86 protein-coding genes, 1 tRNA gene and 3 pseudogenes (2 of these 90 cut by a window edge) are annotated in these 115,343 nt (G+C 69.8%); 40 read left to right on the top strand and 50 right to left on the bottom strand.

Features of this window, described 5'->3' with window-relative positions:
- The 7 genes and pseudogenes from AC1G9L_RS07080 to pilG all read right to left on the bottom strand — a co-directional run.
- A protein-coding gene (locus AC1G9L_RS07080) for a chemotaxis protein CheB (protein ID WP_481070569.1) crosses the window boundary here: on the bottom strand, positions 1-406 show its beginning. It extends 932 nt beyond the left edge of the window; only the first 406 of its 1,338 coding nucleotides appear in the window; its start codon is at positions 404-406; the stop codon falls past the left edge of the window.
- Positions 393-2,819 (bottom strand): annotated as a pseudogene (locus AC1G9L_RS07075) (response regulator); the annotation flags it as partial. The gene AC1G9L_RS07080 and the pseudogene AC1G9L_RS07075, both read right to left, overlap by 14 nt.
- 1,356 nt (positions 2,820-4,175) lie before the next feature.
- A pseudogene (locus AC1G9L_RS07070) lies at positions 4,176-7,622 on the bottom strand (Hpt domain-containing protein); the annotation flags it as partial.
- Between the two features lie 111 nt (positions 7,623-7,733).
- Positions 7,734-9,770, bottom strand: a complete 2,037-nt coding sequence (locus AC1G9L_RS07065) for a methyl-accepting chemotaxis protein (protein WP_481070568.1) — start codon at positions 9,768-9,770, stop codon at positions 7,734-7,736.
- 40 nt (positions 9,771-9,810) lie between these two features.
- Positions 9,811-10,341 (bottom strand): chemotaxis protein CheW, encoded by a 531-nt coding sequence (locus AC1G9L_RS07060; protein WP_017910264.1) that lies wholly within the window; start codon positions 10,339-10,341, stop codon positions 9,811-9,813.
- A gap of 1 nt (position 10,342) precedes the next feature.
- Positions 10,343-10,705, bottom strand: coding sequence for a response regulator (locus AC1G9L_RS07055; RefSeq protein ID WP_010343242.1), 363 nt, complete (start codon positions 10,703-10,705; stop codon positions 10,343-10,345).
- A 17-nt stretch (positions 10,706-10,722) separates the two neighbouring features.
- On the bottom strand, positions 10,723-11,124 hold the full coding sequence (pilG, locus tag AC1G9L_RS07050; RefSeq protein ID WP_481071045.1) for a twitching motility response regulator PilG: 402 nt from the start codon (positions 11,122-11,124) through the stop codon (positions 10,723-10,725).
- A 242-nt stretch (positions 11,125-11,366) separates the two neighbouring features.
- On the opposite strand from pilG, the gene gshB reads away from it, so the two are divergent.
- From gshB to AC1G9L_RS07035, 3 genes are all read left to right on the top strand, one after another.
- A complete protein-coding gene (gene gshB / locus AC1G9L_RS07045; protein WP_019801028.1) occupies positions 11,367-12,317 on the top strand; it encodes a glutathione synthase in 951 nt (316 codons plus the stop codon).
- Complete coding sequence (locus AC1G9L_RS07040) at positions 12,314-13,195, top strand: energy transducer TonB family protein (protein ID WP_017910261.1); 882 nt, start codon at positions 12,314-12,316, stop codon at positions 13,193-13,195. The genes gshB and AC1G9L_RS07040 overlap by 4 nt, the downstream gene beginning before the upstream one ends.
- A 533-nt stretch (positions 13,196-13,728) precedes the next feature.
- Positions 13,729-16,731 carry a TonB-dependent receptor gene (locus tag AC1G9L_RS07035; RefSeq protein WP_481070567.1) on the top strand — a complete coding sequence of 1,001 codons (3,003 nt, stop codon included), beginning with the start codon at positions 13,729-13,731 and terminating at the stop codon, positions 16,729-16,731.
- A gap of 56 nt (positions 16,732-16,787) precedes the next feature.
- Here the strand turns inward: AC1G9L_RS07035 and AC1G9L_RS07030 are convergent, their stop codons facing one another.
- From AC1G9L_RS07030 to mrcB, 5 genes are all read right to left on the bottom strand, one after another.
- A complete protein-coding gene (locus AC1G9L_RS07030; protein WP_019800231.1) occupies positions 16,788-17,708 on the bottom strand; it encodes an ADP-ribosylglycohydrolase family protein in 921 nt (306 codons plus the stop codon).
- Positions 17,705-18,409 carry a tRNA (adenosine(37)-N6)-threonylcarbamoyltransferase complex dimerization subunit type 1 TsaB gene (gene tsaB, locus AC1G9L_RS07025; RefSeq protein ID WP_481070566.1) on the bottom strand — a complete coding sequence of 235 codons (705 nt, stop codon included), beginning with the start codon at positions 18,407-18,409 and terminating at the stop codon, positions 17,705-17,707. The genes AC1G9L_RS07030 and tsaB overlap by 4 nt, the downstream gene beginning before the upstream one ends.
- Positions 18,410-18,470: 61 nt before the next feature.
- Complete coding sequence (yoaA, locus tag AC1G9L_RS07020; protein WP_481070565.1) at positions 18,471-20,474, bottom strand: DNA repair helicase YoaA; 2,004 nt, start codon at positions 20,472-20,474, stop codon at positions 18,471-18,473.
- Between the two features lie 163 nt (positions 20,475-20,637).
- The gene (locus AC1G9L_RS07015) at positions 20,638-21,159 is read right to left on the bottom strand and encodes a tetratricopeptide repeat protein (protein WP_481070564.1); all 522 of its coding nucleotides are present in this window, start codon (positions 21,157-21,159) and stop codon (positions 20,638-20,640) included.
- Between the two features lie 23 nt (positions 21,160-21,182).
- Entirely contained in the window at positions 21,183-23,615 is a 2,433-nt protein-coding gene (gene mrcB / locus AC1G9L_RS07010) for a penicillin-binding protein 1B (RefSeq protein WP_267114506.1), read from the bottom strand.
- A 93-nt stretch (positions 23,616-23,708) separates the two neighbouring features.
- Between mrcB and AC1G9L_RS07005 the strand changes: the two genes are divergently transcribed.
- The gene (locus AC1G9L_RS07005; RefSeq protein ID WP_019802212.1) at positions 23,709-25,805 is read left to right on the top strand and encodes a glycosyltransferase; all 2,097 of its coding nucleotides are present in this window, start codon (positions 23,709-23,711) and stop codon (positions 25,803-25,805) included.
- Between the two features lie 252 nt (positions 25,806-26,057).
- On the opposite strand, the gene AC1G9L_RS07000 is transcribed toward AC1G9L_RS07005, so the two are convergent.
- Both AC1G9L_RS07000 and AC1G9L_RS06995 read right to left on the bottom strand, forming a co-directional pair.
- Complete coding sequence (locus tag AC1G9L_RS07000) at positions 26,058-27,488, bottom strand: hypothetical protein (RefSeq protein WP_481071044.1); 1,431 nt, start codon at positions 27,486-27,488, stop codon at positions 26,058-26,060.
- Between the two features lie 184 nt (positions 27,489-27,672).
- Positions 27,673-29,829, bottom strand: a complete 2,157-nt coding sequence (locus tag AC1G9L_RS06995) for a RelA/SpoT family protein (protein ID WP_481070563.1) — start codon at positions 29,827-29,829, stop codon at positions 27,673-27,675.
- Between AC1G9L_RS06995 and pqqA the strand changes: the two genes are divergently transcribed.
- The 8 genes from pqqA (at position 29,819) to AC1G9L_RS06955 (ending at position 37,223) form a co-directional block, all read left to right on the top strand.
- Positions 29,819-30,169, top strand: a complete 351-nt coding sequence (gene pqqA / locus AC1G9L_RS06990) for a pyrroloquinoline quinone precursor peptide PqqA (RefSeq protein ID WP_481070562.1) — start codon at positions 29,819-29,821, stop codon at positions 30,167-30,169. The two genes, AC1G9L_RS06995 and pqqA, sit on opposite strands and share 11 nt — an antisense overlap.
- Before the next feature lie 64 nt (positions 30,170-30,233).
- Entirely contained in the window at positions 30,234-31,133 is a 900-nt protein-coding gene (gene pqqB, locus AC1G9L_RS06985; RefSeq protein ID WP_481070561.1) for a pyrroloquinoline quinone biosynthesis protein PqqB, read from the top strand.
- A 34-nt stretch (positions 31,134-31,167) separates the two neighbouring features.
- A complete protein-coding gene (pqqC, locus tag AC1G9L_RS06980; protein ID WP_019800047.1) occupies positions 31,168-31,914 on the top strand; it encodes a pyrroloquinoline-quinone synthase PqqC in 747 nt (248 codons plus the stop codon).
- A complete protein-coding gene (gene pqqD, locus AC1G9L_RS06975) occupies positions 31,911-32,189 on the top strand; it encodes a pyrroloquinoline quinone biosynthesis peptide chaperone PqqD (protein WP_481070560.1) in 279 nt (92 codons plus the stop codon). Before pqqC ends, pqqD begins: the two co-directional genes overlap by 4 nt.
- Positions 32,186-33,307, top strand: coding sequence for a pyrroloquinoline quinone biosynthesis protein PqqE (gene pqqE, locus AC1G9L_RS06970; RefSeq protein ID WP_481070559.1), 1,122 nt, complete (start codon positions 32,186-32,188; stop codon positions 33,305-33,307). Before pqqD ends, pqqE begins: the two co-directional genes overlap by 4 nt.
- Positions 33,308-33,404: 97 nt before the next feature.
- Complete coding sequence (locus tag AC1G9L_RS06965; protein WP_019801933.1) at positions 33,405-33,917, top strand: hypothetical protein; 513 nt, start codon at positions 33,405-33,407, stop codon at positions 33,915-33,917.
- Between the two features lie 17 nt (positions 33,918-33,934).
- Positions 33,935-35,704 (top strand): chloride channel protein, encoded by a 1,770-nt coding sequence (locus AC1G9L_RS06960; RefSeq protein ID WP_481071042.1) that lies wholly within the window; start codon positions 33,935-33,937, stop codon positions 35,702-35,704.
- 496 nt (positions 35,705-36,200) lie between these two features.
- Positions 36,201-37,223: an IS5 family transposase gene (locus tag AC1G9L_RS06955; RefSeq protein ID WP_019798968.1), complete on the top strand. Its 1,023-nt coding sequence runs from the start codon at positions 36,201-36,203 to the stop codon at positions 37,221-37,223.
- A 323-nt stretch (positions 37,224-37,546) separates the two neighbouring features.
- Here the strand turns inward: AC1G9L_RS06955 and hrpA are convergent, their stop codons facing one another.
- Positions 37,547-41,677, bottom strand: coding sequence for an ATP-dependent RNA helicase HrpA (gene hrpA / locus AC1G9L_RS06950; protein WP_481070558.1), 4,131 nt, complete (start codon positions 41,675-41,677; stop codon positions 37,547-37,549).
- Between the two features lie 93 nt (positions 41,678-41,770).
- On the opposite strand from hrpA, the gene AC1G9L_RS06945 reads away from it, so the two are divergent.
- The 3 genes from AC1G9L_RS06945 (at position 41,771) to AC1G9L_RS06935 (ending at position 45,063) form a co-directional block, all read left to right on the top strand.
- A complete protein-coding gene (locus AC1G9L_RS06945; protein WP_019799906.1) occupies positions 41,771-42,337 on the top strand; it encodes a Dps family protein in 567 nt (188 codons plus the stop codon).
- 250 nt (positions 42,338-42,587) lie between these two features.
- Positions 42,588-44,396, top strand: a complete 1,809-nt coding sequence (gene recQ / locus AC1G9L_RS06940; RefSeq protein ID WP_481070557.1) for a DNA helicase RecQ — start codon at positions 42,588-42,590, stop codon at positions 44,394-44,396.
- 172 nt (positions 44,397-44,568) lie between these two features.
- On the top strand, positions 44,569-45,063 hold the full coding sequence (locus AC1G9L_RS06935; RefSeq protein WP_019799904.1) for a hypothetical protein: 495 nt from the start codon (positions 44,569-44,571) through the stop codon (positions 45,061-45,063).
- 86 nt (positions 45,064-45,149) lie between these two features.
- Here AC1G9L_RS06935 and AC1G9L_RS06930 read toward each other — a convergent pair whose 3' ends face one another.
- A complete protein-coding gene (locus AC1G9L_RS06930; RefSeq protein WP_481069694.1) occupies positions 45,150-46,121 on the bottom strand; it encodes an IS110 family RNA-guided transposase in 972 nt (323 codons plus the stop codon).
- 729 nt (positions 46,122-46,850) lie between these two features.
- On the opposite strand from AC1G9L_RS06930, the gene AC1G9L_RS06925 reads away from it, so the two are divergent.
- Positions 46,851-47,477 (top strand): TetR family transcriptional regulator, encoded by a 627-nt coding sequence (locus AC1G9L_RS06925; RefSeq protein ID WP_019800529.1) that lies wholly within the window; start codon positions 46,851-46,853, stop codon positions 47,475-47,477.
- A gap of 264 nt (positions 47,478-47,741) precedes the next feature.
- Here the strand turns inward: AC1G9L_RS06925 and AC1G9L_RS06920 are convergent, their stop codons facing one another.
- Positions 47,742-48,650 (bottom strand): ArgP/LysG family DNA-binding transcriptional regulator, encoded by a 909-nt coding sequence (locus tag AC1G9L_RS06920; protein ID WP_019800528.1) that lies wholly within the window; start codon positions 48,648-48,650, stop codon positions 47,742-47,744.
- Positions 48,651-48,754: 104 nt separating this feature from the next.
- On the opposite strand from AC1G9L_RS06920, the gene AC1G9L_RS06915 reads away from it, so the two are divergent.
- Complete coding sequence (locus AC1G9L_RS06915) at positions 48,755-49,372, top strand: LysE family transporter (protein WP_019800527.1); 618 nt, start codon at positions 48,755-48,757, stop codon at positions 49,370-49,372.
- Between the two features lie 256 nt (positions 49,373-49,628).
- Here AC1G9L_RS06915 and AC1G9L_RS06910 read toward each other — a convergent pair whose 3' ends face one another.
- From AC1G9L_RS06910 to AC1G9L_RS06835, 16 genes are all read right to left on the bottom strand, one after another.
- Entirely contained in the window at positions 49,629-49,868 is a 240-nt protein-coding gene (locus tag AC1G9L_RS06910) for a hypothetical protein (RefSeq protein ID WP_019800526.1), read from the bottom strand.
- A 462-nt stretch (positions 49,869-50,330) separates the two neighbouring features.
- Positions 50,331-50,406 (bottom strand) — tRNA-Lys (locus AC1G9L_RS06905).
- Between the two features lie 64 nt (positions 50,407-50,470).
- Positions 50,471-51,136, bottom strand: a complete 666-nt coding sequence (gene queC / locus AC1G9L_RS06900) for a 7-cyano-7-deazaguanine synthase QueC (protein WP_026143259.1) — start codon at positions 51,134-51,136, stop codon at positions 50,471-50,473.
- A 183-nt stretch (positions 51,137-51,319) separates the two neighbouring features.
- Positions 51,320-51,997, bottom strand: coding sequence for a 7-carboxy-7-deazaguanine synthase QueE (queE, locus tag AC1G9L_RS06895; protein ID WP_019801898.1), 678 nt, complete (start codon positions 51,995-51,997; stop codon positions 51,320-51,322).
- A 46-nt stretch (positions 51,998-52,043) separates the two neighbouring features.
- Positions 52,044-52,871, bottom strand: a complete 828-nt coding sequence (gene ybgF / locus AC1G9L_RS06890; RefSeq protein ID WP_481070556.1) for a tol-pal system protein YbgF — start codon at positions 52,869-52,871, stop codon at positions 52,044-52,046.
- Between the two features lie 6 nt (positions 52,872-52,877).
- Complete coding sequence (gene pal / locus AC1G9L_RS06885) at positions 52,878-53,396, bottom strand: peptidoglycan-associated lipoprotein Pal (protein WP_010344309.1); 519 nt, start codon at positions 53,394-53,396, stop codon at positions 52,878-52,880.
- A gap of 68 nt (positions 53,397-53,464) precedes the next feature.
- The gene (tolB, locus tag AC1G9L_RS06880; RefSeq protein WP_010344310.1) at positions 53,465-54,784 is read right to left on the bottom strand and encodes a Tol-Pal system beta propeller repeat protein TolB; all 1,320 of its coding nucleotides are present in this window, start codon (positions 54,782-54,784) and stop codon (positions 53,465-53,467) included.
- A gap of 171 nt (positions 54,785-54,955) precedes the next feature.
- Positions 54,956-55,957 carry a cell envelope integrity protein TolA gene (gene tolA / locus AC1G9L_RS06875; RefSeq protein WP_019800775.1) on the bottom strand — a complete coding sequence of 334 codons (1,002 nt, stop codon included), beginning with the start codon at positions 55,955-55,957 and terminating at the stop codon, positions 54,956-54,958.
- A complete protein-coding gene (gene tolR, locus AC1G9L_RS06870) occupies positions 55,947-56,384 on the bottom strand; it encodes a protein TolR (RefSeq protein ID WP_010344312.1) in 438 nt (145 codons plus the stop codon). The genes tolA and tolR overlap by 11 nt, the downstream gene beginning before the upstream one ends.
- Before the next feature lie 37 nt (positions 56,385-56,421).
- Positions 56,422-57,198 carry a protein TolQ gene (gene tolQ / locus AC1G9L_RS06865; RefSeq protein ID WP_010344313.1) on the bottom strand — a complete coding sequence of 259 codons (777 nt, stop codon included), beginning with the start codon at positions 57,196-57,198 and terminating at the stop codon, positions 56,422-56,424.
- Positions 57,195-57,668 carry a tol-pal system-associated acyl-CoA thioesterase gene (gene ybgC, locus AC1G9L_RS06860; RefSeq protein WP_209029588.1) on the bottom strand — a complete coding sequence of 158 codons (474 nt, stop codon included), beginning with the start codon at positions 57,666-57,668 and terminating at the stop codon, positions 57,195-57,197. The genes tolQ and ybgC overlap by 4 nt, the downstream gene beginning before the upstream one ends.
- A 39-nt stretch (positions 57,669-57,707) precedes the next feature.
- Positions 57,708-58,745: a Holliday junction branch migration DNA helicase RuvB gene (gene ruvB, locus AC1G9L_RS06855; RefSeq protein ID WP_019800777.1), complete on the bottom strand. Its 1,038-nt coding sequence runs from the start codon at positions 58,743-58,745 to the stop codon at positions 57,708-57,710.
- Positions 58,746-58,876: 131 nt separating this feature from the next.
- Positions 58,877-60,790 carry a potassium transporter Kup gene (locus AC1G9L_RS06850; protein WP_010344316.1) on the bottom strand — a complete coding sequence of 638 codons (1,914 nt, stop codon included), beginning with the start codon at positions 60,788-60,790 and terminating at the stop codon, positions 58,877-58,879.
- A gap of 62 nt (positions 60,791-60,852) precedes the next feature.
- A complete protein-coding gene (gene ruvA, locus AC1G9L_RS06845) occupies positions 60,853-61,437 on the bottom strand; it encodes a Holliday junction branch migration protein RuvA (RefSeq protein WP_017907444.1) in 585 nt (194 codons plus the stop codon).
- A 124-nt stretch (positions 61,438-61,561) separates the two neighbouring features.
- Positions 61,562-62,158: a crossover junction endodeoxyribonuclease RuvC gene (ruvC, locus tag AC1G9L_RS06840; RefSeq protein ID WP_019800778.1), complete on the bottom strand. Its 597-nt coding sequence runs from the start codon at positions 62,156-62,158 to the stop codon at positions 61,562-61,564.
- 82 nt (positions 62,159-62,240) lie between these two features.
- Positions 62,241-62,975: a YebC/PmpR family DNA-binding transcriptional regulator gene (locus tag AC1G9L_RS06835; protein ID WP_010344319.1), complete on the bottom strand. Its 735-nt coding sequence runs from the start codon at positions 62,973-62,975 to the stop codon at positions 62,241-62,243.
- A gap of 282 nt (positions 62,976-63,257) precedes the next feature.
- On the opposite strand from AC1G9L_RS06835, the gene AC1G9L_RS06830 reads away from it, so the two are divergent.
- Entirely contained in the window at positions 63,258-64,160 is a 903-nt protein-coding gene (locus tag AC1G9L_RS06830) for a hypothetical protein (protein WP_019800779.1), read from the top strand.
- A 97-nt stretch (positions 64,161-64,257) separates the two neighbouring features.
- Here the strand turns inward: AC1G9L_RS06830 and AC1G9L_RS06825 are convergent, their stop codons facing one another.
- The 5 genes from AC1G9L_RS06825 to aspS all read right to left on the bottom strand — a co-directional run bounded on the left by AC1G9L_RS06825 (position 64,258) and on the right by aspS (position 67,911).
- Positions 64,258-64,884 (bottom strand): esterase/lipase family protein, encoded by a 627-nt coding sequence (locus AC1G9L_RS06825; protein ID WP_481070555.1) that lies wholly within the window; start codon positions 64,882-64,884, stop codon positions 64,258-64,260.
- Positions 64,885-64,891: 7 nt separating this feature from the next.
- Positions 64,892-65,203 carry an I78 family peptidase inhibitor gene (locus AC1G9L_RS06820; RefSeq protein WP_010344322.1) on the bottom strand — a complete coding sequence of 104 codons (312 nt, stop codon included), beginning with the start codon at positions 65,201-65,203 and terminating at the stop codon, positions 64,892-64,894.
- A 98-nt stretch (positions 65,204-65,301) separates the two neighbouring features.
- A complete protein-coding gene (locus AC1G9L_RS06815) occupies positions 65,302-65,820 on the bottom strand; it encodes an N-acetyltransferase family protein (RefSeq protein ID WP_481070554.1) in 519 nt (172 codons plus the stop codon).
- Positions 65,821-65,823: 3 nt separating this feature from the next.
- Positions 65,824-66,126: a hypothetical protein gene (locus AC1G9L_RS06810; protein ID WP_019800388.1), complete on the bottom strand. Its 303-nt coding sequence runs from the start codon at positions 66,124-66,126 to the stop codon at positions 65,824-65,826.
- A gap of 33 nt (positions 66,127-66,159) precedes the next feature.
- Positions 66,160-67,911, bottom strand: a complete 1,752-nt coding sequence (gene aspS, locus AC1G9L_RS06805; protein WP_019800387.1) for an aspartate--tRNA ligase — start codon at positions 67,909-67,911, stop codon at positions 66,160-66,162.
- Between the two features lie 158 nt (positions 67,912-68,069).
- Here aspS and AC1G9L_RS06800 point away from each other — a divergent pair, with 158 nt between their 5' ends.
- Positions 68,070-69,020 (top strand): DUF3011 domain-containing protein, encoded by a 951-nt coding sequence (locus AC1G9L_RS06800; RefSeq protein ID WP_010344326.1) that lies wholly within the window; start codon positions 68,070-68,072, stop codon positions 69,018-69,020.
- Between the two features lie 246 nt (positions 69,021-69,266).
- On the opposite strand, the gene AC1G9L_RS06795 is transcribed toward AC1G9L_RS06800, so the two are convergent.
- The 3 genes from AC1G9L_RS06795 to AC1G9L_RS06785 form a co-directional block, all read right to left on the bottom strand.
- Complete coding sequence (locus AC1G9L_RS06795; RefSeq protein WP_019798968.1) at positions 69,267-70,289, bottom strand: IS5 family transposase; 1,023 nt, start codon at positions 70,287-70,289, stop codon at positions 69,267-69,269.
- 111 nt (positions 70,290-70,400) lie between these two features.
- Positions 70,401-70,742 (bottom strand): FmdB family zinc ribbon protein, encoded by a 342-nt coding sequence (locus tag AC1G9L_RS06790; RefSeq protein ID WP_010344327.1) that lies wholly within the window; start codon positions 70,740-70,742, stop codon positions 70,401-70,403.
- A gap of 71 nt (positions 70,743-70,813) precedes the next feature.
- Positions 70,814-72,097: a cation:proton antiporter gene (locus AC1G9L_RS06785; RefSeq protein ID WP_010344328.1), complete on the bottom strand. Its 1,284-nt coding sequence runs from the start codon at positions 72,095-72,097 to the stop codon at positions 70,814-70,816.
- A gap of 435 nt (positions 72,098-72,532) precedes the next feature.
- On the opposite strand from AC1G9L_RS06785, the gene AC1G9L_RS06780 reads away from it, so the two are divergent.
- Positions 72,533-74,929: a TonB-dependent receptor domain-containing protein gene (locus AC1G9L_RS06780; protein WP_019800923.1), complete on the top strand. Its 2,397-nt coding sequence runs from the start codon at positions 72,533-72,535 to the stop codon at positions 74,927-74,929.
- A 70-nt stretch (positions 74,930-74,999) separates the two neighbouring features.
- On the top strand, positions 75,000-77,162 hold the full coding sequence (locus AC1G9L_RS06775) for a phosphocholine-specific phospholipase C (RefSeq protein WP_481070553.1): 2,163 nt from the start codon (positions 75,000-75,002) through the stop codon (positions 77,160-77,162).
- A 98-nt stretch (positions 77,163-77,260) separates the two neighbouring features.
- Here the strand turns inward: AC1G9L_RS06775 and AC1G9L_RS06770 are convergent.
- Both AC1G9L_RS06770 and bla read right to left on the bottom strand, forming a co-directional pair.
- A pseudogene (locus AC1G9L_RS06770) lies at positions 77,261-78,210 on the bottom strand (alpha/beta hydrolase).
- Positions 78,211-78,502: 292 nt separating this feature from the next.
- A complete protein-coding gene (gene bla, locus AC1G9L_RS06765) occupies positions 78,503-79,411 on the bottom strand; it encodes a class A beta-lactamase (RefSeq protein WP_481070551.1) in 909 nt (302 codons plus the stop codon).
- Positions 79,412-79,509: 98 nt separating this feature from the next.
- On the opposite strand from bla, the gene AC1G9L_RS06760 reads away from it, so the two are divergent.
- Positions 79,510-80,388 carry a LysR substrate-binding domain-containing protein gene (locus tag AC1G9L_RS06760; RefSeq protein WP_481070550.1) on the top strand — a complete coding sequence of 293 codons (879 nt, stop codon included), beginning with the start codon at positions 79,510-79,512 and terminating at the stop codon, positions 80,386-80,388.
- Between the two features lie 224 nt (positions 80,389-80,612).
- Positions 80,613-80,903: a hypothetical protein gene (locus AC1G9L_RS06755; protein ID WP_019799624.1), complete on the top strand. Its 291-nt coding sequence runs from the start codon at positions 80,613-80,615 to the stop codon at positions 80,901-80,903.
- A 277-nt stretch (positions 80,904-81,180) separates the two neighbouring features.
- Here the strand turns inward: AC1G9L_RS06755 and AC1G9L_RS06750 are convergent, their stop codons facing one another.
- Positions 81,181-81,702, bottom strand: coding sequence for a YcxB family protein (locus tag AC1G9L_RS06750; protein ID WP_481070549.1), 522 nt, complete (start codon positions 81,700-81,702; stop codon positions 81,181-81,183).
- Positions 81,703-81,846: 144 nt separating this feature from the next.
- Complete coding sequence (locus AC1G9L_RS06745; RefSeq protein ID WP_481070548.1) at positions 81,847-83,703, bottom strand: ABC-F family ATP-binding cassette domain-containing protein; 1,857 nt, start codon at positions 83,701-83,703, stop codon at positions 81,847-81,849.
- A 254-nt stretch (positions 83,704-83,957) separates the two neighbouring features.
- Between AC1G9L_RS06745 and AC1G9L_RS06740 the strand changes: the two genes are divergently transcribed.
- From AC1G9L_RS06740 to AC1G9L_RS06715, 6 genes are all read left to right on the top strand, one after another.
- A complete protein-coding gene (locus tag AC1G9L_RS06740; protein ID WP_019799627.1) occupies positions 83,958-86,348 on the top strand; it encodes a TonB-dependent receptor domain-containing protein in 2,391 nt (796 codons plus the stop codon).
- Positions 86,349-86,551: 203 nt separating this feature from the next.
- On the top strand, positions 86,552-88,945 hold the full coding sequence (locus AC1G9L_RS06735) for a TonB-dependent receptor domain-containing protein (protein ID WP_019799628.1): 2,394 nt from the start codon (positions 86,552-86,554) through the stop codon (positions 88,943-88,945).
- 414 nt (positions 88,946-89,359) lie between these two features.
- Entirely contained in the window at positions 89,360-89,698 is a 339-nt protein-coding gene (locus AC1G9L_RS06730) for a hypothetical protein (RefSeq protein ID WP_481070547.1), read from the top strand.
- Positions 89,699-90,301: 603 nt separating this feature from the next.
- Positions 90,302-92,686 carry a TonB-dependent receptor domain-containing protein gene (locus AC1G9L_RS06725; RefSeq protein WP_019799877.1) on the top strand — a complete coding sequence of 795 codons (2,385 nt, stop codon included), beginning with the start codon at positions 90,302-90,304 and terminating at the stop codon, positions 92,684-92,686.
- A gap of 475 nt (positions 92,687-93,161) precedes the next feature.
- Positions 93,162-93,401 (top strand): hypothetical protein, encoded by a 240-nt coding sequence (locus AC1G9L_RS06720; protein ID WP_481070546.1) that lies wholly within the window; start codon positions 93,162-93,164, stop codon positions 93,399-93,401.
- A gap of 2 nt (positions 93,402-93,403) precedes the next feature.
- Positions 93,404-93,835, top strand: a complete 432-nt coding sequence (locus AC1G9L_RS06715; protein ID WP_019799876.1) for a hypothetical protein — start codon at positions 93,404-93,406, stop codon at positions 93,833-93,835.
- On the opposite strand, the gene AC1G9L_RS06710 is transcribed toward AC1G9L_RS06715, so the two are convergent.
- Positions 93,825-95,333 (bottom strand): MASE1 domain-containing protein, encoded by a 1,509-nt coding sequence (locus AC1G9L_RS06710; RefSeq protein ID WP_481070545.1) that lies wholly within the window; start codon positions 95,331-95,333, stop codon positions 93,825-93,827. The genes AC1G9L_RS06715 and AC1G9L_RS06710 overlap by 11 nt on opposite strands.
- Positions 95,334-95,758: 425 nt before the next feature.
- Here AC1G9L_RS06710 and ybaL point away from each other — a divergent pair, with 425 nt between their 5' ends.
- From ybaL to AC1G9L_RS06665, 9 genes are all read left to right on the top strand, one after another.
- Positions 95,759-97,438, top strand: a complete 1,680-nt coding sequence (gene ybaL / locus AC1G9L_RS06705) for a YbaL family putative K(+) efflux transporter (protein WP_019799874.1) — start codon at positions 95,759-95,761, stop codon at positions 97,436-97,438.
- A 202-nt stretch (positions 97,439-97,640) separates the two neighbouring features.
- Positions 97,641-98,372 carry an HpcH/HpaI aldolase family protein gene (locus AC1G9L_RS06700; protein ID WP_481070544.1) on the top strand — a complete coding sequence of 244 codons (732 nt, stop codon included), beginning with the start codon at positions 97,641-97,643 and terminating at the stop codon, positions 98,370-98,372.
- A gap of 79 nt (positions 98,373-98,451) precedes the next feature.
- Complete coding sequence (locus AC1G9L_RS06695; RefSeq protein WP_481071040.1) at positions 98,452-100,530, top strand: TonB-dependent receptor family protein; 2,079 nt, start codon at positions 98,452-98,454, stop codon at positions 100,528-100,530.
- Positions 100,531-100,779: 249 nt separating this feature from the next.
- Positions 100,780-102,006, top strand: a complete 1,227-nt coding sequence (locus tag AC1G9L_RS06690) for an ATP-grasp domain-containing protein (RefSeq protein ID WP_481070543.1) — start codon at positions 100,780-100,782, stop codon at positions 102,004-102,006.
- Positions 102,003-103,799, top strand: coding sequence for an IucA/IucC family protein (locus AC1G9L_RS06685; RefSeq protein ID WP_481070542.1), 1,797 nt, complete (start codon positions 102,003-102,005; stop codon positions 103,797-103,799). Before AC1G9L_RS06690 ends, AC1G9L_RS06685 begins: the two co-directional genes overlap by 4 nt.
- Positions 103,796-104,968, top strand: a complete 1,173-nt coding sequence (locus tag AC1G9L_RS06680) for an MFS transporter (protein ID WP_481070541.1) — start codon at positions 103,796-103,798, stop codon at positions 104,966-104,968. Before AC1G9L_RS06685 ends, AC1G9L_RS06680 begins: the two co-directional genes overlap by 4 nt.
- Positions 104,946-106,703: an IucA/IucC family protein gene (locus tag AC1G9L_RS06675; RefSeq protein WP_481070540.1), complete on the top strand. Its 1,758-nt coding sequence runs from the start codon at positions 104,946-104,948 to the stop codon at positions 106,701-106,703. The genes AC1G9L_RS06680 and AC1G9L_RS06675 overlap by 23 nt, the downstream gene beginning before the upstream one ends.
- Positions 106,700-107,953 carry a type III PLP-dependent enzyme gene (locus AC1G9L_RS06670; protein ID WP_481070539.1) on the top strand — a complete coding sequence of 418 codons (1,254 nt, stop codon included), beginning with the start codon at positions 106,700-106,702 and terminating at the stop codon, positions 107,951-107,953. Before AC1G9L_RS06675 ends, AC1G9L_RS06670 begins: the two co-directional genes overlap by 4 nt.
- 53 nt (positions 107,954-108,006) lie before the next feature.
- Complete coding sequence (locus AC1G9L_RS06665; RefSeq protein WP_019801875.1) at positions 108,007-108,321, top strand: PsiF family protein; 315 nt, start codon at positions 108,007-108,009, stop codon at positions 108,319-108,321.
- A 516-nt stretch (positions 108,322-108,837) separates the two neighbouring features.
- Here AC1G9L_RS06665 and AC1G9L_RS06660 read toward each other — a convergent pair.
- Together AC1G9L_RS06660 and AC1G9L_RS06655 are read right to left on the bottom strand one after the other, a co-directional pair.
- On the bottom strand, positions 108,838-109,923 hold the full coding sequence (locus tag AC1G9L_RS06660; protein WP_481070538.1) for a sterol desaturase family protein: 1,086 nt from the start codon (positions 109,921-109,923) through the stop codon (positions 108,838-108,840).
- Positions 109,924-110,025: 102 nt separating this feature from the next.
- Positions 110,026-111,264 (bottom strand): MFS transporter, encoded by a 1,239-nt coding sequence (locus tag AC1G9L_RS06655; RefSeq protein ID WP_481070537.1) that lies wholly within the window; start codon positions 111,262-111,264, stop codon positions 110,026-110,028.
- 57 nt (positions 111,265-111,321) lie between these two features.
- Between AC1G9L_RS06655 and AC1G9L_RS06650 the strand changes: the two genes are divergently transcribed.
- Entirely contained in the window at positions 111,322-112,125 is an 804-nt protein-coding gene (locus tag AC1G9L_RS06650; RefSeq protein WP_481071038.1) for an AraC family transcriptional regulator, read from the top strand.
- Between the two features lie 129 nt (positions 112,126-112,254).
- Here the strand turns inward: AC1G9L_RS06650 and AC1G9L_RS06645 are convergent, their stop codons facing one another.
- On the bottom strand, positions 112,255-112,626 hold the full coding sequence (locus AC1G9L_RS06645) for a winged helix-turn-helix transcriptional regulator (protein WP_019801441.1): 372 nt from the start codon (positions 112,624-112,626) through the stop codon (positions 112,255-112,257).
- A gap of 97 nt (positions 112,627-112,723) precedes the next feature.
- Here AC1G9L_RS06645 and AC1G9L_RS06640 point away from each other — a divergent pair, with 97 nt between their 5' ends.
- Entirely contained in the window at positions 112,724-113,473 is a 750-nt protein-coding gene (locus AC1G9L_RS06640) for a glucose 1-dehydrogenase (RefSeq protein ID WP_019801440.1), read from the top strand.
- 63 nt (positions 113,474-113,536) lie between these two features.
- Here AC1G9L_RS06640 and AC1G9L_RS06635 read toward each other — a convergent pair whose 3' ends face one another.
- On the bottom strand, positions 113,537-115,343 hold the 3' portion of the coding sequence (locus AC1G9L_RS06635; RefSeq protein ID WP_481070536.1) for an FUSC family protein. 230 nt of this gene lie beyond the right edge of the window; the window shows 1,807 of its 2,037 coding nt (coding positions 231-2,037); the start codon falls outside the window, past its right edge — the gene reads right to left on this strand; the stop codon is at positions 113,537-113,539.

The following is a 115,343-nucleotide window of genomic DNA, read 5'->3' as shown; positions in this document are numbered from 1 at the left end:
GCAGACCCGGCTCCGGCTGCAGACCGGTTTCGGTTTCGCGACCGGGCGGCAGCACGTCCTGGTGGCCTTGCAGCTTGGCCGCCAAGTGCCGCGCCCAGCGCTGCGCTTCCCAGCCTTCGCGGCGCGCGGCCAGCTCGGCCTCGTCGAAGATCACGGTGAGGCCGGGCAGGTCCAGCGCCGCGTCGAGCCGCTCCAGCGCATCCTCGATCGCCGGCTCCAGCGCGATCAGCACCGCCGCGGGCGCAGCGTCGGACAGGGTCTGCGCGTCGATCGCACCGGGGTCGTCCTCCAGCACGATCGCCGCGCCGACCAGGTGCAGCGCTTCGCGCAGGCGCTCGCGCGCCTTGCCGGGACGGGCCAGCAACGCGACCGGCGTGGCGGTGGCGTCGCCGTCATTCGCGAACACGGGCGATCCCCAGCAGGTCGTAGACGTTGCGCATCAGATCCAACTCTTGGTAAGGCTTGCCGAGGTAGCGCTGCACGCCCAGTTCGAAGGCACGCTGGCGATGCTTTTCGCCGCTGCGCGAGGTGATCATCACGATCGGCACCGCGGCGTAGCGCGGGTCGGCGCGCATGGCGGTCGCCAGTTCGTAGCCGTCCATGCGCGGCATCTCGATGTCCAGCAGCATCAGATCGGGCACACGCTCTTCCAGGCGCTCCAGCGCCTCGACGCCGTCGCGCGCGGACACCACGTCGAAGTTGTGCCGTTCCAGCACGCGGCCGGTGACCTTGCGCATGGTCAGCGAGTCGTCGACCACCATCACCAGCGGCACGCGCCGCTGTTCGGTCGGCACCGCCTCCACCACCGGCCGTTGCGGCTGCGCCAGGAAGCGACGCACCAGCGGGGCGATATCGAGGATCACCACCACGCGGCCGTCGCCGGTGATGGTGGCGCCGTAGATGCCGGGCACCGAGGCGATCTGCAGGCCGACCGGCTTGACCACGATTTCGCGGTTGCCGAGCACCTGGTCGATCGCCACTGCCGCGCGCAGATCGCCCGCGCGCACCAGCAGCAACGGCACCTGCGCCTGGCCTTCGGCGCGCGCCGGCGCCTGCCCGACCAGCGAGCCGAGGTCGTGCAGCGCGTATTCCTCGCCGCTGTAGCGGTAGCCGCCGGTACCGGCCTCGAAACGCTCGCGGCCGATGCGGCCGATGCCGCTGACCGAGGCCACCGGCACCGCGAAGGTGGTGTCGCCGATCTGCACGAACACCGCCTGGGTCACCGCCAGGGTCTGCGGCAGGCGCAGGGTGAAGGTGACGCCCTGGCCGCGCACCGAGTGGATGTCCACCGAGCCGCCGAGCTGGCGCACTTCGTTGCGCACCACGTCCATGCCGACGCCGCGACCGGCCAGCTGGCTGACCTGGTCGTAGGTGCTGAACCCGGGCGCGAAGATCAGCGCATCCAGTTCGTCGTCGGACAGCACCGCGTCGGCGGCGACCAGCCCGCGCTGCTCGGCGCGGCGGCGGATCGCCTCGCGGTCGAGTCCGGCGCCGTCGTCGGCCACTTCCAGCACGATTTCCGAGCCTTCGCGGCGCAGGCGGATGGCGATGTTGCCCTCCTCCGCCTTGCCTGCGGCGCGGCGCTGTTCGGGCGTTTCCAGGCCGTGCGCGACCGAGTTGCGCAGCATGTGCTCCAGCGGCGCGACCATGCGGTCGAGCACGTTGCGGTCGAGTTCGCCGTGGGTGCCTTCCAGGCTCAGGTGCACCTGCTTGCCGGTCTCGCTGGCGGCCTGGCGCACCACGCGCCGCAGCCGCGGCACCAGGCCGTCGAACGGCACCATGCGCGCGCGCATCAGCCCGTCCTGCAACTCGGAACTGACGCGCGACTGCTGCTGCAGCAGGCCGTCGTACTGCCGCGCCAGGTCGTCGAGCACGCCCTGCAGGCCGCCGAGGTCGGCCGCGGACTCGTTGAGCGCGCGGCTGAGCTGCTGCAGCGTGGAGAAGCGGTCCAGTTCCAGCGGGTCGAAGCTCTGCTCGGCCTGATCCTGTTCGCGCTGGTAGCGGGCGACGATCTGCGCCTCGGTTTCCAGGTCCAGGCGCCGCAACTGGTCGCGCAGACGCGCATTGGTGCGGTCCAGTTCGGACATCGCGCCGCGGAACGCGCCCAGCTGCTGCTCCAGCCGCGAGCGGTAGATCGCCACTTCGCCGGCGTGGTTGACCAGGCGGTCGAGCAGGTCGGCGCGCACGCGCACCTGTTCCTGCATCGGCCGGGCGATCGTCGACTCTTCGTCGAGCGTGCCCTCCACCGGCAGCGGTGCCGACAGCGGCGCCGCCACGGCGGCCAGGGCGGCGGCAGCCTGCGCGTCCTCGGTCGCCGCGACCGGCGCCGCAGCGGCGGTGTCGACATCGCCGATGGCGGCAGGCGCCTGCCCATGCGCGCGCGCGTCGAACGCGCCGATCAGGTCCTGCGGCATCGCCACCGCGCGGTGGTTGCCGGTCAGGGTCAACAACTGGTGCAGGCGATCGAAGCCGCGCTCCAGCAACTGCACGTCCTGGCGGTCGAGTTCGGTGCGATGCGCGGCCACCACCTCCAGCAAGGACTCGATGCCATGGCCGAGATCGCCGATGGCATTGATGCCGGCCATGCGCGCGCCGCCCTTGAGCGTGTGCAGATCGCGCTGCAGGCCGCCGAGCACCTCGCGGTCCTGCGGCGCGGCGCGCAACTCGGCGATCAGGCGATCGCAATGGTCGAGCAGGTCCTTGCCTTCGTCGACGAAGATATCGACCAGTTCGCGATCGAGGTCGGCGAAGTCCAGCGGGCCGAGATCGACGGCCGACAGATCGGTCCGCGCGGGATCGGCCGCGGCCTGCGCTGCGTCGGTGTCGGACGGCGCGGGTGCGGTGGCCTCCGGCGCGTGCTGGTGGTGTTCTTCGTGGAGATCGCCGGCGGACGCCGTGTCGGCATCGGCCGCCGTGGTCGCGTCGCCCTGACCGACGGCGTCCTCGGGCGCGTGGTGCGCTTCGTCGGATGCCACGGGATGCGCGTCCGACGCCGCTTCGCCGTCGGAAGGCGTCTCGTGCGCGGCATGCTCCGCTTCGGCGGCGCCGTCGTGCGGCGCGCCATCACCCGCATCACCGGTCGGCGCGACGTGTTCCGCATCCGCTTCGGCGTCGGTGTGTTCGCCCACCGCGTCGGTGGCGACAGACGCCGCATCGCCCTCGTGCGTTGCGTCCTCCGGATGCGCTGCGGCATCCGGTATCGCGTCGCCGTGCTCGGCGGCGGACTCGGTATCGTCGTTGGCCGAGGCCACGCCATCGTGGCGCCAGCCGCTCGACGGTGCCAACGGCTGCCGGTGCAAGCCGATCGCAGGGGCGTCCTCGTTGAGCTGTTGCTCGTGCGCTTCAGCGGTGTCGTCCGCGGGCGCGTCTGCGGCGCCATGCGCGGCCGCGTCATCCGCTGCCTGCGGTTCCTGCGCTTGTGCATCGCGGATGTCGTCGGCCGGCGTTTCGGTCGCCTGGTCCGCGGCAGCGCCGTCGACTGCCATGTGATCTGGCGCCTGCGCATCGTGCGCGTGCTCGGCGTCATCCTGGGTGTCGTCCATGTGCGCATCGGCCGCGTGGCCTTCGGCAGCGCCGTCGACCGCCGGGTGATCGGATGCCTGCGCATCGTGCGCGTGCACGGTCGCGTCCTGCGTCGCATCGGCCCGTTCCTCGGCCTGGCGATCCTCGGAATCGTGCGCTTCGCCTTCGTGCGACGGTGCCTGTGGTTCCTGCACGTTCGTCGGCGTGTCGATCGGGGCATCGACGTCGGCCGCATCGGCCGTCGCGGCCGGCGCCGCAGCCAACGCGTCCGGCGCGGGATCGTCCGACACCTGCTCGGCGCTCAGCGGCGCCTCGACCGTCAACGCGTCGAGCTGGCCGTCCTGCGCCAAGGCCGCCTGTTCCTCGGCATGGACTGCATCCTGCGATGCCGCCGGTTCTTCGACCGGGGGCGCGTCCTGAGCCGAAGCCTGATCCTGCGCGGAGGCCGGTGCCTCTTCCGAAGACGGTGCGACTGCCGTGTCCGCATGGACATCGGCGGCATGCCGATCGACGTCGCCCTCGCCTGCCTGGCCGGCCGCCTCGTCCGCTGGCAGCGTCTCGTGCAGATGCGCGGCATCGCCGAGGAACGCCGACAGATCGTCGGCCGCGGTGAGCTCCACCGACTGCACGGCTTGCTCGTCCAGGCCAGCCTCGGCCGGTGCCGACGCGGACAGGTCGTCGTCGTCCTCGTCGTGCGCGATCGGCGGCCACTGCACTTCCGGCAAGGTCTCCACCAGTGCGCGCAGGCGCTGCGACAGCTCGGTGAACGGCGGGATCACCGGCGACGACGCCTGCAGTTCCGCGATGGTGTCGGCAACGGCACGCGCCGACTCCTCGAGCGCGCGCACGCCTTCGGCGCTCGGAACGCTGCCGGACGCCAAGGCGCGCTTGACGTAGCTCTCGGCCGGGCCAGTGACCGCGGTGATCTCCGGCACGTCGGTCATCGCGAACGCGCCGCTCATGGTGTGCACCGCGCGCAGCAGCGCTTCGGTCGCCGGCTGCGGTGCGTCCTGCAGCCAGGCGTGCACGGTCTCCAGATGGGTGGCGACCTCGGCTTCGAGGATCTCGCGCAGCACGCTGTCCACCGACGCCGGCGTGCCCGCGCGCGGAGTGGCGCTCGCCTGCGGCGTGGCGAAATAGAACGCGTCCTCGCCAGAGGCGATGCGCTCGGCCACGGCCTGGATCGCGTCCAGGTCGGCCTGCACCGTGCCGTTGCCGCGCAGCGCGGCATTGAGCTGCGGCAGCACTGCGTAAGCCTGCTCGACCATGGCCACCACCGCCGGACTGGCCGGGCGCGAGCCGTCGAGCACGCGATTGAGCATGCTCTCGATCTTCCAGCTGAACTCGCCGAGCACGCGCGCGCCGACCAGGCGGCCGCTGCCCTTCAAGGTGTGGAACACGCGGCGGATCGGCCGCAGGCTTTCGGTATGGGCAGGCGCGGCGCGCCAGGCCGGCAGCAGCGTGCCGAGATTGACCAGTTCCTCGTCGAATTCCTCGAGGAACACGGCGCGGATCTCGTCGTCGATCTCGCCATCGCCGTCGATGAAGCCAGTCTCGAGGGCAGGCGTTGCGGTAGCGGGCGCGGCACTCGCCTCCGCGCTGGCGGGCGTTGCGGCCGCGGACTCGCCGCTGCTCGCGGCAGAAGTCACATCGAACTGCGCGGCGGCAGCCTCCAGGTCGGCGAGGAACGCGGCTTCCGCGTCCGACACCGGCGCAGCGGTGGCCGCGTGTTCCGGCGCCGGTTCGGGCGCCGCAGGTTCCTCGAACCCCAGCGCGGCATGCTCCGGCGCCGATGGCGCATGGGCCACAACATCGATGTGCGCTTCCTCGCCGATGGCGGCAAGGTCGGCATCGACATGCGCCTGGTCATCGAGGGAAGCGTGAGGAGCGGCCTCGTGTGCGGCGTCGCTGGCGGCAACCTCCGCGGTCTCGGCCGGGCTCGCGTGCGCGGCGTCTTCGGCGTCGGCATCGGCGTCCTCGAAAGGCTCAGCCACTCCTGCCGCGTCGAGGCGCTCGCCGTGCGCAATGTGCGCGCCCGCGTCGGCCAGCGCATCCGCATCCGACGGCAGCGCGGACGCGGCTTCCTCGTCCTGCGACGCCGGGGTGGCATGCCAGTCGAGCACCTGCGCCTCGTCGGCAGCCAGGTTCGGCGCGTCGGCGAAAGCAGGCGCGTCTTCCAGTTCGATGACCAGCGGCGGCGTGGCGGCGTCGATGTGTTCTGCCGCGGCGGGCGTGTCGACGATGATCAGGTTGGGATCTTCGTGTTCGCCAAGCTCGGCGAATGCAGCCGGCCCATCGGCCTGCGCCTCGTCGTGGTACTCGGCGGCCACCGGATCGAAGCCGGTGACCTCGGAGGCGGACGCCGCGGAAGCGGCTACCGCATCGTCTTCCCGCGCGAACGCCGGAGGCGTCTCCGGCCGCAACGCGTCCTGTTCCAGCACCAGGGAATCGAGACTGATGTGCAGCGGCTCGACGGTGCCGGTCCAGCTGTCCTGTTCGGCCGCGACCGGATCGAAGCTGAGCGCCTGCGATGGCGCGACAGGTTCCTGCCCGTGCACGTCGCCCGCGGCGCCAGCGTCGGCGGGCGCGGAGGCATGTTCGGCGGCGGTGTCGGGCTCGTCCGTCGCCAGGCTCCACTGCGGTGCCTGCGGTGCGGACGGCGTGTCCTGCGTGCGCGACGTCGTCTCCGGCGCGGCCTCGGCCGGCGCCAGATCCCAGGCCGGCACGGCCGGTGCGGCGATGGACGGTGGCGACGCAGGTTCGGCCATGCGATCGGCAACCACCGGCGGCGCGGCCTCGGCCGACTCAGCAGAGTCGCTTGCGCTCGGCAACACGCCGGGCGCCGCCGGCGCGGTGTCGGGCAGCGGCCAGTAACGCAGCGCTTCCAGGCTGCTGCGGGTGATGTCGAGGATCTCCTCGCGCCCGGGGCGGCGCTCGCGCAGCGCTTCCAGGTAGTACTCGAGGCTGGCCATCGCGTCGGCCAGGGTGTCGAGCTGGCGGCCGCTGGGCACGCGGCGCTTGCCGATCAGTTCGGTGGCGACGTAGCGGCGCACGCCTTCCAGATAGTCGGCCGGCTGCGGCAGTTCCAGCATGCGCAACGCCCCGGCGACTTCGCCGAGCAGGCGCGGCACCTCGTCCAGGCGCGCATGGTCCCAGTTGGTCTCGATGAAGGCGACGAAGTGCTCGCGGGCGCTGCCGAAGTTGGCAATGGCTTCGTGCGCCAGCACTTCCACCGTGCGCCGCGCCTCGGCGGCGCTGGCGTCGTCGTGCACGTCGCCGCCAGCGCCCAGGTAGGCGACCTGGTCGTCGAGCGAGGCGTCCACGTACAGCAGCGCACCGGCGATATCCAGCAGCAGGCCTTCGTCGGCCGCGCGCGCACCGTCGACGATGCTGCGCAGCGCATCGCGCTGCTGCACCACCACGCTGCGCGCCACGCCCAGGCCCATCACGCCCAGGGTATCGGCGACGCTGCCCAGTTCGTCGACCTGGGTCTGCAGCGCGGCGACATCGCCGCCGGTGCGCAGGTGCAGGTCCAGCGCGTCCTTGACCCGCAGCAGTTCTTCCTTGATCGCGGTGCCGACGGTGTCGAGCAGTTCGCGGTTGCGGCCGGCGAGGCTGCCGCGCGCATGGTCCAGTTCGGCCTCGGTGGCGGCGGCGGCGTCAGGGGCCAGCGCGAACAGCGCGCCCTCGCTGAGGCCGGCTTCGCCGCGCGCGGCGCGGATCTCGTTGAGCAAGGGCAGCAGCACGATCGGAATGTCGCGATGGCCGTCCTGCAGGCGCTCCAGGTAGTCGGGCAACAGCACGGTACCGCGCATCAGCGTGGCGCAGGCCTCGTCGCGGTCGGCCGCCTGGCCGTTCTGCACCGCCGTGGCCAGCAGTTCCAGCTCCTCGGCCACCATCGCCGGCGCGTACAGCTCGACCATGCGCAAGGTGCCCTGCACCTGGTGCAGGTAGCCGGCGCAGAAGCGCATGCGGCCGGTGTCGGCCGGTTCCTCGACGAAGGCTTCGATCTCGCCGCGGACCTGGCGCAGGGTCTCGTCCAGTTCCGGCTTGACCCAGCCCAGCGCGGCGTGGCTCATCGCATCGCGCAGCGCGCTCATCGCCGCGTCCCCGCGGCCGGGCACGCGCCGTGCCGCGCGAGCGCGGCGACGGAGTGCGGGAGTTGTTCACGGTACGTCATGCGCGCTTCCTTCCACCCGGTTCCGGCCCGCTTACGCCGGCAGCTTGAAGTCGGCGACCGAGCGCCGCAGGTCCGCCGCCAGTTGCGCCAGGCGGCCGATCGATTCGGCGGTCTGTCCCGCGCCTTGCGAGGTCTGTCCGGTGATCTGCCGGATCACGTCCATCGTCTGGGTGATGTCGATCGCCGCCGCCGACTGCTGGTGCGCGGCGATGGAGATGTTCTTGATGAGGGTGTTGAGCGCGTTGGACACGCGCTCGATCTCGGTCAGCGCGGTGCCGGCGTCCTCGGCCAGGCGCGCGCCGGACACCACTTCGGAGGTGGTCTGCTCCATCGAGCTGACCGCTTCGTTGGTGTCGGCCTGAATGGTCTGCACCAGGCCTTCGATGCGGCGGGTGGCGCCGGAGGTGCGTTCGGCCAGGCGCTGCACTTCGTCGGCGACCAGGGCGAAACCGCGGCCGGCCTCGCCGGCCGAGGCGGCCTGCACCGCGGCGTTGAGCGCCAGGATGTTGGTCTGCTCGGAAATGTCGTTGATCAGTTCCACGATCGAGCCGATCTCCTGGGTCGATTCGCCCAGGCGCTTGATGCGCTTGGAGGTCTCCTGGATCTGGTCGCGGATCTGGTCCATGCCCTGGATGGTCTCGCGGACCACGCCGGCGCCCTCGGCGGCGATCACCACCGAGCGCTGCGCCACTTCCGCCGATTCGGTGGAGTTGCGCGAGACCTGCTCGATGCTGGAGGCGATTTCGTTGATGCGCACCGAGGCCGAACCGATCTGCTCGGCCTGGTGCCCCGCCGCCTCGGCCAGTTGCCGCGCGGTGGCCTGGGTTTCCTCGGTGGACACGGCGACCTTGGCGGAGGTGTCGTTGATGGTGGTCACCAGGTGGCGCAGCTCGTCGACGGCGTAGTTGATCGCGTCGGCGATGGCGCCGGTCATGTCCTCGGTGACCGAGGCCTTGACCGTCAGGTCGCCTTCGCCGAGCGAGCTGATTTCGTCGAGCAGGCGCATGATCGCCTGCTGGTTGCGGCTGTTGTATTCCACCTGGGTCTGCAGGCGGATTTCCTGCTCGCGGCTGCGGCTGCGCACCGTGGTCCATACGAAGCCGATGATCGACAGCAGCGCCAGCAGGCCGGACACCACGCCCAACCAGAAGTTCGGGAACAGGCGGGTGTCGCGGGCGGAGCCGAACGCGGAGAACGCATCGAACAGCTTCTTGCTGTCCTCCAGCATCTTGCCCGAGCCGGCGGTCAGCGCCGCGGCGGCGGATTGGGCGGCGAACAGGCTGCGCGAGCTGGCCTGCAGCGCGTCCAGGTCCTTCTTCATCTCCGCCCACTGCGCCTGCGACTGCTCCAGCGCGGCCAGGGCGGCAGCGTTGCGCACCGGGGCGATGCCCAGTTCCTCGTTGCCGTTGCGCAGGCCCTCGAGCATCTGCCCGAACACCACCGCGTCGCGTGCCAGCGCGTCGCCGGCGCTGGCCGCGCCGCGGCCGCCGGCGCGCATTTCGGTGACGCGGCGGGCCATGGTGCCGGCCACCACCACCTGCTGCAGGGTGTTGTAGATCTGCGCGGCGGGGGCGCCGCCGACGGTCATCGCGCGCACCACCTCGTTCAACTGCGCCTGCAGTTGCGGCACGCCGCCGACGAAGCGGTCGGCGTTGCCGGCCAGCGTCAGCACCGCCGGTTCGCTGTCCACCACCTGCTGCGCGTTCTTGGCCAGCGGCGCCCAGGTGGCGTCGAGGGCCTGCAGCGGCCCGGACACGCCAGTCTCGTTGGCATAGCGTGCGTTGAGCTCGGCGACGGTGCTCTCCACCTTCGCCTTGGTCTGCTTGAACTGCTTGTAGGTCTCGGCGTTGCCGGACACCGCGTCGCGGGCCTGGTTGGCCAACTGTTGCGACAGCACCTGCAGGTCGGCCGCGCCGGTGCTGGCGCCGGCCAGGCGGTTGCCCTGCCAGGTGGCCACGCCGGTATTGGCGCCGAACACGACCAGCGACAACGCCAGCAGGCCCAGCCAGAAACTCGTGCCCACGCTGCCGAGCTTGCTGGCCTTGCGGGCGTCCGGAGCAGTACTCATGATGCGACCTCGGTCTTCGATGCGGAGGCAGCGCGCGCGCTCAGGCGGCGGCTTGCCGGAATTCGGGAGTGCGCGACAGCAGCGACAGCGAGAACACGCCCCAGTCCTGGGCGTCGCCGCGGAAGGCGCGGTCGATGAAGTGCGCGTAGCGGCCCTGGGCCAGATCGCCCGGCTCCACCGCCTGCGCCTCGGTGAAGCTGCGCTGGCCGAACAGTTCGTCGATGGTCAGGGCCACGTCGCCACCGCTCTGGCGCATGATCAGCACGCGCTGGCCTTCCTGCAGTGCGGTGCGCTCGCCTTCCAGGAACTGCTTCAGGTCGACCACCGGGAACAGGTTGCCGCGCAGGTTGCCCACGCCCAGCAGCCACGGCTGCGCGCCCGGCACCGGCGTGACCGGCGGCATGCGCACGATCTCCACCACTTCGCGGAAGTCCGAGACCAGGTGGCGCTTGCCGACGCGGTAGCCGACCCCGCGCCAGACGTCGTCGTCGAAGGCGCGTTCGGGCATCTGCACGGCGTGCGCCAGGCTGCGCCGCTCGTAGGCCTCGAGGATGTCGAAGGGCGAGCGCACGTCAGCCCACCAGCTGGTTGATGCGGGCGATCAGTTCGTCTTCCCGCGGCGGCTTGACGATGTAGTCGGTGGCGCCCTGGCGCATGCCCCAGACCTTGTCGGTCTCCATGCTCTTGGTGCTGATGATCAGCACCGGGATGTGCCGGGTGGCCTCGTCGCGCGACAGCGCGCGGGTGGCCTGGAAGCCGCTCATGCCCGGCAGCACCACGTCCATCAGCACCAGGCTCGGCGCCTGCTCGCGCACCAGCTTGATCCCGTCCTCCGCATTGTCGGTGGACAGGACCTGGTGCCCGGCTTTTTCCAGCCACTGCGTGAACACCGCCCGGTCGGTCGGTGAGTCCTCGATCAACAAGATACGGGCCATGCTGCCTTTCCCCCTGGTCAGGCGTTGACGTATGTACGGATCGCGCCCAGCAGCTCTTCGCGTGTAAAGGGTTTGGTGAGGTACTGCTCGGACCCGACGATGCGCCCGCGCGCCTTGTCGAACAGGCCGTCCTTGGAGGACAGCATGATCACCGGCGTGGACTTGAACAGCTGGTTGCCCTTGATCAGCGCGCAGGTCTGATAGCCGTCCAGCCGCGGCATCATGATGTCCACGAAGATGATCTGCGGCTGCTGGTCGGCGATCTTGGCCAGTGCCTCGAAGCCGTCGGTCGCCGTCACCACTTCGCACCCTTCGCGCTTCAGCAACGTTTCGGCGGTACGACGGATTGTTTTCGAATCGTCGATCACCATGACCCGCAAGCCTGCGAGTTCCCCACCCGCAGTCGTGTTTTCACTCATCACTTGCCCCCAAGCGCGCGACGCTTCATCGGATCCGGCTTCGCTGCGAAACGCCATGTATCCCAAGACCCGCTGCGACTGTCAAGGCCGCCGCTGCCGGTCTGCGTTGAACCACGTAACAGCACAAACTATGTCACAGTTTGGCGGATCACGTGCGACACCGTGCGGCCGCGCCCGACACCCGGTGCGCGGCGCCCCCGCCGACCCGCTACCATCTTCCGCTCAGTCTCTCAGGTGCCCCCATGCCGTTCGATGTCATCGTGGTGATGGATCCCATCGCCAGCATCAAGATCGCCAAAGACACGACCTTCGCGATGCTGCTGGAAGCGCAGCGCCGCGGGCATCGGCTGCACTACGTGCGCCCCGGCGGGTTGACCCTGCGCGACGGCCGCGCGCTGGCCCAGGCCGCGCCGCTGCGGGTGCGCGACGACAAGGCCGGCTGGTTCGAGCTGGACGCCTTCGCCGAGCTGACCTTCGGCCCCGGCCAGGTCGCGCTGATGCGCAAGGACCCGCCGTTCGATGCGGAGTTCCTGTACGACACCCACGTGCTGAGCGTGGCCCAGCGCGCCGGCGCGCAGGTGGTCAACGACCCGCAGGGCCTGCGCGACTTCAACGAGAAGCTGGCCGCCCTGCTGTTCCCGCAGTGCTGCCCGCCGACACTGGTCAGCCGCGACGCCGCCACGCTGAAGGCCTTCGTGCTCGAGCACGGCCAGGCGGTGCTGAAGCCGCTGGACGGCATGGGCGGGCGCTCGATCTTCCGCAGCGGCACGGGCGACCCCAATCTCAACGTGATCCTGGAGACGCTGACCGACGGTGGCCGCAAGCTGGCCCTGGCGCAGCGCTTCATCCCGGACATCAGCGCCGGCGACAAGCGCATCCTGCTGGTCGACGGCGTGGCGGTGGACTACTGCCTGGCGCGGATTCCGCAGGGCGACGAGTTCCGCGGCAACCTGGCCGCCGGCGGCCGCGGCGAAGGCCGCCCGCTGAGCGAGCGCGACCGCTGGATCGCTTCCCAAGTCGGCCCCGAGATGAAGCGGCGCGGCATGCGCTTCGTCGGCCTGGACGTGATCGGCGACTACCTCACCGAGGTCAACGTCACCAGCCCCACCTGCGTGCGCGAACTGGACGCGCAGTTCGGGCTCAACATCGCCGGGCTACTGTTCGACGCCATCGAGGCCTACCCGGCGCGATGAGCGCGGCCGCCGCGACGCCCGCGCCGCGTATCGGCGAGCGCGAACGGCTCAGCGCCACCCTGGTGCTGTCGCTGATCGTGCACGGGCTGCTGATCCTCGGCGTGGGCTTTGCGATCGACGACGACGCACCGCTGGTGCCGACCCTGGACGTGATCTTCAGCCAGACCAGCACGCCGCTGACGCCGAAGCAGGCCGACTTCCTGGCCCAGGCCAACCAGCAGGGCGGCGGCGACCACGACACGCCGCAGCGCCCGCGCGACAGCCAGCCGGGCGTAGTACCGCAGCGCCAGGACGGCCTGGCCCCGCAGGCGCTGCGCGCGCAGACCGCGGCCGCCGCGCCGGAACCGACCCCGCGCGTGGTCAGCAGCGCGCGCGGCGAGCAACCGCTACCGGTGGCGCAGACCCAGCCGCGCACCGACGATCCGCAGCGGCCGGTGGACGCGCAGCGCGAACAGCGCGATGCCGAGATGGCGCGGCTGGCCGCCGAGGTGCACCTGCGCTCGGAGCAGTACGCCAAGCGCCCCAACCGCAAGTTCGTCTCCGCCAGCACCCGCGAATACGCCTACGCCAACTACCTGCGCGCCTGGGTCGACCGCGCCGAGCGCGTCGGCAACCTCAACTATCCCGACGAAGCACGGCGGCGCCGGCTCGGCGGCCAGGTGGTGATCAGCGTCGGCGTGCGCCGCGACGGCAGCCTGGAAAGCAGCCGCATCCTGCGCTCCAGCGGCGTGCCGATGCTCGACGCCGCCGCGCTGCGGATCGTGCAACTGGCGCAGCCGTTCCCGCCGCTGCCGCGCACCGACGACAACGTCGACATCCTGCAGGTGACCCGCACCTGGGTGTTCCTGCCTGGCGGTAGCTTGGTCGACGACCGCTGAGCGGCATGCAGATTGCCCCTCTCCCCCCGGGAGAGGGGTTGGGGTGAGGGTACGGCGCGCAGCGTCTCGCGAAGTTCAGGCGCACGAGGCTCCGCCCGTACCCTCATCCGCCCCTGCGGGGCACCTTCTCCCGGTGGGAGAAGGGAGAAGCGCTGCCCCTCTCCCACCGGGAGAGGGGTTGGGGTGAGGGTACGGCGCGCAGCGAGTCGCGAAGTTCGGGTGCACGAGGCTTCGCCCGTACCCTCATCCGCCCCTTCGGGGCACCTTCTCCCGATGGGAGAAGGGAGAAGCGCTGCCCCTCACCCCTCACCCCTCGGGAGAGGGGTTGGGGTGAGGGTAAAGCCACAAGCAGCCCGGCGAAGAAGGACATAACCATTGGTGCCGCCGACATAACGACGCGGCATTTCTGTGATGGCGTCCTATTAAGGTTAATGGAGCGGGGGAACGTTACCGCGCACACCGCATCATCCAGGACGGGCGGATTCGAGTCGGCGCGGCGGGCCCCCGCCCCCACCACCCGAGTCGCCTTCCGCATGCACAATCATCGCTCCCTCCGCAGGCCCGCCCTGCTCGCCCTGGCACTGAGTGCCGCCCTCGCCCTGCCGCCGGCCCAGGCCCAGTCCACCACCGGCGCCGTCGCCGGCCAGGCGCCCGCCGACACCCAACGCATCCTGGTGCGCAGCGACAGCGGCCTCAGCCGCGAGGTCGCCGTGGACGCGCGCGGCCGCTACAGCGTCGGCCAGTTGCCGCTGGGCACCTACACCATCATCGCCAAGGGCGCCGACGGCAGCGTGCTGGGCAGCCGCGACGGCGTCGGCCTCACCGTCGGCGGCGTCACCGAGGTCTCCTTCGCCCCAGCCACCACCAGCCTGGCGGGCGTCCAGGTCAGTGCCGATCGCGCCGCCGCCGCGATCGACGTGAGCAGCGTGGACTCGCGCACGGTGATCAATGCCGAACAGCTGCAGCGCCTGCCGCTGGGCCGCTCGGCCGAGGCGATCGCGCAGCTGGCGCCCGGCGTGGCCGGCAACAGCGGCAGCGGTACCTACATCGGCCCGACCGGCGCGCAGCTGCTCAGCTTCGGCGGCTCTTCGGCCGCGGAAAACGCCTATTACATCAATGGCTTCAATACCACCGACCCGCTGCGCGGCCTGGGCGGGCTGACCCTGCCCTACGGCAGCATCGACCAGTTAGAGGTCTACACCGGCGGCTACAGCGCCAAGTACGGCCGTTCCGACGGCGGTGTGATCAACGCCGTCGGCAAGCGCGGCACCAACGAATGGCATTTCGGTGGCCAGGCGACCTGGGAACCGGATGGCCTGCGCTCCGCAAAGAAGGACGTGTACGCGCCCGGCAACGGCGCGCTGTACCGCCCGGACAGCAAGAGCGGCTACACCCTCAGCACCCAGAGCGTCTACGCGGGCGGCCCGCTGATCCAGGACAAGCTGTTCTTCTTCGGCGCCTACGAATTGCAGCGCCAGGACGGCGACAGGTTCTACGGCACCCGCGAAACCACCCCTGGCAACTACTATTACGACTACCAGTACCGCCGGCCGAGCTGGTACGCCAAGCTCGACTGGAACATCAGCGACAGCCAGTTGCTGGAAATCACCGGCGCCTCCAGCCGCTACATCACTCGCGGTAAGTACTATCTTTACAGCGGGCGCGAGATCGGCATCCTGCGCGGCGATGCCGACACCACCAAGACCGGTGGCGACCTGTGGAGCGCCAAGTACACCGGCTACCTCACCGACCGCCTGACCTTCAGCGCGCTGTACGGCCAGCAACGCACCGACGACTACAGCCGCAATCCCAGCTACAACGGCGCGCTGACCTATCTTTCCAGCACCAACTTCCAGAATCCGGCCTACACCGGCGGCACCCCGATCACCAACGCGCAGACTACCTCGCTGCTGGTCGATCCCGCGCGCGGCAACCGCACCGACAACCTGCGCCTGGATCTCAACTACGCCATCGGCGCGCACAGCATCACCATCGGCATCGACAACCAGAACGCGCGCGCGCTCAACCGCGGTTCGGTGGCCTCGGGCGACGGCTACTACTGGATCTACGGCCAGGCCAAGCCCAACGTACCGATCAATGCCGACCTCGTACCGGCCACCGGCAACTACCCCAACGGCCAGGACGGCTACTACGTGCGCAAGTACATCTACAGCGCGCTGGCCTCGGTGCGCTCGGCGCAGCGTGCGCAGTACGTGGAGGACAACTGGCAGGTCACCGACCGGTTGCTGCTCAACCTCGGCCTGCGCCTGGACCAGTTCACCAACTACAACCGCGACGGCGCGCCGTACATCAAGCAGACCAGCGGGCAGTGGGCGCCGCGGCTGGGCTTCAGCTGGGACGTCGACGGCGATGCGCGCTTCAAGGTGTACGGCAACGCCGGCCGCTACTACCTGGCGCTGCCGCTGAACCCGGCGTTCAACGCCGCCGGCGCCACCCTGGCCACTTCGACCTATTACACCTACGGCGGCATCGACGCCAACGGCTACCCCACCGGACTGACCCAGATCTCCGGCGCGGTTTCGGCCAACAACAACTACGGCATCCTGCCCGATCCCAAGACCGTCGCCACGCAGGGCATCAAGCCCTCGTTCCAGGACGAGTTCATCCTCGGCTTCACCAAGGCCTGGGGCGACAGCTGGGTCTATGGCGCAAAGGGCACCTATCGCCTGCTGCGCAGCGGCGTGGACGACTACTGCGACAGCGATACCGTGTTCGCCGCCGCCGCGGCGCAGGGGCACACGGTGACCCTGGCCAGCAATCCGGTCAGTTGCTGGCTGATCAACCCGGGCCGGGCCAACACCTTCACTCTGGTCGACACCTCGGGCAACTACGTCAAGGTGCCGCTGAGCAACGCGCAGTTCGGCTTCCCCGCGTTCAAGCGCAACTACTACGCGCTCAACCTGTCGCTGGAGCATCCGTTCGACCAGCGCTGGTACGGCCGCCTCGACTACACCTGGTCGCGCAGCTACGGCACCACCGAGGGCCAGTTGCTGTCGGGCATCGGCCAGACCGCGGTGTCCACCACCCAGGCCTGGGACTTCGCGCAGCTGATGGAGCACACCAACGGCCCGCAGAGCAACGACCACACCCATCAGTTCAAGTTCTACGGCTACTACCAGATCACCCCCGCGTGGCTGGTGTCGGCGAACTTCAAGCTGATCTCCGGGTCTCCGTTCAGTGCGCTGGGTTCCTACGGGCCAGACCACAGCGACCCTACCTTGTACGGCATCGCCTACCACTACTACCAGGGCCAGCCGGCGCCTCCCGGCAGCCAGGGGCGCCTGCCGTGGCTGCAGCAGCTCGATCTCGGGGTCACGTGGCGCCCGTCCTATGCAGACCGTAAACTAGCTTTCAGCCTGGACGTGTTCAACGTCTTCAACGGCCAAGCCACGCTATGGAAGTATCCGTATTCAGAGATAGGCCCGGGTAACTCGAACCTGGACCCGGTGTACGGCGCGGCACTCTTGCGCCAGGCGCCGCGCTCGCTGCGGTTGAGCGTTAGCTACGACTACTGAGAGGTACTGCGGTGCGCGCGGGTGCTGGCCGCTGGCGGTCGGCACCCAGCCTGACGTCACTGCGTCAGGCTGGCTGAATATAGGCGATCGGCTAATGCCACGATCTCCGCGGCATCCTGCACCCGCGCGCGCCATGCCGCGGGGATGCCATGCAAGCTGTAGAACGCGCCAGCCAACTGCCCGCAGATCGCGGCCGTGGTGTCGGCGTCGTCGCCGAGATTGGCCGCACGCAGCACCGCATCGGCGAAATTGTCGGTGGTCGCGAAGCACCACAGCGCCGCCGACAGCGCATCGACCACGTAGCCGGTGCCGCGGATCTGCGCCGCCGGCACCGCCGCATGGTCGCGGTCGACCAGCCCACGCAGGGCCGGGGTCTGCATCGGCGGCGCACCGGTTGGCTGCAGCACCTGCGCATGGTCCTCGCCCAGCAAGGCGGCACGCAGTTGGAACGCGAACAGCCGGCTGGCGTCCAGCACCTCGCCCGCGGCATGGGTGGTGCGCGAACTGTCGGCGGCACGCGCGGCCAGTTCGTCGGGGCGCTGCGCGTAGAACATCGCCACCGGCGCCAGTCGCATCAGCGCGCCGTTGCCGGCCGCGCGCGGATCGTCGCTGCCACTGAACGCCGGCCCGCCCTGCAGATACCGCTCCAGCGCGGCGCGCACGGTGTTGCCGATGTCGAAGCACGTGCCGGTGCTGCTCAGATAGCCGTGCCGGTACCAGTTGCAGTAGCGGTTCATCTGGTCGGCGGCGTCGAAGCCCTGCCGGTACAGCAGGCTGTGCGCCAGGCACAGCGCCATCGAGGTGTCGTCGGTCCACTGCCCCGGCTGCAGCTCGAACGGGCCGCCGCCGACCATGTCGTCGATCGGCGCAAAACTACCGGGCGCCTTGAATTCCAGCGTCGTCCCAATCGCATCGCCCACCGCCAGACCCAGCAGGCAACCGCGGAAGCGGTCGCCGGGCGTCACCGCGGCGCTCATCGTGCGGCCCGCTGCGCCTGTTGCTCGGCCAGGGTCAGGGCAACGTTGTCGCGCAGGTAGGCCGGCTCGGCGCGCTCCGGCGCGATGCCTTCGCCGCGCGCGTACGCGGCCGCGGCCAGGGTCAGCACGTCGGCGGCATGCGGCAGCGCCTGCGCGTCGGCGCTGCGCCAGTGCGCGCCGAAACGGCGCTGCATGGTGCCATCGACCGCGGCCAGACCGGTGCCGACCGCGGTCCAGGCCGCTTCCGGCTCGGGCAGCACGAAGGCCTCCGGATTCATCACCTGCTCCGCGGTCAGCGCCTGCAGGCCGCCATCGGCCTGGCGCGCGTAGGCCGCGGTGTAGACCTCGCCCATGCGCGCGTCGATCGCCGCCAGCACCCGCGGCGCATCAGCCGGCGCGCGCAGCGCCAGCACCTGCAGCGTGGACACCGGCAGCACCGGCAGGTCTAGGGCCAGGGCGATGCCCTGTGCCACGGCGATCGCCAGGCGCACGCCGGTGAACGCGCCGGGGCCACGGCCGAAGGCCACCGCATCGAGCTGGCGGCGGCCGATGCCGGCCTCGGCGAGCAATTGCTCGGCCCACGGCAGCGCCAGTTCGGCATGCCGCCGCGGCGCCAGGTCGAAGCGCTCCAGCACGCGGTCGCCGACCATGACGGCGACGGAGCAGGCTTCGGTGGAGGTTTCGAAGGCGAGCAGATTCATTCGGGAGCCGGGATTGGGGATGCGGGATTGGGGATTCGCAAAAGCAGGAGCGGCGCGGCGGCTAGTCGGATGGCGACATGCCGGCCTCGGGATTATCGCCCGGCGGCGGGGCTTCGGCGGCGAAGAACTGGCGGACGTCCTCCACGTCGCGGGTGCGGGCAAACGGCGGCAGCGACTCCAGGAAGGTGCGGCCGTAGGACTTGGACAGCAGGCGCGGGTCGCACAGCACCAGCACGCCGCGGTCGCGCTCGCTGCGGATCAGGCGGCCCACGCCCTGCTTGAGCGCGATCACCGCCTGCGGCAACTGCTCCTCGCGGAACGGATTGCCGCCGTCGCGGCGGATCGCCTCCAGGCGCGCCTCGAACACCGGATCGTCGGGCGCGGCGAACGGCAGCTTGTCGATCACCACCACGCTCAGCGCATCGCCGACCACGTCCACGCCCTCGCGAAAGCTGGCCGAGCCGAGCAGCACGCCGTTGCCGGAGGCGCGGAAGCGATCGAGCAAGGTCGCGCGCGGTGCCTCGCCCTGCACGAACAGCGGCCAGGGCCCGTCGCGCAGCGCCTCGGCCGCCTCGCGCAGCGCGCGGTGCGAGGCGAACAGCAGGAAGGCGCGGCCCTGCGAGGCCTCCAGCACCGGCTGCAACGCGGCGATCAGCGCCGTGCCGAAGCCGCGAGCGGCGGGGTCGGGCAACGCCGGCAGGTAGCACAGCGCCTGCCGCGCCCAGTCGAACGGGCTGGGCTGCAGCAGGGTCATCGGATCGCGCAGGCCCAGGCGGGTGGCGATGTGCTCGAACTCGCCCTTCACCGCCAGCGTCGCCGAGGTGAACACCCAGGCCGCGTGCGAGGCCTCGCGGTGCGCGCGCAGCGGCCCGGACACGTCCAGCGGCGTGCGCTGGCAGCGGAAGCCGCGCGGGGTCAGCTCGTACCACAGCACATCGTTCGACGGCGCGTCCGCTTCCGGTTCGGCCTCGAAGTCCGGGATCGGCGCATCCTCGCCGAGCCAGCGGCCCAGCCGCGTGCACAGTTCGCGCGCGCGCGCCGCGCAGGCGTCGAAGCCGGGCGAGGCCTCGCGCAGCACCGCCAGCGGTTCCTGCAGCCGCGCCAGATCGGCCAGCAGCGCATCGAAACCGTCGCGCACCTGCGGCTTGGCCAGCAGCCGCCACTGCGTGCCGCGCGCCGGCAGCCCTTCCATCGCCGCGCGCAGTTCGCGCAGGGTCTGTTCCAGCGCCTGCGCCGGCGCCTGCAGGCTGGCCAGCGCGCCGGCGACATTGCGGCTCTCGGCCAGGCAGTCGCGCGCCAGTTCCTGCAGCGGGCGCATGCCGAAACCTTCGCCGAAGAAGTTCGCCGCCAGCTCCGGCAATTGGTGCGCCTCGTCGATCACGAAGGCCTGTGCGCCGGGCAGGATCTCGCCGAAGCCTTCCTGTTTCAGCGCCAGGTCGGCCAGCAGCAGGTGGTGGTTGACCACCACCAGGTCGGCCGCCTGCGCGCGCTGCCGCGCCTGCACCACGAAACACTCGCCCCAGAACGGGCATTCGGTGCCCAGGCAGTTGTCCACGGTGGAGGTGACCAGCGGCAGCAGCGGCGAGTCGTCGGCCAGCGCATCCAGTTCGGCGATGTCGCCGAAGCGGGTGCGCCCGCTCCAGGCGACGATGCGCTGGAACTGCGCCACCTGCTCGCGCGCGGTGAACCGCGGCTCGCCGCGGGCCTGCTGCAGGCGGTACTTGCACAGATAGTTGGCGCGTCCCTTCAGCAGCGCACTGCTCAGGCCCACGCCCAGCGCCGCCCGCACCCGCGGCAGATCGCGGTGGTAGAGCTGGTCCTGCAGCGCGCGGGTGCCGGTGGAGACGATGGTTTTCAGCCCCGACAACAGCGCCGGCACCAGGTACGCATAGGTCTTGCCGGTGCCGGTGCCGGCCTCGGCCAGCAGCACGTCGCGCTGCTCGAACGCCTCGGCGATCGCCGCGGTCAACCGCAACTGCGCCGGCCGCGGCACGAACGCATCGAGCTGACGCGCAAGCGCCCCGCCTTCACTGAGGGCTTCGGTGCTTGCGTGAGCTAACGACATGGGAATGGGGAGTCGGAAATAGGGAATGGTTAGAGCAGCAGCGCTACCCGCTCACTGTCACGGCCGCCGGCAGAGCGGGAAGATCGAACGCCGCCAGGGTGACGAGCCGCCAGAAACGCAGCTTTTACCCATTCCCCATTCCCGACTCCCCATTCCCGGCCCTTTAGTACCTCTTGATCCCCGGCACCGTGCACCCGGCGATCTGCGCGTGCGCCGAGGCGGCGTTTTCCTTCTGCCCGCGTGCCAGGCGTGCCTGTTCGATGGTCGCCCAGTGGCGGCGGCACAGCGGGCCGGTCTGCGAGCCGAGGTCGATGGCGCGCTTGGCGAAGGCTTCGGCCTGGGCGTCGTCCTTCTGCAGCAGCGCCACTTCGGCGCGGTCCTGCAGCAGCGCCGGGTCGTCCGGCACCAGCTTCAGCGCCTGGTCCAGCGCCGCGGCGGCGCCGGCCAGGTCGCCGGCGCTGCGCTTGCGCTTGGCGCTCTCGCGCAGGTCCTCCACTTCCGGATCGCGCAGCGGCTGTACGCTCAGTTCGGTGTCGTCGGCACCGCCGCTGGCGTCGATCGCGGCGATGCGCTGCGCCGGCGTGGTGGTGTCCACCGGCGCAGCCGGGGGCGGCGGCGGCGGGGCGCTGACGCAGGAGGCGAGCAGCAGGCTGAGGGCGGCGATGGCGGGAAGACGTGGGGGCATGAGCGGTATCCGGGATCCGGGAATCAATGCGCCGGCGGCGGCGCGGCCGCGTCGGCAGGCGGGTCTTTCTTCTTGTCCAGGCCGAACCAGCTGCGCCAGCCGCCGCCCTGGTGCTCGCCCTCGGCGGGGGCGGCTTCTTCCGGCAGCGCCTGCGGCGGCGTGCACGCGGCATACGCCGGCACGAAGCCGACCACGAACGGGAACTGGCGCGCGCCGGGGCAGCTCGGGTCGGTGCTGTTGTACCCCACCGGGTCCATCCACTGCCAGTCGATGCCCTTGCCCTGCACCTGCAGCGGCGCGCTCGGCAGGCGCGAGAAGATGCCCGACCACACCCGCATCGCGCCGGTGGCGCCGTACAGGCCGGTCTGCTTGTTCTGGTCGTTGCCGATCCAGATCACCGCCAGGTGATCGCCGGTGTAGCCGGCATACCAGCTGTCCACGCCGTCGTTGCTGGTGCCGGTCTTGCCGGCCGGCGACAGCTTGCCCAGGCCATCGCTGAGCAACTGCCGCGCGGTGCCGTTGCTGACCACCTGCTGCAGCGCCATGCCGACCAGGTTGGCGGCGATGGAATCGCCCTCCTGCGCCGGCGCCGGGGTCTTGTCGTAGCGCTTCAGAAGCTTGCCCTGCGGATCGAGCACGCCGCGCACCGCATGCAGTGGCTGGATCTCGCCACCGGAGGCCAGGAACTGGTACAGCTGCGCCATCGCGTACGGGCTCTGGTCGGTGGCGCCGAGGATCAGCGAGGGATTGACCTCTGCCTCGATGCCGGCCAGCACCTTCACCAGTTGCGCCACGCGCTCCGGCCCGACCTGCATGCCGACGCGCACCGTGGCCTGGTTGTAGGAATGCGCCAGCGCATCGACCACCCGCACCGTGCCATGGCTGCGACCATCGGAATTGCCCGGGCTCCAGGTGCGGCCGCGGCCCAGTTGCACGGTGACCGGCGTGTCGTCGACCCAGCTGGCCAGCGAAAAACGGTCCGGCTGCGCCAGCGCCAGCAGGTACACGAACGGCTTGAGCAGCGAACCGACCTGGCGCTGCGCCTCGATCGCGCGATTGAAGCCGGGCTGGGCCACGTCGCGGCTGCCGACCACCGCCAGCACCTCACCGTTGTGGGTGTCGGTGAGCACCAGCCCGGCCTGCAGCGGCGGGCGCTTCTTGTTGGTCTCCAGCGCGGTAATGGTGCGGGTCACCGCGCCCTCGGCGTACGCCTGCGCCGACGGCGACATGCCGGTGAGCACGCTCAGGCCGGCGCCCTGCAGCGCGCTTTCGGGGTAATCGCGCGCCAGCTGGCGCCGCACCAGGTCAACATAGGCGGGGAAGCGGTTGGCCGCGACCAGGCCGGGTTCGGCCGGCACGCCCAGCGGCGCGGCCAGCGCCTTGCGGTAGGTGGGTTCGTCGATCAGCTCGCTCTCGCGCAGCTTGCCCAGCACGAAGTTGCGCCGGTCCAGCGCGCGCTCGGGGTAGCGCCGCGGGTCGTAGTAGGACGGCCCCTTGACCAGGCCGATCAGCAGCGCCACCTGCTCCGGCGCCAGCGCGTCGAGTTCGCGGCCGAACCAGAACTCCGCACCCGAGGCCACGCCATGCACCGCCTGGCTGCCGCGCTGGCCCAGGTACACCTGGTTCAGATACGCCTCGAGGATGGTGCGCTTGTCGTAGCGCGCCTCCATGATCAGCGCGTACAGGATCTCGTTGAACTTGCGGGTGACGGTCTGTTCCTTGCCGATGCCGAGCAGGCCGCTGCGCGCCAGCTGCTGGGTCAGGGTGCTGGCGCCCTGCCGGCTCTTGCCGCCGGAGCGCACCATCACCCAGGCCGCACGGACCATGCCGCTGAGGTCGATGCCGTGGTGCGAATTGAAGTCGCGGTCCTCGACCGCCTGCAAGCCGGTGACCAGCAGTTCCGGCACCTCGTCCACGCGCACCAGGCGCCGCTCTTCCTGCTTCTGCCCGTACAGCGTGGCGATGCGCGCCGGATCCAGCCGCGCGGCCTTGAGCGCCTTGCGCGTCTGCGCATCGCGCAGCGCCACCACGCGCCCGCCGGCCAGGCCCACCTCGATGCGCCGCGGCGCAACCCGCCCGTCGACGTCGACGTAGCCGCGGCTGGCGATGGTGAAGCGGCTGCCGTCCTGCTGGTAGCTGCCGGGGCGCTCGGCACCGGCGTCGGCGCGATAGCTGGCGGCATCGAGTTCGGTCTTCAGCGTCTGCGGGTCCATCGCCGTGTCCGGCGCCAGCACCAGCGGCCGCGCGTACACGCGGGTGGGAATCTGCCAGCGCAGTTCGCCGAAACGCTGGGTGACCTGTTTGTTCAGATAGACCGTGTACGGAATCAGGAAGCCCAGGCCGAGTGCGGCGGCGGCCAGGCCCCAGGTAAGCAGGCGCCTGCGCCATACGGCGGCGGGGCTGTCCAGGGCGTCGTCCTGATCGTCGGTGTCGTGATCGTCGTAGCGTCGGGGCACGGGAATGCGAGAATGTAAATTCCGCCGAGTCTAGCGCAGCCCAGCGGGCAGCGCGGCGCGACGGCCTCTTCGTTTAAGTTGGAGTGGTACCGGATGTCGATGTCGTGGGCGAATGCGCGCTACGCCCTGAACCGCCTGGCCGGCCTGGTCCGGCGCGGCCTGACCAGCCTGCGCACGCGCGGCTGGCGCAGCACCTGGGAGCGGTTGCGCGTGCATGCGCAACCGCTGCCGCCGCCGCAGCGCGCGCTGTTCGCGGTGCAAGCGGCGCCGTTCGCGCCGTTCGCCGTACCGAACAGTCCCGCGCCGCTGGTCAGCATCGTGATCCCGGTCTACAACCACGTCGCGCATACCCTCGCCTGCCTGCGTGCGCTGGCCGCGCATCCACCGGCCGCGCCCTGCGAGATCCTGGTGATCGACGACGGCAGCAGCGACGACACGCCACAGTGGCTGCCGCAGGTGGTCGGCCTGCACTACCACGTACGCGAGCGCAACGGCGGCTTCATCGCCACCTGCAACGACGGCGCTGCGCGCGCGCAGGGCCGCTACCTGGTGTTCCTCAACAACGACACGGTGCCGCAGCCGGGCTGGCTGGACGCGTTGCTGGACACGTTCGCGCAGCTGCCGCAGGCCGGCCTGGTCAGCGCGCAACTGCTGTATCCCGACGGCCGCCTGCAGGATGCCGGCGGGGTGGTCTTCGCCGACGGCAGTGCCTGGAGCTACGGCCGCTTCGAATCGCCCGACGATCCGCGCTATGCCTACCTGCGCGACGTCGACTACGGCAGCGGCGCGGCGCTGGCGATCGAGCGCGCGCGCTTCCTGGCGCTGGGCGGTTTCGACACGCGCTACATGCCGGCGTACTACGAGGACACCGACCTGGCTTTCGCGGTACGCGCCGCCGGCTTGCGCACGCTGGTGCAGCCGGCCAGCCGCGTGGTGCACGACGAGGGCACCAGCAACGGCACCGACACCGGCAGCGGGATCAAGGCCTACCAGGTGCGCAATCGTGCGGTCTTCGCCGCCAAGTGGGCCGAGGTATTGCCGCAACACCTGCAACCCGGCGAGGTACCGACGCCAACGCTGCTGCATCGCCGGCAGCGCCAGGTACTGATCCTGGACGAAGCGCTGCCGCAGCCGGACCGCGATTCCGCCTCGCTGCGCCAGCTCAACCTGATCCGCCTGCTGCTCGAGGAAGGCGCGCACGTGGTGTTCGTGCCCAGCGAGCGCAGCTATGCCAGCCGCCATAGCGAGACCCTGCAACGGCTCGGCGTGGAGGTGTGGTACGCGCCGTACCTGAAGAACCTGACCTGGTTCCTGCAGCAGCACGGCGCACGCTTCCACAGCGTGCTGCTGGTGCGCCACCACGTCGCCCATGCCTGCCTGCCGCTGCTGCGCCGGTTCGCGCCGCAGGCACGGCGCCTGTTCGACACCGTGGACCTGCACTACTTGCGCGAACGCCGTGGTGCCGAACTCGCCGGCGACGCGCGCCTGCTGCGCGAGGCCGAGCGCACCCGCGCGCGCGAACTGGAGGTGATGGCACAGGTCGACGTGACCGTGCTGGTCAGCGCGGTCGAACGCGAACAGTTGCAGCGCGAGGCGCCGCAGGTGCGCACGGCGCTGATCTCGAACCTGCACGAGGTCGCCGGCCCCGGCCTGCCGTGGGCGCAGCGCCGCGACCTGGTGTTCGTCGGCGGCTTCCGCCATGCGCCCAACGTGGACGCGGTGCGCTGGTTCCTGCAGGAGGTGTTTCCGGCGGTGCGCCTGCGCCTGCCGGAGGTGCGCTTCCACTGCATCGGCGCGGACATGCCGGAGGACATCCGCCGCCTCGGCGAGGCCACCGCCGGCGTCGAGCTGCTCGGCCACGTCCCCGAGATCGCCGCCTACATGGACGGCATGCGCATCGCCGTGGCGCCGCTGCGCTTCGGCGCGGGGGTCAAGGGCAAGGTCAACCTCAGCATGGCCCATGGCCAACCGGTGGTGGCCACCGCCTGCGCGGTGGAAGGCATGCACCTGCGCGATGGCGAGGACGTGCTGATCGCCGACGACCCCGCCGCGTTCGCCGACGCCATCGCGCAGCTGTACGCCGATCCGGCGCTGTGGCAACGGCTGTCCGACAACGGCCTGCGCAACATCGAAACCCACTTCTCGCTGGATGCCGCCCGCGCCACGGTGCGCGAGGCGTTCCTGGCCTGAGCGGCGGTGGCACGCCGTGGCCGATCGCGTCGGGACTGAAGTCCCTCCCACAACGGTGCTGCAGGCATTGCCGCCATGGCAGGCACCCGGCAGGCGCTGTCGCACCCCCACGCGGGCACGGCAAACCAGGACGCACGCAGCCGCGGAGATACAACTGATCGCCGGAATCGCTCAGCGCCCCCCTGTGGGAGGGACTTCAGTCCCGACGCGCCGCACCATCAGCCTGGGGAAGCACCCACTTCACTGCGCCCACTAACGCCCCGGACTGAGGCTGCGCAAACGCCGCTCGAAGGCGGCCAGTTCCGGGGTGGCCGGATCGATCGCGCGGGCACGCTGCAACGCCTGCCGCGCGAACGCGGCATCGCCGCCGCTCAGGCGCTCGTCGCCGACCGCCAGCCAGCGCTGCGCTAGGCGCCGGCGCGCGGTGACCAGGCCATTGCCGCCCGGCGCCAGTGCGCGCCAGGCGTCGTAGCAGGCGCTCGCCGCCAGCACCCGGTTGCCGCGCATGGCATCGTCGAAACAGCGCCGCAGCGCCGCCAGCACGCGCTGCTCGGCCGCGCGCACCCGCGCATCGCGCGGCGCCAGGGTCTGCGCCGCCAGCAAGGTGTCGTAGGCGCTGGCGCCGGGCGGTGTGAGCCAGTCGCCGCGCGCCTCGGCGGCCTGCAGCTCGGCCAGCAGACGCTGCAGGCGCCGCTCGCGCTCGGCCGGCGACACCCGCGAAGGCGGCGTGGCCTGGCTTTGCCGGGCGCGCTGCAACGCCTGCTTCGCATCGGCCAGCGCGCGGCTGTCCGGCGCCAGGGCCTGGCCCTTGCGCAAGGCGCGCTCGGCCTCGCCGAAACGGAAATCGGCGGCGGCACGGCTCGCCTGCAGCGCATAGGCCGCCGCCACCCGCTCCAGGCCGTCGCTGGCGCCGGGGGCATCCGGCACCGCCGCGTGCCACTGCGCAAACGCGTGTGCCGCCGCGTCCAGGCGCTGCCGGCGCAGGGCCTGCTCGGCCTCGCGCTGCAGGCGCTCCAGCGCCCGGTTCAGTTCCGCCTGGGTCTCGGGCAGGTCGACATGCCCGGGGTCATAGCCACGCGCGCGCTCCACCAGCGCCGCGGCGGCAACCAGGTCGCCGCGCGCCAGCGCACTGCGCGCGTGCTGCAGCAGTTCCGACAGCGCATCCTCGCGACCTTCCAGCGCCGCGGTGCGTTCCGGCGCGTACTCCAGCACCCGCTGGTACAGCGGCAGGGCCGCGTCCGGGCCATCGTCCAGATGCCCGTCGCGGCGCGCCTGCGCCGCCCGCTGCAGCAATTGATCGATGCCGGCGTGCGCGGCCTCGCGCGCGCGCAGTGCCGCCTCGATGCGGTCAGCATCGGCGCGCGGCACCTGCAGCGCGCGCGCCAGCGCCAGCGCCTCGCGCGCCTGCGGATAGCGCCCGGCGGCCAGCGCCGCACGCGCCTGCCCCAGTGCCGCACGCCCGGTCGCGGCCAAGCCGATGCGCGCCTGCATGCGGTCGCTGTCCAGCGCCAGCGCGGCTTCGAAGCGCTCGCGCGCGCCGCTGCCGTCGGCGGCGCTGAGCCGGCCCGCGCGCAGTGCCGCGTGGCCCTGATCGAGCAATTGCTGGATACGCGTCTCCGGCCAGATCAGGTCGGCCAGCGGGCGGCGGAACACCACCACGGCCATCCCCAGCACCAGCAGCATCGCCAGCGCCCAGCGCCAGACACGCCGATCGCGCCACAGCGGCACCGGCCGCTGCCTGCGCGTGGGTTCGTCCCTGACGTGATCCGGCGGCATGCTCACCGCGCAAGCTTAGCGTCGGCCCGATGACGAACAGCTGTGCATGGCAACGGCCATCGCCACGGCGGGCGCCCCCGCGGCGCTGCCCTTAGCCCAGCCGCCGCGCCTCGTGCACGCCCGGTAGCGCGTCGAGCTTGCCGAGCAAGGTGGACAGTTGCCCGTAATCGCCGACCTTCAGCCGCAGCCGCAGTTGCGCCAGGCCGCTGTCGCGCACGTTGTCGCTGTTGATCTCCAGCACGTGCGCCTCTTCCTGGGCGATCAGGTTGGTGATGTCCTTGAGCAGCCAGCGCCGGTCCACCGCGCGCACCAGCACGTCGACCTCGTAGCCGCCGCCGGCCTGGCCCCACTCCACCGGCAGCACCCGCTGCGGATGGCTGGCGGCCAGCCGCGCGAACGCCGCGCAGTCGCTGCGGTGCACGGTGACGCCGCGGGTACGGGTGAGATACCCGGCGATCGGCTCGCCGGCCACCGGCTGGCAGCAACGCGCCAGTTGCACCAGCAGATTGCCCACGCCCTGCACGGTGAACTTGGATTTGCCCAGGCCGGTGCGCCGTGCGGTCGGCCGCGGCATGGCCGGCGCCGCCGGCTGCGCCGCGGCACGCTCGGCCTCGTGCAGGGCGCGCCCGACCTGGCTGGGGCCGACATCGCCCAGCGCCACCTGGATGTACAACTCTTCCACGCCATCGGCATGAAACTTCTTCGCCGCCGGCAGCAGGTCGGCCTGCTGCAGTCCCAGGCGCTTGAGCTCGCGCTCCAGCAGTTCCTTGCCGGCCTGCACGTTGCGCGCGCGGTCCAGCTTGTGGAACCAGGCGCGCACCTTGTCGCGCGAGCGTCCGCTGGCCAGGTAACCGTTGGCCGGCAGCAGCCAGTCGCGGCGCGGCTCGGCCTCCTTGCCGGTGAGGATCTCCACGCGGTCGCCGCTGCGCAGCTTGTGGGTCAGCGGCACGATGCGGTTGTTGACCTTGGCGCCGCGGCAGCGGTGCCCGACCATGGTGTGCACGTGGTAGGCGAAATCCAGCGGCGTGGCGCCCTGCGGCAGGTCGATCACCTCGCCCATCGGGGTCAGCGCATAGACCCGGTCCTCGACCAGTTCGGCGTCCAGCGCCCCGGCCAGCCCGCCCTGCTCACCGTCCTGCGACTGTTCCAGCAGCTGCCGCATCCAGGTGATCTTGCGGTCGAAGGCCTTCTCCGCGCCCTTGCCGCCTTCCTTGTACTTCCAGTGCGCGGCCACGCCCAGCTCGGCCTGCGCATGCATGTCGTGGGTGCGGATCTGCACCTCGATCGTGCGCCCTTCCGGCCCGACCACCGCGGTGTGCAGTGAGCGGTAGTCGTTGGCCTTGGGCCGGGCGATGTAGTCGTCGAACTCGCTGGGCACCGGCGCCCACAGCGCATGCACCACGCCCAGCGCGGCGTAGCAGGCGGCGACGTCGTCGACCATCACCCGCACCGCGCGCAGGTCGTACAGCTGGTCGAAGGCCAGGCGCTTCTTCTGCATCTTCCGCCAGATGCTGTAGATGTGCTTGGGCCGCCCGCTGATCTCCGCGCGCAGGCCCTGCTCGGCCAGCGCCGTGGACAGGATCTTCTTGACCGCATCGATGTAGCGCTCGCGCGCCACCCGGCTCTCGTCGACCTCGCGGGCGATGCGCCGGTAGGTGTCCGGCTCTAGGTGCCGGAACGCCAGATCCTCCAGCTCCCATTTCAGCTGCCAGATGCCCAGGCGGTTGGCCAGCGGCGCGTGGATGTCGCGGGTCAGCTGCGCCAGCGCGCGGCGCTGCGCCTCCGGCGCCTTGTCGGCCACGCGCATCTGCGCCAGTTGCCGCGCCAGCAGGATCGGCACCACCCGCAGGTCCTGCACGATCGACAGCAGCAGCCGGCGCAGGCCTTCGCTGTTGCGCCCGGCCTCGCGCCCGGCATGCAGCGCCCACACCGGGTCGGCGGCGTCCTGCGCCTCCAGCAGACCGGCCACCGCCTGCGCCCGCGCCGGTGGCGCCACCGGCAACTGCGGCAACTGTGCGCGCAAGGCCGGTAGGTCGAACAGCAACGCCGCCAGCAGCGACGCCTCGTCGGCCGACAGCAGCGCCAGCGCGTCCAGGGTGTCGGCCAGCACCGGCCACGGCAGCCGCGGCAGCGGCTCGGCCTGTGCCTGCCAGGCCTGCAGCAGCGCCGCGCGCAGGGCGGGCGCCAGGGTCGCGGCCGACGGGCGCTGCAGCAACGCCTCCAGGCCGGAGTGGACGGTGTGGTTCAAGGACGGACGCAGTCGACAAAACGGTGCCGCCTACACTAACGCGCTTGTGCGCGTTCTCACAATTGCGCCGGCCGCGCGCGCGGGGCGTCCGGCGGATACGCACCGCCGCGTCACTGTGATCCGGTTGCGACTTGCGGCGGTTTTACCGGAATTTCACAACCGCCCAAATCCCCGCGCCTATGCTCGACGCGACGGCGACCCGCTGCTGTCTGCATGCGCCGCTGCCGTCGTCCCTGGACCGACTCGAAGAGGAACGCACATGAAGAAGTGGAACAAGCCTGTGATCCGCGAGATCTGCGTCGGCGCGGAAATCAACTGCTACGCCTCCGGCGAGCTCTGACCCGCGCACTCCTCCCTTCCCGCGACCGAAGCGCGACCGGCCAGGCGCCATCAACGGAGACCGGATGCACCTCATCGTTTTGGGATCGGCGGCAGGCGGAGGGCATCCGCAGTGGAACTGCCACACGCCCGCGAGCCAACGCGCGTGGCAGCAACACCCGGGTGCCCAACGCCGTACCCAGGCCAGCATCGCGGTCAGCGTCGACCGCCAGCGCTGGCTGCTGATCAACGCCTCACCCGATTTTCGCCAGCAAGTGCTGGCCACCCCCGCACTATGGCCACAGCGCGACCAGCGCCATTCGCCGATCGAGGCGGTGTTGCTGACCAGCGGCGAGATCGACCATATCGCCGGCCTGCTGTCGATGCGCGAAAGCCAGCGCTTCGACCTGTACGCGAGCAGCCGCGTGCTCGACCTGCTGGCGCAGAACCCGGTGTTCGACGCGCTGCACCCGGCCTACGTGCACCGCCATCCGTTCGCCCTCGACACACCGCTGTCGCTGCTCGGCCTGCAGGTCACGCCGTTCGCGGTGCCGGGCAAGGTGCCGCTGTTCATGGAATCCCGCCACAGCGGCGACCTGGCCGGCTCGGCCGAGGAGACGCTGGGCCTGACCATCGACGACGGCACGCACCGCCTGCACTACATCCCCGGCTGCGCGGCGCTGACCGACGCATTGCGCGAGCGCCTGCGCGGCGCCGAACTGGTGTTCTTCGACGGCACCCTGTGGCGCGACGACGAGCTGGTGCAACTGGGCATCAGCGCCAAGACCGGCCAGCGCATGGGCCACATGAGCATCGACGGCGAGGCCGGCACCCTGCGTGCCTTCGCCGACCTGAGCGTGGCACGCAAGGTCTTCATCCACATCAACACCACCAACCCCATCCTCGACGCCAACTCCGCCGAGCGCGCAACGGTCGCCGCGCACGGTTGGGACGTGGCCCACGACGGCATGGAGATCGCGCTGTGACCCCTGCCGCCCCATCGCCTGCGAGACCGACCCCGTGAGCGCACTGCTGAGCCCGGAACAACTGGAAACCGCGCTGCGCGGGATCGGGGCGCGGCTGTACCACGACCAGCACCCCTTCCACGCCCTGCTGCACAGCGGCCGCCTGAACCGCGGCCAGGTCCAGGCCTGGGCGCTGAACCGCTACGAGTACCAACGCTGCATCCCGCTCAAGGACGCGGCGATCCTGGCGCGGATGGACGACCCGGCGCTGCGCCGGATCTGGCGCCAGCGCATCGTCGACCACGACGGCAGCACCGAGGGCGAAGGCGGCATCGCCCGCTGGCTGCACCTGACCGACGCGCTGGGACTGGACCGCGACCTGGTGCAGTCCGGGCGCGGCCTGCTGCCCGGCACCCGCTTCGCGGTGCAGGCCTACCTGCACTTCGTGCGCGAGAAGAGCCTGCTGGAGGCCATCGCCTCGTCGCTGACCGAGTTGTTCGCGCCCGGCATCATCGGCCACCGCGTCGCCGGCATGCTGCAGCATTACGACTTCGTCTCGCGCGAGGCGCTGGCGTATTTCGAGCATCGCCTGCACGAGGCGCCGCGCGATTCGGACTTCGCCCTGGACTACGTCAAGCGCCACGCCGACACCGTGGAGAAGCAGCAACTGGTGCAGGACGCGCTGCGCTTCAAGTGCGGCGTGCTGTGGTCGCAACTGGATGCGCTGCACTTCGCCTACGTGCAACCGGGCGTGGCCTGGCCGGACGCGTTCGTCCCGGACGCGGCGCAGGCCGCGGCATGAGCGCACTGGACGCCAGCAGCCAACCGCGGCTCGCCGCCGGCGTGCGCCTGCAGCACGACCGCGCGCGCGACCAATGGGTGCTGCTGGCGCCGGAGCGGGTGATCGAACTGGACGCCATCGCCCACGCCATCGTCTCGCGCTGCGACGGCGCGCGCAGCCTGGCGGCGATCGCGGCGGAACTGGCGACCGAATTCGAGGCCGACCCGGCCGAGGTCGAACACGACGTGCGCGAACTGGCGCAGCAGTTGCACGCCAAACGGCTGCTGCGCGCGTGAACGCCTCGGTGCCGCCGCCGCTGTCGATCCTGCTGGAGCTGACCCATCGCTGCCCGCTGGCCTGCCCGTATTGCTCCAACCCGATCGCACTGGCCGGCCTGCGCGAGGAACTGGATACGGCCGGCTGGCGCTCGGCGCTGGACCAGGCCGCGGCGATGGGCGTGCTGCAGGCGCATTTCTCCGGCGGCGAACCGATGCTGCGCAAGGACCTGCCCGCGCTGGTCGCGCATGCACGCGCGCTGGGCCTGTACAGCAACCTGATCACCTCCGGCGTGGCCGGTGGCGCGCCGATGCTGGCGGATCTGGCCGCGGCCGGGCTGGAACACGTGCAACTGAGCGTCCAGGATGCCGACGCCGCCGGCGCCGACCGCATCGCCGGCTACCGCGACAGCCTGGCCAAGAAGCGCGCGTTCACCGCGGCGGTGCGCGCGCTCGACCTGCCGCTGACGATCAATGCGGTGATCCATCGCCACAACGCCGAACGTGTCCCGGCGATGATCGAGCTGGCGCTGGAGCTCGGCGCCGAACGCCTGGAAGTGGCGCACACCCAATACTACGGCTGGGGCCTGCGCAATCGCGCCGCGCTGATGCCGAGCCGCGCGCAGATCGACGCGACCGTGGCCGCGGTGGACGCCGCCCGGCTGCGCCTGCAGGACCGCCTGCACATCGACTTCGTCACCCCCGACTACTACGCGCACCGGCCCAAGGCCTGCATGGGCGGCTGGGGCCAGCGCTTCGTCAACATCTCCCCGCGCGGCGACGTGCTGCCCTGCCATGCCGCCGAGACCCTGCCGGACATGCGCTTCGAGAACCTGCGCACGCGCCCGCTGGCGGCGATCTGGGAAGACGGCGAGGCCTTCGTGCGCTTCCGCGGCAGCGCCTGGATGCCCGAGGTGTGCCAGGGCTGCCCGAAACGCGAGGTCGACTGGGGCGGCTGCCGCTGCCAGGCGCTGGCGCTGAGCGGCGATGCCGCGACCCTGGACCCGGTGTGCGAACGCGCCCCGGCGCACGCGGCGCTGCAGGCGCTGGCACAGCGCGAAGCCGCCGCGCCGGCCCCGGACTTCGTGTACCGGCGGCCGCCACGCGCCACCGCCGTGCCCGCCTCCGCCGACGACTGAATCGGACGCCGACGCGGTCTCGGGCGCGCCCGGCGTCCCGTGCGCGGTCACCGCTTGCGACTACACTACGGCGCATCCCACTGCCCGGATCCCCGCCATGTCCCTCGCGCGTCTCGCTCCCCTGGTCCTGTGCGCGGCGCTCGCCGTGTCCGCCGCCCCCGCGCTCGCCCAGCGCACCGTCTCCGGCGATCTGCAGACGCAGATGTCGCCGCAGGAGTTCAAGGCGGCCGGGTTGGACAAGCTCTCGCCACAGGAGCTGGCCGTGCTGAACGACTGGCTGCAGGGCAAGGTCGCCAAAGAAACCGCGGTGGCGCTGGAAAAGGCCAAGGAAGAGGGCCGCCGCGAGGTGATCACCAAGAACCGCGGCTTCTTCGACTTCGGCAGCGCCGAGCCGATCGAGAGCACCCTGATCGGCGAGTTCTCCGGCTTCGCCAAGGGACGCCACTACGTGCTGGCCAACGGCCAGGAGTGGGAACAGACCGAAGCGGCGAGCCTGCCCGGCGTGCACCTCGCCGCACCCAAGGTGAAGATCACCCCCGGCATCATGGGCGTCTGGTACATGCAGGTCGGCACCTACAACACCCGCGCCAAGGTCCGCCGCGTCAAATAGGGTCGCGCGCCGTGAACATGCGCCCGCGGCCGGGACTGGCCGACGCCTCGCACAGCCTCGCCGACGCGCTGCGCCGGCGCCTGCGCGCCAGCGATGTCTGGTTCATCGCCCTGGCCCTGCTGGTCGGCGTGATCGCCGGCCTGCTGACCCTGTTGCAGAGCAGCCTGGCGCACGGCGCGCAGGCCCTGCTGTACGGCCTGGAGGCCGACGAGCGGCTCAGCGCCATGTCCGAACTGAGCGTGCACCAGTTGCTGGTGCTGCCGCTGGGCGGGCTGCTGGTCGGCCTGCTGGGCATGGCCGCACGCGCGCGCAAGCGGCAACTGGTCGACGCCGTCGAAGCCAACGCGCTGTACGGCGGCCGCATGTCGATGCGCGACAACCTGATCGTCTCCGTGCAGACCCTGTTCTCCAACGGCGTCGGCGCCTCGGTCGGCCTGGAGGCGGCGTACACGCAGATGGGCGCCGGCAGCGGCTCGCACCTGGGCCGGGTGCTGCGACTGCGCCGCGCCGACATCCGCACCCTGGTCGGCGCCGGCGCCGGCGCGGCCATCGCCGCCGCGTTCGGCGCGCCGCTGGCCGGGGCGTTCTACGCCTTCGAGATCGTGATCGGCGCCTACTCGCCGTCGGCGCTGGCACCGGTGGCGGTGGCCTCGCTGGGCGCGGTGTTCGTGTCGCAGTTGGCCGGGGTGCAGCCGTACCTGCTGCCGGCCTCGGCGGCCTCGGCGCTGGAGGCGCGCGACTACGTGCTGTACGCGCTGCTGGGCGTGCTCTGCGCCCTGCTGGCGGTGGCGGTGATGCGCCTGATCGGCGCGATCGAACAGGCGATCAACCGCAGCCCGCTGCCGCGCTGGGCACGCCCGGTGGCCGGCGGCCTGCTGCTGATCCCGTTGGCGCTGATCACCCCGCAGGTGCTGTCCTCCGGACACGGCGCGCTGCACCTGGACCTGACCAGCCCGACCTCGCTGCGCTGGCTGGGCATCCTGTTGCTGCTCAAGTGCCTGGGCTCGGCCATCTCGCTGGGCTTCGGCTTCCGCGGCGGCCTGTTCTTCGCCTCGCTGTTCATGGGCTCGCTGGTCGGCGGGCTGTTCGCCGGCGTGCTGAATCTCGGCAGCGGCATGGCCCTGGTCGACGGCACCGCCGCGTCGCTGGCCGGCATGGCGGCGATGGCCGCCGCGGTGATCGGCGCGCCGATGACCATGGCGATGCTGGTGCTCGAGGGCACCCACGACTTCGTGCTGGCCAGCGCGGTGATGGTGGCGGTGCTGGTGGCCAACACCATCGTCCGGCAGATCTTCGGCTACTCGTTCTCGACCTGGCGCCTGCACCTGCGCGGGGAGACCATCAAGAGCGCGCGCGACGTCGGCTGGGTCAAGCACCTCAGCGCCGGGCGGATGATGCAGAAGGACGTGCATCCGCTGGCCGCCACCACCAGCGTGGCCGAATTCCGCCGCCGCTTCCCGCTCGGCTCGGGCACTCGCGTGGTGCTGGAGGACGAGAGCGGCCATTACGCCGGCCTGGTCACCCTGGCCGCCGCCTACGCCGACGGCGTCAACGCCGACGCGGCCATCGTCGACTACGCCGGCAACCGCGACGTGGCCCTGCCCGCCGACACCGACGTGGTCACCGCCATGCGTCAGTTCGACCTGACCCAGAGCGACGAACTGGCGGTGGTCGACGAGCACGGCAAGGTACTGGGCGTGCTGAGCGAAAGCTTCGTGCGCAAGCGCTATGCCGAGGAACTGGACAAGCGCCAGCGCGAGCTGATGGGCGAGCGGGTGGATGATTGAGGGGCGGGGATTGGAGATTCGCAGGGTTGCTGTCGGCTGAGACATCGAGTGGCGTGATCGCACATCGCTTGTCGTAGGAGCGGCTTCAGCCGCGACGCATGGCGCCACGACGGTCGCGGCTGAAGCCGCTCCTACCCCCGCATCAGCGAGATGCTGCCGAGCAGGCGCTTGGCAATCCAAAAGACGTGCCATTACCGCGCAATTCGCTTGCCCTCCACACGGCGCAACTCTCTTGTGCAAGGGCTTCAGTCCCGACGCTTTTGGCGGCAATGCGTCGTGACTAAAGTCCCTCCCACAACGGTCGCCGTGACCACTCCACGCGCGGCATCTCCCTTTGTGGGAGGGGCTTCAGCCCCGACGCATTACCGCCAGAGCGTCGGTAATACAGCGCACCTTCAACCATCCTGGGGGCATACGCGTAGGAGCGGCTTTAGGGCACCTCTAAAAACCCCACCTTTGGCATCATTGGTCTGGAGAACACGCCGAGGACGCCACGATGATCAGCCTGTTTGCCGGCCACGAACGCGAAGCCAAGCGGCAGCAGATCGGCGATCCTCTGGCTCTGCTGTCACGGCATATCGACTTTGCCGGGATTGCTCACGCCGTAGACGCGAAGCTGTCCTTGGGTACCGGCAAGCGCGGCGGCCGTCCGGCTTGGCCGACGCAGATGATGATCAAGCTGCTGCTGTTGCAGCAGTTGTACAACCTCTCCGACGATGCGCTGGAGTATCAGGTGCTGGATCGGCGCAGCTTCCAGCAATTCCTTGGACTGGAACACAGCGGCAAGGTGCCCGACGCCAAGACGATCTGGGTGTGGCGCGAACGGCTCAAGACCAAGGATCTGATGGGCGACATCAGCACGGCGATCGGTGAGCAATTGCAACGTGCTGGGTTCATTGCCCGCGGCGGTCAGATCATCGACGCCAGCATCGTCAGCGCTCCGATCCAGCGCAACACGCGCGAGGAGAACGCGCAGATCAAGCAGGGCGATGACGTCGGCCAGGACTGGAGTGATGCCAAGCGTGCGCAGAAAGACGTGCAGGCACGCTGGACCAGGAAGCATGGGGTGACGTTCTACGGCTACAAGCTGCACGCCAGCACGGACCGCCGCTGGGGTTTCATCCGCCGCTACGACGTGAGCGCGGCCAACGTGCACGACAGCCGCCACTTCGAGCAGGTGCTGGACCCGGACAACACCGGCCGCACGGTATGGGCCGATAGCGGGTATGCCGATGCAGCGCGAGAAGCAGACCTGAAAAAGCGTGGTTACCGCCCCGCGATCCAACATCAAGGGCAGGCACGCAAGCCCTTGAGCGAGGCAGCAAAGCGCCGGAACCGTCGCATTGCCAAGGATCGGGTGTTCGGCGAGCACCCGTTTGCGCGCTTGGCCCAACAAGGCGGCAAGTTCGTACGCTGCATCGGCTTGGCGCGGGCAAAGGTGGTGATCGGGCTGAAGGTCGCCAGCCATAACGTGATGCGGCTGGCACGGCTACAGGAGCGGGCCATGGTGCCGGCGTGATCGGCTGAGGTGGCCGAGCGGCCACCTCAGCCTCCCAACCACCACGATCAGGCGCCGCTCTGGTGCCGTTGCGACAGATGCTGCCCCTGGCTCCAGGTCGTGGCAGGTTGTTCGAGGTGCCCTTTAGCCGCGACGAGGCCTTGCCGGGAACGCCGTCGCGGCTGAAGCCGCTCCTACAGATGCAATGACGCTTATGACGAACCCGGGTGATGTGACCTCCCTGAAATCCCTTCCACAGAACGCCGCAAACGCGAACACCTCGGCCACGGGCAGCAGGAAACGCACGGGAATCCCGCCACCAATCCCCAATCCCCAATCCCCAATCACCGCAGCAAAGCCACCCGCTGCGCCAGCTTCTTGGCCGAAATGCCGGCACGGGCACCCAATTCCTGAGCAAACAGCGACACGCGCAGTTCTTCCAGATCCCAGCGAAGCGCCTGCCATTCCGGCGTGTCGCCGCGTCCGGCCGCGGCCGCGTCGGCCAGTGCGTCGACGAACGGCTTCAGCTCCAGCATCCGCGCCTGGTCGCGGGCCGGATCGCGCTTGGCGCGCTCGGCGCGCAGGATCATCGCGCGCAGATAGCGCGGGAACTGCGCCAGGGCCGTGGCCGGGGTTTCGCGCAGGAAGCCCGGATGCAGCAAGGCCGCCAGTTGCGCGCGCAGGTCGTCGAGGTTGCCGCTGGCCCAACCCATCAGCGGCGATTCCAGTTGCGGCTTCAGCTCCGCCGCCGCACCCATGATCGCCTCGGCCAGCTTCAGCCGCTCCATGGCCTCGCCGAACAGCTGCTTGGCGGCGGCATCGCGACGCTGGGCGAAACTGTCCGCATCGCGGATCGCCTCCAGCCCCTGCTCCAGCAGCACGTTCAACGCCGTTTCCACCAGGTCGCCGCGCAGGCGTTCCTGCGATTCGATCGCCGCGTACAGCAGGCCGGTCTTGGGCGACACCGGCAACTGCTTGCGTGCCTGCTTGACCTTGTCGGCCAGGGCGATCTCCAGCAACCGGCGCACGCCACGCGGATGCGCGGCCTCGGCCTGCGCGCGGTCGGCGAAGATGCGCAGCGCGGCGCTGTCGCCCTCGTCCACCAGCGCCGGATACGCCGGCACGCCGGCTTCGCCCGGCACCTGCAGCGGAATCGGCGTGGCCGGGAACTCGCGCAGCCCGGTCGCGGCCATGGCGCGGCCAGCGCGCGCGGCGAAGGCCTGCCCGGCCCGCTCGCCGAAGCGCGCGCGCAGCGCGTCCAGGTCGCGCGACTCGGCCAGCACCTTACCGGCCTCGTCGCGCAGGCGCAGGTTCATGCGCAGATGCGGCTCCAGCGTGCCCTCGTCGAACTCCAGGGCACTCAGCGGCGCACCGGTGGCGCGCTGCAGGAAGCGCGCCAGCTCGCCGCGCAGGTCGTCGGCGCTGGGCTGCGGGAACGCCTCGTAGAACGCGCGGGCGAAGTCCGGCGCCGGCACGTAGTTGCGGCGCAGCGCCTTGGGCAGGCTGCGGATCAGCGCCGCCGCCTTGTCGGCGACGAAGCCCGGCGCCAGCCACGACAGCCGCGCCGGATCCAGCGCGTTGAGCAGGTGCACCGGCACTTCCAGGGTCACGCCGTCGTCGGCCGCGCCCGGTTCGAAACGGTAATACAGCGGCAGCCGCGCATCGCCCAGCGGGAAGTACGTGGGATAGCGTTCGGCCGCGCTGCCCTCGCCCGGCAGCAGATCGGCCAGCGACCAGTGCAGCGCGCGCCGCTGCTCCGGCGCCAGCGCCTTCCACCAAGCGTCCAGACCGGAGGCGGAATGGATCTCGCCGGGAATCCGGTCCAGATACCAGCGCGCCTGCCAGTCCTCGTCGGCGACGATGCCGGCGCGGCGCAGCTTGGCCTCTTCCTCGTGCGCCTGCGCCAGCACCTTCTGGTTGTCGGCCACGAAGCTGGCGCGGGTGTTGATCTCGCCCGGCACCAGGCCCTGGCGCACGAACAACTCGTGCGCACCGGGCGGATCGATGCGGCCGTAGTGCACCGGCTTCTTCGGCGCCAGCACCAGCCCGAACAGGCTGATCTGCTCGGAGGCCAGCACCTGCCCCTGCGCGCGCGACCAGTGCGGATCGAAATGCTTGCGCGCCAGCAGGTGCGGCAGCTCGGCGATCACCCAATCCGGTTCGATCGCGGCGTTGGTCAGGCCCCACACCTTCTGCGTGTCCAGCAGCGTCGCCGGCAGCACCCACGGCGGCGGCTTGCGGGCAAGCGCCGAACCGGGGAACAGCAGGAAGCGACGCTGCCGCGGCGCCAGGAAATCGCCCTTCTCGGTGCGGTGGCCGACCTGGGTCGGCAGCCCGGCCAGCAAGGCGCGGTGCAGCGCCTGGTAGGCGGCGGCACGCTCGCGTTCGCTGGCGCGCGGCGCCTCGCCTGCATCGGGTTGCGCCGGCGGCGGGGTCGGCGCCGCCGGTGCGGGCGCGGCCGGCGTGCCGCGACCTTCGCGAGCCAGGCGCGCGGCGCGGTGCAATTGTCCACGGGTCGCACGCGCCGCGGTCTCGGCATCGCGCGCCGGCGCGGGCGCGGAAGCGCCGGCCAGCAGGGGCCGCAGGGAGGCTTCCGCCGGCTCCTCGATCCAGCCCAGCTCCGCGCACAGCAGATGCAGTTGGCGGTGCAGTTCGCGCCACTCACGCATGCGCAGGAAGCCGAGGAAATGCCGTCCGCACCAGTCGCGCAGCTTGGACTGGGTCAGGTCCTCGTGCGCCTGACGGTAACCGTCCCACAGGCGCAGGATGCCGACGAATTCCGAGCGCGTATCGGCGAACTTGGCATGCGCGTTGTCGGCGGCTTCGCGCGCCTCCGGCGGGCGCTCGCGCGGGTCCTGGATGCCCAGGAACGCGGCGATCACCAGCATCGGCCGCAGGCAGCCGTGCTGCTGCGCCGCCACCAGCATGCGCGCCAGCTTCACGTCCACCGGCAGCCGCGCCATCTTGCGGCCGATCTCGGTGAGCTTGCGCAGGCCATGGCGGTCCGGCTCGCCGACCGCGCCCAGCTCCACCAGTTGCTGCCAGCCGTCGGCCACCGCACGCTCGTCCGGCGGCTCCAGGAACGGGAAATCCTCGATCCTTCCCAGCCCCAGCTGCAGCATGCGCAGGATCACCCCGGCCAGGCTGGAGCGGCGGATCTCCGGGTCGGTGAACTCCGGCCGCGCCTGGAAATCGGCCTCGGCGTACAGCCGGTAGCAGATGCCCTCAGCGATGCGGCCGCAGCGACCCTTGCGCTGGTTGGCGCTGGCCTGCGAGATCGGCTCGATGTGCAGGCGGTCGAGCTTCTGCCGCGGGCTGTAGCGCTTGACCCGCGCATAGCCGGGATCGACCACGTAGCGGATCCGCGGCACCGTCAGCGAGGTTTCGGCGACGTTGGTGGCCAGCACCAGCCGCCGCCGTGGGCCCGGATTGAACACCCGGTCCTGATCGGCGTTGGAGAGCCGCGCGTACAGCGGCAGCACCTCGGTCTCGCGGTACTTGCGCCGTTCCAGCGCATGGTGCGCATCGCGGATCTCGCGTTCGCCGGGCAGGAACACCAGCACGTCGCCGCGCGGATCCAGCCGGGTGATTTCGTCGATCGCCGCCACGATCGCCTGGTTGACCGTGCGGTCGCCGGCGTTGTCGCCACTGTCGGCGTCGGCCTCCTCGCCGCCCGCCTCCTCCAGCGGCCTGTAGCGCACCTCCACCGGATAGGTGCGGCCTTCCACGCTGATCACCGGCGCATCGTCGAAATGCGCGGCGAAGCGCGCGGTGTCGATCGTTGCCGAGGTCACGATGACCTTCAGGTCCGGGCGCTTGCGCAGCAGTTGCTTCAGGTAGCCGAGCAGGAAATCGATGTTGAGGCTGCGCTCGTGCGCCTCGTCGACGATGATCGTGTCGTAACTGGACAGCCAGCGGTCGCTGGCGATCTCGGCCAGCAGGATGCCGTCGGTCATGAACTTGATGCGGGTCTGCTCGCCGACGCGGTCGTTGAAGCGCACCTGGAAGCCCACGGTCTCGCCCACCGGCGTGCGCAGCTCCTCGGCCACGCGGCTGGCCACCGCGCGCGCGGCGATGCGCCGCGGCTGGGTGCAGCCGATCATGCCGGCGGCGCCGCGTCCGGCGGCCAGGCACAGCTTGGGCAACTGCGTGGTCTTGCCCGAGCCGGTCTCGCCGGCGATCACCACCACCTGGTGCTCGCGGATCAGCGCGACGATGCGCTCGGCCTCGCGCGCGATCGGCAGTTGCGGATCCAACGTGATCGCCGGCTGCTGCGCCGCGCGCGCGGCGCAACGCGCCTGCGACGCCTGCAGCGCGTGCTCGAACGCCGTCTCCAGCGCGGCATTGCCGGGCGCGGCCTGCCAGCGCGACCATAGGCCCAGCAGGCGGCCACGGTCGCGGGTCAGCGCGCCGTCGATCGCGGCGCGGCGTTCGCGCAGGCGTGCCGGCACGGTAGGTTTTTCGATAGCGTTCATCAATCGGATGCCATTGAACGTTGAATCACAGCACATGCTTTAGTCTGTCTATTGTGACGCCATCTCGTCTGTAACCCCCAAAGAGGAATTCCCATGGCCAAGAACAAGACCCCAGGCAAGACCAAGAACGCCGCCAGCAAGGCCGTCGCCGGCCAGCCGCTGGCCGGCCTGGCGCCGTCCGCGCCCAACATCGATATCGGGATCGGTGGCGGCGATCGCAAGAAGATCGCCGACGGCCTGTCGCACTACATGGCCGACGCCTTCACCCTGTACCTGAAGACCCACAACTTCCACTGGAACGTGACCGGGTCGATGTTCAACTCGCTGCACCTGATGTTCGAGACCCAGTACACCGAGCAGTGGGCGGCGCTGGACGACGTCGCCGAGCGCATCCGCGCCCTGGGCTTCAACGCCCCCGGTTCGTACAAGGAATACGCCGCGCTGACCTCGATCCCGGAAGAGGAAGGCCTCGGCGACAGCGCCGACTGGCGCGAGATGGTGCGCCAGCTGGTGGTCGGCAACGAAGCGGTGTGCCGCACCGCGCGCAAGGTGCTCAAGACCGCCGACGACGCCGGCGACGACCCGTCGGTGGACCTGCTGACCCAGCGCCTGCAGACCCACGAGAAATACGCCTGGATGCTGCGCTCGCTGCTGCAGTAAGCGCTGCCGCCCTGCCTGCCCGGCAGGCAGGGCCAGCCGCCCGCGCGCCCCGCCGCGCGGAGCGAGACGTTGGCTGGGTGCACTGTGGGAGGGACTTCGGTCCCGACGCCTTTCGATCTCGGCCCCGGCAGGCTTCGTCTGCCGCGACCGCAAGGCAGTCGCCACCTACAGACCAGCGCGCGTTCGCCTGACACGCGCTTGCGCAGACCAGGAAGGCAACCGCCCTTGCGCGGCGCGGTATCCTACACAGATGTCTTCCCCCGCCCACGCCTTGCTCAGCCGCGTCTTCGGCTACGACCAGTTCCGCGGTCTGCAGCAGGACATCGTCGAACACGTCGCCGCCGGCCACGACGCGCTGGTGCTGATGCCCACCGGCGGCGGCAAGTCGCTGTGCTACCAGATCCCCTCGCTGCTGCGCGACGGCACCGGCATCGTCATCTCGCCGCTGATCGCGCTGATGCAGGACCAGGTCGAGGCGCTGCGCCAGCTCGGCGTGCGCGCCGAATACCTCAACTCCACTCTGGACGGCGAGACCGCGCAGCGGGTCGAGCGCGCTCTGCTGGCCGGCGAACTGGATCTGCTGTACGTCGCTCCCGAACGGCTGCTGACCCCGCGCTTCCTGTCGCTGATCGAGCGCAGCCGCATCGCCCTGTTCGCCATCGACGAGGCGCACTGCGTGTCGCAGTGGGGCCACGACTTCCGCCCCGAATACCGCCAGCTCACCGTGCTGCACGAGCGCTGGCCGCAGACGCCGCGCATCGCCCTCACCGCCACCGCCGACCCGCCGACCCAGCGCGAGATCGCCGAGCGCCTGGACCTGGCGCAGGCCCGCCATTTCGTCAGTTCCTTCGACCGCCCCAACATCCGCTACACCGTGGTGCAGAAGGACAATGCGCGGCGCCAGCTGCTGGACTTCCTGCGCGCGCACCGCGGCAGCGCCGGCATCGTCTACTGCATGTCGCGGCGCAAGGTCGAGGAAACCGCCGACTTCCTGGTCCGCGAGGGTCTTAACGCCCTGCCCTACCACGCCGGCCTGCCGGCCGAGGTGCGCGCCGACAACCAGCGCCGCTTCCTGCGCGAGGACGGCATCGTGATGTGCGCCACTATCGCCTTCGGCATGGGCATCGACAAGCCCGACGTGCGCTTCGTCGCCCACACCGACCTGCCCAAGTCGCTGGAGGGCTACTACCAGGAGACCGGCCGCGCCGGCCGCGACGGCGAGGCCGCCGAGGCCTGGCTGTGCTACGGCCTGGGCGACGTGGTGCTGCTCAAGCAGATGATCGAACAGGGCGAGGCCGGCGAAGAACGCAAGCGCGTGGAACGGCGCAAGCTCGACCAGTTGCTGGGCTACTGCGAATCGATGCAGTGCCGGCGCCAGGTGCTGCTGGCCGGCTTCGGCGAGACCTACCCGCAGCCCTGCGGCAACTGCGACAACTGCCTGCAGCCGGCCGACGCCTGGGACGCCACGGTGGCGGTGCAGAAAGCGCTGAGCTGCGTGTACCGCAGCGGCCAGCGCTTCGGCGTCGGCCACCTGATCGACATCCTGCGCGGCAACGAGGGCGAAAAGATCAAGCAGTTCGGCCACGACCAGCTCAGCACCTACGGCATCGGCAAGGACCTGGACGCGCGCGCCTGGCGCGGCGTGTTCCGGCAACTGGTCGCCACCGGCCTGCTGGAAGTGGACAGCGACGCCTACGGCGGCCTGCGCCTCACCGACGCCAGCCGCCAGGTGCTCAAGGGCGAACGCAAGATCATGATGCGCCGCGAACTGCCCAGCCGCGGCCGCGAACGCGGCGACCGCAGCGGCAGCCCGCGCACCGGCGTGCCGGTGCAGGCGCAGGACCTGCCGCTGTTCAATGCGCTGCGCGACCTGCGCGCCGGCCTGGCCAAGGAACAGAACGTGCCGGCCTTCGTGATCTTCCACGACAGCACCTTGCGCAACATCGCCGAGCAGCGCCCGACCAGTCTGGACGAACTGGCGCGGGTCGGCGGGATCGGCGGCAGCAAGCTGGCCCGCTACGGCCAGCAACTGATCGATATCGTCCTGCAGCAAGGCTAGCGGCGCCAGGTGCGAGGCGCCGCTTGCCGGCGCATCGCGAAAGATGGCCGGCGCCGGCAAGAAAATTTCCCGGTGCCGACAGGCCGGGTTCAACGTGGTATTGATAGCGTCAGCGTCATGGCGGGGAGTTTCACCGACCCCGCCCGGCCCTCTCTCTCCTGGCGGATGCCCGATGAACCGCAGCCTCCTTTTTCTCGTCTGCACCCTGCTCGCCGGCCCCGCCCTGGCCCAGACTGCCGATGCCACCAGCGACAGCGAGGCCGCCAAGCGCAAGCTCGACCTGAGTGTGCCCCAGCAGCCGATCACCTATGCCGATCCCGGCACCAAGGCCGATCCGCCGGGCACCTACTACGGCGACACCAGCGGCACCTCCGCCTCGGCGCAAAAGGCCGCCGCCGCTCAGGCGCGCGCCGAGGCCCTGCAGGCACAGGCCGACCGCTGCAACGGCGACGTGCACGGCAGCGTCGCCACCGGCATCGGCTATTCCACGCATGGCGGCAACAGCAACTACCAGGCCGCCAATCTGAACATGTGCAAGACCTCCTACACCGACGACGGCAAGCCGCGGCAGATGGGCATCAGCATCAGCGTCGGCCGCGGCGATGGCCCGGCATTCGGTCGCGGCTACTATCCTGGCGCGTACGGCCCGCCGCCGTTCGGCTGGTAAGCGCGGCGACGCGAGGGCAGCGCCAACAAGCCACGCCCGCCACGGTCGAACCGATGCACGTAACCTCGTAGATACCGTCTTACCCCCTAGCAGGCAAGGCCCCTTTTCGGATCGAACGCCGTGCCCGATTTGAGAACCCCGTAGGCCAGGTGCAGCAGCTTGCGCATGGCAGCGCACACGATCTGCTTGCCGGCTTTGCCGCGTTCGCTCAGCCGCTGTTTCAGCGTCCGGATGATCGGGTTGTGGGTCATGGCCACCAGGGCCGGCATGAACAGGCCCGCGCGCAGGCGGGGCGAGCCGGTGCGCGAGATGCAGACGTGGCCTTTGCGCTCGCCTGACTCCTGTAGGCACGGATTCAGGCCCGCGAAGGCGGTCACCGCCGAGGCATTGGCGAAGCGCCTCACATCGCCAAGCTCGGCCAGCATCAAGGCCGCGCTGGTGTCGGCAATGCCCTGGATGCTCACCAGCAGCTCGCGCTGCCCACGCAAGGTCGGATCCTGGTCGATATGGTCATCGATGGCCTGCTCGATCTGGGCGATGTGGTGTTGCAGATCGGCCAGATGGACCTGGATCGAGTCCTTCACCTGGGCCGGAGCGACCTCCAGCCGGTTGCGCTCCATCTGCAGCATCTGTTGCAGGTCCTGGCGCCGGCGCACCAGCGCTTTGAGTTGCTTGAGCGCCGGCGGATCAGGGGACCAACGGCGCAACTGCTCGCGATGACGCAGGGCATAACTGGCGATCAGCTTGGCATCGCTGCGATCGGTCTTGACCCGGCTGAGTTGGCTGCGTGCGTACGCGGCCGTCTGCGCCGGATTGAGCACGCACACCCGATAGCCTTGTGCGTGGAGGAACTCGGCCAGCGCCTGGTGGTAGGTGCCGGTGGCCTCCATGGCGATCCAGCTATCGGGCTGCGCATGCGTCTGCAGCCATGCCTGCAGGGCCTGGAAGCCCTTGGCATCGTTGGACAACTTGGCCTTGGTACGGTGCTTGCCATTGGTCAGATCGATGGCCACATCGAAACTGCGTTTGGCGACGTCGATGCCGATGACGGGAGACATACGCGATTCCTCCATCGTGTCAGGGTCATGATCGGCGCTGGGCCCGGTCCTGCCTTGTCGATGCGAGTTCACGCCCGGGGGCGGACTCTGGATACCGTTCGGACACACAAGGGCCAGCATGTGGAGGGCGGAGCCGATCTACGATGCAAGCTCGAAGCTTTAGGAGCGACTGGACCTCCCACACCTCCTCCGATGATCAGTCGGAAGACATGACGCCTGTTTAGGGGCGATATGTCCAGATACAAGGAGCGGCTTCAGCCGCGACAGGCTTTCCCGGTAACGCCTCATCGCGGCTGAAGCCGCTCCTACCGCGCACTTCCCGACGTGATTGCCAGCGCCCGCGGCTCTCCCGGCCGGGTACGCACGCGGCCTGGAACTCCCGGCAGCACGTCCCGAGTCGCGTCGCCCCGCGGTGCTTCATGTCGAGTCAGCACCCCTGAAACCGCCAGGGCCAGCTCGCGCTCCTCTACACGTCCCCAATCATGCAGTGCGCATTGCGAGCACGAAGCGTGCACCAATGCCCCCATCCAAGAGTGGCGGCCGTCACGCGCGTGGCGACGGGATCGACCAACGTGCCGCCGCACGCGCCGCAGCAACGCATCGCGTCTACAATCGCGCTGCACCGGCATCTGCACATGCGGCGGCGGCACGCACTAAAGCGTGCGCGCCGCGGACAGGCGCCAGGCGATATTCCCTCCATGTGGCACCGCTTCCCCCCGAGCCCACGCCATGTCCAACGTAGTCCGGCTGCACAGCGCCCGCGAACGCGAGCAGCGCCTGCACGATGACGTCCTCGATGCGGCCGAGCGCTGCATCGTCGAAAACGGCCTCGGCGCCACCACCTTCGAACTGATCGCCGGGACCGCCGACGTCTCCTGCAGCGCGGTGCGCCGGCAGTTCGACGATAAGCGCGGCCTGGTCCAGGCACTGATGGAACGCGACTACGAGCGCGCGATCCGCACGATGTGGCTGCTGCAACCGCCACCGCACCAGGACGCCACCGCCTTCATCGCCGGTGCGCTAGAAGAATGGCTGGTGGCCGATGCCAACCAGCGCCGGCGACGCCTGGACCTGGAGATGGATCTGGCCGCCGCGCGCGATCCGGAACTGGCGCAGTACGCGCGCCGGCTCAACGTCTCCCTGGTGCAGAACCTGGGCGACCTGCTGCGACGCATGCTGCGCGACCACGGCTGGAGCGGCGGCGAGGCGGAGTTCCAGGCCCGCGTCTATGCGGTCGCCGCGATGTGCGGCGGCCTGCACATGATGATGACCACGGGCGTAGAGCTCAACCGCATGCACCTGCAGTTGATCCTCAGCGAAAGTCTGGCCCGGATCTTCAGTACGGCACGCACCTGACGCTGTCCTGCGCCACTCCCTGCGTCCCGCCGATCGTCCATCTGCATCTCCAAAGCACCGACGCGGCGCCTGGTGCGGCCTGCCGACGCCGTCCTTGGTCACCGCAGGCACCACGCCTTTGCACGGAACTGCATGCGAGCGGCGCCATCCCCGGCATGGCCCGTCGGATCCAGCGCAACGCGCGATATCGATGCTTGAGGCCACCGCAAGCAACGCTGTCTGGGCGATGTTCGACGCCGGAGCAGGCGACCACCGCGAGGCCACTCAGGCAGGCGCTGATGGCGCATGCATCTGCCCCGCCGCGTTACGCAACGCCCGACCGATGTGCTGCAGGGTGCTGGAACGCACCGCCACGTGCTGCCAGTACAACGGCACGTCGAGCCAGCGCTGCGGATCGACGACGACGATCTGTCGCTGCCGCAGCGCGGCCACCAGCATCTGCTCCGGCGCCAGACACCAGCCCAGGCCGCGCGCGGCGGCCTCGACGAAGCCGATGGAGGTCGGCAGGTAGTGGATCGGCGGGTGCAACCGCGCACGGGTGATGCGACGCACGAAGCGTGCCTGCAGCGCGTCCTTGCGGTTGTAGACGATCATCGGGGCGCGGGCCAGCGCTGCCGCATCCAGGCCATCGGCGAAGTAGCGGTCGAAAAAGACCGGCGAGGCGATCGCGCGGTAGCGCATCGCCCCCAGCGCCAGCACATTGCAGCCCTGCAAGGCCTTGCCGACGGAAGTGACGGCGCCGAGCACCGCGCCACTGCGCAGCAGCTCCAGCGTGTGGTCCTGGTCGTCCACGTGGATGTCGAACAGGAACCCGTGCGCATCGTGCAGGGCCGCCAGCGCGTCCAGGAACCAGGTCTGCAGCGAATCGTCGTTGACGGCGATGGCGATGCTGCGGGCCGCTGCGCTGCTGGCAGGCGCCGGCAGCAGATCGGCCACCGCCTCAGCCTCCAGCACCTGCATCGGCCGCACACTGCGCAGCAGGCGCTCGCCGGCAGGCGTCGGCCGGCAGGGAGCCTGGCGCACGATCAGCACCTGGCCGAGCCGGTCTTCCAACGCCTTGATCCGCTGCGAGACCGCCGACGGCGTCAACGCCAGGCGGCGCGCGGCGGCCTCGAAGCTGCCTTCTTCCAGCACGGCGGCGAAGGCGGACAGTTGGGGATGAAGCAGATCCATGGCAGCAAGGCAGATTAGGAACGCTTCACAGCCTACAGAAAAATGAGTTTGGCTAATCCTGCTGGCACATGCAGCATGCTTGCCCACGCCACCGGGCACTCCCCATGTTGCTGCACGCACTGTTGGCCGGCCTCGCCGCCGGCGCCAGCCTGGTCGTCGCCATCGGCGCACAGAACGCCTTCGTACTGCGCCAGGGACTGCAGCGTCGGCATGTCGGCCTAGTCGTGGCCGTGTGCGCCGCCAGCGATATCGCGCTGATCGTCCTCGGCGTCTCCGGCATCGGTGCCGTCGTGGACGCATGGCCCGGCGTGCTGCAGGCATTGCGTTTCGGCGGCGCGGCCTTCCTTGGCGCTTACGCCCTGCTGGCGGCACGACGCGCCTGGCGCGGCACTGGCGGCCTGCAGGCGCAGGGCAGCGATTCGCAACGCTGGCAGCGCGTCCTGCTGACCTGCCTGGCCTTCACCTTCCTCAATCCGCATGTCTACCTGGACACCATGGTGCTGCTGGGCAGCCTCTCCACGCGCTACCCGGGACAGCTGCGCTGGGCGTTCGCACTCGGCGCCTGCCTGGCCAGCGCGACCTGGTTCAGCAGCCTGGGCTACGGCGCGCGGTTGCTGCAGCCGGTGTTCCGCAAGCCCGCCGCGTGGCGGCTGCTGGATGCGGCGGTCGCACTGTTCATGCTGGGCTTGTGCCTCGCGTTGCTCCTGCAGCCCCTTGGATGAACGCTCGGAAGCGTTGAACACCGACACAGTACGACTGCGCCAATGCAGCGACGCCGACATCCGAGACGCCAAGCACGTGCCAGCACCGTCCACTCTGATCACCCCTCAGCGGGCGCAGACTTTCAACACGGCAGAGATGGCGCGGGTGTGTGCGCTTTAGCTGTCCCCCGCGACACGAATGAAGCGAGCAACAAAAACCCCGGCGCGTGGCCGGGGCTCGGAAGGTGCTGATGTTGGCGCGCGCCGCGGCGTCGGATCAGTCCCAGAAGTTGTTGTAGTCGCGCGCCTTCTTGTCTGGTGCCTGGGAGCTGACCAGTTCGCAGTCGCTGGAGACCGGCGGGTTGCCCGAGTCGATCGACGCACAGACGAAGCGCGCCAGGTCGCCGACCTTGGCACCGGTCGCTGGGACATGAGCGCCACCTCTCAGGGTGGTGCTTCCGGCGCTGACGTCCACGACGGTCCCGACGATCTCTGGGCGCATGTCGTCGTCCGGCATGCTGGCAATCGTGAGTGGTTTGCGCTAGACCATATAGCGGCCAGATTGGGCGGCGTGTACGGACACGGAAAAAAGCGCCAGGACGGCGGTGAAAACAAAAGCCTTCGATCGCATAGCAAGTCCCCTGTAGACAAAATTCATGATAGCAGCTTGAACTGAGTGTTCAGATGCAGGGAAGGGACATGCGTGCCGCTTCGGCAGCCTCTGAGAGCGTTCACCATGCGCCGCCAAGAAAGGCGTCATCGCCGCCGGTCATCGCGTTGCGTCGCACGGCCACGACGCATCGAGGCCACCGTGGATTCGGATGACGAGGGCACAGGCGGCTGCAAAACGAAGTCAATGCGGCAATGCTGCGAACACGCACTGCCGAGCATGGATGCAGCAACTACCGTCGTTTTCAGGAGAGCTTTCAGGAGCCGGCGAAAAAACCAGCAAAGGCGACGCCTAACTCTTTGAGACTCGTGGTGGGCCGTGATGGATTCGAACCATCGACCAAAAGATTAAAAGTCTTCTGCTCTACCGACTGAGCTAACGGCCCAAAACAAGACCCCGGCGTTGCACCGGGGCGCGTAGTCTACCCCAGCACGGGGCGTTTCGCGAAATCAGGCGTAGCGGGTCGGGTCGGCGACGCCCGCGTCGGCGAAGCCGGCAGCGCGCAGGCGGCAGGCGTCGCAGTGGCCGCAGGCGCGGCCGGCGTCGTCGGCGCGGTAGCAAGACACGGTCAGGCCGAAGTCCACGCCCAGGCGCACGCCCTCGCGCACGATGTCGGCCTTGCTCATGTGCTGCAGCGGCGCGTGCACGCGCAGCCCGGCGCCCTCCACCCCGGCCTTGGTCGCCAGGTTGGCCAGGGTCTGGAACGCGTCGATGAACTCGGGGCGGCAATCGGGATAGCCGGAATAGTCCACGGCGTTGACCCCGCAGAAGATGTCGGCCGCGCCCAGCACCTCGGCCCAGCCCAGCGCCACCGACAGCATGATGGTGTTGCGCGCCGGCACGTAGGTGACCGGAATGCCGTCGCCGCCGGCATCCGGCACCTCGATGTCGTCGGTCAGCGCGGAGCCGCCGATGCTGCGCAGATCGACGTTGACGGTCTTGTGCGCCACCGCGCCGAGCGCACTGGCGACGCGCGCGGCCGCGTCCAGTTCGGAGGTGTGGCGCTGGCCGTAGCGGACGCTCAGGGCATGCACGGCGAAACCCTGCGCACGGGCAATGGCGACGACGACGGCGGAGTCCATGCCACCGGAGAGAAGGACGACGGCGTTTTTCATCTGGATGCCGGGAGTGGGGAATGGGGAAACGGGAATGGGAAGAGCGTAGCAGTCAGGCTGAACCGGGAAGATCGAAGATCTTCGAGAAGCGAAAGCGGATCAGGTAGAGCCACGCCTACCGTGCGGCGCTTTTCCGATTCCCGCTTCCCCATTCCCGATTCCCGGCTGCGCGCCAGCGCGCAGCTATCGGCCAGGCTCGTCGTTCCACAACAGCTTGTGCAACTGCATCTGGAACCGCACCGGCAGGCGGTCGGCGACGATCCAGTCGGCCAGGTCGCGCGCGGTCAGTTCGCTCTTGCTCGGCGAGAACCAGACCGTGCAGCGGGTCTCCAGCCGGTGTTCGGCGACCACGCTGCGCGCCCACTCGTAGTCGGCGCGGCCGCACAGGACGAACTTGATCTGGTCGCGCGCGGTCAGCAGCGGCAGGTTCCCCCAGCGGTTGCGGTGCGCCTCCTGCGACGCCGGGGTCTTGATGTCGAGCACCCGCGACACGCGCGGGTCGACTTCGGCGATGTCCAGCGCCCCGGAGGTCTCCAGCGACACGTCGTAGCCGGCGTCGCACAGGCGCTGCAGCAGCTGCAGGCAGCGTTTCTGCGCCAGCGGTTCGCCACCGGTGACGCAGACATGGCGCACGCCGTGGCGCGCCACCTCGTCGAGGATCGCGTCGATGTCCCACCATTGCCCGCCGTGGAAGGCGTAGGCGGTGTCGCAGTAGCTACAGCGCAGCGGGCAGCCGGTGAGACGTACGAACACGGTCGGCCAGCCGGCGCTCTCGGCCTCGCCCTGCAGCGACAGGAAGATCTCCGTCAGCTTCAGGCGGGGCAGCGGGCTTTGGACGATATCGCTGGGAACGGCGGCCATGGCGGGAGAAGAGTGCTCCCGCGACGGCGGCGGCAGCGTTAGGGGCTCAGCGCAGCTGCTGGCCGAGACGGATCGACTGCAGGCGGTCCTGCGCGGTCCGCGCGGCATCGGACCCAGGATACTTCGCGCCGACCTGTTGCAGGGTCTGCTCGGCGTCCTGGACGCGGCCTTCGCCGTACTGGGACAGGCCGAGCTTGAGCAGCGCACCGGGCGCCTTGTCATGGGTCGGGTAGCGGCCGATCAGGTCCTGGAACTGGGCCTCGGCCAACTGGAAGTTCTTGGTGGCGTAGTAGCTTTCGCCGAGCCAGTACAGCGCGTTCGGCGCATACACGCCGTTCGGGTAGGCCTGCAGGAAGTTCTGGAACAGGTTCGCCGAGTCGGCGTACTTGCCCGCCTTGAGGGCGTCGAAGGCGACGTTGTAGGCGGCACGCTCGTCGCCGGCGGCCGCCAGGGTGCCGGCGTCGCCGTGCACCGACGGCGGCGGCTCGGCGACGGCGGACGGCTTGCCTGCGGGCGCGGCCGGCGGGACAGCCGGTGCGGCGCCATTGGCCGGCGGCAACGGCGGCGTCGCCCCTGCCCCTGCACCATTCTCGAGCCGGCCCACGCGGCCATCCAGGTCCAGGTACTGGTCCTTGATCTGCTGCTTGAGCTGGTCGTTGCTGTGCTGCAGTTGTTCGATCGTGGCCTCCATCGACTGCATCTGCGTCCGCAGCTGGTTGAGCTGGTTCAGCATGTCGGTGTTGGCTTGGGTATTCATGGCCTGCTGCTCGAGCGCGGAAACGCGGTCGGCCAGGCTTGCGCGCTGCGCATGAGCCGGCGCGGCGGCCACGAGGGCCGCCGCGACGATCATCGATGTAAGGACACCGATACGCATCTTTTCTTACTGCGCCGTGTAGACGATCTCGACGCGACGGTTCTGCGACCAGCAGGACTCGTTCGACTCGGTGCAAACCGGACGCTCTTCGCCGTAGCTGACCACGGTCAGCTGCGCAGCCGAGCCACCGTTGGCCTGCAGCGCCGAGGACACGGCGTTGGCACGACGCTCGCCCAGGCCCATGTTGTACTCGCGCGAACCGCGCTCGTCGGTGTTGCCCTGCAGGGTGATGCGCGAGGACGGACGGTCACGCAGGTACTTGGCGTGGCAGGCCATGATCGCCTGGAACTCCGGCTTCACGGTGTCCTTGTCCAGGTCGAAGTAGACCACGCGCTGACGCAGGCAGGAATCGGTGTCCAGGTCGCCCGGGCCATACAGACCGGAGGTCGACGGGCCGGTCGGGGCGGTGGTACCGGTGGTGCCGGTGGTGTCGGTCTGGGGCTGTTCCTTGACCTTCTTGGCGCAGCCGGCCAGAGCTGCAACGGACAACAGCGAAACAAGCAGAACGCGGGTGGTCTTGTTCATGGGGATACCTTGTGGCTCCTGGGCCGATGAGGGGTTCAACAGCGAAATATTAACACCAAACTTACATGTCAACGTGCGGTGCGATACGGCGACCAGGACGGCTCGCGCACGTCGCCATCGGCGAGCACCAGGCGCTGCCGCACGCGGGCATCGGCCGAGACCGCGTACAGCACGCCACGGCCGCCTTCACGCGCGGCATACAGCACCATGCTGGCGTTGGGGGCAAAGCTCGGCGACTCGTCCAGCGAGCCGGTCGACAGCGTGCTCCAGCGCGGCGAACCCAGGCTGCGGTCCATCATCGCGATCTTGTAGGTGTTGCCGCTGCCCTGCGCCACGACCAGCTTGTTGCCGTCGAAGGACACGCTCGGGGTCGCGTTGTAGTTGCCCTGGAAGGTGATGCGGGTGGCGCTGCCGCCGGTGGCCGGCACCTGATAGATCTGCGGGCGGCCGCTGCGGTCAGAGGTGAAGTAGATGCTGTTGCCGTCCGGCGCCCAGGTCGGCTCGGTGTCGATGCCGAAGTGGTTGGTTAGCTGGGTCAGCTGCTTGCTGCCCAGGTCCATCACGTAGATCTCCGGGTTGCCGCTGCGCGACAGCGCCAGTGCCAGCTTCTTGCCGTCCGGCGAGAACGACGGGGCGCCGTTGATGCCGCGGAAGCTGGAGACCAGCTGGCGCGCGCCGGTGGCGATGTCCTGGATGTAGATCGACGAGTTGCCGCGCTCGAAGCTCACGTAGGCCAGCTTCTTGCCGTCCGGGCTCCAGTTCGGCGACAGCAGCGGCTCGGCCGAGCGGACGATGGTCTGCGGGTTGTAGCCGTCGGAGTCGGCCACCATCAGCGCATAGCGCATCGCCCCGCCCTTGCCGCTGGCGGTGACGTAGGCGATGCGGGTCCAGAACGCGCCGCGCACGCCGGTGATCTTCTCGTAGATGGCATCGGCCATCTGGTGGGCGACATCGCGCATGGCGTTGGCGCGGGCGGTCATGGCCAGACCGAGCATGCGCTCGCCCTTGCCCACGTCGAACAGTTCGTACTCGACGCGGTAGGCGCCCTCGCCGGCGTCCATCACCCGACCGACGACCAGGTAGCTCTGCTTCAGCGCGCGCCAGGTGGCGAACTGCACCTCGCTGCCGCGGGTCGGCCGCTCGACGATCTGCGACTCGGGCAGGTTGCGGAACTGGCCGGAGCGATCCAGGTCGGCGCGGACCACGGCGGCGACATCGGTGCTCGGCGGGGTCGCCGAGCCCTGGTACGGCATCGGCACGACGGTGATCGGGGTCGCCGAGGCATTGCCGCCGACGATGTCGATTTCCAGGCCCTTGTCCTGCGCGGACGCGGCGAGAGGCAGCAACAGGGCAGTGAGAACGGCAAGCCAGCGCGGCAGTTTCTTCATGGGTCGCTCAGCAGGATCGGAAAGGCGCAAGAGATAGCAATGCGCGGGTGAACGTATTCGCAATCATGAACCATCGCCATGTGAAGCCGATGGCAGGACGCTCTCCATTATCGCCCATCGCCTGTCCGATGGATGGCCGACGCCGCGCGAACGCGGCGGTGGCCGTCGGGCTCATTGGTCCTGGGCAGTGAAGTTGAAGGTCAGATTGCGCGCGAACACGGTCTCGAAGCCGCGGTAGGGCAACGGCTGGGCGCGCAGCACCGCGGCCTCGATCGAGCGGCGACCAGCCTCGTCGTAGGGGCAGTCGGGGCTGACCTTGGCCTGCATGACCTGACCACCGGGAATCTGCGTGATCGAGATCTTGCACTTCTGCCCCAGCGGCACCGAGTCCGGGCGCACCCACTGGCTCAGCACGGCCTGCTGGATCGCCGCGGCGTACTTGGCCTGCAGGTCGGTATTGGTGCCGTTCTGGCCCGGCGCCTGCTGCGGCGTGGTGGCCGCGGCCGCCGATGCCTTCTTCGCGTTCAAGTCGGCGATCTGCTGCAGCTTCTGCTGGGCCAGTTGCGCCTCGCGCTCGAGCTTCTCGCGCTGCTTGCGGATGTCGGCGATCTTTTTCTGCCGCTCCTCTTCCTGCTGCGCGGCCAGGCGTTGCTTCTGCTCGGCCTCCTGCTGGCGCTTCTGCTCGGTCAGGTCGATCTGTTCCTGGCGGCGCTTGGCCTCCTGCTCCTGCTTCTCCTTTTCCTGGGAGATCGCGGTGCGGGTGGCGCGGTCCTGGTCGACCTTGTCGGGCACCGGGACGAAGTCCTGCGCCTTCTGCTGCTGCGGGGTCGGCGCCTGCTGCGGCTTGGGCGTGGGCAGCGGCTGCGGCGGCGGCACCGTGTCTTCCTCGGCGACGTCCTTGACCGGTTCGGGCAGCGGCTCGGGCAAGGGCTTGGGCGCGTCCTTCACCGCCTTCTGCGCCGAGCGCACGTCGGCGGCCGAGACCACCAGCGAGGCCTCGACCATCGGCGAACCGGCGGCCGGTTCGACCTGGCGTACCGGCGACCACCACCAGGCCAGGAAGAACAGCAGCGCGATCAGCACATGCACCAGCAACGCCAGGGCAACCCCGAGGATCAGGCCCTTGTCGTCGCCGCGCGGCTGCGGCGGGCGGAAATCGGCTTCAGCGTGCATTGTTTCCGGGCTGACTCATCAGGCCGACCTTGGGCACGCCGGCCTGCTGCAGCATGACCATGGTGTCCATGACCAGTTGATAGTTGGAGCTGCCGGGCGCGGCGACGAACACCGGCACGTCCTTGTTCTGGCCGACGAAGGCCTGGATCTTGGCCTTCAGTTCCGGCGCGGCGATCTTCTCCGGCTTACCGTCCTGCAGGGTCAGGGTGTAGCGGCCTTCGGCATCGACGGTGACGATCACCGGGTCCTTCTTGCTCTCCACCGAGCGCGCGGTGGAATCGGGCAGGTCCACGTCCACGCTCAGGCTGAGCAAGGGCGCGGTGACCATGAAGATGATCAGCAGCACCAGCATCACGTCGATGTACGGCACGACGTTGATCTCGGACTTGAGCTTGCGGCGCTTGCGACGGGAAATGGCGGCAGTCATGCGGGAATCCTGGGAGTCGTGGGCAGGCGGGCGACGCTCAGTCGCCGCTGGCCTGGCGCTGCAGGATGGAGCTGAACTCTTCGGAGAAGGTCTCGAAGCGCACGGCCAGGCGCTCGACCCGGGTGGTGAAGCGGTTGTAGGCCCACACCGCCGGGATCGCCACGAACAGGCCGATGGCGGTGGCGAACAGCGCCTCGGAGATGCCCGGCGCGACCGCGGCGATGCCCGCCTGCTGCCCGCTGTTGATCATGTCGTGCATGGTCACCATGATGCCGAACACGGTGCCGACCAGGCCCACGTAGGGCGCGGTGGAGCCGATGTTGGCGAGCAGTTCCAGGTTACGCTCCAGGCGGTCGACCTCGCGCGCGTAGGTGGCGCGCATCGCCCGCTGCGCGCCTTCCAGCTGGATGCGTGCGTCGAGCCGGCGCTTGTCGCGCAGGCGGGTGAATTCGCGGAACCCGGCCTCGAAGATCGCCTCCAGCCCGCCGACCACGCGATTGCGGTCGGTGGCGCCGGCGTAGAGCTTGCTCAGGTCGGTGCCGGACCAGAAGCGGTTCTCGAAGTCGTCGGCCTCGCGGTTGGCGTTCTTGAACACCTTGCCCTTGCGGAAGATGATGACCCAGCTGATCAGCGAGCCGAGCAGCAGCAGCAGCACGATCACCTTGACCGGCAGGCTGGCCTTGACCATCAGGTCCAGGTAGTTGATGCCGCCGTGGGCGGCGGTGCTGGCGACGGCCTGGGTGGCGGTCTGGGTCACGTCCTGCGGCAGCGCCTCCACCACCGTGTCCTGCAGGGCCAGGAGCAATGCGATCATCCGTCGTTCCTCAGTAATTCGGCTTCAGTGATTTCAAGAACTTTCAATGCATCGTGCAGCGCGTCGTCCATGCCGCGCGGGCGGAAGCTGCCGGCGCTGAGCGCCGCCACCCGCACCTGCGCGCGCAACAGCAGCTCCCCGTCGTCGCGGCGGATCGACTGCGCGAACACCAGGCTGGCGCGCTTGCAGTGCGACAGCGCGACGCCGACCTGCAGGGAATCGTCCAGGCGTGCCGGGCGCAGGAAGTCGAGCTGCATCGCGCGCACCGCGAACACCAGATCGTGTTGCAGGCGCAGACGCTCCTGACCATACCCCAGTGCCCGCAACCACTCCGTGCGCGCCCGCTCCAGGAAGGCCACGTAGCGCGCGTGGTAGACCACGCCACCGGCGTCGGTATCTTCCCAGTAGACGCGTGTCGGCCAACTGAATAGACGGGAATCGGGAACAGGGAATGGGGAATCGGCAGTCAAGAGCGGCGCTCCTGTCGGTAGCTGGATAACCAGAACATCCTAGAACAGCGCCCCCGATTCCCCATTCCCGATTCCCGATTCCCTGTTCTTGGGCTGCAAGCCCAAGTGCAGATAGGCCTTGTTGGTGGCCATGCGGCCGCGGGCGGTGCGGATCAGGTAGCCCTGCTGGATCAGGTAGGGCTCGATCACGTCCTCCAGGGTGCCGCGTTCCTCCGACAGCGAGGCGGCCAGCGACTCGACGCCGACCGGGCCGCCGTCGAAGTAGTCGATGATGGTGCGCAGCATGCGCCGGTCGAGTTCGTCGAAGCCCTCGGCGTCGACCTTGAGCATCTGCGTGGCGGCCTGCGCCACCGCCAGGTCGATCTGCCCGCCGGCGCGGACCTGGGCGAAGTCGCGGACCCGCCGCAGCAGGCGGTTGGCGATGCGCGGGGTGCCGCGCGCGCGGCGTGCGATCTCGGCGCAGCCGTCGGCGTTGCAGGCGATGCCGAGGATGCTGGCGGAGCGGCGCACGATCTGCGCCAGCTCGTTCGGGGTGTAGAAGGCCAGGCGCTGGACGATGCCGAAGCGGTCGCGCAAGGGCGCGGTCAGCAGGCCGGCGCGGGTGGTGGCGCCGATCAGGGTGAACGGCGGCAGGTCGATCTTGATCGAGCGCGCGGCCGGGCCCTCGCCGATCATGATGTCGATCTGGAAGTCTTCCATCGCCGGATACAGCACTTCCTCCACCACCGGCGACAGGCGGTGGATCTCGTCGATGAACAGCACGTCGTGCGGCTGCAGGTTGGTCAGCAGCGCGGCCAGGTCGCCGGCCTTCTCGATCACCGGGCCGGAGGTGACCCGCAGGTTGACCCCCAACTCGTTGGCGATGACGTGGCTCAGCGTGGTCTTGCCCAGGCCCGGCGGCCCGAAGATCAGCACATGGTCCATCGCCTCCCCGCGCGCCTTGGCCGCCTCGATGTAGATCGACAGCTGCTCGCGCACCGGCTGCTGGCCGAGGTAGTCGTCCAGCCGCTTGGGGCGGATGCTGGCCTCGGCCGCCTCATCCTCGCGGGTGGCGCTGCTGGCGATGATGCGGTCCATTTAGAGCCGGGATTGGGGAGTGGGGATTCGGGATTGGTAGCGCAATAGTATCGGCTGCGGGACGGTCTCAGCGCCATGGCCTTGACCAATCCCGAATCCCGACTCCCCAATCCCGGCCGCCGCAGGCGGCCTCAGATCTCCACCTGCGCGCCCAGTTCCACCAGGCGGTTGCCGGGGATGCGGAAGAAGCCGGTGGCGGGGGCGGCGTTGCGGTGCATGACCGCGAACAGCTTGTCGCGCCAGATCGGCATGCCGCGGTTGGCGCTGGCCACGATGGTCTCGCGGCTGGCGAAATAGGTGGTGTCCATCGGGTCGAAGTAGATCCCGCCCTGGTCGCAGGAGCGCATCAGCGCCAGCGGCACGTCCGGGGTCTCCATGAAGCCGAAGCGCACGTAGACGCGGTAGAACTCGTCGCCAATCGCGTCGATCTTCAGCCGCTGCCCGGCCGCCGCATACGGCACCTGCAGGGTCTCCACGGTCAGGAACACGTTGCGCTCGTGCAGCACCTTGTTGTGCTTGAGGTTGTGCATCAGCGCGTGCGGCACGACCATCGGGTCGGCGGTCAGGAACACCGCGGTGCCGGGCACGCGCACCGGCGGCGCCAGCATCAGCCCGGGCAGGAAGGTGTCGAGCTTGATGCCGTCCTTGCGGATCTCGTCGTGCAGCAGCTTGCGGCCGCGGCGCCAGGTGCGCATCAGGGTGAACAGGATCAGGCCCAGCAGCAGCGGGAACCAGGCGCCGTCCAGGAACTTGATGATGTTGGCGTAGAAGAACGCGCAGTCCACCGCCAGGAACACCAGCGCGAACAGCCACAGCAGCGGCGCCGGCACGCGCGGGTTGGCGCGCGCGTAGATGACCATCAGCACGGTGGTGATCAGCATGGTGCCGGTGACCGAGACGCCGTAGGCTGTGGCCAGCGAGGTCGAGTCGCCAAACCCGATCACCGCCACCACCACCAGCGCCAGCAGGCACCAGTTCACCGCCGGCACATAGATCTGGCCAATCGTGGAGTGCGAGGTGTGGCGGATGTGCATGCGCGGGATGTAGCCCAGCTGCATGGCCTGGCTGGCCACCGAGTAGGCGCCGGTGATCAGCGCCTGCGAGGCGATCACCGTGGCCGCGGTGGCCAGCACGATCATCGGGTACAGCGCCCACTCCGGCACCGCCTCGTAGAACGGATTGCTGACCGCAGCCGGGTCGCGCAGCACCAGCGCGCCCTGCCCCAGGTAGGTCAGGGTCAGCATCGGCAACACCACGCACTGCCAGGAGCGGCGGATCGCCTTGGCGCCGAAATGGCCCATGTCCGCGTAAAGCGCCTCGCCACCGGTCACCGCCAGCACCACCGCGCCGAGCACGAACACCGCGTGCCAGTTGTGTTCGGCGAAGAAGCGCACGCCCCACCAGGGGTTGAGCGCGTGCAGCACTTCCGGCGCCCGCGCCATGTTGTAGACGCCGATCGCGCCCAGCGCCACGAACCAGACCAGGGTGATCGGCCCGAACGCCTTGCCCACCCGCTCGGTGCCGTAGCGCTGGGCCATGAACAGCATCCCCAGCACCACCAGGGTGATCGGCACCACGAACGGTTCCAGCTTGGGCGCGGCCACCTCCAGGCCCTCCACCGCCGACAGCACCGAGATGGCCGGGGTGATCACGCCGTCGCCGAAGAACAGCGAGGCGCCGAAGATGCCGAGGATGCCGACCACGTACATCGAGCGCGAGCCGCCCGGCAGGGTCCGCTGCGCCAGCGCGGTCAGCGCCATGATGCCGCCCTCGCCGTCGTTGTCGGCGCGCATGATCACGGTGACGTACTTGACCGTGACCACCAGCATCAGCGCCCAGAACACCAGCGACAAGATGCCCAGCACGGTGTCGTGGTCCGGGGTCAGCCCGTAGTGCGGCGAGAACGCCTCCTTGAGCGTGTACAGCGGACTGGTGCCGATGTCGCCGAAGACCACGCCGATGGCGGTCAGCATCACCCCCAGGCCCGTTTTGGCATGCGGATCGTGGCTGCCCGGGCGGGCGGCGGAACTGGAGGAGCTGGACATGGTGGGAAGAGTAGCGCCAGAACGTGAAGAAAGAGCGGGGAGAAGCCGGGCCGACCGGGCGGTCAGCGCAGCGCCGCCTGCAGGGCCTTGCGGATCACCGTGGCGACCTCGTCGCCGTCGGCGGCGGCGTCGCGCGCCATCTTCGCCGCCTCGGCCGGCTTGTAGCCGAGCTGCTGCAGCGCCACCGTGGCCTCGGACACCGCGTCGGTGCCCAGTTGCCCGGTGATCGGCGCGCCGCCGCTGAAGTCTGCCGCGCGGTCGCGCAGCTCCACCACCATGCGCTCGGCGGTCTTCTTGCCGATGCCGGGGATGCGGGTCAGCGCGGTGACGTCGGCGGCGGTGATCAGCCGCGCGAACTCGTCCACGCTGACCCCGGACAGCACCGCCAGCGCGATCTTCGCGCCGATGCCGCTGACCCGCTGCACGTCGCGGAACAGGCGCCGCTCGCCCTCGCGCAGGAAGCCGTACAGCGACACGCTGTCCTCCTTCTGCGCATAGTGGGTGAACAGGATGACGTCGCGGCCGACGTCGGGCAGGTCGTAGAAGGTGCTCATCGGCGCCTCCAGCTCATACCCCACCCCACCCACGTCGATCACCAGCCACGGCGGCTGCTTGTAGGCCAGGATTCCGCGCAGACGGCCGATCATTGGGCGCCTCGTGCGAGGTGCCGGGATTGGGGATTGGGGATTGGGGATTCGCCAAAGCGGGGCCGGCGCACATGCGCGCGGCTGTTGCCAATCCCGAATCCCGAATCCCGAATCCCAGCTCCACTCATTTTCTACTCCACGCCTGCTGCGTGCTGACGCCCAGGCGCTGCGCGGTGGCGCGCACGTGGGCATGGGTGATGGCGACGGCCAGCGCGTCGGCGGCGTCGGCCTGAAGTTTGCCGGTCAGGCTCAGCATGAGACCGACCATGTGTTGCACCTGTTGTTTCTCCGCCGCGCCCTTGCCGACCACGGCGAGCTTGATCTCTTTTGCCGCGTACTCGTGCACCGGCAGTTCGCGCAGCACCGCCGCGCAGATCGCCGCGCCGCGGGCATGGCCGAGCTTCAGCGCCGCGTCGGCGCTCTTGCCCATGAACACGCGCTCGATCGCCACTTCCTGCGGCCGGTACTCCTCGATCAGCGCGTCCAGTCCGTGCAGCAGGCGCTTGAGCCGCAGGGCGAAGTCGCCCTCGCCCAGCAACACCAGCGGCGCGTGGTGCACATGCCGGGTACGGCCGGCCGCGTCCACGTCGATGATGCCCACGCCGGTGCGCTGCGAGCCGGGGTCGATGCCGAGGATGCGGGTGGAGCCGGGATTGGGGATTCGGGAATCGGGAATCGGGAAAGCAGCGCCCGTGCGGGCAGAGATGCCCGTGGCAGCCATCGATGCCTGCGATGCCTCCGGTGCCGGCACGGCGTTCTTCCGGGTTCCGGGTGTTGGGCCCCGGGCCCCGGCGGTCATGGTCTCAGCCCCCGTCACTCAGCGCGGCCTGGTCCACGTTGGAATAGACGTTCTGCACGTCGTCCAGGTCTTCCAGCATGTCCAGCAGCTTGCGCACCTGCACCGCGGTGTCGCCGTCCACGGCGATGTCGTTGTCGGCACGGAAGGTGATTTCGGCGTGGTCGGCAGCCAGGCCGGCCGCGTCCATGGCGTCCTTGACCGCCTGGAACGCCTCCGGTGCGGTCAGCACGTCGATCGCGCCGTCCTCGGGGTAGACCACGATGTCGTCGGCGCCGGCCTCGATCGCCGCCTCGGTGATCTTCTCCTCGTCGGCGCCGGCGGCGAAGCTGAGCACGCCCAGGCGCTTGAACATGAAGGCCACCGAGCCGTCGGTGCCCATGTTGCCGCCGCACTTGCTGAAGGCGTGGCGCACATCGGCCACGGTGCGCACGCGGTTGTCGGTCAGGCAGTCGACTATCACCGCCACCCCGCCCGGGGCGTAGCCCTCGTAGCGCACTTCCTCGTACTCCACGCCCTCCAGTTCGCCGGTGGCCTTCTTGATCGCGCGCTCGATCACGTCCTTGGACATGTTGGAGGCCAGCCCCTTGTCCATCGCCACGCGCAGCCGCGGGTTGTTGGACGGATCGCCGCCGCCGGCGCGCGCGGCGACGCCGATCTCGCGGATGATCTTGGTGAAAATCTTGCCGCGCTTCGCATCGGATGCGTTCTTGCGGGCTTCGATCGAGGGGCCTCTACCCATGGGGCGTTCCGGACAGTTGTAAGGACAAGGCGCGGATTTTACCTGATGCAGCGCACATCCCGCGGCCCAGGCGGGCCGACGACGACCGGGGCACGTGTCCGCGCGTGCGTCCCGCTCCCCGACGGTGCCTCCCGCTCGGGTGCGCGCCGGCCCGTGGTGGCCGTCAAGTCTTGGCGGGCTGTCTACCCCGGCGCGCGGACTGCCGCCAAGACTGTAGCGCCCCACTGGGAGGCTGAACGCGCCGGTCGCGCCAGCGTTCCATCGCATCGAAGGAGATCCCCCATGTCCTGCAGCACGTCCCTCGCCCACCCGTTCCTGTCGCTGGCCCTGCGCTGCCTGGCCCTGGCCGCCCTCGCCGCCCCGGGCCTTGCCAGCGCCCAGACCGATGCCTTCCGGGGGCGCTACAGCGCCGGCGTCACCACCTATGCGATCAGCGGCCAGGAACCCCGCGCGGCCGGCAAGTACCCGGTGTACGTGCATATCGGCGGCACCGGCGAGAACTACCAGAGCAATTGGGCGATGGCCGCGGTGAACGCCGCCGCGGCCAAGGGCTTCGTGGCGGCCTCGGTGGAGTACGACAACGCCAGCTTCGGCAGCTGCGGCGTCATCGGCAATCGCGCCAAGGCCATCTTCGATGCGCAGAATCTCAACAGCGCCATCGCCCAGCTCTGCGCCCGCGACAAGGCCGACTGCTCCAAGGGCGTGGTGACCGGCGGCCTCAGCCAGGGCTCGATCATCTCGGTGCTCGCGCACGACTACGATCCCCGGGTCGCCGCCTCGTTCGGCCAGGGCACAGGCGCGACCTACACCGCCTACTACAACCTGGCGTCGTGCATCGCCGACGGCAACCACTCGCTGCCGTCCGATCGCCTGCGCATCATCAACGGCGAACGCGACATGTTCGTCGGCGGCACCGAGAACATCGCCCGCACGCAGGCGCAACTGGTCACCGGCCTGCGCTGCGACGGGCAGCAGTCGTGCTTCCGCAGCAACGGCAGCGGCTGGTACGTCGTCAAGGACCGCGAGGTGCAGGACCTCTACGCCGACCACTGCTTCATGGGCTTCGGCGGCTATCCGGGCACCCAGTGCGCGGGCGTGCTGGTCGACGGCAACTACCGCAGCGGCACCGCCGCCTGGGCGCTCAACCCCACGCTGGACTGGTTGAAGACCTTCGTGACGCCGTAAGCGGCGGCATCGCCCTACGCCGGCGCCAGGCGGTCGCGATGGATCGCAGTGCGGCGCGACCGGCGCCGCAGCGCATTGGGTTCTGGCAGACGCCAGCTCAGGCGGCGAAGCGGCCGTCGCGCAGGAACGCGGCGGTCTGCCGCGCGGCCTCCACCGAGAACAGCAAGCCGCTGTGGCTGGCGCGGACCTGGCAGTGATCGCCCAGGCCAGGCACGCGGGTCTCGGCCAGCGCCACGCTGCCGTCGGACGCCGGCCCGAGCGCGGCAAAGCGCGCGCCAAGGCCGCGGGCCACAGTGCCGGCGATCATGCCGACCTCGGCCGCCCCGTCCCAACGCGCCACGCCCCGCTGCAACAGCGCCGCACTGCGGCCCAGCGCCCGCCCGAGCCGCCGTTGTGCCAGGGCGCGCGCGGCGGCACTGCCGGCCAAGGGGCTGCCCAGGCACACCACCCGGGTCACCGGCAGTGTTGGCGCCTGCTGCAATGCCTGCAAGGCGATCAGGCCGCCGAGGCTATGCCCGACCAACGCCACCGGACCGGCGTCGGCCATACGTTCGATGCGCGTGTGCAGCCGTGGAAGCGCGGCCTCGGCACCGCCGAAGGCGGTCGAATAGCCGAAGCTGGCGACGCGCCAGCCCTCGCGGCGCAGGCGCAACGCCAGCGGCAGCAGCCACGGCCGCGCGTTCCAGATGCCATGCAGCAACAGCACCTGCGGCGCGGCGGGCATGCGCGGCTCAACCGCAGGTGGTGCGGACGATGTGATTGCTGCCATCCAGGAATACGTTGAGCCGATCCAGGCGCAGGTCGCGGGTGACCGCCTGGCCCGGCGCGATCGGCCGCACCACGCCGGCCCCGCTCTCCTTCCAGACCCGGCTCATGGTTGCCTGGGTGGCCTCCTGGCCCACCGCCCAGGCCACGGCCTCGACGTTGCAGCGGCCATCGCCCTGCACGCTCGGCCCGCCACTGGCCGGCTGCAACTTGGCCGGAGGTGCGCACGCGGCCAGCAGCGGCAACACGGCGGCGATTCCCATCCACGGTCGGAACATGGCGCGTTCTCCTGCAGGCTGGACAGACCAGCACTCTAGCGCGCGTTCGTTGCCGCTGTGTCGACGCGGCATCCCTGGACGACGTCCGGCGGCAGGCGTCAGCCCGCGCGCGGCGGCCGACGCAGGATGAATTCGAGATCGCGCACCTGCCCCACCGGGAATTCGTAGGTGCCGACCTTCTCGAAGCCGTAGCGCGCGTAGAAACGCTGCGCGCCCAGGTTCTCCGACCACACGCCGACCCACAGCGTGCGCGGGCCGTCGCGCTCCAGCCAGGCCAGGGCGGTCTCGAACAGCCGCGCGCCCCAGCCGCCGTTCTGGTGCGCGCGCAGCAGGTACAGCCGCTTCAGTTCGCCGTCGCCGGGCGTCACCTCGGGATGCGGCAGGCCGCAGGGGCCGGCGGCGGCGTGTCCCACCACCTCGCCGTCATGCTCGACCAGCCAGATCGCGTAGTCCGGATGCGCCAGCACCACCTGCGCGCGCTCGATCGAATAGGCTTCGTCGAGGAAGGCCTGCAGATCCTGCGCAGGGTACAGATGGCCGAAGGTTTCGCAGAAGGTGGCCGTGGCGATGCGGGTCACCGCCGCGGCATCGTCCGGCGTGGCGCGACGAATCAGCACGGCTCAGCGCGCCGGGTGCGCGGCGTCGGCGTCGGCCTCTTCGCCGTCGTCCTCGTCGTCGCCTTCTTCCTCGTCCTCGTCCTCTTCTTCCTCCTCGTTTTCCTCGTACTCGTAGTCGTCCTCGCCGAAGTCCTCGCCGTCCCAACGGCCCTCCGGATCCGGCACGAACGCCAGCGGCGCGTTGGCGCCGCTGCCGGCACGCACCAACCAGCCGCCGAACACGCGCGCGCGCTGGGTGACGATGGCCTCCACTGCGCCCTCGTTGCCGAGGGTTTCCCACTCCAGATTGAATGCGGTCTCGCTCATGTGTCGGCCTGCGCTACGGTTGGAAGAAAGGGATCACTGCGCCTGCGGGCGCACCTGCACGTGCACTTCGGCCAGCTGCGCGTCGGCGATCGGCGACGGCGCGTCCGTCATCAGGTCCTGCGCGCCGGTGGTCTTGGGGAACGGGATCACGTCGCGGATCGACTCGGTGCCGGCCATCAGCGCGGCGATGCGGTCGATGCCGAAGGCGATGCCACCGTGCGGCGGCGCGCCGTAGTTCAGCGCATCCAGCAGGAAGCCGAACTTGGCGCGCGCTTCCTCGGCACCGATGCCGAGCAGCTCGAACACCGCGCTCTGCATGTCCGGGCGGTGGATACGGATCGAACCGCCGCCGATCTCGTTGCCGTTGAGCACCATGTCGTAGCCGCGCGACACCGCGGTCTTGGCGTGGGTGCGCAGTTCGGCGATGTCGTCCACGGCCGGCGCGGTGAACGGGTGATGCAGGGCCACGTAGCGCTGCGCCTCCTCGTCCCACTCGAACATCGGGAAATCGGTGACCCACAGCGGACGCCAGCCGTCGGCGACCAGATTGAAATCCTTGCCGGCTTTCAAGCGCAACGCGCCCATGAAGTCGGAGACCTTGCCGTAGGCGCCGGCGCCGAAGAACACGATGTCGCCGTTGCCGGCACCGACGTGGGCGAGCAGCGCGGCGAAGGCGGCCTCGCCGAAGAACTTCTGGATCGGCGAGCTGATCTCGCCGCTGTCGGCGATCTTGACGTAGGCCAGGCCCTTGGCGCCGTACTTGGCGGCGTGCGCGGCGTATTCGTCGATCTGCTTGCGCGAGAGGCTGGCGCCGCCGGGAATGCGCAGTGCGGCGACGCGGCCGTCCGGGTCGCCCGCGGCGTTGCTGAACACCGCGAAGTCGCTGTCCTTGACCAGCTCGGCGACGTCGGTCAGTTCCAGCGCGATGCGCAGATCCGGCTTGTCCGAACCGTAGCGGCGCATGGCCTCGGCCCAGGTCATGCGCGGGAATTCGGCATCCAGTTCGACATCGACCACTTCCTTGAAGATGGCGCGCACCATCGCCTCGACGAAGTCCTGCACGTCGCGCTCGCGCACGAAGGCGAACTCCATGTCGAGCTGGGTGAACTCGAGCTGGCGGTCGGCACGCAGCGCCTCGTCGCGGAAGCAGCGCGCGATCTGGTAGTAGCGATCGAAGCCGGCCACCATCAGGATCTGCTTGAACAGCTGCGGCGACTGCGGCAGCGCGTAGAACTCGCCCGGGTGCATGCGCGCCGGCACCAGGAAGTCGCGCGCGCCTTCCGGGGTGGCCTTGGTCAGGATCGGGGTCTCGATGTCCTGGAAGCCGCGTTCGTCCAGGTAGCGGCGCAGCGCCTGCACCAGCTTGATGCGGGTGCGCTGCATGCGCTGCATCTCCGGGCGGCGCAGGTCCAGATACCGATACTTCAGGCGGGTTTCCTCGCCCGGGTTCTCGTGCGCGTGGAACGGCAGCGGCGCGGCCTTGTTGAGCACGGTGATGGCCGTGGCGATCACCTCGACCTTGCCGCTGCGCAGCTTGTCGTTGACCGCATGCCGCGCGCGCACCACGCCCTCGACCTGCAGCACGTCCTCGTAGCCGAGGCTGGCGGCGACCTTGAACACGTCTGCGTTCTCCGGCTCCACCATCACCTGCACGATGCCTTCGTGGTCGCGCAGGTCGATGAAGCACACGCCGCCGAGGTTGCGGGCCACGTCGGTCCAGCCGGCCAGGGTGACGGTTTGGCCGATCAGGGTCTCGTCGACCAGGCCGCAGAAGTGGGTACGCATCGCTAGCTCCAAACAGGGGGCGGCCGGCGCAGAAGGCGCCGGCAAGCCGGATATTCTGCGGCGCGGCGCCGGCCCGGGCAAATCGTCGCCCGGCTCACCCTGGCTTAAGTTTGCCTGCGGCTATAGTCCGCGCACCATTCACGGGGAGGAGAGAACCCATGTTGAAGCCCCTTGGCACCTGGCTGGTGATCGCCGCGCTGGCCCTGGCCAGCGCCCCAGCCGCGGCCCAGAGCGCCCGCGCCTATGCCCCGCAGGACCTGCGGCAACTGTCGGTCCCTGGCCGGGTCCGGGTGATCGAGCGCGAATACGCCGACCAGTCGCGCGGCCGGCAGATCCCCGACGACCAGCTCGAGTTCTATCTGGACCAGATCGACCGCGGCTGGAGTTTCGGCAACATCCAGCAGGACATCGCCACCTCGCTGCGCGGCAGCGGCGGCGGCTGGCGGCAGGAACCGGGCTTCGACGGCCGCACCGTCGCCTGCTCCAGCAACGACCGTCGCCGCCAACAGTGCGCGACCCCGTTCCGCGGGCCCGCCCGCTTGGTCGGCACCCTCTCCGACTCGCCCTGTATCGAAGGCCGCACCTGGGGCTCGGCGCCCGGCGTGGTGTGGGTGGACCAGGGCTGCCGCGGCCGCTTCGTCGAAGGCCGCGGCGCTCCGGGCGGCAACTGGGGCGGTGGCGGCGGTGGCGGCGTGGCCGGCACCGTGCGCTGCGAAAGCCAGGACCAGCGCCAGCGTATCTGCCCGACCGGCTGGCGCAATGCCATGCTGGTGCGACAGCTGTCGGACACCCGCTGCATCGAAGGCCGCACCTGGGGCTCGCGCGATGGCGCGGTGTGGGTCGACGACGGCTGCCGTGGCGAGTTCGCCGAGGGCCGCGGCGGCGGTGGCTGGGGACCGGGCCGGCCGCCGCTGGACAACGGCTACACGGTGACCTGCAGCAGCGACGACAAGCGCCTGCGCACCTGCGCCTGGGACCGCCGCCAGGGCCGCCCGGTGCTGATCGAACAACTGTCCGGCACCACCTGCGCCGAAGGCCGCAGCTGGGGCTACGAAGGCAATACGGTGTGGGTCAACGGCGGCTGCCGGGCGCGCTTCGGCGCGCGCTGAGCGAAGACACACGGGCCGCGTGGCGTGCTGCGCGGCCCGATGCATGGCTACAGGCCGATTTTAGGGCGGCGCTTGCCGTTCTTTTGGATTAGCCGCGACCGGGTAATCCGCGGTCGCGGCTGAAGGGCACCTCGAACAACCTGCCACGACCTGGAGCCAGGGGCAGCATCTGTCGCAACGGCACCAGAGCGGCGCCTGATCGTGGTGGTTGGGAGGCTGAGGTGGCCGCTCGGCCACCTCAGCCGATCACGCCGGCACCATGGCCCGCTCCTGTAGCCGTGCCAGCCGCATCACGTTATGGCTGGCGACCTTCAGCCCGATCACCACCTTTGCCCGCGCCAAGCCGATGCAGCGTACGAACTTGCCGCCTTGTTGGGCCAAGCGCGCAAACGGGTGCTCGCCGAACACCCGATCCTTGGCAATGCGACGGTTCCGGCGCTTTGCTGCCTCGCTCAAGGGCTTGCGTGCCTGCCCTTGATGTTGGATCGCGGGGCGGTAACCACGCTTTTTCAGGTCTGCTTCTCGCGCTGCATCGGCATACCCGCTATCGGCCCATACCGTGCGGCCGGTGTTGTCCGGGTCCAGCACCTGCTCGAAGTGGCGGCTGTCGTGCACGTTGGCCGCGCTCACGTCGTAGCGGCGGATGAAACCCCAGCGGCGGTCCGTGCTGGCGTGCAGCTTGTAGCCGTAGAACGTCACCCCATGCTTCCTGGTCCAGCGTGCCTGCACGTCTTTCTGCGCACGCTTGGCATCACTCCAGTCCTGGCCGACGTCATCGCCCTGCTTGATCTGCGCGTTCTCCTCGCGCGTGTTGCGCTGGATCGGAGCGCTGACGATGCTGGCGTCGATGATCTGACCGCCGCGGGCAATGAACCCAGCACGTTGCAATTGCTCACCGATCGCCGTGCTGATGTCGCCCATCAGATCCTTGGTCTTGAGCCGTTCGCGCCACACCCAGATCGTCTTGGCGTCGGGCACCTTGCCGCTGTGTTCCAGTCCAAGGAATTGCTGGAAGCTGCGCCGATCCAGCACCTGATACTCCAGCGCATCGTCGGAGAGGTTGTACAACTGCTGCAACAGCAGCAGCTTGATCATCATCTGCGTCGGCCAAGCCGGACGGCCGCCGCGCTTGCCGGTACCCAAGGACAGCTTCGCGTCTACGGCGTGAGCAATCCCGGCAAAGTCGATATGCCGTGACAGCAGAGCCAGAGGATCGCCGATCTGCTGCCGCTTGGCTTCGCGTTCGTGGCCGGCAAACAGGCTGATCATCGTGGCGTCCTCGGCGTGTTCTCCAGACCAATGATGCCAAAGGTGGGGTTTTTAGAGGTGCCCTGAAGCCGCTCCTACGAGAGGCCGCGCGCTTGCGCGGCCTGGCGAGGCTCAGGTCGCCGCAGGCTTGGCTGCGGCGGGCGCCGCGGCAGGCGTGGCCGCCGCAGCAGGCTTGGCCGGCGCGTCGGACGTCGCAGCGGCGGGCGCGGGCTTGCTGTCCCCGCTGCTGCCGGGGCTGCCCGACTCGGCGAGGTTGCGCTTCTTGTCGCCGTCCTTCTTGAAGTCGGTCTCGTACCAACCGCTGCCGGACAGGCGGAACGCCGGCGCGGTGAGCTGGCGCTTGACCGCCGGGGCGGAACAGGCCGGACAGGTCTCCGGATCGGGATCGGACAGTTTCTGCAGGCGGTCGAAGCTGTGACCGCATGCGGCACATTGGAAAGCGTAGATCGGCATGGCGGCAAAAACGCGAGAGCAACGGAGGCGGCCAGTATGGGGGCCGCACGCCGGCTTTCAAGCGTCCCGGCTCACGCCGGCCCGGGCTGGGGCCGCGGCGCGGTCTCCGGTGCGCCCGCCGACGGCGTCGGTGCGTCCACCAGCGGCGCCTCGGCGACCGGCTCATCCGGTGCCGTCGGTGCCTGCGCCGATGCGGGATCTGCCGGCGTGGCCGGCGCCGTCTCCAACGGGCTGACATCGAACGGCATGCGCAGCAGCAGCGCTGGCAGCAGCGTGGTCAGGGCCGCGTACAGCAGCAACGCGCCGAACAGCGCATCGGCGATGGCGAAGCGGTCGCGCAGGATGCCGGCCAGCACCAGGGTGAAGATCAGCGTCGGCGACAGCGCCAGCGACACCCGCAGGCTGCTGCGCGCGCCTTCGCCGAACAGCACCCGCCGCTGCAGCCACAGGATGCCGATGCGCAGCGGCAGCACGCAGGCGGTCATGGCCAGGCCCAGGCCCAGCGCCTGCAGGCTCAGCGCCCCGCTCGGCACCTTGGTGCCGGCATTGAAGAAGTAGAACGGCACGAAGAACGAGGCGAACAGGCGCACCGCCTGCAGGTTCTCGTCGGAGGCCAGCAGCGGCATGCGCTGGCGCAGCAGCCGCGCCACCAGCCCGGCGATGAACGCACCGACCAGGTAGTACACGCCCAGCGAATAGGTGATGTAGGCGGCGATCAGGCCGACCATCACCAGCAGCGAGAACTCCGACCCCGGCGCCTGCGGCGCCACCCAGCGCCCCAGGGCCACGAACAGCAGCGGCAGGCCGACCAGCATCGCCACCAGCGCCAGGCTGGACAGGCCCATCTGCCAGGGATCGCCGGCCTGCAGGATCACGAACAGCGCCGCCAGCGCCAGCAGCTCGCCGGCGATAGCCTTGCTGGTGACCCAGAAGCGTTCTTCCTCGTCCAGCCCCAGCCGCCCCAGCGATTCGATGATGAAGCCGGTGGACGGGGTCAGCAAGGCCAGCGCCAGCAACCCGGCCGCCTGCCATGGCAGCGCGGCGTAGCGCCAGGCCAGCCAGCCGACGCCGAACAGGGTGGCACCGCGCACCACCAGGTGCAGCAGCAGCGGCCACAGGCCGCGGCGCAACGCCTTCGGGTCCACCTCCAGGCCGGCGAACAGGAACAGCGAGGAGATGCCGAGCGTCGCCAGCAAGGTCACCACCGGATCGTGCGCACGCGGCCCCATCGCCAGCATCGCGATGATGCCGAACAGCAGGCAGGTCAGCGGCGCCGGCATCTTGAAGCGTTGCAGCGCGCGCGGGATCACCAGCAGGGCGAAGATCAGCAGCAGGTAGATCAGTTCGTGGCTCATCGGGCAGGAGATTCCGGTGGGGACCCGCCAGCGGCGGCAGCGGCGATGATGCCGGGTCGGCCGTGTGCTGCGCCATCACGGCGGAGCGCTGGCTGCGGTCGCGCCACCGCGCGGCGCCTGCGTGCGCCTGTGTGCGCCCCGCGAAGGACACGTGCTCGCTGTGGCGAATCCGCATCGCCTGCCGGCATCCGTGCCCGACACGCACCGTCAACACCGCACGCGCCGCTCACTGCGACGCCGTGCCGAACAGCCGCGCACACGCAGTGGCTCCGCCGCAACCGCCAGCCACCCGTTGCCAGTGCGCGTGGCGCCGGGTACCGCCCCGCACGCGATTCATGCAGATTTGCGCATGATGCACCGATTCGCAAGATCCCGGTCACACGCACGAAACCGCACGGCACGAACATGAGCGCCCCTCACGCAGCTGCGCAACCGATGACCGTTTCGGCGTATTTCCGCACCCCTTCTCCGACCCTGCTGGCGCTGGCGCTCGCCGCCAGCATCGCCTGCGCCCACGCCGCCGAGGCCACCGACGCAGCAGAGACCGCCGCGCCTGCCGACAGCAGCGACCAGGTTTCCACCCTCGACCAGGTGCAGGTGCTCGGCCAGGCCACCACCTACGCCAAGATCAACGTCAGCAAGGAAGCGCTGGACCGCCAGTTCGCGATGAGCAGCGTCAACGACGCGCTCAACGAACTGCCTGGCGTGATCGCCACCGAGGCCGATGCGTTCGGCTCCTCCGACTGGGGCACCCAGATCAGCATGCGCGGCTTCGTCACCAACCGCGACGACCAGCAGATCGGCACCACCATCGACGGCGTGCCCAACGGCGGCTCGGCCTACGGCGGCGGCTCCAAGGCCAACCGCTTCATCGACACCCTGGACCTGGAGACGGTGGAGGTCAGCCAGGGCACCGCCGACATCGCCTCGCGTTCCAACGAAGCGCTGGGCGGCACCCTCAACTTCCTCGCCAGCGAGCCGCTGGACCAGCAGCGCGTGCGCCTGGCCTTCGGCATCGGCGACAACCAGGCGCGCAAGTACTACGCGCGCTACGACAGCGGCGACCTCGGCGGCACCCGCGCCTGGGTCAGCGGTTCGCATGCCAGCAACGACGACTGGATCGACGGCAGCGGCCACACCACCCGCGACCACCTGGCCGGCAAGTTCGTCAGCGACCTCGGCGCGTGGACGCTCAGCGGCTACCTGTCCTACGACGACGCCAACGAATCCGAATACAGCAGCGTCACCCCGGCGCAGTTCGCCACCGATCCGGACCACGACCTGCTCACCGGCACGCTCACCGGCATCCCCTACTACGACCAGAACTACCGCTCCGGCTCGCGCGCTTTACGCAAGAACACCTTCGGCTACCTGCGCGGCCTGTTCGACGGCGGCAACGGCTTCAAGGCCACCCTGACAGGCTACGCGCACCGCATGAAGGGCCGTGGCGACTGGATTCCGCCGTATCTGGTCGACGTCACCAACGATGGCGCCGGCCAGCCCGAATCCGAATACACCGGCGGCCACACCGTGTACGGCGGCAGCGCGCTGGGCAAGCTCTACTTCGTCACCCCGAGCGGCGCGGCGGCGAGCATGCTGCCTGGCTGCGCCGACACCGCGACGCTGCCGGCCGAGTCCAACCCGGCCTGCTACCCGGCCGGCTCGCTGCCGGTTCAGTCCTACCGCCACAGCCACTACGACAACCAGCGTGGCGGCGTCACCGCCGACGTGGAATGGGCGCAGGATGTCGGCGGGCTGCACAACACCGTGCGCGGCGGCCTGTGGCTGGAACGCTACGACCGCAGCGTCACCCGCGACTGGCACCGCCTGCTCAACGTCGGTACCAACATCGCCTTCGACCACGTGCCGTACTGGGTGCAGTTCAAGGACGACTACCGCACCGACGAGCAGATGTACTACGTCGAGGACGTGATGCGCTACGGCGACTTCGCCTGGCGCGTGGGCGTCAAGCAGTTCTTCGTCGACCAGACCCGCGACCGCCGCATCGGCGACGCCGCGCACATCGAATCGGATTCGCACTCCGATCCGCTGTTCTCCGCCGGCCTGACCTGGACCACGCCGCTCAAGGGCGTGGAAGCCTTCGCCGGCTTCTCGCAGAACTTCGGCGCGATCCCCTCCGGCGTGCTCGGCGAGACCGATCCGCTGGTGCTGAGCAAGGTCAAGCCGGAAACCGCCGACAACATCGAAGTCGGCCTGCGCATGAGCCGCTGGCCGCTGACCGGCAGCATCACCCTGTACGACATCCGCTTCGACAACCGCATCGTCTACGTGCCGGCCAACTTCGTCACCGGCATCGACTACCTGGGCGAGACCGACGGCGTCTACGAGAACTTCGGCGGCGTGCACGCGCGCGGCGTGGAGCTGGCGCTGGGCTACGCCTGGGACAACGGCTGGCGGCTCAACGGTGCCTACACCTACAACAAGGCCACCTACCTGGGCAGCGGCAACGCCGCGCGCGACCAGGCGCTGGAGATCGCCCCGGGCTCGCAGGTGATCGGCCAGCCGCGGCAGACCCTGGTGCTGTCGGCCGACTGGCAGGGCCAGCGCTGGCACGGCGGCCTGTCCGGCCGCTACCTGGGCCGGCGCTACCTGGACGCGGCCAACAGCGCGGCGCTGGATGCGGTGACCACCTTCGACGCCAACCTCGGCATCGCCCTGGGCGGACTCAGCCCGCAACTGCAGCAGGCCAAGCTGGACCTGGTGATCAGCAACCTCACCGACAAGCGCTACCTCAACGGCGTGGACGGCAGCGACAGCGCCTTCATCGCGCCGCCGCGCACCGTCGGCCTGACCTTCATGGTCGACCTGTAACCGGCGCCGTGGCAGTCTCGCGGCGGCGGCCGATCCCGGCCGCCGCCGCATTGCGTTTCCCCGGACCACCATGACCGACCAGACCCGCCGCCGGCTGCTCCGCGCCGGCCTCACCGCCAGCGCCGCCGCCCTGCTGCCGCCGAGCATCGCCCGCGCCGCGGCGATCGCCCCGGACGTGCGCAGCGGCACCCTGGACGACCTGCAGCACGTGGTGATCCTGATGCAGGAGAACCGCGCCTTCGACCATTACTTCGGCAGCCTTCCCGGCGTACGCGGCTTCGGCGACCGTTTCCCGATCCCCGCCCCGCCGCTGCCCGACACCGCACCGCGCACGGTGTGGCTGCAGCCCAGCGCCGACGGCAGCCGCCAGCTCGCGCCGTTCCCGCTGCGCACCGCGCGCGACTTCGCCACCATGCGCGTGCAGGGCACCCCGCATACCTGGCCGAACGCGCAGCAGGCCTGGGACCACGGCCGCATGGGCCAGTGGCCGGCGGCCAAGCGCGACCACGCACTGGCCTACTACGAACGCGACGACCTGCCGTTCCAGTTCGCCCTGGCCGACGCCTTCACCCTCTGCGACGCCTACCACTGCGCGATCCAGGCCGGCACCAATCCGAACCGCGTGTTCCTGTGGACCGGGCAGAACGATCCGCATGCGCGCGCCGGCGGCCCGGCGATCGCCAACTCGCACGACAACTTCCCGGAACTGGGCGGCGACCCGGACGACTATCGCTGGCCCAGCTATGTCGAGGCGCTGCAGCAAGCCGGCGTGTCCTGGCAGATCTACCAGGACATGGCCGACAACTTCACCGACAACCCGCTGGCCGGCTTCGCGCCGTTCCGTGCGGCCTGGCGCGGCGCGCCCGGGCACGATCCGCAACTGCGCGCACGTGGCGTGTCCAGCCGCAGCCTCGCCCAGTTGCGCGAGGACGTGCTGGCTGCGCGGCTGCCGTCGGTGAGCTTCATCATCGCCGACGCCGCCGGCAGCGAGCATCCGGATCCGTCCAGCCCGGCGCAGGGCGCGGCCTACACCGCGCGCGTGCTCGATGCGCTGACCGCCGACCCCAAGGTGTGGGCACGCACCGCACTGCTGCTGATGTTCGACGAGAACGACGGCTTCTTCGACCACGTGCCGCCGCCGGCGCCGCCCTCGCCCTCGTCGTCGCTCGATCCGGCCATGACCGCGGCCGGCGGCTGGGCCGGCGCCTCCAGCGTCGCCACCGATGGCGAATACCACCTGCATCCTGCGCCTGGCGATGCCAAGGCCGATCCGCCGGAACTGCGCGGACGCCCCTACGGCCTCGGCCCGCGCGTGCCGCTGTACGTGATCTCGCCGTGGAGCCGCGGCGGCTGGGTGGATTCGCAGGTCTACGACCACACCTCGGTGCTGCGCCTGCTGGAACGCCGCTTCGGCGTCGCCGCCAGCGGCGTGAGCGCCTGGCGCCGCGCGGTCTGTGGCGACCTGCTCGACGCCTTCGATTTCCGCCAGGCCGATACCCGCCCGTTCGTCGCCGACCTGCCGGATGTGCGCGAGGCAGCGGCGCGCGCCGCCGCATTGCGCGACCACGCGCTGCCGCCATTGCCGGCGCAACTGCAAGCACCGCGACAGGCGTTTGGCGTGCGCCGTTCGCGCGCCCTGCCGTATCGGCCGACGGTGCAGTTGCAGTACGTGCAGGCGCGCGGCGAGGTGCAGTTGCGCATGGCCAATACCGGCGCCGCGGCGGTGCTGCACGTCTACGACCGCTACGACCTGGCCGCACTCCCGCGCCGCTACACGGTCGGCGCCGGCGCGATCCTGGACGGCACCTGGACCACCTACGACGGCCGCTACGACCTGTGGCTGCTCGGCCCCAACGGCTTCCACCGCCACTACCGCGGCGACCTAAGCGCCCCGCTTTTGCAGGCCGAGATCGTCCAGGACCTAGACGACACGCAGGCGCTGTGCCTGGTCCTGCGCAACCCGGGGACCGCGCCGCTTAGCGTGTCCCTGGAACCGGCCGCCTACGCCCAGGCACAACCGCGCCAGCGGGTGACGCTGGCGCCTGGCGCCGAGCAGCGCATTCGCTGGAATGCCAAGCCGAGCGGCGGCTGGTACGACCTGTGGCTGGTCCAGGACAACGCCCGCCAGCGCCTGGCCGGTCGCGTGGAAACCGGCAAGCCCGGCATCAGCGACCCGGCGATGGGCGGACCGGCGCGGCTGTATCAGGAGCCCGCCGGAGGCGGGCGGGATTAGGGATTCGGGATTGGGGATTCGTGAAAGCGCAATCCGCGCGCCGACACGCTCTTGCCAATCCCGAATCCCGAATCCCCAATCCCGGCTATTACGAATCCCTAATCCCGGCCCTCAAGCACCCCGATCGTCCGCAGCCAGGTCTCCACCAGCTGCGGCCACTGTGCGATCGGCAGGTTCTTCGCGCGCAGGCCGAAGGCATGGCCGCCCTGGGCGTAGATGTGCATTTCCGTCGGCACGTCGGCACGTCGGCATGGTTGAGCGCGACGAAGTACGCCAGCACCTGCGAGATGCCGTCGACATAGTCGTCCTGCGCCTGCAGCAGGAAGGTCGGCGGCGTGTCGGCGACGACGCGGATGTCCGGACGCAAGGCCAGATCGGTGGGATTGCGGGTGTCGGCGTCCTCGTCCTCGTGCACCCACAGATGGCCGGGATACACGGCGATGGCGAAATCCGGGCGGCAGCTCACGCGGTCGGCGGCATCCACCAACGGATAGGTGCGTTGGGCGAAATGCGTACTGGTCGCGGCGACCAGATGGCCGCCGGCGGAAAAGCCCATCACCCCGATCTTGTGCGGGTCCACGCCCCAGGTCGCGGCCTGCTGGCGCACCAGGCCCAGCGTGCGCTGTGCGTCCTGCAGCGCGGTCTGCACCTTGGGGTAGTAGCGCCGGTCGTTGACCCAGGTCGGCCCGGAGTTCGGCACGCGGTACTTCAGCAGCACGCAGGTGATGCCGCGCGAGACCAGCCAGTCGCAGATCTCCGTGCCCTCCAGGTCCATCGCCAGCATCTGGTAGCCGCCGCCGGGAAACACCACCACCGCGGCGCCGGTGTTGTGGCCCTGCGCCGGGTACACGGTCATGGTCGGCCGGCTGACGTCGTGGATGGCAGGCCACCACGGCTTGCCCGGGCCGGGACCGGCCGTTTCCGGCTTCGGGTGCGGCAACGCATCCGGCACCGCGCCGGGCCAGATCGGCACCTGCACGTGGCCCGGTGTGGGTTCCCAGACCCGCGCCTGCGCGGCGTGGACAGACAGACCGAGGGCGATGGCCAACGAACAGCACACGAATCGACGCATGGGACGCTCCGAACAGGATGGGGAATGGAAGGGACCGCACGATCAGTGAGCACGGCCGCGGTGGCCGTAGCCGTTGGTACAACGCAGGCGATCGCACGCGGCATCGGCACGACGGCGCCGCCGATGATCGCGAGCAGCGGCTCGTGCGAATGGCTGTTGTCCCGCTTGTGGAATCAGCCGCGACGGACCTTCGCGGTAAAGCCTGTCGCGACTGAAGCCGCTCCTACCGGAGAGCGACCTGCATCCGCCACGACAGCGCACAACGCGCCTAGCCAGTACGCAGTGCCTGCGCAGGCAGCGAGGCCACCACCGCCTGCGCCACCGCCTTCAGCGCCGCATCGCGTCCGGCGCTGTCGACCGTGGCGCCGTTGAGATACGCGGTGAGCAGCAGCGGCGTGGCCCGCCCCGGCGCCCACACGATGGCGATGTCGTTGCGGGTATCGGTGCCGTTGCTGCCGGTCTTGTCGCCGATCCGCCAGCCCGCCGGCAGGCCGGCCCGCAGGCAGTCGTTGCCGGTGCGGTTGTCGCGCATCCAGTCGATCAGGCGCTGCCGCGACGCGGGCTGCAGCGCCTCGCCCAGCAGCAGGGTGCGCATCGTCGCGGCCATCGCGGCGGGCGTGGTGGTGTCGCGCGGATCGCCGGCGACGAAGTCGTTCATGCCCGGCTCGTTGCGGTCCAGTTGGGTCTGCGCATCGCCCAGCGCACGCAGGAAGCGGGTCACCCCTGGCGGGTCGCCGACCAGCGGCAGCAGCAGGTTGGCCGCGGTGTTGTCGCTGTAGATCATCGCCGCGCGGCACAGCTCGGCCACGCTGAGGGTGCCGCCGACATGGCGCTCGGACACCGGCGCATTCGCCAGCAGATCCGCCTTGCGCACCGGCAGGCGCCGCTCCAGGGACAGCGCGCCACGGTCGACCTGCTGCAGCACCGCTCCCGCCAATAGAAATTTGAAGGTACTACACAGCGGGAAACGCTCGTCCTGGCGCTGTCCGCCCAGCGTCGCACCGCTGCCGTCGAGCAGGCTCACGCCGAGCCGGCCGCCGCTGCCGCGCTCGATGTCAGCCAAGCGCTGCTGCAGCGTCTGCGCGGGATTTTTTGCGGTTTTTGCCTGTCCTCCAGCCACCGCCAGCAGGCTCGCACCCATGCCCACGCCCTGCAGGAACCGTCGTCTCGTCAGCATCGTCCACCTCCGTCGGGAGCCAGGATGATGGCCGCATTGACCCACCCCCACCAGCGAGGTTATTCAATCGCACCCATGAGCCGAATTGATACCTGGCGATGATCCGTCCGCATCTGCCGCTGAATGCCCTGCGCGCCTTCGAGGCCGCGGCGCGGCACCAGAACCTGACCCGCGCCGCGGCCGAGCTGTGCGTGACCCAGGCCGCGCTCAGCCACCAGATCAAGCATCTGGAATCGCGCCTGGGCGTGGTGCTGTTCCAGCGCCTGCCGCGCGGTGTGGCCCTGACCGACGAGGGCCTGCGCCTGCATCCGGTGCTGACCGAGGCCTTCGACCGCATCGCCGGGACGCTGCAGCGCTTCGCCGGCGGCCGCTACCGCGAGACCCTGAGCGTGGGCGTGGTCGGCACCTTCGCGGTGGGCTGGCTGCTGCCGCGGCTGGACGCCTTCCACGCCGCGCACCCGGATATCGAACTGCGCGTGTACACCCACAACAACCGGGTCGACCTGGCCGGCGAGGGCCTGGACCTGGCGATCCGTTTCGGCGATGGCGACTGGCAGGGCCAGCACGCCACGCCGATCCTGGACGCGCCGTTCGCACCGGTGTGTGCGCCGGCGCTGGCGCCGCTGCTGCGCACGCCCGCCGACCTCGCCAGGACCACCCTGCTGCGCTCCTACCGGCTGGACGAATGGCCGCGCTGGCTGCAGGCCGCCGGCGCGCCCGAGGTGCAGGCCGGCGGCCCGATCTGCGATGCCTCGCTGACCCTGGCCGGCATCGCCGCAGCCGGCCACGGCGTGGCCCTGCTGCCGCTGCGCCTGTTCGCCCAGGACCTGGATGCCGGGCGTCTGGTCTGTCCGTTCAGCACCCGCATCGACCTGGGCCGCTACTGGCTGACCCGGCTGCGCTCGCGCGCGGAAAACGACGCCGCCCGGCGCTTGCGCGCGTGGCTGCTGGCCGAGCAGGCAGCGTCGGCCGAGTGAGTCGGCGGCGGCGCGCGCAGGCAAGTGCCTGGATGCACGGCTTGTCGGGCACTCGGCCAGTGTGAACGGGATCGCCGAAACAGCGCGCGAAACTGGTAACGATACCCATGTGAAGATTTTGTGCAGTGCCGCTTGGCGACCGGTTTGGGGCGAACTATGATCCCGGTCGCAGTCGCAATGTGCGCCTGGGGAAGGCGCCCACAGTTTCTGGGGGAAACTTGCTGATGAACCGTATTGCCTTGACCGCCCGTCCGGGACTGGTCTCGCGTGACGTCGTGCTCGCGGCCGCGCTGGCCTGCCTGTGTGTTCTGCACCTCGCCTACTTTCTGCGCAGCGGCGCAAGCGAATGGCATTGGGCGCTCAGCGCCGCCGGTTTGGCGCTGATGGCGCTCAAGGCCGGCCTGCGACCGACGCCGACCGCCCGCCCCTCGCTGCAGGGCCTGCGCTCGCGCACGCCGCTGGACTGGGCGGCGATCGCCGGCGGCCTGCTGGTCGTGGCCAGCGCCGCGGCCTGAGCGGCGTCAAGAAGCGATTGAAGCCCCTCTCCCACCGGGAGAGGGGTTGGGGTGAGGGTACGCCGGCACGCGCGGCCGGCTGCTCCGGACTCCGCAGGCACCCGCACCCTCATCCGCCCCTTCGGGGCACCTTCTCCCGCAGGGAGAAGGAACTGGCTCGACGGGAATCATCCGAGTTCGGCGGCGACACCATCGCCGAGCCGCATCCGCGCGAACAGACCCAGCCCGGACACCCACCTCTCCTGTCTCTCCAACGCCCGCCCTGCCGGCGGCGCCGCTACACCGCGCGCTTGCCGGCCTCGCCGCCCACCTGCGCCGCCACCAGTTGCCGGAAGGCGTCGCGCTGCGCGGCATCGGCGAACCAGGACGTCGGCACCAGGTCGAACAGGATGTCGTTCTGGTACAGCATCAGCACCTGCGGATTCTCGCGATAGCGCACGTAGTCGCGCCAGGAACGACGCACGCGGCCATCCGCCCAGGTGACCTCCAGGCCGGCTTCGTCCCAGCGATAGGTGAGGCGATGCCGCAACGCCGCCTGTTGCGCATACAGGCGCCGGATCCTGCGCGGCATCGTCCATGCCGACTGGATGGTCTGGCCGATCAAGCCACCGCCACCGGCGCCGGCCAGCACGATGCCGAGCATGGCCAGGCCGGAGCCATGCCGGGCGAAGGCGAACAGCGTCAACCCGCTCAGCAGCACCGCCGCCATCGCCACCAGCACGCGCCGCACGGCGCGCCGTTGATGCAGGCGCTGGGCGATCAAATAGTCCTCCAGCGTGATGTTGCCGCTGATCGTCATGCTGTTCTTCCCGCTGTCCTGCACCGGCCAGAGCGGGAGCGTGCCACGCGCGGCAGGGCCGGCGCAAAGCCGCCGGCAGGCGCGCTGCGCGGCCTTTACCGCGGCGTCGGTCTACCTGCCAGCAAGGCAGGCCCACGGCGCGCCTCAGCCGTCGATCAACTCCATCCACGTCTGCTCGGCCTGCGCCAGCTCGCGCGCGGCGGCCTCGCGCTCGCGGCCCAGCACCGCCATCTTTTCCGCATCGGCGTAGTGCTTGGGATCGGCGAGTTGGCGATCGAGCTCGGCCAGCGCCGCTTCCAGTTCGCCCACGCGCTTCTCCGCGGCGGCCAACTTGTGCGGGTTCGGCGGCTTCTTCGCCGGCAGCGGCTTGACCGGCGGCGGCGGGGTCGGCGCGGCCTCGGCCAGTTTCTGCTTGGTGCCCTGTGCGGCCGGGCGGGTGCGCAGCCACGCGGCGTAGGCGTCGAGGTCGCCATCGAACGGCTCCACCACGCCGTCGGCGACGCGCCAGAAGGTGTCGCAGACCAGGCCGATCAGGTGACGGTCGTGCGAGACCATCACGATCGCGCCCTCGAAATCGCTCAGCGCCTCGGCCAGCGCCTCGCGCATCTCCAGGTCGAGGTGGTTGGTCGGTTCGTCGAGCAGCAGTACGTTGGGCTGCTGCCAGGCGATCAGCGCCAGCGCCAGGCGCGCGCGCTCGCCGCCGGAGAAGCCGTCGACCGGCTCGAACGCGCGATCGCCGGGGAAATTCCACTTGCCGAGGAAATCGCGGAACGCCTGGTTGCTGGCGTCCTTGTCGATCTCGCGCATGTGGTCCATCGGCGACTGGCCTTCGTGCAGCGACTCCACCGTGTGCTGGGCGAAGTAGCCGATGCGCAGGTCCGGATGCGCCATGCGCTCGCCGGCGATCGGCGGCAGTTCGCCGACCAGGGTCTTGACCAGGGTGGTCTTGCCGGCGCCGTTGGGGCCGAGCAGGCCGATACGCTGGCCGGCCTCCAGGCCGAAACCGACGTTGTGCAGGATCACCGCGTTGGCGCCGTAACCGGCCTCGGCGTGGTTGAGGCGGATCAACGAGAACGGCAGCTTGGCCGGCGGCGCCAGTTCGATGCGGAACTCGCGTTCGGCGCGCACCGCCTCGGTGCCGGCCAGCTTCTCCAGGCGCTTCATCCGGCTCTGCGCCTGTGCCGCCTTGGAGGCCTTGGCCTTGAAGCGGTCGATGAAGCTCTGCAGGTGGGCGCGCTCGGCCTGTTCCTTCTCGTGCGCGATCTGCTGCTGGCGCAACTGCTCGGCGCGCTGGCGCTCGAAATCGGTGTAGCCGCCGGTGTACAGCTTGGCGCCGCCGTTGTGCAGATGCAGGGTGTGGGTGGCGACGTTGTCGAGGAACTCGCGGTCGTGCGAGATCAGCAGCAGCGTGCCCGGATACTTCAGCAGCCACTGCTCCAGCCAGTACACCGCGTCCAGGTCGAGGTGGTTGGTCGGTTCGTCGAGCAGCAGCAGGTCGCTGGGCATCATCAGCGCGCGCGCCAGGTTCAGACGCACACGCCAGCCGCCGGAGAACGAGGACACCGCGCGATGATGGGTCTCGGCCGGGAAGCCGAGGCCGTGCAGCAGCTTGCCGGCACGCGCATCGGCGTCGTAGGCGCCCATCTCGGCCATCTTGGTGTGCGCGGCGGCCACCGCCTCCCAGTCCTCGCGCGCGGTCGCCTCGGCCTCTTCGGCCAGCACCGCGGCCACCGCGGTGTCGCCGCCGAGCACGAAGCTCAGCGCCGGGTCCGGCAGCGACGGGGTTTCCTGGGCGACGCTGGCGATGCGCACCTTGCCGGGCAGGTCGACGTCGCCCTTGTCGGCCTCCAGTTCGCCCTTCACCGCCGCGAACAGGCTGGACTTGCCGGCTCCGTTGCGGCCGACCACGCCCACCCGGTAACCGGCATGCAGGGTGAGGTCGACATTGGACAGCAACAGCCGCTCGCCGCGGCGCAAGGCGAAATTACGTAGGGAAATCAAGGCAGGGCACTCGGCTAGCGAGGCGGAAGTGTAGCCGCTTCGCCCGCCCTGGCCCACCCGGGGCGGCGACACGGCGCGGTCCGGGGCTGCCCGCCGGGCGCCGCAAAAACCGGACCCAGGTCCGGATTTGTATACGCGCCCGCGTGAAAAACGGATTTCAATCCGATGGCAACCGCTGCACCGCAGCATTCACCCACCCCAATGGAAATCGCCAGACCCACGCCACCCCCACCAGCCACTGGAGTCTCCGCCCGATGACGCAACGCCGCCTCCCCCTCGTCAGTGCCGTCCTGCTCGCGCTCGCCTCCGCCAACAGCCTCGCCCAGTCCCAGCAGGCGCCGACCACGCTGGACAACATCATCGTCACCGGCACCCGCATCGCCGACCGCACGGTGGCCGAGTCGCAATCGCCGATCGACATCATCGCCCCCGAGGCGCTGCAGGCCACCGGCGCCAGCGACCTCGCCAGCGCCCTCGGCAAGCTGCTGCCGTCCCTGAACTTTCCGCGCCCGGCGATCAACGACGGCAACGACGCGCTGCGCCCGGCGACCCTGCGCGGCCTGTCGCCGGATGCGGTGCTGGTGCTGCTGGACGGCAAGCGTTACCACACCACCTCGCTGGTCAACTACAACCCGTCGGTCGGGCGCGGCTCGGCGCCGGCCGACCTCAACTCGATCCCGATGTCGGCGATCGCGCGCATCGAGGTGCTGCGCGACGGCGCCTCCGCGCAATACGGCTCCGACGCCATCGCCGGGGTCATCAACATCGTGCTCAAGCACGGCGCCAAGCCCGGCAGCAACAGTGTTTCCGTCAGCGGCGGCATCATGGACAAGGGCGACGGCGCGCAGAACGGCATCGACGGCTCCTACGGGCTGGCCTTCGGCGGTGCGCCGGACGGCGAGGCGCCGGGCTGGGTGCGGGTGTCGTGGAACTACCTCAACGCGATGAATACCAACCGCGCCGAGAACACCGACAAGGCCACCACCCTGGCCGGGGCCGCCAACCCCAGCGGCGTTCCCTACGAGCGCTACGGCGACCCGGCGCTGAAGACCTATCAGGGGCTGGTCAATTTCGGCTACGCGCTCACCCCGCACGTCGACCTGTACGGCTACGCCAACTTCAGCCGCCGCGAGGTGCTGTCCAACGGCTACTACCGCGCCTGGGACAACAGCGACCGCAACGTGCAGGCGGTCTACCCCAACGGCTTCCTGCCGCAGATCTACAACCCGTCCAACGACCGCGCCGCCGTGCTCGGCGTCAAGGGCAGCACCGACAACGGCTGGACCTGGGACGTCTCCGCCGACTACGGCAAGAACGACGTCACCTTCGACCTGCGCAACACCATCAACACCAACCTGTACTGGAGCACCGGCGCCTCGCCGACCCGCTTCAACGCCGGCGGCTTCCGCAACGAGCAGAACGCGCTCAACGCCGACTTCAGCAAGTCCCTGGACTGGGGCCTGGCCTATCCGGTCAACCTCGCCTTCGGCGCCGAGTACCGGCAGGACAAGTACGCCGTGGTGGCCGGCTCGCCCACCTCCATCTACTTCGATCCGAACGCCATCAACCCCGAGACCGGCGCGCCCTACCCCGGCGGCTCGCAGGTGTTTCCCGGCCTGTCGCCCTCGGTGGCCGGGCAGTTCCAGCGCCACAGCAAGGCGGTGTACGCCGACCTGGAAGCGGACCTGAGCGAGCGCCTGTCCGGCGGCGTAGCCGCACGCTACGAGGACTACAGCGATGCCGGCACCACCCGCTCGGGCAAGCTGTCGGCGCGCTACCAGCTCAACGACGCCTTCGCCGTGCGCGGCACCATCTCCAACGGCTTCCGCGCGCCCTCGCTGGCGCAACAGAACTACGCCTCGGTGGTGACCCTGCCGGTGGACGGCGTGCTCAGCCAGATCGGCACCTACCGCACCTCCGACCCGGTGGCCATCGCGCTCGGCGCCAAGCCGCTGGCGCCGGAGAAATCCACCAACTACAGCATCGGCGCGGTCTGGCAGCCCGGCGGCGGCTTCAATTCCACCCTGGACCTGTACCAGATCCGCATCTGGGACCAGATCCTGTATTCGGACCAGATCTCGCTGGCCGTGCCGATCGGCCAGGTCAGCGCCGCGCAGTTCTTCGTCAACGGCGCCACTACGCGCACCCGCGGCGTGGACTGGGTGAGCAACTACCTGCTCGACCTCGACCGCGCCGGCGCGCTCAACCTCAGCTTCAGCGCCAACTACAACAAGATCGAGATCCTGGAGATCTCCGATCCGAACTTCGGCCGCGCCAGCCAGGGCCTGCTGACCGACGCCACGCCGCGCACCAAGTACGTGCTCAGCGGCGACTGGACCCTGGCCGGCTGGACGCTGCATGGCGACGCCACCCGCTACGGCGCCATCACCCGCCGCGGCGACGAGGCCGACGGCAGCCAGGACCAGGCGTTCGCGGCGCGCTGGCTGCTCAACCTGTCCACCAGCTACGCCTGGCGCGACCTCACCTTCACTGTCGGCGCCGACAACGTCACCAACCAGTACCCGACCCGGACCGCGCTCAACAACATCTACGACGACCGCCCCAACGGCCTGCAGTACTCGCCGCTGTCGCCATTCGGCTTCAACGGGCGCTACTGGTATGGGCGGGTGAGCTACCGCTTCTGAGAAGGCCAGGGACCGTGGCGTGGCCGCAGGGGCGCGGCCACGCACCGGCGCGGGCTTAGAACGTAAAAGAATAAGAACATGCGCTTGCATCCTGCGACGCAGCACGCATGTTAAAAAATAATAAGCCGCCCCTGGGACGCGGCCCGCCTGGCCATGCCGGCCGCCGCGCCCCGCCTGCCGTTTCGGCACCTGCTGGAGTTTCCATGAACCGTCCGTTGTCGCTGCTGGCGAGCGCCGTGCTCGCCGCCCTCGCCACTCCCTCCGTCTTCGCCCAGACCGCGCCCGACGCGTCCGCCGCGCCCAGCACGCTGGACACGGTGATCGTCACCGGCACCCGGGTCAGCGACCGCACCGTCGCCGAGTCGCAGTCGCCGATCGACATCATCACCCCGGAGGCACTGCAGGCCACCGGCACCTCGGAACTGGCCACCGCGCTGTCGCGCGCGCTGCCCTCGCTGAACTTCCCGCGCCCGGCGCTGACCGACGGCACCAGCGGCATCCGCCCGGCGCAGCTGCGCGGGCTCTCGCCCGACCAGGTGCTGGTGCTGGTCAACGGCAAGCGCCGCCACACCTCGGCGATGATCAACGTCAACGGCACCATCGGCCGCGGTTCCTCGGCGGTGGATCTCAACGCGATCCCGATCGCCGCGATCGAGCGGGTGGAGGTGCTGCGCGACGGCGCCTCGGCGCAGTACGGCTCCGACGCCATCGCCGGCGTGGTCAACATCGTGCTCAAGGGCGCTGGCGAAGGCGGCAGCCTGGCGGTGGAGCACGGCCAGTACTCGGCCGGCGACGGCGCCAAGTCGCAGTTGTCCGGCGACACCGGGGTCGGCTTCGGCGACGGCCGCGGCAGCCTGCACGTGGCCGGGCAGATCAGCCAACAGGACGCCACCAACCGCGCCGGTCCCTACCAGGGCACCGCACCGAACACCGGCAACTATCCCGGCATCGGCCAGACCACCTTCGTCTACGGCGATCCCAAGGTCGACGCCACCGCGGTCTCGGCCAACGGCGAGTTCCGCTTCAGCGACCACCTGACCGGCTACGCCACCGCGATCGCCAGCAACCGCGACATCACCTCGTTCGCGTTCTACCGCTCGCGCAACCACAACGGCCAGACCGCGCTGCTGGCGCAGGTCTACCCGGACGGCTACGTGCCGCAGATCGAGCAGTACTCCAAGGACCGCTCGCTGGTCGCCGGCCTGAAGGGCAGCACCGCCGGCGGCTTCGCCTGGGACATCAGCTACAACTACGGCTACAACAAGGTCGACTTCCACACCGCCAACAGCATCAACTACAGCCTCGGCGTCGACAGCCCGCGTCGCTTCTACGATGGCGCGCTGGAGTACACCCAGAACGCGGTCAACGCCGACTTCACCCAGCCGCTGGAGTGGGGCCTGGCCTATCCGGTGACGCTGTCCTTCGGTGCCGAGTACCGCCAGGAGAAGTGGAACCAGTCGCCTGGCGAGCCGGCTTCCTATACCGGCACCACCGGCGGCGCGCAGGGCTTCGCCGGTTTCGCGCCGCTCAACGCGGTGCATTCGGACCGCCACAACTACGCGGTGTACGCGGGCCTGGAAGCCGACCTCACCGACAAGTTCTCCGCCGGCCTCACCGGCCGCTACGAGGACTACTCGGATTTCGGCAGCAAGACCTCCGGCAAGCTGTCGGCGCGCTACGCGTTCACCGACAAGGTCGCGCTGCGCGGCACCGTCGCCAGCGGCTTCCGTGCGCCGTCGCTGGCGCAGCAGCAGTACCAGGCGGTGACCAGCAGCTACATCAACGGCAGCTTCTTCGAATCCGGCACCTTCCCGGTGAACAGCGCCGTGGCCCAGGCGCTGGGCGCCGCACCGCTGAAGGCCGAGACCTCGCTGTCCTACAGCCTGGGCCTGGTGCTGCAGCCGGTCGAGCGCCTGTACCTGACCGTGGACGCGTACCAGATCGAGATCGACGATCGCATCCTGCTCTCGTCCAATCTCAACGACGCGGCGGTACTGGCCAAGCTGCGCCAGCTCGGCTACAGCAACGTCACCAGCGTGCGCTACTTCAGCAACGCCGCCGACACCCGCACCCGCGGCGTCGACGTGGTCGGCACCTACAGCATCCCGTTCGCGGCCAGCACGCTGGACCTCACCGCCAGCTACGGCTACAGCAAGACCGACATCACCCACGCGGTGACCCAGCCGCAGGCGCTGGCCGCCATCGGCTCGACCCAGACCACGCTGGGCCGCGACGAGATCGGACGCCTGGAAGACAGCTACCCGAAGGACAAGCTGATCCTCAGCGGCACCTGGAAGCTGCCGAAGTGGGACCTGAGCCTGGCCGCCACCCGCTACGGCGAGTTCACCGTGCGCAATTCGGCCACCGCCGCCCGCGACCAGACCTACGGCGCGGACTGGGTGGTCGACGCCTCGGCCAGCTTCAAGCCGAGCACCAACTGGACGCTGACGCTGGGCGCGGACAACGTGTTCGACCAGTACCCGGACAAGACCGCCAACCTGATCAACTCCACCTACGGCATGCTCCCGTACAGCAACTACTCGCCGTACGGTTTCAACGGCGCCTACGTGTACGGGCGGATCAATTACCGCTGGTGATCGCGAGACCAGGCGCGCTGATAGCGCCTGCGCCGAGCACGACGACGGCCTGGGTTTCCTGGGCCGTTGTTTTTTGGGGCGGGGATTGGGGATTCGGGATTGGCAATTTATCGGTTTGCGATGTGCTCTCCTGCCTGGTTTTTTGTAGGAGCGGCTTCAGCCGCGACGCGATCGTGCACGGGTCGCGGCTGAAGCCGCTTGTGTCAAATAAGGGTCTATCGTTGCAGGTGAGAGCGGAGTGCGGCAGGCCGTTTAGCCGCAGTGCCAGCAAGCACGAGTAGGAGTCAGCGCCGCCGCACTCCGGTTCTCCTGCCTGACAAGCCCGAACAGTTGCCCGAGTGACGAGCTCGAACTCCACAAGCATGGGCATCGGCAGGAGCGCTCTCGTCCATGAGTCTACTGCGGAGAACGTCTATGCGGCGCCATGTCGGGATCGATGTATCCAAGGCCGAACTGGTCATTCATGTCCTGCCGGACGAGCAGGCCTGGACCCAACCCAATACGCCACAGGGCCAGCGCGCGCTGGCCCAACGCCTGGCGGAGCTGGGCTGCGAGCGGATCGTGCTGTACATGGCCACCTGGGCCAGCATCCGCGCCAAATCCCCCTTGGCCAACACCTACGCACGTCTGCGCGCAGCGGGCAAGCCGGCCAAGGTCGCCATCGTCGCCTGCATGCACAAGTTCCTGCGCTGGCTCAATGCCATCGCGCGCGATCACGCCCCTTACGCTCCTCCTGTCATCGCAGGTGCATGACAGTTGACTCCTACGAAACGCAACGCTAGAAACGCGCACGACGTTGCCGCACGCCGTCTCCCATGGTTGAACCGAGCGTGCCTTGCCATACCCGCCTCAACGAGCCAGACGAACGCGTCGCACGCGCTTCGGTATAGCCTCAGCAGCGTACGCCGTGGCACGCGTAGGAGCGGCTTCAGCCGCGACGCCTGATCAATGAAGCGTCGCAACTGACGGCATGGCTGAAACGACCAACCACGCGATGGCCACCTTCGACGGCACAACCGCCGGCCAATCCACACGAAGACGCCCGCAGCCCGCAGCCCGCAGCCCGCAGCCCGCAGCGTCAAGCAAGACACGCACCCCATCCCGCGCAGGCACAGCGCATGCACCGCGCCATCGCGCGCAACCCGCATTTTGTCTACAACTCCAGCAAATCCGCGGATGCGCGCTGCCGCAACGCCTGCAGCGGTGGTTGCACCTGCAACCTCCGCCCTGCGCTTAACGGAACATTGACACTCCTGACATCCGCCGGTAATCCCTAGAGAGCGTCGCCGCATCCGCCAGGGGCAAGGGGAGCGCGCATGCAGCGACGCTTCCCCCACTACTGGAGCCGCCTCCCTCATGACGCGCACGCTCACTCCGCTCGCCCACGCCGTCGCCCTGTGCCTGGCGACGTCCGCCGTTTCCGTCCATGCGCAGAACGCCGGCAACGCGCAAACGCTGGACACCGTCATCGTCACCGGCACGCGCGTGGCCGACCGCACCGTGGCCGAATCGGCGTCGCCGATCGACATCATCTCGCCGGAAACCTTGCAGTCCACCGGCACCACCGAACTGGCCACCGCGCTGTCGCGCGCGGTGCCCTCGCTGAACTTCCCGCGCCCGGCGATCACCGACGGTTCCGATGCGGTGCGCCCGGCGCAACTGCGCGGGCTTTCGCCGGACCAGGTATTGGTGCTGGTCAACGGCAAGCGCTACCACACCACCGCCCTGGTCAACCTCAACGGTGCGCAGGGCCGCGGCTCCTCACCGGCCGATCTCAACACCATTCCGATCGCCGCGGTCGAACGTATCGAAGTGCTGCGCGATGGCGCCTCGGCGCAATACGGCTCCGACGCCATCGCCGGCGTCATCAACATCGTGCTCAAGGGCAGCGGCAAGGGCGGCAGCCTGGCCGGGCGCTACGGCAAGTACAGCGCCGGCGACGGCGAGCAGTACCAGCTCTCCGGCGATGCCGGGCTCACCTTCGCCGAGACCGGCAGCGTGCACTTCGCCGCGCAGGCCGGCCACCAGGACCAGACCGACCGCGCCACGCCGTACCAGGGCCAGGTGCAACAGCGCTACGGCGATCCCGACGTCGACCAGGGCGCGTTCTCCTACAACGGCCAGTACAGCCCGGCCGACTACATCACCTTCTATTCCTACGCGATGCTCAGCCGCCGCGAAGTGCTGTCCAACGGCTACTTCCGCTGGTCCGGCGACAACCGCAACCGTCCGGAGATCTACCCGGACGGCTTCCTGCCGCAGATCTACAACGTCAGCAAGGACGTGTCCTGGGTCGGCGGGGTCAAGTCCAGCACCGCCGGCGGCCTGGCCATCGACCTCAGCTACAACTACGGCCGCAACGACCTGAGCTTCGACGTGCGCCACAGCCTCAACAACAGCCTGGGCCTGGCCAGCCCCACCGAGTTCTACGCCGGCGCGCTGCAGGTCACCCAGAACGTGCTCAACGCCGACTTCAGCAAATCGCTGGAGGTCGGCCTGGCCTACCCGCTCACCCTGGCCTTCGGCGCCGAATGGCGCGGCGAGAAGTTCAACGAATCGCCGGGCGAGCCGGCGTCCTACGTCAACGGCGGCATTCCCTCGGCCAACGGCACCCTGCTGCCGGGCGCGCAGGTGTTCGCCGGCTTCAAGCCCAGCGACTCCGGCCACTACGACCGCAACAGCTACTCGGCCTATCTGGACCTGGAAGGCGACATCACCGACAAGTTCTCCGCCGGCCTGGCCGGGCGCTACGAGAACTACAGCGACTTCGGCGACACCGCCACCGGCAAGCTGTCGCTGCGCTATGCCTTCAGCCCGAAGGTCGCGTTGCGCGCCACCGTCTCCACCGGCTTCCGTGCGCCCTCGCTGCAGCAGCAGTATTTCCAGTCGGTCGCCACCAACTTCATCAACGTCGCCCAGCCCGACGGCAGCATCGCCGCCACGCCGTTCGAGATCGGCACCTTCCGCACCGACAACCCGGCGGCGATCGCGCTCGGCGCCGAACCGCTGAAGGCCGAAAAATCCAAGAACTACGGCCTGGGCCTGGTGCTGCAGCCGGTGGACGCGCTGTACATCACCCTCGACGCCTATCGCATCGACATCGACGACCGCATCGTGCTCTCGGAGAATCTCACCTCCACGGCGGTACGCAACTACCTGCAGGGCAACGGCTACGTCGGCATCGGCGGCGGCCGCTACTTTACCAACGCCATCGACACCAAGACCCAGGGCGTGGACGCGATCGGCACCTACAAGATCGCGCTGCCAGCCAGCAGCCTCGATCTCACCGCCGGCTACAACTACAACAAGACCGACATCGAGAAGATCGCCGGCAATCCTGCGGTCCTGGAAGCGATCGACCCGACCGCGGTGCGCATCGGCCGTGCCGAGATCGGCCGCATCACCCGCGGTTCGCCGCGCGACAAGTTCTTCCTGAGCAGCGTGTGGTCGCCCGGCGCCTGGGCCTTCACCGCCACCGCCACGCGCTGGGGCGAATTCACCGACTTCGGTACCACGCCCGCCGCCGATCAGACCTATGCGGCCAAGTGGACGCTGGACCTGTCGGCGGCCTACACGCTGGGCCGCTGGCGCGTCACCGTCGGCGGCGACAACGTGCTCAACGAGTACCCCGACCGTTCGCGCGCCGGTGCCGGCACCCGCACCTATCTGCCGTACAGCACGTCCTCGCCGTTCGGCTTCAACGGCGCGTTCGCCTACGCCAACGTCAACTACAGCTGGTGATGCGTGTGCGGCGGCGGTGTCCCGAGGCACCGCCGCCGCATTTTCTATCGGCAGTCTCGATACCGCCCCGCCACGTCCGCATCGCTGACGTGTGGCATCGCCGCGCTGCAGGAATCGGATGCGTGCCCGCGCAGCAGCGATGGGATGTCGACAAGGCCTGCGCGTGCCGGCCTTGCCGATGTCGCAGGGCACCGCAGCGCATTGCGGCAGTCACCCGCTCTACGCACACGGCCGCCGCGAGGCGCCATCCCAGCGCCATCGGCAGCGACGCAGACGCGTCAAGCCTTCGTCGCGCGATCCAAGCGCATCGGGCTGCCGCATTAGCGCAATAGATTTACTCGCACCGCAACTCGCGCCCGATAGATAGAGGCATTCGACACTCAACGCCGGCGCCCATCCGCGCAACGGCGGGCAGCGAAATACGCTGCCACTGTGTTGCGAAGCTTTGCCTGCAATAAATGGCATGGAAACTGCAATGCAGTCCACGCCCGACATCCCGGCACTGCCGGGGGTCGACGCGATGTTGCGCGACCTGGGGCCATACCTGAGCAAGCCGATGCGGCGCATTTTGTGGAAATCATTCCGCATAAATAAGCGTGAGCCGCATCACAAGTATGAATCGATTGATTATTTGTCAACAGTGGCCTGTTGCGATTCGCGTAATGTGGAATCGCCTGAACGGCAGGCAAAAAATCCCTTATGGGGAAGGATCTGATTATGTGGAAAACTTCCAAATTCGCGACGCTTTCGGGCATCGCGCTTTGCTCTGCGCTGGCGTTCAATGCCTCGGCGCAGAGTTGCTGCCCGGGCGGCGGCAACGGCACGCCGATCGCCATCCGTGGGCTTGGCGAAAGCGCCCCGGCGGCGACCAACCTGTCCACCAACGCATCGGCACGCATCTACCAGTTCGAGCGTAATGGTGTGACCTACCTGCAGATCAACGACGCCACCGGCCAGGTGCGCGGCGCGATCGGCCGCGTCGGCGACACCGCCTGGGTGACGCCGATGGGTCAGGACGTGGATCGGGTGAGCACCGTCGAGACCTTCGACAGCAGCCGCGGCACCGTGGTCTACGATGCGCGCTACTTCACCGTGCAGCTGGCCAGCAGCGCCAACGGCGACGTCTGGACCGTGACCATCAAGAAGTAACGGTCTTTTGCAGCGGCTCGGAGATCAGGAAACTGATCTTTCGCTCATGACGGCGCCGGCAGGTGCCGTCATGAGCCTTCAACCGGCTCGCCAGCTCCCAGTCCATCTCGTCGGCGTTGTGCTGCTTGCGGCCGCTGCCCGGCATGGTCGTATCGGCTTCCAGCGTCACCACCACGCCGCGCTTGCCGCGCGCCGACCAGACCCGCGCCGTGATGATGTGCCGGCCCGCGTTGGGCAGGATTTCCATGGCATTGAGCACGCACCGGTACGCCGCCAGTTGCAGCCCCATCGACAGCCGCCGCGTATCGCCGTGCAGGCGCGCCTCGACCTCGGTCTCGCAGGCATTGGCGAAGGCGATGGAGTTCAGCGCGCCGTACAGGCCATGGGTTTCGATATCCAGCGGATACAGTGCGGCGACGTAATCGTCCAGCAATTGCGCCTGGATCACCCCGGTACGGTTCATTTCCATCGCCGCGGCGTAGTGACCGTGCTCCTTCAGCGTGGTGGCGATGTCGCGGCGCAGCTTGTTGATATGCACGTGGATGTCGGTGTACTCGATCACCCGGTTGCGCAGGGTGCGTTCGGCCGACATGTAGCTGGCTTGAGCGACCTGCAGTGCTTCCTGTTCGGCGAAGCCCATTCTCCGCGCCTGATCCAGTGCGCCCGCGATCTTGGTGCCCAGCACGAACAAGGTGGTGGAGCCGAACGCGACAAGCAATTGCACGTAGAACGTATCGAGATCGAACGCGCCGGCATGATGCGACTTCGGCAAGGACATCGCCACTGCAATGTCGGCCATGACGATGCCCACCGCAGCGCCGCGCCAATCATGCGAGAGCGTGAGCCAAAAGCCGGGAACGACCATCATCACCAGCAGGAACTGGCGGATCACTCCAGCAGGAGCGTTCATGGCGGTACCAAACAAAATCGCGATCACCACAGCGGCGATCAGCGAGTCCTGAACGAGCGTGCGCGGCACCGCCGCTCCTTCTCGCCTGACCCACAGCAGCGCCGGGAGCACGACAACGAGGATGCCGAGATAGTTACCTAGCCAGAACTTGAGGGCATTTTCCAAATTGATGTAGGTGGCAGGGCCGCCCAACACCCAGTTCAACGCCTTGTTGGCCAGCACGCTCCACAGCGCCATGCCCAATACAACCAGCAGCAAGCGCTCCTGCCAGGCAAAAACATCGGGGACGCGCCTGCGGAACCACAGCGGCACCAGTGCCTGGATCGGCATCAGCAGCAGCGGGCTCAGATACGCCCACACCGCACTCTGCCCTTCATCGATGAGCGGCACACGCAGAACCAGCATCGCCGCAGCGTCGCCGAGCAGCAGATAGGGCCAGAGCCGCAACGGCATGAAGAGCAAGGCGGCCACGCGCAGTCCGGCCGGCAGGAACCATTGGTCCAAAGAGAACCGCCACGCGGCCAGGTAGCCAGCGCAGTACACGGCGCTCAGGAGGAGTCCCTTCGCGAAATTATTCATTCTAGCCATGCCCCTGTCCCGGCAGGACACCAATGGGCGCAAACATACACCACGGAATGGGCCGAAACAGTAGACAGATAACGTCCACCATGCGCTGTAATGTCTTTCCTGACAGGGAGTTGCGTGCGGGCACGGTTCGCTGCGACCTCCATCCCAGTCGTGCTGTCGGGGAGCGACATTCCGAACCGTGTTGCGGCACCGCCGACGCAGCCGATTGCGCGATGATCGTCGCCACACACCCCGTCGCTCCCCCCGGCCGGCGCGACCGGAGCGACCGGGTTCCGCCACTTCCGCCAGACGCGGCTGAGTGGATCCGGGCAACGCCACACCGAGCGCCCGCCGAGCGCCGCGTCGCCGCCCGGCCCCGCCACACCGATTTGCCGACAAAAGCCCCGATCGGCGACACTCCAGGCTTCCTTGTTCTGCGATCCTGAATGCATCACGACACCAGTCTCATCGACATCATCGCGGTCGGGCTCGCGCTCGCCTTCCTCCTCGGCACGCTCGCCCATCGCCTCAAGCTCTCGCCGCTGGTCGGCTACCTGGTGGCGGGCATCTGCGTGGGGCCGTTCACGCCCGGCTTCGTCGCCGACCAGGCCCTGGCCACCCAGTTGTCGGAACTGGGGGTGATGCTGCTGATGTTCGGGGTGGGGCTGCACTTCTCGCTCGAAGACCTGATGGAAGTGAAGTGGATCGCGATCCCCGGCGCGCTGGCGCAGATCGCGGTTGCCACCCTGCTCGGCTGGGGGCTGGCCTGGAGCATGGGCTGGCCGACCCTGCACGGCCTGGTGTTCGGCCTGGCGCTGTCGGTGGCCAGTACCGTGGTGCTGCTGCGGGCGATGGAGGAACGGCGCCTGCTGGAAACCCAGCGCGGGCGCATCGCGGTCGGCTGGCTGATCGTGGAGGACCTGGTGATGGTGCTGGCGCTGGTGCTGCTGCCGGCGCTGGCCGACGCGCTCGGCGGCAAGGGCGCCGACACCGGGGCGATCCTCGGCGCGCTCGGCGTCACCCTGCTGAAGATGGCCGCGTTCGTGGCGGTGATGCTGGTGGTCGGCCGCCGCGCCATCCCGTGGGCGCTGGAGAAGGTCGCCGCGACCGGCTCGCGCGAGCTGTTCACCCTGTCGGTGCTGGCGATCGCGCTGGGCGTGGCGTTCGGCTCGGCCACCCTGTTCGGCGTGTCGTTCGCGCTGGGCGCATTCTTCGCCGGCATGCTGCTGAAGGAATCGGAACTGAGCCACAAGGCCGCCAACGACTCGCTGCCGCTGCGCGACGCCTTCGCGGTGCTGTTCTTCGTCTCGGTGGGCATGCTGTTCGACCCGCATATCCTGGTCGAGCATCCCTGGCAGGTGCTGGCCACCTTCCTGACCATCACCGTCGGCAAGTCGCTGGCCGCGTTCGTGATCGTGCGGGCGTTCGGCCACCCCACCGGGATCGCCCTGACCATCTCCACCAGCCTGGCGCAGATCGGCGAGTTCTCCTTCATCCTCGCCGGCCTGGGCGTGAGCCTGGCGATCCTGCCCGAGACCGGCCGCGACCTGATCCTGGCCGGCGCGCTGCTGTCGATCATCGCCAACCCGTTGCTGTTCAGCTGGCTGGACCGCTGGCAGGCGCGCCAGGCGGTGGAGGCGCCGGTGACGGTGGAACCGGAGCTGCCGCCGGGTCCGTCGCTGGATCTGGTCGACCACGCCATCGTGATCGGCTATGGCCGGGTCGGCAGCGCGCTGGCGGCGGTGCTGCGCGAGCGCGGCGTGCCGGTGCTGGTGATCGACGACAACCGCGACCATGTCGAACGCGCCCACGCCGACGGCATCCCCGGCATCCGCGGCAGTGCCGCCGCCGACCGCGTGCTGGCCGAGGCGCATCCGGAGAAGGCCAAGATCGCGATCCTGGCGATCCCGCAGCCGCTGGAGGCCGGCGAGGCCCTGGCCAAGCTGCGTGCGCTGAATCCTGCGCTGACCCTGCTGGCGCGCGCGCACAGCGATGCCGAGGTCAAGCACCTGCTCGACCACGGCGCCGACGGCACGGTGATGGCCGAGCGCGAACTGGCCTATTCGCTGGCGGAAATGGTGATGGCGACGCCGCCGTACCGGGGGATGCGCGCCGTCGCGCGCTGAGGCCTTGACTGCAGGGATTGGGGATTAGGGATTGGGGATTCGCAGAGCGGCTCCTCTTCGGCGAGTGAGTCGCAGCGAAAAGCGCGGTAGCGCACAGAAAGCGTCTACGGCGGCTGTGAAGACCTGCAGCGAATCTTCTTGATAAGCATTCTCGTTTGCGGCAGGATTGCGCTCCCTTCCCCAGTTCCGCTTGCCCTCCCCCATGGCCTGCAAGATCGGGTTGCTCAACTCCGTGCCCAGTGCCCTGCTGTGCGAGATGTTCGGGCATGTCGGCTACGACTTCGCGGTGCTGGACCTGGAACACGTGCTGCGCTCGCCGGCCGAGCTGGAACACGCCATCCGCGCCTGCGAGCTGGGCGGCTGCGAAGCCTGGGTGCGCGTCCCCGAGGTCGACGCCAAGCTGATCGGCCGGGTGCTCGACGCCGGCGCCCACGGCGTGGTCCTGGCCGGGCTGGACAGCGCCGAGCAGGCCGAGCGCGCGGTTGCCGCTGCGCACTTCCCGCCGCACGGCCGCCGCGGCATCACCGGTGGCCGCGTCACCGGCTTCGGCAGCGTGGCCCTGGCCGACTACATCGCCCGCAGCCGTGAGCGCCTGCGCGTGATCCCGATGATCGAAAGCGCCGCCGGCGTGCGCGCGTTGCCGCAGATCCTGCAGGTACCCGGCGTGTCGCTGGTGATGGAAGGCGCGTTGGACCTGGCGCTGGACCTGGGCGTCGGCCCGCAGCCCACCCACCCGCAGGTCTGGGAGCAGTTGCTGGCGATCGACGCGGCCTGTCGCGCCGCTGGCATTCCGTTCTGCCCCAATCCGCGCGACGCCGCGCAACGCGCGCACTGGCTGGCGCAGGCGGATCTGCAGTGGCTGTTCGCCGGCGAGGACCGCGCGCTGCTGCAGGCCGCGTTGCGCCAGCGCGCGGCCGACCTGCGCAGCCCCTGACCGTTTCGTTCCTGTTGGAGTCGTCGTCTTGATCGCTTCGCTATCCCCTTCGCTGCTGGCCGTCGCCCTCGCCGCCGCCATGCTCGCTCCCACCAGCGTGCGCGCCGAGGACACCCCGCCCGACGCCGACGCGCAGGCGCGGATCCGCCAGCTCGACGCGGTGCAGGTGAAGGGCAGCCTGCTCGGCCGCTCCACCGTCGAGGACGTGCAGCACTACGCTGGCAGCCGCCAGGTGATCGACAACGCGCAACTGCGCACCGGCGCCAACCGCTCGCTGGACGACGCGCTGCAGAAGGTGCCGGGCATCAAGGTGTTCGACGAGACCGGCACCGGCGCGCTGCCGCAGATCATGCTGCGCGGGCTGTACGAGAGCCGCAGCGGCCGCGTGCAGGTGCTGGAGGACGGCATTCCGCTGGCGCTGGCGCCGTACGGGCAGACCAGCCTGTCGCTGTTCCCGGTTGGCCTGAACCAGGTCGACCGCATCGACATCGTGCGCGGCGGCGCCGCGGTGCAGTACGGCCCTAACAACGTCGGCGGCGTGATCAACCTGATCAGCCCGGACATCCCCACCACCTGGACCACCACGCTGGGCCAGAAGGTCACCGCCGGCGGCGCCGGGCATTACCTGGGCGACACCGCGATCAGCACCGGCGGCTACGCCAGCGACACGTTCGGCCTGCAACTGGACGCCAACTGGACCAAGGGCGACTACTGGCGCGAGCACAGCGCCACCGACATCAAGAACCTGCGCCTGCGCGCGGAATGGTGGCTGGCCCCGGACAAGCTGCTCAAGGCCAGCGTGCAGCGCTATGTCGCCGACATGGACATGGCCGGCGCCTTGTCCGTCGCCGACTACCTGCGTGATTCCCGCCAGTCGACGCGGCCGCTGGACGAATTCACCGGCCGCACCACCCGCGCCTCGCTGGTCTACCAGCAGGACTTCGGCGATGTGGGGCCGTTCCAGGACCTGCGCCTGGACTGGAGCAATTTCAGCGCGCGCAGCAGCCGCAACTTCATCGTCGGCATGCGCTCGGCGTCCAGCGAGACCTGGCGCCCCGACCTGCCGCCGCAACTGCGGCAGAGCGCGCCGCGCGACTTCCGCGTCTATGGCAGCGAGCCGCGGCTGAGCTGGACGATGGGCGACGGCGCGGTGCGCCAGCAGTGGACGTTGGGCGCGCGCGCGATCAACGAAGACATCGACTTCCTGGTCGGCAACACCCGCCTCAGCGATGGCCTGTACACCCTGGTGCGCGACTGGCGCTTCAAGGACCGCGGCGCGGCGGCCTACGTGAGCGACGGGATTTCCCTGGCCGACGGCCGCGTCACCGTCACCCCCGGCCTGCGCTACGAGCAGGTCGATTCGCGCTACTACAACCTGGCCAGCGGCGCGCGCACGCGCAACAAGACCGACGACGTGCTGCCCGGCCTGACCCTGGGTTTCCAGGCCAGCCCCCAGTGGTACCTGTACGCCGACGGGCAGCGCTCGCTGCGCGCGCCGCAGGTCACCCAGATCATCTTCGGCGACAACCTCGACGCCGAACTGGCCTGGAATTACGAGGCCGGCGCGCGCTACCAGCCCAACGAACGCACCCGCGTGCAGTTCGGCGGCTACCTGATCGACTTCGACCAGCAGATCCAGCTCGACAACACCACCCGCACCTACCGCAATCTCGGCAAGACCCGCCACCAGGGCGCCGAAGTGGAAGTGCAGTGGAGCCCGGCACAACTGCGCGCGCTGACCCTCAACGCCGGTTACGCCTACCTGGACGCGCGGCAGGAATCGGGCGTGTACGACGGCAATCGCGTGCCCTACACCTCGCGCAACCAGCTCACCCTCGGTGCGTCGTACCGGCCCGACTCCGGTCATACCACCGTCGCCGTTTCCAGCTATTACTTCAGCCGCGCCTTCAGCGATGCGGCCAACACCGTGCAGGAGAACGCCATCGCCTCGGTCGGCGAACTGCCCTCCTATTGGGTGTGGAACGCGCAGCTGAGCCAGGTGCTCAGCGAAGGGACCAGCGGCAAGCTCAGCGCGTCGCTGGCGGTCAACAACCTGTTCGATCGCAAGTACTGGTACCGCGGCATCGACACCAGCCCCTGGGGCCGGCAGCCGGCGCCGGGCCGCAGCGTCACCGTCGGCCTCGAGTACACGTTCTGATCCATCCCGGCGTCGGACGACGACGCCGGACGCCGCACCACCGCGCGCCAGCACGGCGCGCCGCCGCCCGCGGGAGACGCGGGCCAGTGCAACGGACGCAGCCGCGTCCTTCCCTACCCAGCGCGCGCCCGATGCGATGCGCCAGGCAACCACGCGACCCCGCCGCAGCCGCGGCGCATGCCTCCCGTGTCCGCCTCCATGCGGCCGCGCTGGCGGCGTGCGTGCGCCTGCGCCCGACGAGACCCGCACATGACCTCGCACGACGCTCCCCTGCTGATCCTCAGCCACGTCTGCCACCCGGCGGTGACCGATGGCTTCCTCCCCGCCGCGCAGCGCCTGGGCGTGCCGGTGCTGCTGCTGACCGACCACCGCCACGCCCACCTCGAGCACTTCCGCCGCCATCCGCCGGCCGCACCGGTGCAGGTGCTGGAGTGCGACGTGTTCAATCCGCTGGGCGTGCTCGACCTGCTCGGCAGCCTGCCGCAGCCGCCGCGCGCGGTGTTCAGCAACAGCGACCACCTGCAGACCAGCGCCGCCGTGGTCGCCGCCGCGCTCGGCGTGCCCGGCAAGGATTGGCAGGTCTGCTACGCGGCCAAGAACAAGGCGGCGATGCGCCAGCGGCTGCGCGCGCTCGGCCTGCCGACGCCATGGTTCTGCAGCCTGGCGCCGGGCGCGATGCCGCCGGCGCAGGCGCCATGGCCGCTGATCGCCAAGCCGCGCGAAGGCGTGGCGAGCATGGACGTGCGCCACTGCGCCGATGCCACGGCGCTGCAGACCTATCTCGATGATTTCTGGCAGCGCCACCCGCAGCGCAGCGTGCTGCTGGAAAGCGTGCTGGACGGCCCGCTGTTCACCCTGGAAACGCTCGGCGACGGGCGCAGCCTGCAGCCGATCGGCGGCTTCGACGTGCAGCTCTCGGCGCCGCCACATTTCGTCGAGTGCGAGGCGCGCTGGCGCGGTGCCACCGACACCACGGTCGTGCAGCAGGCGCTGGCGCAACTGCAGGCGTTCGGCATCGGCTTCGGCGTGTGCCACAGCGAGTTCATCCTTACCGCCGACGGCCCGGTGCTGGTGGAGATCAACTACCGCAGCATCGGCGACGGCCGCGAATTCCTGCTCGACCGCCTGTTCGGCGGGCACTGGTTCGACAGCGTCCTCGGACTGCACCTGGGCCGGCCACTGCCCACGCTGCAGGCGCGCCGCGCGCACGCCCTGGTGCGCTACTACGTGGCCGAGCACGACGGCACGCTGGCCGTGGCCAGTGCCGACCACGCCAGCAGCGACGCGCACTGGGAAGCGCGCTACCGGCGCCTGCGGCAACCCGGCGAGGCCATCCGCCTGAGCCATTCCAACAAGGATTACCTGGGCGTGCTGGACGTGCTCGCCGACACTGAGGCGGACCTGCAGCAGGCGCTGGCCAGCACCGAGGCGTCGCTGCACTGGCGCATCGACAGCAGCATCGGAGCGGCCGCATGAGCCAGGACACCGACCGCTGCTACATCGACCTGCGCGTGATCGACGCCTGCCTGCGCGAAGACCTGCGCGGCATCGTCAGCCGCGGCGCCGCTGCCACGCCGCCGCCGGCGGTGCTCGCCGCCTGGACCCGGGCGCCCCTGCCTGCGGACGCCATCTGGTGGCGCATCGCGCACCTGCCCGACGGCGAACTGTGGCTGCCGCTGCGCCGCGCCGGCTACCTGCAGATGGTGAGCGCCTGCAGCGACGGCTGGGTGCTGCACACCGGGCAGCACAGCGCCTGCGAATCCGGCGCGGCGCAATGGCTGGCGCGGCTCGGCGCCGGGCTTGATGCGGAGACCCAGGCGCTGCACCGCGCCTACGTCGAGGAAGCCGAGTGCGCGGTGCGCCAGCGTGGGTTGGCCCGGCAGGCCTATGCGCAGCAACGGCCGCTGCTGGCCACCGCGCTGGACGCGGCCGACGCGCACGAACGCGCCTACCGCTGCGAACAACTGGCCAGCCACCGCGACCATCCGTTCTATCCCAGCGCACGCGCCAAGCTCGGCCTGGACGACGCCGACCTGCCGCGCTACGCCCCGGAATTCGGCCCCAGCTTCGCGCTGCGCTGGCTGGCGCTGCCTGTCGCGCAGGTCACCCAGACCACGCCGCCGCCGGCGTTTTGGCCGCGCCCGAGCATGCTCGGCCTGGACCCGGCGCTGGATGCCGACCATGTTGCCTGGCCGCTGCATCCGCTGATCTTCGAACGCCTGGGCGAGGACGGCTTCGCCCTGCCGGCGGGCGCGATCGCCGCGCCGCAGCCGTGGCTGCAGGTGCGGCCCTCACTGTCGCTGCGCACGGTGATTCCGCTGGCGTTTCCGGATCATCATCTGAAGCTGCCGGTGCCGATGCGCACGCTCGGCGCACTCAACCTGCGCCTGATCAAGCCGTCCACGCTGTACGACGGGCACTGGTTCGAGCGCGTGCTGCGCGACCTCGCCGCGCACGATCCGGCGCTGGGCGAACGCTACCTGCACGTGGACGAGGCGCATGCCGGCCACATCGGCGAGACCCGGCACCTGTCCTACCTGCTGCGCCGCTATCCGGCGCTGCCGGACGCAACCCTGGTGCCGGTGGCCGGCCTGTGCGCGCTGCTGCCCGATGGCCGCCCATTAGCCATGCACCTGGCCGAGCGCTTCCATGGCGGCGACATCACCGCCTGGTGGGACAGCTACCTGGCGCTGATGTGCGAGGTGCACCTGCGGCTGTGGCTGCGCTACGGCATCGCGCTGGAGGCCAACCAGCAGAACAGCGTGCTGATCTACGCCGCCGGCCGTGCGCCGCGACTGCTGATGAAGGATAACGATGCGGCGCGGGTGCTGCTGTCGCGGCTGCACGCGCAACGCCCGGCGCTGGCCGCGCTGGGCACCCCGCGCGACACACGCATCGCGGTGCAGGACGACGCCGCGCTGGCGCGGATGTTCTGCACCATCATCCTGCAACTGGACCTGCAGGCGGTGCTGGAAGGGCTGGCGGAATGGCAGCCGGGGCTGCGCGCAACGCTCTACGCGCTGCTGCGCGCACGCCTGCACGGCACCCTTCGCGCGCTGCGCGAAGAAGGCATCGACACCGCGCCGGCGCAGGCGCTGCTGGATGCACCGAAGCTGCCGGTGAAGTACCTGCTCAGCGCCGGCAGCCTGCTCGGCAAGCAGGTCACCGGCGCGGCGGACATCAACAAGTTCTATGGCGACAGCGCGCCCAACCTGCTGCGCGAGGATACGCTGGCGGCGCGGGTGGCCGCAGCCGGGACGGCACGATGAAGCGCATCCTCGGCCCGGTGCTGGCCGCGCACTACCTGGCGGCCTTCACCGCGCTGGGCATGCCGCTGTTCCTGCCGCAGGTGCTGCAGCAGCTGGCACCAGGCGCGGCGATCGGCTGGAGCGGCGTGCTATACGTGCTGCCGACGCTGTGCACCGCGCTCACCGCCAGCGCCTGGGGCCGGCTGGCGGATCGCTACGGACGCAAGCGCTCGCTGCTGCGCGCGCAACTCGGCCTGGCGGCAGGCTTCGCCATGGCCGGCTTCGCACCGAACCTGGGCTGGCTGGTCGCCGGCCTGGTCGTGCAGGGCGCCTGCGGCGGCTCGCTGGCCGCGACCAACGCCTATCTCAGCAGCCAGTCGCAGCACGGCTCGCTGGCGCGGGCGCTGGACTGGACCCAGTTCTCGGCGCGACTGGCGATGGTCACCGCCCCCGCCCTGCTCGGCCTGGCCACCACGCTGGGCCCGGCGCAGTCGCTGTACCGCTACCTGGCGCTGCTGCCGCTGCTCGCCTTCGCGCTCAGCTGGCGCTTGCCGGACGATCCGCCGCGCGCGCCCGCGCCAGTCGTATCCACGCCCGCGGTGCCGCACACGGATGCGGCGCAGCGCCGCCAGCGCTGGGCGCTGTGGACCACGCAGTTCCTGTTCTGCTTCGCGATGGTGGTGACCTTCCCCTACTTCCTGCCGTATGCGCAGGCGCACGGCATCGGCAGCAGCGCGGTCGCCGGCCTGCTGTACAGCCTGCCGCACCTGGTCTACCTGGTGCTGATGCCGTGCTGGCGCGGCCGCGACCACCGCGCGTCGCCGCTGCCGGCGGGCCTGGCGCTGTTCGCGCTGGCCTGCCTGCTGCAGATGGCGCCGCCCGCGCCGGGCTGGCTGATCGCGGCGCGGCTGCTGTTCGGCCTGGGCATGTGGATGGCCCTGCGCGGCCTCAACCGCAGCCTGGCCGAGATCGCCGGCGGGCGCGGCGCCGGCCAGTTGTTCGGCCGTTTCGATGCTGCCGGCAAGTACGCCGGCGTCGCCGGCGGCGCCCTCGCCGGCGCCCTAGTGCAAGGCCATGGCCTGGCCGTGCCGTTCCTCGCCGCCGCCGCGGCCGCCCTGCTGGCGCTGCTGCCGGCCCTGATGCTCACGTCCGTTCGGAGAACCGTCCATGTCCCCGTTGCCGATGCATGACCCTTGGTACGACAGCCTGGCGCAAGCGCAGGCGATCACCTGCTGGCTCAACTGCTACCTGCGCGAAGTCGCGCTCGGTCGCGGCCTGGCCGACTTCGACTATCGCGGCCTGGACCGGCCCGGCATCGCCGCCGCCGGCGAGCGCTGGCTGCGCCTGCGCCTGCCCTCCGGCGCCACGCTGTGCGTGCGCCTGGCGCATGCCGACGGCCTGGGCCGCTGCCGCTTCGCCTCGGCGCCCTACCTCAAGGCCGACGGGCGTCCCTGGCACTGCCTGGACGCAGAGGCGCTGGTGCGCCGGCTGTTGCAGGAACTGAGCGAAGGCGAACAGGCGCCGAACCTGGAACTGCTGGCGCAGAGCGCCAACAGCATCGCCATCACCGCGCAGTTGCTGCGCCAGGCCGAGGCCGCCCCGGCCACCGGCGAAGCGCTGATCGATGCCGAGCAGTCGATGCTGTGGGGCCACGCCTTCCATCCCACGCCCAAGAGCCGCGAAGGCGTGCCGCTGGACCAGGTGCTGGCCTGCGCACCGGAAGCGCGCAGTGCCTTCCCGCTGTTCTGGTTCCGCATCGACCCACGCCTGTACCGCGCGCAGGGCGACGACGTGCGCGCCACACTGGCGCAGGCCGGCGGCGGTGCCGACCTGTATCCGTGCCACCCATGGGAAGCCGAGCGCGTGCTGGCGCATCCGCTGCTGCGCCAGGCGCAGGCGCGCGGCTGGATCGAGCCGCTGGGCGAACGCGGCCTGGCGCTGCGCCCGACCTCGTCGGTGCGCACGCTCTACCACGCCGAGCTCGATCATTTCCTCAAGCTGTCGGTGCACGTGCGCCTGACCAACTGCGTGCGCAAGAACGCCTGGTACGAACTGGAAAGCGCGGTGGCGCTGACCCGCCTGCTGGCCCCGGACTGGCAGGCGCTGGCGCAGCGCGTGCCCGGCTTCCACGTGCTGCTGGAGCCGGCCGCCACCGACCTGGACTTCTCCGCGCTGGACGCCGATGCGCAGGCCTGCCGCGAACTGGGCGAGAGCTTCGGCGTGCTGTACCGGCAGGCGATCCCCGCGGCGCAGCGGGCGCGCTATCGCCCGCAGGTGGCCGGTGCGCTGTTCACCAACGACGCGCGCGGCCAGCCGGCCTGCACCGCCGCGCTTCAAACACTGGCGCAACGCAGCGGCAGCAGCCTGGAGGCAGCCACTGCGGCCTGGTTCCGCGCTTACGCGCAGTTGCTGCTGGATGGCGTGTGGAGCGCCTGGTTCGGCTACGGCATCGTGCTCGAGCCGCACCTGCAGAACACCGTGATCGGCTGCGAAGACGGCCTGCCGACACAGGTGTGGATCCGCGACCTGGAAGGCACCAAGCTGCTGCCGTCGCGCTGGCCGGCCGCGCGCCTGCCCGGCATGTCCGAGACCGCGCGGCAGTCGCTGTACTACAGCGCCGAACGCGGCTGGAACCGCATCGCCTACTGCGCACTGGTCAACAACCTGGCCGAAGCGATCTTCCACCTCGCCGATGGCCACGACCGCCGCGAACGCCAGCTATGGCAGATCGTCGGCGACATCGCGCGCGCATGGCAGCAGCGCCACGGCACGCAACCGGCACTGCAGGCCCTGCTCGACGGCGCGCCGCTGCCGGCCAAGAACAACCTGCGCCTGCGCCTGCTGCAACGCGCCGACCGCCATGCCGACTACAGCTTCCTGCCCAACCCGATCGGCAGCGCCGCGCTGCGGCAGGCGGCGGCATGAGTCTGCGCATCGATCCCGCCCCACTGCAGGCGGCGCTGGCGCAGTTGCGCGCGCAGGCGGACGGCCCGGTCTGCGCCTACGTCTACGACCTGGCGGCGCTGCAGGCGCATGCGGCGATGCTGCGCGCACACCTGCCTGCCGAGTGCGAGCTGTTCTATGCGGCCAAGGCCAATGCCGAACCGCCGGTGCTGCGCACACTGGCGCCGTGGGTGGACGGTTTCGAGGCGGCCTCCGGCGGCGAACTGCAATGGCTGCACACGCATCAGCCAGGCCGCCGGCTGCTGTTCGGCGGCCCCGGCAAGCTCGACAGCGAACTGCAGTTGGCCGCCAGCCTCCCCGACTGCAGCGTGCACGTGGAAAGCCTGGGCGAGCTGCAGCGGCTGGCGCGCATCGCCGCATCGAGGGAGCGGCCGCTGTCGGTCTTCCTGCGCCTGAACATCATGGTGCCGGGCATGCAGGACACGCGCCTGGTGATGGGCGGGCGGCCCTCGCCGTTCGGCCTGGACGTGGACGACCTGGACGCGGCCATGCAGGTGCTGCGTGGCGCGCGCGGACTGCGCCTGGATGGCTTCCACTTCCACCTGCTGTCGCACCAGCGCGATGCGCACCTGCAATTGCGCCTGATCGCGCACTACCTGCAGACCGTGCAGGGCTGGCGCCAGGCCTACGCGCTTGGGTCGCTGACGGTGAATGCCGGCGGCGGCTTCGGCGTGGACTACGCCGATCCGGCGGCTTCGTTCGACTGGGCCGCGTTCTGCGCGGGCCTGCCGACGCTGCTGCGCACGCATGGCGAAGGCCTGCGCCTGCGCCTGGAGCCGGGCCGCTACGTCAGCGCCGCCTGCGGCTGGTACCTGATGGAAGTGCTGGACATCAAGCGCAGCCATGGCGCGCAGTTCGCCATCGGCCGCGGCGGTACCCATCATTTCCGCACGCCTGCCGCGCAGGGCCACGACCATCCATTCCTGGTCCTGCGCGGCACCCAGCCGCCGGTGCTGCGCGATGCGCGGGTGACCCTGGTCGGCCAGCTGTGCACGCCCAAGGACGTGCTGGCCCGCGACCAGCCGGTGGCCGCGCTGGCGCCGGGCGACTGCCTGGCGTTCCCGCTGGCCGGCGCCTACGCCTGGAACATCTCGCACCAGCAGTTCCTGATGCATCCGCCGCCGCAGATGCTGTTCCTCGACGGCCCTGCGCAGGCCGCCGATGCCATGCCGCAGCGCCGCATTGCCGACCCGGCCACCGCCGCGTCATGATCCGCTCGCCCGTGCCGGCGCATCCTGCCGGCACACCCTCCGGAGCTGCCGCCATGACCCGTTCCGCTCGCTTCGCCGCCACCTGTTTGCTGCTGAGCTTCACCGCCGCACCGCTGCTGGCCACCGCCGCGCCCAAGCCACCGACCGCACAACAGACCCTGATGGCCAAGTGTTCGGCCCAGAACAAGGGCAAGAAAGGCGACGAGTACAAGAGCGCGCAGAAGGCCTGCCTCAGCGGTGGCAGCGCACCGGCAGCGGGCAACGCCTCGCAGCAACGGATGAAGGACTGCAACGCGCAAGCCGCGACGCAGAAGCTGCAGGGCGACGCCCGCAAGACCTTCATGAGCGGTTGTCTGAAGAAGCAGTGAGCCGACTAGCCCCTCTCCCACCGGGAGAGGGGTTGGGGTGAGGGTACGTCGCGTAGCGTCTCGCGATGTCTAGGTGCACGAGGCTGCGCCCGTACCCTCATCCGCCCCTTCGGGGCACCTTCTCCCGGAGGGAGAAGGGAAAGCGCTAGCCCCTCTCCCCCCGGGAGAGGGGTTGGGGGTGAGGGTACGTCGCCTAGCGTCTCGCGATGGTTGGGTGCACGAGGCTGCGCCCGTACCCTCATCCGCCCCTGCGGGGCACCTTCTCCCGGAGGGAGAAGGAAAAGCGCTAGCCCCTCTCCCCCCGGGAGAGGGGTTGGGGTGAGGGTGCGGCGCGTAGCGTCTCGCGATGTCTAGGTGCACGAGGCTGCGCCCGTACCCTCATCCGCCCCTGCGGGGCACCTTCTCCCGGAGGGAGAAGGAAAAGCGCTAGCCCCTCTCCCCTCTGGAGAGGGGTTGGGGTGAGGGTACGACAGCCAGCGAGGCCAACAACAACCGCATTGCCAACCGCCACTGCTCCTACGAATCCCGACTCCCCACTCCCGAATCCCCGCCACTCAACGGCAAACCCGCATGATCCACCGGGATCGGCGCATAGTCCTCGCCGAACGCCACTTCGCCCGGCGTCCACCCCGAGCGGCGCCGCACCGCCCCCCAGAAACGCTTGAGCCCTTCCACCTGCAGCGCCACCAGGCCCAGCTCGTTGTCGCGGTCCACCATCGGATCGCCCACCCCGGTCGGCCGCACCGGCTCGCCGTACAGCGCGGTGCCGAACAGCACGTCCCAGAACGCAAACACCTGGCCGAAGTTGCAGTTGTGCAGCCCCGGCCGCTCCGGGTCCACGCGCATGTGGTGCAGGCGGTGGAACGGCGGATCGACCAGAATCTTGTTGAGCACCGGGCCGAAGCCGAAACGGGTGTTGGCGTGCGACAGATTCTGCACCAGCTCGCCGAGCAGCATCAGCCAGGCGAACTCGTCGGCCTCGATGCCGAACGCGATGCCCACCGCGGCCAGCACGAACGACTGCAGCATGCCGTCCAGGTAGTTGCTGCGGTCGTTGGCCCAGCAGCTGAGCTGGCGCTGGCTGTGGTGCATGCTGTGCATCGCCCACCACCACGGCATCCAGTGCTGCACCCGGTGCATCCAGTAATAGGTGAAGTCGTAGGCCAGGTAGTACAGCGCGAACAGCACCAGCGGATGCTGGTCCAGCCACGGCCACAGATGGCGCAGGCCGGTCTCCGGCGCCGCCGCGGCGTTGGGGTCGGCGCCGCCCAGCGCGTTCACCACCGGAGTGAGGATCAGGAACGAGAACAGCGGGAACACCCCGATCAGCATCAACCAGGTGTAGTGGAAGTCGATCCGCGCCAGTCGCCGATGTTCCCAGCGCTCGGCCGGCCACAGGCTCTCCAGCGGCCGGAACAGCACGCCGATGATGGACAGTTGCAGCGCGGCCACCAGCAGCGAGGCGGCGATGTCGTGCGGATCGTCGCTGAGCCCGGTCAGGTGCAGCGCCGCCAGCAGCGGCGCCACCGCATGGCTGGCGACCAGGTCGACCAGCGTGGACCAGGCGTGGGCAATGGACGAGACCAGGGCGATGACAGGCATGCAGAAGCGGCGATGGGGGCGCGACGGCCGGCGCGACAGCATGCGGTCGCTGGCTTTCGCCAAGCTGTCCGCGCCGGCCGATGCCGGCCGCGCGCGGTGGCGCTAGTGCGCCGCGACGGCGTCGGCCCGCCGGCTCGGCAGCAGCGCCGCGACGATGCCCAGCAGCGGCAGGAACGACATCACCTGGTACACGAAGACGATCCCGCGGTGGTCGGCGAGCAGCCCCAGCACCGCCGCGCCCAGCCCGCCCATGCCGAAGGCGAAACCGAAGAACAGCCCGGAGATGGTGCCGATGCGCCCGGGCATCATCTCCTGCGCGTACACCAGGATCGCCGAGAACGCCGAGGACAGCACGAAGCCGATCAGCACGGTCAGCGCGGTGGCCGCATGCAGGCCCACGTGCGGCAGCGCCAGCGCGAACGGCGCCACGCCCAGGATCGACACCCAGATCACCGGCTTGCGGCCGATGCGGTCGCCGACCGGGCCGCCGATCAGCGTGCCCAGCGCCGAGGCCAACAGGAACGCGAACAGATGCAACTGCGCGCTCTGCACCGAGACGCCGAAGCGCTGGATCAGGTAGAACGTGTAGTAGCTGCTCAGCCCGGCGATGTAGAAATACTTGGAGAAGATCAGCAGCAGCAGGATGCCGACGATGCGCACCACCATGGCGCGCGGCAGCGCCGGCACCGCGGCGACCGGCCGCGGCGCCGCGCGCGCGGCCTGCAGGTGCAGCGCGTACCAGCGCCCGACGTAGGACAGCAGAGCGATGCCGAGCAACGCCGCGCCGCCGAACCAGGCCACGCTGTGGCGGCCGTTGGGCACGATCACCGCCGCGGCGATCAGCGGCCCCAGCGCGGTGCCGGTATTGCCGCCGACCTGGAACACCGATTGCGCCAGGCCATGGCGGCCGCCCGAGGCCAGCCGCGCGATGCGCGAGGATTCGGGATGGAAGATCGCCGAGCCGATCCCGACCAGCGCCGCGGCCAGCAGCACCATGGCGAAGCTGGGCGCGTAGGCCAGCAGCAACAGGCCGCACAGCGTGGAGCTCATGCCCAGCGGCAGCGAGTACGGCGCCGGACGGCGATCGGTGCGCAGCCCGATCAGCGGCTGGAACAGCGAGGCGGTGATCTGGTACGTGAGAGTGATCAGGCCGACCTGGGCGAAGCTGAGCTGGAACTGGCCCTTGAGCACCGGGTACAGCGCCAGGATCAGCGACTGCATCATGTCGTTGATCAGGTGCGAGGAGGTGATCGCGGCGAGCACGCCGGCGGCGACCTTGCGCGGGGCGGCGGTGCCGGCAGGCGAGGAAACGACGGGGGCGGCAGGACGCAAAGTGGACATGGCGGGACGGGCATTGCCGGAAGTGCGTGCATGGTAGGCTGCCCTGCCTCGACCTTCTTGCGCGACATGCCCAGCAACCATCGCAAAAAGGGCGCATTGGTGCCGCGCTCCACGCGCAACGCGGACGACGCGCCCGCCGACGTGGTGTGCAAGGCCGTCGACTACGCACCCGACAGCGCCATCGCCCCGCACCGCCATGCGCGTCACCAGTTGATCTACGCAGTGTCCGGACTGATGGTGGTGCGTTCGGGCCAGGGCCACTGGGTGGTGCCGAGCACGCGCGCGCTGTGGATTCCCGCCGGCACCGAGCACAGCGTGCGCTGGATCGGCAGCCTGCACATGCGCAGCCTGTACATCCGCCCCGCCGCGATCGCCGGCATGCCCGACACGCCGGCAGTGATGGCGGTGGAGCCGCTGCTGGAAGCGCTGATCCGCAGCGCCGCGGAGATCCCCTGGGACCACGCCGCCGACTCGCGCGACGGACGGCTGATGCGGCTGATCCTGGACGAACTGCACGCGCTGCCGGCGCTGCCGCTATACCTGCCGCAGCCGCGCGATGCGCGCCTGCTGCGCATCGGCGCCGCGCTCGACGCCGACCCGGCCGATGCCACCACCCTGCACGCCTGGGCCACGGCACTAGGCGTGGACGTCAAGACCATCCAGCGCCTGTGCCAGCGCGAACTGCGGATGCGCTTCGGCCAGTGGCGCCAGCAACTGCGCCTGCTGCGCGGGCTGGAACGGCTGGCCGCTGGCGACCGCATCATCGACGTGGCCGTGGAACTGGGCTACGACAGCCCCAGCGCGTTCACCGCCATGTTCAAGCGCCAGTTCGGGCAGCCGCCGAGCCAGTTCTTCCGCTAGCGGCATCCGCGACGCGGCGGCGGCGCATCGACCGCGCAGCCACGCCACCACCGCCCACGCGCGCGATGTCCGCGCGGCCAGGCGCGCGAGTCCAGACCTGCAGCGCGCGACCGCTCACGGCACCTGCGATCAGGCGCGGGACTTGGACGTGGCCGCGGCGGACGCGCGACGCGCGCTGATGCGCTCGACCGTCTGCATGTGCTGTGTGCCCCACTCGCACAGCCCTGCCAGCGCCGCCGCCAGGGACTGCCCGAACGGCGTCAGCGCGTACTCGACCCTGGGCGGGATCTCCTGGAAATCGATGCGCGCCACGACCTGGTCGCGTTCCAGTTCCTTGAGCTGCTGGATCAGCACCTTGTCGGTCACCCCGCCGATGGCACGCCGCAGTTCGCCGTAACGGTGCACCTGCTTCGCCAGGTGGTAGAGGATCAGCGGCTTCCACTTGCCGCCGAGCACGGACAGCGCGGCCTCGAGACCGCAGCTGAAAGTGGGGTTCGCCATGGTCCGACCGCTCCGAAGGTACTTACCAAATGGTGCATACTATTCAAAAGAATAGCCAGGTTCTACAGTGCCGCCTCCCCATTCTCTGGAGCGCAGCATGAGCAGGCTCGACGGCAAGATTGCAGTGGTGACCGGCGGCAACAGCGGCATCGGTCTGGCGAGCGCGATTCGCTTCGCGGCCGAAGGCGCGCAGGTCGTCATCGTCGGGCGTCGGCAGGAGGAACTGGACAAGGCGCTGCGCCTGATCGGCGCCGACGCCGTCGCCATTCAGGGCGACATTTCCAGGCTGGACGATCTGGACCGCGTCTTCGCCCAGGTCGAAGCCAGCAAGGGCCGCATCGACGTGCTGTTCGCCAATGCCGGGCTGGGCGATTTCCAGCCGCTGGGCTCGATCACCGAGGAGTCCTTCGATCGCACCTTCGGGGTCAACGTCAAAGGCACGCTGTTCACCGTGCAAAAGGCGCTGCCGCTGATGCGCGCCGGCGGCTCGGTGATCCTCACCGGCTCCACCACCGGCAGCATGGGCACCGCGGCATTCAGCGTCTACAGCGCGACCAAGGCGGCCCTGCGCAACTTCGCGCGCAGCTGGGCGCTGGACCTGAAAGGCACGGGCATCCGCGTCAACGTGCTCTCGCCCGGGCCGATCGCCACGCCCGGGCTGGACTCGGTGCTGTCCGGCACCGGCCAGCAGGAGGCGATCGTCGCCGGCATGACCGCGCAGCTCCCGCTAGGCCGCATCGGGCGCGCGGAAGAAGTCGCGGCGACGGCGCTGTTCCTGGCCTCGGACGAGAGCAGCTTCATGACCGGCAGCGAGGTGTTCGTGGACGGCGGATTCGCGCAGGTCTGACCGACGCGACGCCGGTTACACCCTGCCGGCACAGCCCGGCCGACCGGTCGAATCGCGCGCCGATCAGGACGGCAGCGGCGCCGAAGGCATCAGCGGCGCCTGCGATTGCACGCGTTCCTGCGCGCCGGCCTGGAGGTACTCGCGCGCGCAAAGCGCCATGTCCCACAGCACCATCGCCGTGTGCCAGTGCGCCTGGGCCTGCGCGTCCAGACGGTCGCCCGCCAGGACCGCATGGTGGCGCGCCGCGCGCATGGCCTGCTGGGCCACGCCCGGCAGGTCGCCGCGCGCAAGCCGGCGCAGCACCGCACGCACCCGCGGCCCCGGCGCGCCATCGGTCCGCGCCAGATCGAGCGCGTCGCTGCCCATGCCCAGCGCGCCGAGCAAGGCGGCCAGGTCGCGCTGCAGCGTCGCCTCCGGCAGCGCGGCGGCCAGGCCCAGGCGCGCGCGCATGCGATCGGCCATCAGGCCGAACCATGCGCGCCGTTGCATGCGCCGCGGATGCAGCGCGATCGCCGCGAGATCGGCGTCGACCGAACGCCGCAGCCGGCGCAGGTAGCGCTCGGCCCCGCTGGGCAGCAGCACGGTGAACATCAGCACGCCGATGCCGATGCCCAACAAGAGCGTCAGCGCGCCATTGAACAGTTGCACCACGCCGGTCGTGGTGCCGTTGAGCGGCCCCACCAGATCGATGAAGAAGATCGAGCCGCTGGCGCCCAGCGCGGCCGTCGACGGCCGTCGCATCGCCAGCCCCGCCAGGATCAGGAACGGCGCCAGCACCGCCACCAGCCCGGCGAAATCCTCCACCCACGGCAGCAGCCAGACGATGCACACGAAGGCGGCCAGCGCCGCCAACCCGGCGCCCTTGAGGAAGCCGATGCTGCCGGACACCGGATCGGGCCGGGTCGCATACAGCGCGCACACCACGCCGACGATGGTCACCATGCCCGCACCGGCGCTCCAGCCGCTGTAGACCCAGAACAGCGACGCCGCCCCCATCGCCAGGAAGGCGCGCACTCCGTTGTACGCCGCTTCGTACAGGTCCCGATGGCGGCGCGTGGCGAAGCGGCGACGCGACGGCTGGCCCTGTTCGAACGCCGCCTGTTCGTGCTGGCTGGCCTGCATGTCGCGCACGATGCTGCGCGCGTGTTCCAGCGCGAAGGCACGGTCGAAGGCGTCGCGCCGCTGCATGCACAGCCGGCGCAGGCGGCGATGGCGCCGATCGAGCCGCCCCAGCGTGGCCGCCAATGCGTCCTCGCCGGGCGAGCGGCCCTCGGCGCGCTGGATCAACAGGTCGTGCACGCCGCGCAGCGCACGCGAAGGCGCGCGTCCCTCCAGGCCGACCCGGCACGATTGCGCCGCCAACAGTTGCGCCAGCATCAGGTAACTGATGTGACGCAGGCGGCCGCCCAACCGCGCGATCTCGCGCGACCGCGCGGCGGCATAGTCGACTGCGTCGTTGAGCGCCAAGGCGCTGGCGAAGAAGCCGTGGATCTGCGTGCCCGTCGCCTCGCCGCGCAGCAGCCGTGCGGCCAGCGCACTGCCCTGGCGCAGATACGTCTCCAGCCGTCGCTCCAGTGCCGGGCGCGGCGACGCCGGCGAGAAGATCGACGCAATCACGCCTTCGACCGCAATGCCGATCAGGATCTCGGTCGCGCGCGCCACGGCGATGTCGAACACCTGCTGCGGATGGGCGGTGGAAGACATGCCCACGATCACCGCCGTGTAGCCGGCCAGCACCACGCCATAGCTGCGGAAGGCCGAGACCACGCTGGCCATGCCGGTGCAGGCACCCAGCCACAGCGCCAGCGCGATCATGAACAACGGCGGCGCCTGGCCGAACAGGCCCATCAACACCACGGCCATGCTCGCC

The organism is Xanthomonas sp. NCPPB 1132 (genome assembly GCF_056629235.1).
The sequence above is the reverse complement of the archived record's forward strand: the minus strand, read 5'-3'. Positions and strand labels throughout refer to the sequence as shown.

Bases quoted from the DNA above. Each gene is read 5' to 3' on its own strand.
- AC1G9L_RS07065 (WP_481070568.1), bottom strand. From the start codon at position 9,770: ATGAGTACTGCTCCGGACGCCCGCAAGGCCAGCAAGCTCGGCAGCGTG.
- AC1G9L_RS07055 (WP_010343242.1), bottom strand. From the start codon at position 10,705: ATGGCCCGTATCTTGTTGATCGAGGACTCACCGACCGACCGGGCGGTG.
- pilG (WP_481071045.1), bottom strand. From the start codon at position 11,124: ATGAGTGAAAACACGACTGCGGGTGGGGAACTCGCAGGCTTGCGGGTC.
- gshB (WP_019801028.1), top strand. From the start codon at position 11,367: ATGCCGTTCGATGTCATCGTGGTGATGGATCCCATCGCCAGCATCAAG.
- AC1G9L_RS07040 (WP_017910261.1), top strand. From the start codon at position 12,314: ATGAGCGCGGCCGCCGCGACGCCCGCGCCGCGTATCGGCGAGCGCGAA.
- AC1G9L_RS07035 (WP_481070567.1), top strand. From the start codon at position 13,729: ATGCACAATCATCGCTCCCTCCGCAGGCCCGCCCTGCTCGCCCTGGCA.
- AC1G9L_RS07030 (WP_019800231.1), bottom strand. From the start codon at position 17,708: ATGAGCGCCGCGGTGACGCCCGGCGACCGCTTCCGCGGTTGCCTGCTG.
- tsaB (WP_481070566.1), bottom strand. From the start codon at position 18,409: ATGAATCTGCTCGCCTTCGAAACCTCCACCGAAGCCTGCTCCGTCGCC.
- yoaA (WP_481070565.1), bottom strand. From the start codon at position 20,474: ATGTCGTTAGCTCACGCAAGCACCGAAGCCCTCAGTGAAGGCGGGGCG.
- AC1G9L_RS07015 (WP_481070564.1), bottom strand. From the start codon at position 21,159: ATGCCCCCACGTCTTCCCGCCATCGCCGCCCTCAGCCTGCTGCTCGCC.
- AC1G9L_RS07005 (WP_019802212.1), top strand. From the start codon at position 23,709: ATGTCGATGTCGTGGGCGAATGCGCGCTACGCCCTGAACCGCCTGGCC.
- AC1G9L_RS07000 (WP_481071044.1), bottom strand. From the start codon at position 27,488: ATGCTGCTGGTGCTGGGGATGGCCGTGGTGGTGTTCCGCCGCCCGCTG.
- pqqB (WP_481070561.1), top strand. From the start codon at position 30,234: ATGCACCTCATCGTTTTGGGATCGGCGGCAGGCGGAGGGCATCCGCAG.
- pqqD (WP_481070560.1), top strand. From the start codon at position 31,911: ATGAGCGCACTGGACGCCAGCAGCCAACCGCGGCTCGCCGCCGGCGTG.
- AC1G9L_RS06965 (WP_019801933.1), top strand. From the start codon at position 33,405: ATGTCCCTCGCGCGTCTCGCTCCCCTGGTCCTGTGCGCGGCGCTCGCC.
- AC1G9L_RS06960 (WP_481071042.1), top strand. From the start codon at position 33,935: ATGCGCCCGCGGCCGGGACTGGCCGACGCCTCGCACAGCCTCGCCGAC.
- AC1G9L_RS06955 (WP_019798968.1), top strand. From the start codon at position 36,201: ATGATCAGCCTGTTTGCCGGCCACGAACGCGAAGCCAAGCGGCAGCAG.
- hrpA (WP_481070558.1), bottom strand. From the start codon at position 41,677: ATGAACGCTATCGAAAAACCTACCGTGCCGGCACGCCTGCGCGAACGC.
- AC1G9L_RS06945 (WP_019799906.1), top strand. From the start codon at position 41,771: ATGGCCAAGAACAAGACCCCAGGCAAGACCAAGAACGCCGCCAGCAAG.
- recQ (WP_481070557.1), top strand. From the start codon at position 42,588: ATGTCTTCCCCCGCCCACGCCTTGCTCAGCCGCGTCTTCGGCTACGAC.
- AC1G9L_RS06935 (WP_019799904.1), top strand. From the start codon at position 44,569: ATGAACCGCAGCCTCCTTTTTCTCGTCTGCACCCTGCTCGCCGGCCCC.
- AC1G9L_RS06930 (WP_481069694.1), bottom strand. From the start codon at position 46,121: ATGTCTCCCGTCATCGGCATCGACGTCGCCAAACGCAGTTTCGATGTG.
- AC1G9L_RS06925 (WP_019800529.1), top strand. From the start codon at position 46,851: ATGTCCAACGTAGTCCGGCTGCACAGCGCCCGCGAACGCGAGCAGCGC.
- AC1G9L_RS06920 (WP_019800528.1), bottom strand. From the start codon at position 48,650: ATGGATCTGCTTCATCCCCAACTGTCCGCCTTCGCCGCCGTGCTGGAA.
- AC1G9L_RS06915 (WP_019800527.1), top strand. From the start codon at position 48,755: ATGTTGCTGCACGCACTGTTGGCCGGCCTCGCCGCCGGCGCCAGCCTG.
- AC1G9L_RS06910 (WP_019800526.1), bottom strand. From the start codon at position 49,868: ATGCCGGACGACGACATGCGCCCAGAGATCGTCGGGACCGTCGTGGAC.
- queC (WP_026143259.1), bottom strand. From the start codon at position 51,136: ATGAAAAACGCCGTCGTCCTTCTCTCCGGTGGCATGGACTCCGCCGTC.
- queE (WP_019801898.1), bottom strand. From the start codon at position 51,997: ATGGCCGCCGTTCCCAGCGATATCGTCCAAAGCCCGCTGCCCCGCCTG.
- ybgF (WP_481070556.1), bottom strand. From the start codon at position 52,871: ATGCGTATCGGTGTCCTTACATCGATGATCGTCGCGGCGGCCCTCGTG.
- pal (WP_010344309.1), bottom strand. From the start codon at position 53,396: ATGAACAAGACCACCCGCGTTCTGCTTGTTTCGCTGTTGTCCGTTGCA.
- tolB (WP_010344310.1), bottom strand. From the start codon at position 54,784: ATGAAGAAACTGCCGCGCTGGCTTGCCGTTCTCACTGCCCTGTTGCTG.
- tolA (WP_019800775.1), bottom strand. From the start codon at position 55,957: ATGCACGCTGAAGCCGATTTCCGCCCGCCGCAGCCGCGCGGCGACGAC.
- tolR (WP_010344312.1), bottom strand. From the start codon at position 56,384: ATGACTGCCGCCATTTCCCGTCGCAAGCGCCGCAAGCTCAAGTCCGAG.
- tolQ (WP_010344313.1), bottom strand. From the start codon at position 57,198: ATGATCGCATTGCTCCTGGCCCTGCAGGACACGGTGGTGGAGGCGCTG.
- ruvB (WP_019800777.1), bottom strand. From the start codon at position 58,745: ATGGACCGCATCATCGCCAGCAGCGCCACCCGCGAGGATGAGGCGGCC.
- AC1G9L_RS06850 (WP_010344316.1), bottom strand. From the start codon at position 60,790: ATGTCCAGCTCCTCCAGTTCCGCCGCCCGCCCGGGCAGCCACGATCCG.
- ruvA (WP_017907444.1), bottom strand. From the start codon at position 61,437: ATGATCGGCCGTCTGCGCGGAATCCTGGCCTACAAGCAGCCGCCGTGG.
- ruvC (WP_019800778.1), bottom strand. From the start codon at position 62,158: ATGGCTGCCACGGGCATCTCTGCCCGCACGGGCGCTGCTTTCCCGATT.
- AC1G9L_RS06835 (WP_010344319.1), bottom strand. From the start codon at position 62,975: ATGGGTAGAGGCCCCTCGATCGAAGCCCGCAAGAACGCATCCGATGCG.
- AC1G9L_RS06830 (WP_019800779.1), top strand. From the start codon at position 63,258: ATGTCCTGCAGCACGTCCCTCGCCCACCCGTTCCTGTCGCTGGCCCTG.
- AC1G9L_RS06825 (WP_481070555.1), bottom strand. From the start codon at position 64,884: ATGCCCGCCGCGCCGCAGGTGCTGTTGCTGCATGGCATCTGGAACGCG.
- AC1G9L_RS06820 (WP_010344322.1), bottom strand. From the start codon at position 65,203: ATGTTCCGACCGTGGATGGGAATCGCCGCCGTGTTGCCGCTGCTGGCC.
- AC1G9L_RS06810 (WP_019800388.1), bottom strand. From the start codon at position 66,126: ATGAGCGAGACCGCATTCAATCTGGAGTGGGAAACCCTCGGCAACGAG.
- aspS (WP_019800387.1), bottom strand. From the start codon at position 67,911: ATGCGTACCCACTTCTGCGGCCTGGTCGACGAGACCCTGATCGGCCAA.
- AC1G9L_RS06800 (WP_010344326.1), top strand. From the start codon at position 68,070: ATGTTGAAGCCCCTTGGCACCTGGCTGGTGATCGCCGCGCTGGCCCTG.
- AC1G9L_RS06795 (WP_019798968.1), bottom strand. From the start codon at position 70,289: ATGATCAGCCTGTTTGCCGGCCACGAACGCGAAGCCAAGCGGCAGCAG.
- AC1G9L_RS06790 (WP_010344327.1), bottom strand. From the start codon at position 70,742: ATGCCGATCTACGCTTTCCAATGTGCCGCATGCGGTCACAGCTTCGAC.
- AC1G9L_RS06785 (WP_010344328.1), bottom strand. From the start codon at position 72,097: ATGAGCCACGAACTGATCTACCTGCTGCTGATCTTCGCCCTGCTGGTG.
- AC1G9L_RS06780 (WP_019800923.1), top strand. From the start codon at position 72,533: ATGACCGTTTCGGCGTATTTCCGCACCCCTTCTCCGACCCTGCTGGCG.
- AC1G9L_RS06775 (WP_481070553.1), top strand. From the start codon at position 75,000: ATGACCGACCAGACCCGCCGCCGGCTGCTCCGCGCCGGCCTCACCGCC.
- bla (WP_481070551.1), bottom strand. From the start codon at position 79,411: ATGCTGACGAGACGACGGTTCCTGCAGGGCGTGGGCATGGGTGCGAGC.
- AC1G9L_RS06760 (WP_481070550.1), top strand. From the start codon at position 79,510: ATGATCCGTCCGCATCTGCCGCTGAATGCCCTGCGCGCCTTCGAGGCC.
- AC1G9L_RS06755 (WP_019799624.1), top strand. From the start codon at position 80,613: ATGAACCGTATTGCCTTGACCGCCCGTCCGGGACTGGTCTCGCGTGAC.
- AC1G9L_RS06750 (WP_481070549.1), bottom strand. From the start codon at position 81,702: ATGACGATCAGCGGCAACATCACGCTGGAGGACTATTTGATCGCCCAG.
- AC1G9L_RS06740 (WP_019799627.1), top strand. From the start codon at position 83,958: ATGACGCAACGCCGCCTCCCCCTCGTCAGTGCCGTCCTGCTCGCGCTC.
- AC1G9L_RS06735 (WP_019799628.1), top strand. From the start codon at position 86,552: ATGAACCGTCCGTTGTCGCTGCTGGCGAGCGCCGTGCTCGCCGCCCTC.
- AC1G9L_RS06730 (WP_481070547.1), top strand. From the start codon at position 89,360: ATGCGGCGCCATGTCGGGATCGATGTATCCAAGGCCGAACTGGTCATT.
- AC1G9L_RS06725 (WP_019799877.1), top strand. From the start codon at position 90,302: ATGACGCGCACGCTCACTCCGCTCGCCCACGCCGTCGCCCTGTGCCTG.
- AC1G9L_RS06720 (WP_481070546.1), top strand. From the start codon at position 93,162: ATGCAGTCCACGCCCGACATCCCGGCACTGCCGGGGGTCGACGCGATG.
- AC1G9L_RS06715 (WP_019799876.1), top strand. From the start codon at position 93,404: ATGTGGAAAACTTCCAAATTCGCGACGCTTTCGGGCATCGCGCTTTGC.
- AC1G9L_RS06710 (WP_481070545.1), bottom strand. From the start codon at position 95,333: ATGGCTAGAATGAATAATTTCGCGAAGGGACTCCTCCTGAGCGCCGTG.
- ybaL (WP_019799874.1), top strand. From the start codon at position 95,759: ATGCATCACGACACCAGTCTCATCGACATCATCGCGGTCGGGCTCGCG.
- AC1G9L_RS06700 (WP_481070544.1), top strand. From the start codon at position 97,641: ATGGCCTGCAAGATCGGGTTGCTCAACTCCGTGCCCAGTGCCCTGCTG.
- AC1G9L_RS06695 (WP_481071040.1), top strand. From the start codon at position 98,452: ATGCTCGCTCCCACCAGCGTGCGCGCCGAGGACACCCCGCCCGACGCC.
- AC1G9L_RS06690 (WP_481070543.1), top strand. From the start codon at position 100,780: ATGACCTCGCACGACGCTCCCCTGCTGATCCTCAGCCACGTCTGCCAC.
- AC1G9L_RS06685 (WP_481070542.1), top strand. From the start codon at position 102,003: ATGAGCCAGGACACCGACCGCTGCTACATCGACCTGCGCGTGATCGAC.
- AC1G9L_RS06680 (WP_481070541.1), top strand. From the start codon at position 103,796: ATGAAGCGCATCCTCGGCCCGGTGCTGGCCGCGCACTACCTGGCGGCC.
- AC1G9L_RS06675 (WP_481070540.1), top strand. From the start codon at position 104,946: ATGTCCCCGTTGCCGATGCATGACCCTTGGTACGACAGCCTGGCGCAA.
- AC1G9L_RS06670 (WP_481070539.1), top strand. From the start codon at position 106,700: ATGAGTCTGCGCATCGATCCCGCCCCACTGCAGGCGGCGCTGGCGCAG.
- AC1G9L_RS06665 (WP_019801875.1), top strand. From the start codon at position 108,007: ATGACCCGTTCCGCTCGCTTCGCCGCCACCTGTTTGCTGCTGAGCTTC.
- AC1G9L_RS06660 (WP_481070538.1), bottom strand. From the start codon at position 109,923: ATGCCTGTCATCGCCCTGGTCTCGTCCATTGCCCACGCCTGGTCCACG.
- AC1G9L_RS06655 (WP_481070537.1), bottom strand. From the start codon at position 111,264: ATGTCCACTTTGCGTCCTGCCGCCCCCGTCGTTTCCTCGCCTGCCGGC.
- AC1G9L_RS06645 (WP_019801441.1), bottom strand. From the start codon at position 112,626: ATGGCGAACCCCACTTTCAGCTGCGGTCTCGAGGCCGCGCTGTCCGTG.
- AC1G9L_RS06640 (WP_019801440.1), top strand. From the start codon at position 112,724: ATGAGCAGGCTCGACGGCAAGATTGCAGTGGTGACCGGCGGCAACAGC.